Genomic DNA, 112,091 nt, shown 5'->3' with positions numbered 1-112,091 from the left:
GAGATGGATGCGCAAAGCGCGACGATTGCGATCCGTGAGTACGCCGAAGTCACCACGCGCCTGTGCCGCCTTGATGACACCGAACGACGCCCGGTAATCCGGGATGGCGAGATCCTTGGCATCGTCCGCGGTGATCTGCAGGAAGACACCGGTATCCGGCCCGCCTTTATAGGCCTGACCCGTCGAGTGCAGGAAGCGGGGGCCGAATTCGGCGCAGGTCGCGACCTTCTTCTTGTCGCGCACCGCCATCCGCATCTGCTGCAGCGTGTCGATATGCGCGCTATCGCGTTCGACATAGGCCAGCAGGGCCACGTAATCGCCGGGCGTGACGCGGCGGAAATGCGCCTTCAGCCACGAGGTCAGATCGCCATTGGCGCCGGCCTTCTTCAGCAGTTCGGCATTGCTATCGTCGGTATAGAGATCGGCTTCCTTTGACGACACCACCGGCGTCTCCGGCGGCAGCGCGCCGGTCTTCTCGAAGGCTTCCGTCAGCTCGCGCGTCTTGATCTTGGCGGCTTCCACATCTGGCTGGTTGAACGGGTTAATGCCCAGAATCGATCCCGCGACGGCTGTCGCGATTTCGAAGCGGAAGAATTCCTGGCCGAGATGATCGATGGACGGCATCACGATGCGCGCGACGGGATGGCCCGCCTTCTCCAGCGCGGCCAGTCTGTCGTCATGTCCCTTGTCGTCTTCGCCTGATGTGCGCAGATCGATAAAGAAGCGATCGGTGCCATAGACGGAGGGCTCGCCCAGCGTCTCGCCATCGATCGGGATCAGGCCCTTGCCATCCTTGCCGGTGGATTCGGCGATGAGCTGTTCGGCCCATGCGCCGAAATCGGCGATTTTCTTCGAGGACAAGATCGTGACCTTGTCGCGGCCGTCGAGCCCGGCATTGCCCATGGCAAGGCCGAGCTGGACGCCGGGATTTTCAGCGGGTGGCACGTCCGGTCCGCAGGAGCGGACCATCGACAGCGTGAGGTCGAGCAGTTTGGTGAGATCGACGCCCGCGGCAGCCGCCGGCACCAGGCCGAACGGCGACAGCACCGAATAGCGCCCGCCGATGGTGGGATCGCCATGGAAGATGCGTGCAAACTTTTGGGTCTTCGCGACCTTCTCCAGCGATGAGCCGGGATCGGTGACGGCGACGAAGTGCGATCCGGCCTTGTCGGCGCCGACCGCGTTGGTCACCTCGTCGAAGAAATAGTTCTTCATCACGTTCGGCTCGGTGGTGCCGCCGGACTTGCTGGAGACGATGAACAGCGTCTTGGCAATGGTCACTGCAGCGCCCATGGCGCGCACCTGTGCGGGATCGGTGGAATCCAGCACATGTAGTTTCGGGAATCCCGACACCTTGGCGAAGGTCTGCGCCAGCACTTCCGGCCCGAGGCTCGAGCCGCCCATGCCGAGCACCACCGCATCGGTGAATCCCTGCGCCTTCACCCAATTGGCGAAGTCGTTGTAGTCGGCGAGCTTGGCCTTCTCGGCAAAAGCGCTGTTCAGCCAGCCCAGCCACTTGTCTTCGTCCGCGCCGGTCCAGACCGATTTGTCCTTGTGCCAGAGCCGGCGGATCTTCGCAGACGCACGCCACTCTTCGGTGGAGGTTGCGACCTTCTTCGTGATGCCGTCGCCCAGCGCCAGCTTCTGCGCGCCGATGCCACCACCAAGCGATGTCGCGCGCTTGTGCGCCACCGCGCCGTACAGCTTGTCGGCGGCGTCAGCGAACAGTTTGACGCCGTCCTCGACGAGATGCGTCGTAATCGCATCGAGCGAAATGCCGGTCTTGGCGAGATCGGCGAGCACCTTCTTCGCATCCTTGACATTCTCTTCGAGGCTGTCGCGCACCTCGCCGTGGTCGCGGAACGCGTCCAGCGTGGCGGGCGGCACAGTGTTGACGGTGTTCTTCCCGATCAGCTCTTCCACATAGAGCGTGTCGCGATAGTCCTTGCTCTTCACGCCGGTGGAGGCCCAGAGCAGCCGCTGCGGCTTGGCGCCTTTGGCAGCCAGTTTCTCCCAACGCGGGCCGGCAAACAGTTTCAGATATTCCTGATAGGCGAGTTTGGCATTGGCGATGGCGACCTTGCCCTTGAGGTCCTTGAGCCGCGCCTTCTCGGATGGGTCATTGGCCTTGGCGATCTTGTCGTCGAGTTGCTTGTCGACCTGCGCGTCGATGCGGCTGACGAAGAAAGAGGCGACGCTGGCCACATGCGAGGGATCGCCGCCCCCGGCGACATACTTTTCGAGACCGTTGAGATAGGCCTCGGCGACCTCCACATAGGTCTTCTGCGCGAACAGCAGCGTCACATTGATGCTGATGCCTTCGCCGATCAGTTGCTGGATCGCGGGCAGCCCCTCCGGCGTTGCCGGCACCTTCACCATCAGGTTTGGGCGCTTGACGCTCGCCCACAGGCGCTCCGCCTCAGTGACCGTGCCCTTGGTGTCATTGGCGAGATAGGGCGAGACTTCCAGGCTGACGAAACCATCATCGCCCTTCATCTTGTCATAGACCGGCTTCAGCACATCGGCGGCGTGCTGGATGTCCTCGACGGCAATGTGCTCGAACAGGTCGGCAGGCGACTTGTCGCCGGACTTCAACGCCTCGGCAATCGGGGCATCATATTCGTCCGAACTTCCGATCGCCTTCTCGAAGATCGCCGGGTTCGACGTCACGCCCTTCACGGCGTCAGTGTCGATCAGCTTCTTGAGGTCGCCTTTGGCGACGAAGCCGCGGGCGAGGAAGTCCAGCCAGACGGCCTGACCGTGAGATTCGAGTGCTTTAACGGGATTCATGATGCCTTGTTCTGCTTACAATTATCAAAAGGCCGATCGCCGCGCGAAACGTTCCGCGGCCCAGTTCCAATGATCGCCCCAAACCCATACGCATGGCAAGCCGAACGGTTCCATTCAGGGCGCGGGAGCCGGATCGCAATTCCGTGTTCGCCAGATTGGCCCGGCGGCATGACAATTGTGCAAATTTTGTGCGTCGGTTTGACAGGCGCTCAAATCTCTCCACGTCATGGCCGGGCTTGACCCGGCCATCCAACTTCCGCCAGCGGACGTAAAAGATGGATGCCCGGGTCAAGCCCGGGCATGACGAGTTCTAATTTCCAACATACTCGTCCGAAGCGATGGCTAAGGCCGAATATACAGATAGCCCTGCGCCTGCAGCTCCGCGATCCGGACCACACCGCCGCGGTCGGCGATGGTGAAGCCCGGCAGCAGGCCGTCCAGCGTCACATCCTGCGCCTTCATGGTGTTGCTGCAGGCGGCCAGTTGCAGGCCTGCCTTGGTGAATTTGCCGACCCGCGCGGTAATGTCGGGATTGGTGGAAGCCCGGGCAAATGACTTCAGCGCCGGGCCGAGCACGACCAGTGCGATGGTAACGTTGTCGGGGCCGCCGACGCCGTCGAAGTGGTTCTGGATATTGCCGAGGGCGAAATTCACCCTGTCGGCATCGGCGAGGTGATAGACGACCTTGAGCTTGGCAGGTGGCTTTGCGTCAGTCGCTGCCGCGCTGGCCTGCGAGGCGACCAGTCCCGCGCCGATCGACGACAGAGCGGTCCACAATAGGCTGCGTCGATTCATGGCTCGCTCCGATTGGATGTCAATCACGCTCACTTGCTGCGCATCGCCGCGAGTTCCTTGCGGTCCGTGATCAACGACTCACACTCCTTCAGACTCGTGCGGTCGAGCCGGAAAATCTTGTCGTCTTCGCCGCCGGTGAGCGCGTCGGCGCCGGGTTCTTCATCGGGCTTGCTGTTCTGCCAGATGCGGACGCGCTCGACACGGACCAGCGTCGCGTCGATGTCTTTGGCCAGGCCGATCGCAATGCCGCCGCCATCGCAATCGACGCTGCACGCGAACTTCACCTCCTGGCCCTTGTCGGTGTCCTGGATCTGGCCGCAAGAACCGCTGGAATCCCAGTCGCCCTTGCGATGGCGATATTTGAAGCCGAGCCGGAACGAGTAGGGCGTGTAGCTTTCCTCGGGCGGATGCCCGGCGACGACCAGCAGCTTCATGGTGCTGACCTTCTGTTTGGGATGTCGCGCCAGATGCTCGGCGTCATAGCGCCGGACGAAACACGCATAGGTCAGCTTCGGACCCAGCGGGCCGGCAAACATGCGCTTGTTGAATTCGGCTGCCTTCACCGCATCGACCTTGACCGGCTCGTCCTCGGCGCGCGCCAGCGGCCCGCCGATGGTCAGAGTGGCGGTGAGAACCAGAAGGGACAGCACACGGATGGTCATCGACATCTCGCAAGGTGAGGCGGCCCGTTGCGGGCCAGTTCACCTTGGTCGCGTCAGCGGTACCATGCGTTCAATCAAGATTGCCGGTCAAAGATCGCTCTTCGCTAGATCCCACATCAGCCGGTAGGTCCCCTCGGAAATCAGCTCTGCCGAGGCCGCTGTGATAGCTGCATCGAAGCGGCCCTTCATGGTCGCAGCGACGGCGTCGACATCGGTGCCGTCGATCATCACATACCAGTCGCGCGCCGCAGGATTGGGCGCGGCAGGATCGTCGGTCAGCGGCTTCGAGAGGCGGGGATCGCTTTCCATCAGATGCATCGAAATGATGCCGTTGATATCGCCCGGATCGAGCTGCGCTTCGATGGCGCTGCGCAGTTTGTCAGCGCCTTCGGCGGGTGGCCGGATGCGCACCAGCCCGAGCGCCGCGCCGCGGCCCTGACCGCGGCTCACGGTGATCCGCGCCACCGAACGCAGCATGTTCTGGAAACGGCCGATATTGGTCAGCGACCACTTGGTCTGGTTCGCCAGCGCCGTGCGATAGGCATCACTGTCCAACACGTCGAATGCCGCGGTTGAATACAGGCCGAGATATTTCGGCCTGGCATTCACGGCCACATAGCGCCTCGCCTCATTGAAGCCCTCGATGGCGACGCGCTCGGCAAGATGCTCGCGGTCGTACCACGCGTTGAATTCCTGCTCATGGCTGGCGTCGATGTCCATCGACGTCATCAACATTCCCGTGCCTTTGATCGGCATTCCAGAAGTCCTATTTCAGTTTCGACGCGACATCGGCGATGGCCTTCATGACCGCATCGCGCATGCCGGGGTCATACAGGCTGTGACCGGCGCCTTCAACGATGCGTACCTCGGCATCGGTCCAGCGCCTGGCCAGGGCATGCGATGTCGCGGGCGGGCAGAGGAAGTCGTAACGGCCCTGAATGATGACGCCGGGAATGCCGGTGAGTCTGCCGGCGTCTTCCATGAGCTGCTGCGGCCGCATGAAGCAGTCATGCTGGAAGTAATGCGCTTCCATCGCCGGCGTGGCCGGCATCGGCCGCGTCTGGTTGCCAAGCTCGGCAAGGTCGAGCCGTGTGCGCTTCGGCGCGATTTCCGAGAGGATGGCTTCGGTGCCGCCCCAGGCGCGGATCGCCGGGACATGCACGGCCGGATCGGCATCGAGAATGCGGCGATAGAAGTTCGGCAGCGGATCGGCGCGCTCGGCTTCGGCAAGGGCGCTCAGAAAATCTCCATGCAGGCCGGGATAATGCCGCGGCAGCATGACGTTGAAGACATCGTGCAATTCTTCCCGCGTGCCGAGAAAGGTTGCGCGCAGCACGATGCCGGTCACGCGTTCGGGATGGGCCTGCGCATAGGCCAGCGCCAGCGTCGCGCCCCAGGAGCCGCCGACCACGAGCCATTTGTCGAAGCCGAATTGGGTGCGGATCGTTTCCATATCCGCGATCAGATGCGGCAGCGTGTTCGCCTCGCGCAGCCCTTTGGGCTTGCTGCGGCCGGCGCCGCGCTGATCGAACAACACGGTGTGAAAGCGCTGCGGATCGAACAGCCGGCGGTGATCGGGCTGGCAGCCGGAGCCGGGGCCGCCATGCAGATAGACCGCGGGAATGCCGTCGCTGCGGCCGACGCTCTCCACATGGATTGCGTGGCCGTCGCCGACATCGAAATGTTCCGAGGTCAGCGGCGCGAACAGGTCCGCATTCACCGGGGCGGGGACGTCAGCGGCCATGAACGTGGTCCGCGTCCGGCTCCAGCGTGCCGCCTTTGAAGTTGCGATAGATGAAGCGGTCGCGGCCCTCAGTGGATTCCGTCGCGGCCAGTTTGAAGATTTCGGCGTGAACAGGCGACAGCGTGCAGGCGGGGTCGGTATTGCCGGCGTCGCCGGTCAGCGCGAAGGCCTGGCAACGGCAGCCGCCGAAGTCGATCTCCTTGAATGCGCAGCTCTGGCACGGCTCGGGCATCCAGCCGGTGCCGCGATAGCGGTTGAAGGCTTCGGAATTCTGCCAGATCCAGGCGATCGAATGATTGGAGCGCACGGATTCGAATTCCATCCCGGTGATGGTCTCGGCGGCATGGCACGGCAGGATCTTGCCTGATGGAGAGATGTTGAAGAACTGCCGGCCCCAGCCGCCCATGCACTTCTTCGGCCGCAGCGCGTAATAGTCCGGCACGACATAGTCGATATCGAGAATGCCCTTCAGGCGCAGCTGCGCATCCTCGACGATGCGGCTGGTCTCGTCGATCTGATCGATGGTCGGCATCAGGGCGGCGCGGTTCTTCAGCGCCCAGCCGTAATACTGCACATTCGCGACCTCCAGCCGGTCGGCGTCGAGATCGACCGCCATCTGGATGATGTCGGCGAGCTGATGCAGGTTCTGCCGGTGCATCACCGCATTTACGGTCAGCGGCAGATCGAGCTCGCGCGTCCATCTGGCGACTTCGAGCTTCTTCGCGTGGCCATTGCGATAGCCGCCGACGCGGTCGGCAACCACGGGCTCATTGCCCTGGAAGCTGATCTGTACATGGCATAGCCCGGCATCGGCGAGCGCTGCGAGCTTGTCGCGCGTCAGCAGCACGGCCGAGGTGATGAGATTGGAATACAGGCCCACATCCGTCGCGTGCTGGACCAGCTCGACGATGTCCTTGCGCGCGGTCGGCTCGCCGCCGGAGAAGTGGATCTGCAGCACGCCGATTTCGGCGAGCTCGGACAGTACCTTCTTCCATTCGTCGGTGGTCAGCTCGGTGCTGCCGCGGTCGAGCTCCACGGGATTGGAGCAGTATGGACATTGCAGCGGGCAGCGATGGGTGAGTTCGGCCAGCACGGCAAGGGGAATGCCGAAGGTCTCAGCCGTCGAGCGCGTGCGCTCCATGATCGCGAGACTGTCGGCGGGATCGGTGAAGACCGGACTGGCGTCGGTGAGGGTGGGACTCATGCTGTCTTCTCCCGCGCTTGCGTGAGAAAGCCCTTGTCGGCGAGATCCTGCAGCATCGCGAGAACATCGGTGCCGATATCGTCGCGCGGCGCGGCATATTTGGCCACCAGGAGATCGATGATATCGGCCACGCTGCGTGCGCCGTCACAGAGTTGCAGGATTTCCACGGCGATATCGTCCGGCGCCAGCACACGCTCCGGCGCCAGGATCACCCAGCGCTGGCGCGTCTCGTCGAACTTCAGCCGGGCGTGGCGCGGCAAGATCGGCTTGCTGGCCTCGCTGACACTGATCCGACGATTGCTGCGCAACTCCGTCATCGTTGCCTTCTTACTTGGCCGGGACGAACGCGCCCGGCGGCACATGGCCATCGACATAGGCATGATACAGCGCATCGAGCTGCACCCACAACACATTGGTCTTGAAGATCAGTGCATTGCAAACCGCGCGGCGCTCGGCCGGGGTGTTGGCGTGCTGCTTGACGTAATCCAGCGCAAAGCCGGCATCGCGCGGCGCCTGGGTCAGGCGGCGGCTGAAATAGCTCATGATGTCCGGATTGACGAAATCATAATGCTTCAGCATGCCAGAGATGCGCTCTTCATGCAGGTTGGGGGCGAACAGTTCCGTCAGCGACGAGGCGATGGCCTCGAGCGGCGTCTTGTCACGCACGAAATGCACATAGGCCTCCACGGCGAAACGCGTCGCCGGTAAAATGCCTTCGGTGGATTCCACATAGGCTGAGTCGAGACCGAGCCCTTCGGTCAGCTTCAGCCAGCGCTCGATGCCGCCTTCGGCGCCGGTATCACCGTCGTGATCCTCGATGCGGTGCCGCCATTCCACGCGTGTCGCCCGGTCGCGGAAGCGCGAGATCACCACGGCGTCCTTGATGGGGATCGTGCTCTGATAATAGTAGCGGTTCAGCGCCCAGGCCTGCACCTGGCCCTTGTTGAGCTTGCCGCCGTGCAACAATTTATGAAACGGATGCAGGCTGTGATAGCGCGTCGCGCCGATATGGCGCAGCGTCTCTTCGAGTTGCGCGGCATTGTCCAGCGGCACGCCTGGCGAAATCGAATAGGCGGAAATGGCGTTGGCGCCGATCATGTTTGCACTTGTCATGGTAGCACCTGGGGCGTTCACAGCGTGATCTCCATGCCATTGCCGGGGATTTGCCAGCCGGCGGTGGTCAATGCGGCGCGCTCGGTGGAATCATGCAGCAGCGCCGGGTTCGAATTGTTGATGTGCAGAAAGAACTTTCTGGCGATGCCGGCATCGGCCAGTTCGCTGATCGCGCCATCCGTGCCGGACATCGACAGATGCCCCATGCTCTGGCCGGTCTTATGGCCCAATCCTGCGGCGATCAATTCGTCGTCGCGCCACACGGTGCCGTCGAAGAACACCAGCGGGGCGCCGGAGATGCGCGTCTTCAGTTCGGGCGTCACCCGCGCGCAGGCCGCAATGAAATAGAAATGCTTGCCGGTGGCCTTCTCGGCAATCCGCAGACCCAGCGTATCGCCGTCGCCATCCTCACCGGCCGGATGTGCCTGGCCTTCGAGATACCACGCGCTTTTGCCGGGCACGACGAAAGGCAGCACCTCCAGGCCGGACGGCGCGCCATCCTGCAGCTTCGGTTCGAAAGACGTATCAATCTCGATGGCGTCGCGGCGCACGTTCTTGTCCGAGAGCACGTTGAAAATGCTGTTGGCTTTCAGGATCGCCAGCACACGTGTGTGCGCATAGATTGTAAATGGCGAACCTTCCCGCATCGACAAGAGCCCGGCCACCGCATCGACCTCGCCATTGGTGAGGATCACGCCCGCGATCGGCGAGTGTCTGACATGATCGGGGTGGGGGTGAAGCTGGGGCGTATCGGTGACCTGTTGTCGCAGGTCGGGCGAGGCATTGATCAGGAACCAGTTGGCATTGTCGGCCGACACCGCGATCGAGGCCTGACCGCTCCGCAAGTCTGGCCGCTCATCGCGCGCCGCACGACAAATCCGGCATCCGCAATTCCATTGCGGAACACCGCCGCCGGCCGCGGCTCCAAGAACGACAACACGCAACATGAGATCGCCCTGAATCCCGGCCAACTCGCGTCTCGTAAAAAGACGCGGGGCGCCCGTCAATGACGAAGGCGCCCCCAAAACTTAAGATCTTAGCGTGAGCTCAAGTCTTACTTGCGCGCTGCGCAGGCGTACATGTTGATTTCCATGCCGACTGCAACTTCGACGATCTTCGGTGCTTTCCAGGCCATATTTATCTCCCGCTTCTCTGCAGTCAGGTACTGCATAACCACAACTCTAATCCCTGCTCAAAGGTTCGCCAACAACTTCGTCATCACAATGTGAAGCGATGGGGGTACAATATGCGTGCAATGCACAATCGATTGCACTGCAACATTGCAATGGCGAGAACGTTCCATAGATAGCGAAGGCCTTTGGTTGAAAGGCATTGATTCGTACTCAGCCCGCCGCATCTTCCGGGATATTCGCGTGGTCTGAGGTCTTCTGCGTCCGCGCCCAAGCCCAGTGCCAAGAGAATTGCCATGCCGCTTTATTTCTTCAACACACGCATCAACGACGAGCTGGTGGTCGATCCCGAAGGCGAGGAGCTGCGGGATCCCGATCATGCCTGGGATGTGGCGCGGTCGATGATCCTGCAATTGCTGCGCTCCGAAGGCACGCCGAGCGATCTGCTCAAAGCGGTGCTTGAGGTGACGGACAAGGACGGCGAGATCGTGCTTGAATTTCCGTTCACCGAAGCACTGCTCGATGCCACCGATGAGTCCGCAACGCGGCATTAGAGCGTTGTCGAGCGAAGTGGGCACCGGTTCGCGTCAAGAAAACGCGTCAATACAAAAAGCCAGAGCCTCGGTTCTGATTCTATCAGAACCGAGAAGGCTCTAGCCGATTGCGGGAATCCGCACAGGCTTGCTCGCGCGTGATGTTTTGATTGCGCAGCGACATAAAAATATCCAACAGTGCGATCCGGAAAGCCTCGGGGGCGGCGCATCTCATGTGCTGCGAGCAGAGAAGGCTTCCGTAAAAAAGGGGAGAGATCCATGAGTGTCTACACGTCCGCGCGCCGGGCATTGCTTGCCGGTGCGTTCATCGGTGTCTTTACAAGCGGCGCTTTTGCCCAGCAGTCCGATACATCACCTGCAACACCGGCTCCTGCAGCCGCGCCAAGTGCAGCTCCGAGTGCAGCGCCTGCTGCTCCCGCAGCGGCTCCTGCGCCAGCGCCAGCAGCACCACAGGCTGCCGCTCCTGCACCTGCGCCAGCCGTTGCCGCCGCGCCTGCGCTGCCGCCCGGCTCGCCGCTGATCGGCCGTCCCGATGGCGCTGCCGCAGCCAAGCTCGCGCCCGTCGCGCCGCCGCCGATTCCGTCCGCCGCCGACAAGCTGCCGACTGCCAAACTGAAAGTGCCCGCCGGCTTCAACATCGAAGTCTATGCGGCCGGCATGGCCAATGCGCGCTCGATGCGCGAGGGCGACAAGGGCACGGTCTTTGTTGGCTCCCGTCTTGTCGACAAGGTCTACGCGGTCATCAACAATGACGGCAAGCGGCAGGTGAAGGTGCTGGCCTCCGGCCTCTATCGTCCGAACGGTCTCGCCTTCAAGGACGGCACGCTCTACATCGCCGAACTGTCGAAGATCTCGAAGATCGACAAGGTGGAAGACAATCTCGAGAATCCGCCGAAGCCGACCATGATCTACGACAACCTGCCGAAGGACGAAGCCCATGGCTGGAAGTTCATCGGCATCGGCCCGGACAACAAGCTCTATGTGCCGGTCGGCCAGCCCGGCAACAATGTGCTGCATGACCAGGCCCATGGCCAGATCCGCCGCATGAATCTCGATGGCACCGGCGCCGAGATCTATGTGAAGGGTGTCCGCAACACCGTCGGCTTCGACTGGAATCCGACCACCAAGCAGATGTACTTCACCGACAACGGCCGCGACTGGATGTCGGAAGCGGTGCCGGAAGATGAACTCAACCGTGTCACCAAGGCGGGTGAAGACTTCGGCGCGCCATATTGCCTGCAGGGCAATATCCTCGATCCGGAATTCGGCTGGGGCAAGTCTTGCGCCGACTACACCGCGCCGGTCGGCCTGCTCGGGTCGCATACGGCGGCACTGGGCATGCGGTTCTACACCGGCAAGATGTTCCCGGCCGCCTATAAGGATGCGATCTTCATCGCGCGCCATGGCTCCTGGAACAAGACTCAGAAGCTCGGCGGAGACGTCGTTGTCGCGAAGCTGAACAAGGACGGCACGGTGAAGTCCGTCGAGCCGTTCCTCACCGGCTTCATCGAGGACAACAAATATGTCGGCCGCCCCGTCGACGTGCTGCAGATGAAGGACGGATCGCTGCTGGTCTCCGACGACTGGAACGGCGCGATCTATCGCATCACCTATGGCAAGCAGAAGGTGGCGGGCGCGAAGTGACGACGTTTTCTCACCTCTCCCCGCCTAGCGAAGCTTTGCTTCGCCGGGCGGGGAGAGGTCGACTGCAACGCGCGAAGCGCGTGAAAGTCGGGTGAGGGGGACTCTCCACTTGCTCCGAGCGCGGTGAGAGTCCCCCTCATCTTCACCTTCTCCCCGCAAGCGGGGAGAAGGAATTCGCCACGCCGGAGTTTCAGTATTCAGAAAGTTCAAAGCCGATGCGCCCGTTTGCCGTCATCGTAGCTCTTTTTCTCTCGACGTCCCCACTCTTCGCCGCCGAACCCATCACCGAGCGCGCCGCGCCGTGCCTCGGTTGTCACGGCGAGAAGGGTGTCTCCGAAACCGAGAACACGCCGTCGCTCGGTGCGCAGCAGCCGGCTTATTCGCTGATCCAGATCTACATGTTTCGCGAGAAGCTCCGTGTCGCGGAGCCGATGAACGACATGGTGAAGGATTTCACCGACGACGATCTGCGCCTGTTCTCGGACTATCTCGCCACGCTGCCGAAGCCTGTCGCACTGGAAGCGGGCGATCCTGCGCGAATGCAGGCTGCGAAAGCGCTGACATCGCAATTCCGCTGCGATAGCTGCCACAACGCGGACTTCTCCGGCCGCGACAATATCCCGCGCATTGCCAACCAGCGCGAGGACTACCTCGCCAAGACCATGCGCGAATACAAGGACAACTCCCGCCACGGTTACGATGCCACCATGGCCGATGTGATGCAGTCGATCTCCGAAGCGCAGATCGTGGAGCTGGCTTATTTTCTCGCAAGGGTGAAGTGACGTCGCGCGGGCTCACCCGCGCGACGTCATTCCGGGGCAGGCCGGGCCGCACAGCGGACCGGAATGAGCCCGGAATCCCGACATGTTCAGCTCCCGCTGTCATTCCGGGGCGCGCGCAAAGATGCGCGCACGCCCCGGAATGACAGTTTTTGGGGGGAGACGTCATTAAACATTTTTTCCTATTTCTTATTGACAATATCCCGATATGGATTATTTTCCCCTTCGTCCGGCCCCGATGAGAGGGGCGAGCGCGATCGTCACGTTCGCGGGGCTGGATGCGGTGGACGCCGGAGATGCGGCGTCACGCGCTTCACGGGTGACGTCTGTCTTCGGGCAGGACGGATCTGCGCCAGCACTGCCACTGGCAAGGAGACGGCCGATCTTGGGATGGAAAGACTCCCTGGACAGGGTGACGGACGACCAAGTCAAAACGCGTTCGGCTTACTCGCTTGAGGCTACCCTGTCCCTCCGCCCTGGGACATTAATTTTGGTGATGGGACCGTTCGCCATGGCAGATGTGCAGGCAACCGAAAAAACACCGTATGCGGAACGTCGGGCACTTGCTCGGCGCCTCCGAAAGTCCTGATGCACTCTAGATTGCGGAAGACCGCATTCGCATCAGGCCCAAGGGTGCAACGGGCACCCGGCGTTCCGCACGCCCTCTCGATTGAGGGTGGGAAGGAATGCTCATTAGCTCGGACGCTTCGGCGCCGCGAGACTGCGAAATCGTGCCTGATTGGCAATCTCCGGCCGCCTGCGTTAACAAGCGACAAGCAATGGAGCACTGCATGAACGATCTCTGGCGCCTGTCGGCAACTGACCTCTCCGCACTCATTCGCGACCGCAAGGTGTCCGCCAAGGAGGCGACGGTGGCTGGCCTCGCACGGCTCGATGCTGTGAACCCTGCCATCAATGCCGTGGTCGACCATCGACCCAATGAGGCGCTGGCACGGGCGGATGCGGTCGATGCGGCGATTGCGCGCGGCGACGATGTCGGCCCGCTCGGCGGCGTGCCCATCACCGTCAAAGTGAATATCGACTACGCGACCTATCCGACATCGAATGGCGTGAAGATCCAGAACGAGATCATCGCCAAGACCAACAGCCCGGTGATCGACAATCTGCTGAAGGCTGGCGCCGTCATCATCGGCCGCACCAATTGCCCGGCATTTTCCTATCGCTGGTTCACCACCAATCAGCTCTATGGCGATACCAAAAACCCGCGCGATCCCTCGCTGACGCCGGGCGGCTCGTCTGGCGGCGCAGGCAGCGCGGTCGCCGCCGGCATCGGCCACATCGCTCATGGTACCGATATCGCGGGCTCGATTCGCTATCCCGCTTATGCCTGCGGCGTGCACGGGTTGCGTCCCACGCTCGGCCGCATCGCGGCTTACAATCAGGCGCTGCCCGAGCGCATCATCTCCGGCCAGATCACCGCGGTGTCCGGCCCGCTGGCGCGCACCATCAACGATGTGCGCCTTGGCCTCGCCGCGATGTCACAGCCGGATGCGCGCGATCCCTGGTGGGTGCCGGCGCCGCTCAAAGGACCGAACCGCGAGAAGCGCGCCGCCATGTGCTTACGGCCTGATGGTCTCGCCATCACCGCCGACGTCGAAGCTGCCGTGCGCGATGCCGGCAAGCGGCTGGAGCGGGCAGGGTGGGTCGTCGAGGAAGTCGAGAACACGCCGGCCCTGCGCGAGGCCGCCGCCTTGCAGACGCAGCTCTGGTTCGGCGATGGCTATCAGGGCATGCTGGATGCGGCCGAACGCGAGGGCGATCCCGCAGCACTGGTCTGTCTGCGCGGACAGAAGGACAAGCTCAAGGACTTCGAGAATGGCGGCCTGTCCCGCGCGCTGGTGCGCCGTTCCACCTTCGTGCGCGACTGGGAAATGTTCTTGCAGCGCTATGCCGTGGTGCTGATGCCGATGTCCGGAGAGCTGCCGTTCCCGGATCATCTGGATATGCAGGGCCAGGAAGGCTTCGATCGCGTCTGGGCCGCCCAGATGCCGCAGATTGGCATTCCCTTCATGGGCCTGCCGGCGCTGAGCGTCGCCACAGGCCTCGTCGGCCGTGCGCCGACCGGCGTGCAGGTCGTCGCCGGCCGTTACCGCGAGGATCTCTGTCTGCTGGCCGGCGAAGCCATCGAGGCCGGCGGTACCCCGCCGATGCCTTGCGACCCCGTGACGGCCTGAGAGGGATCAGTGCGATGACCGGCATCTCCGATTTTTCTGCGAACGCACTGACAGGTGAGCCTGTCGCGCTCAAGCAGTTCGAAGGAAAGGTGCTGCTGATCGTCAATACCGCCAGCGCCTGCGGATTCACGCCGCAATATGCGGGGCTGGAGAGACTGCAACAGGATTTTGCGCCGCGCGGATTTTCCGTGCTGGGCTTTCCCTGCAACCAGTTCGGCGCGCAGGAGCCGGGCGACGCCAAGGCGATCGAGAGCTTCTGCGAGGCCAATTACCACATCACCTTCCCACTGTTTGAGAAGATTGACGTGAATGGCGCCGGGGCGCATCCATTGTATAATTACCTGAAATCTGAAAAGTCCGGATTGCTGGGTTCGGGAATCAAATGGAATTTTACCAAATTCCTGATCGACCGTTCCGGACGGGTCGTCGAGCGTTTTGCGCCGACCGCCAAACCTGAATCACTGCGAGAGAAAATCGAGGCGCTGCTATGACCGACAACACCAACGCATCAGCCGATCTGCCCGATCGCCTGTCCACCGATCCGCGAAGCCCGTTCTACAATGCCGAAGTGCTGCAGCGCGATGTCGGCATTCGCTTCAAGGGCGCCGAGAAGACCAATGTCGAAGAATATTGCGTCAGCGAAGGCTGGGTGAAGGTGCCCGCCGGCGCGGCAAAGGACCGGTACGGCAATCCGCTGCTGATCAAGCTGTCGGGCCCTGTGGAGCCGTATTTCCGCGACTAAACGCACCAAAAGCGCCGAAAGTCCTGCTGCGGGAAGCTGCCCTGTTCGCGGCAGGCGCTGACTAGCAAAAAGGCGTTGCCCGCATAAATTTGAAGCTTAAAGTAATTGCAGTTTCCGGCTACGCTGCGTCCGTCAGCATGATGGACACAGTCGGGCCGTCGTGATTGCAATGCGTGCATGGCAAATGAAGGACCGGGAATGCAGGTGGTGTCGCTACGTTCGGACGCTCACGCCGAGTCGGAACCTTTATCCGGCCGCAAACCCGCTTCAGCCATGATCGAAATCGATCACGTCTCGCAGCGCTTCCAGACCTCCGGCAAGCAAAGCCACCTGGCGCTGTCGGATATCAACCTCACCATCGAAGACGGCGCCTTCGTCTCGATCCTCGGACCCTCAGGCTGCGGCAAGTCGACCTTGCTCTATATCGTCGGCGGCTTCGTGCAGCCGACCGATGGCGTCGCCAAGGTGAAGGGCAAGGCGATCACTGGACCGGGTCCCGATCGCGGTCCGGTGTTTCAGGAATTCGCGCTGTTTCCGTGGAAGAACGTGCTCGGCAATGTCATGTATGGCATGCGCCAGCAGGGCATGAAGAAGGCTGAAGCCGAAACGCGCGGCCGCAAGCTGCTCGAGATGGTCGGCCTCAAGGGCTACGAGAATTTTTATCCGAAAGAACTCTCCGGCGGCATGAAGCAGCGCGTCGCGATCGCGCGCACGCTGGCTTATGATCCCGCCGTGCTGCTGATGGATGAGCCGTTCGGCGCGCTCGATGCGCATACCCGCACGCGGCTGCAGAACGATCTGCTCGACATCTGGGATACACAGCGCAAGACGGTGTTGTTCGTCACCCATTCGGTCGAGGAAGCCGTCTATCTCTCAGACAAGGTGATCGTGATGTCGCGCTCGCCGGGCTCGATCAAGGAAATCGTCGATATCGATCTGCCGCGGCCGCGCAAGCGCGCCGATCTGCTGCTCGACGCACGGTTCCAGAAATACATCGTCGATATCGAGAAGATGATCGACGACGGCAAGGACCATCTGTGATGACCGTGCGCGGGGTGCTCAAGACACTTTCGCCATTGTTCGCCTGCATCGGGTTGCTGTGCGTCTGGCAGATTGCCTCGCTGCGGCTGGATACCGAAAGCTTCCCAACGGCACTGGAGTCGATCAAGGCCATTCCGTCGATCCTCGGAGACAAGGGATCGCTGCTGAACATTCTCGATTCCATCCGTCGTATGGCCATCGGTCTCGTACTCGCGGTGATGTTTGCGATCCCGCTGGGCCTGCTGATGGGGCGCATCAAGGCTGTCGCGGCCTTCTTCAATCCGCTGATGATGATCATCTATCCGGTGCCGAAAGCGGCGCTGATGCCCATCATCATGCTGTGGATGGGCGTCGGCGACGTCTCCAAGATCCTCGTCATCTTCCTTGGTGTCAGCTTGCCGATCATCTATCACGCGTTCCAGGGCTCCAAGGCCGTCGAAGAAAAGATGCTGTGGTCCGGTGCGGCGATGGGCATGTCGGCGCCGATGCGCATGCTCCGCATCGTGTTGCCGGCAGCGCTGCCTGAAATTCTCACGGGTTGCCGCACGGGTCTGGTGCTGGCGCTGATCACCATGATCACCTCCGAGATGATCGCGCGCCAGTCCGGCGCCGGCAACATCCTGTTCAACTCGCTCGACATGGCGCAGTACGACACGGTGTTTGCGATGATCCTGATCATCGGCGCCATGGGCATCATCTTCGATGCGGCCTTCGAGAAGCTCCGCCTGTCGCTGGTGCGCTGGTCGCAGCCGCGCGACGACATGCCTCTCAGCTTTACGTGAGCGCAACATGAACCAGGAACGCATCAATTCGGTTCTGCTGGGCATCACGCCGATCGTGCTGTTCATCGCGCTGTGGCAGTCGCTGATCTCATTCGGCTTCGCGCCGACGAGCTTGTTGCCACCGCCAGGCGCCGTGTTCGGCAAGCTGGCGAAGGACTTCTTCAATGGCGACTTTCTGCACGATATCGCCGCGACATTGATCCGGCTGTTTGCTGGCTTCGGCATTGCCGTGGTCGTCGGCGTGTTCATCGGTCTTGCTGCAGCGGTGAGCCCGGCAGTCAATGCCGTCGTCAAGCCGCTGGTGCGCGTGCTGGCGCCGATCCCGAAGATCGCGCTGTATCCCGCGCTGCTGCTGATCCTCGGCTTCGACCACGCCTCCAAGATCACGCTGGTGACTGCCGACGCGCTGTTCCCGATCCTGCTCTCGACCTATTACGGCGCGTCGATGGTCGAGCAGAAGCTGATCTGGTCCGCGATGGCCGCCGGCACGCCGCGCTGGCAGATACTGTTCAAGGTGGTGCTGCCCGCCGCGATGCCATCGATCCTCACCGGCTGCCGCATCGGCCTCGTGATCTCCTGCATCGTGGTATTCCTCGCCGAGATGATCACCTCGACCGATGGCCTCGGTCACATGCTGGTGCAGGCCGCGCGCACGTTTCAGACCGTGGACATGTTCGTCCCGCTGATCATGATATCGATGCTCGGTCTGATCCTGAACAGCCTGCTGCACTGGCTGCGCAGTTATCTGCTGCGGGGCTTCCCGGAAGTATGAAGTATAGAGGCAGCTCTGCCGCTATTACTCGCCAGCCTTCATAACTAAAACTCGTCATGGCCGGGCTTGACCCGGCCATCCAACTATCGTCAGCGTTTGCGGCAAAGATGGATGCCCGGGTCAAGCCCGGGCATGACGAGAGAGTAGAGCGCGGTGCCTCAAAGCACCGGCGGCTTCTGCAACTGGAAGTGCTTCAGCAAATCCACAAACGCCGACAGCCGTCCCTCGCGATAGGCATCGACGTCGAGGCCTTCATAGTTGAGGAAACCTTCGCCGGTCTTGAGGCCAATCTTGCCCTCGGCCATGTTGCGGCCGACGATCTCTGGCGACGAATAGCGATCGTTGTCGAGCGCGCCGGTGAGATACTTGCTGGCGTAATACAGAATGTCGCCGCCGCCCCAATCGACGAATTCTAGCAGACCCAGCACCGCGAAGCGGAATCCGAAACCGTATTTGATCGCCTTGTCGATATCCTCGGGACTGGCAACGCCTTCCTCGACCATGCGCGCGGCTTCGTTCATGGCCATTGCCTGGATACGCGGCACAATATAGCCGGGTGTCGCGGCGCAAACCACGGGAACCTTGCCGATGCCTTCGAGCATCTCCTTCACCCGCACGGTAATCGCCGGATCGGTCTTGGCGCCCGGCGAGACTTCGACCAGTGGCACGAGATAGGCCGGGTTCAGCCAGTGTGCGTTGAGGAAGCGCTCGGGATGCTCGACGGCGCTGGAGATGTCATCGACGAGGATGGTCGACGTCGTCGATGCGATGATCGGCGTGGGGCCTGCGAGTTGTGAGGCGCGCGCCAGCGCATCGCGCTTCTGATCGAGCACCTCAGGCACGCCTTCGAAAATGATCGCCGAACTGCTGAGCGCAGCGCCCGCACCGGCTTCCGGCACAACGCTGATGCGTGACACCAGTGTTTCGATGTCAGCTTCTGTGAGCAGGCCGAAGCGCGCCATGCTGGCAAAGGTCTTGCGGATCTCGCCAAGCGCCTCGGCTTCCAGTGCCTTGAACTTGTCGTCCTCGCGCGCTTTGAAGTCGACGATTGCGACATTGTGGCCAGCATAGGCGAAGGCGACGGCAATGCCGCGGCCCATGCGGCCTGCGCCAAGACATGCGATGGCGGCACGGGCGCTCATGCGGCAAAGCCTTCGCGCAGTAGCTTCAGCAGCGCGGCCTGATCGAGATCGCCGAAGCCGAGGCTTGCGAGCGTGCGGCCACCCTGCAGGAAGTTCTCGCCGCAGATCGCGCCGCCGATGGCGAGGAAGGCTTTGACCAGCGGTGTCTCGACGCCCGCGAGCGTGGCGCAGGACAGGAAGAACGACAGGCCCGTGCGCAGATCCTCGCGCATGTAGCGATGCTCGGTGAGCACGATGTGCTCGCGCCAGTCACCGCTGTCGGTGAGACGATCATGCGAACCGCGGCCATACATCCACTCTTCGCCTTCCTTGGCGTAGTGATCCGCCAGCGGGAAATGCGCGCCATTGTAGCCAAAGGCCTCGCGGATCGCGATGCGCTCAGCATCGAGCGCGTCGGTGACGCGGCGGATCGCGGGCTGCGTACCTTCCTTGTGAATGTCCCAGGTCGGAAAATGCTCAAGCGGCCCGGCATTCATGACGATGAGTGGCGGATGGATAATCGGACCGGCATTCATCAGCGCGCCGGACAACGCATCGCCGCATGGCTCGATCACACCGGGGAAGGCCTTGTCGATGACCTTGCAGGCATAGTCCATCATGTGAAGCGGGAACACGCCGGTCGGCAGCCGCTTGGCGCGGATGGTGATCGCCACTTCGAATGGTCCGTGTTTGCGCGCGAGCCAGGGCAGCGTGCCGGTCTCGGCGAAGGCGACCTTGGCGGTGTTGCCGGCGTCATGCGCAGCCTTGGCGAATATCATCGAGCCGAAGGTTGCAGGCGGCAGATAAACGACCTGACCATCTTTGAGGTGAGGTGCGATCCGCTTGGCGATATCAGGCTGCGCAAAGGCAGGGGCTGGGCACAAGATCAGTTCGACGTCCTTGATCACCTCGGCGATATCAGTCGTCACCAGCGTCAACTGGGTGTCGTGTGTGCCCTGGGCATTCTTGACCTTGATGCGCGAGCCGGCCTTCTTGTGTTCGGCAACAGCCTCGGCGTCGCGGCGCCACAGGCGGACGTCATGGCCCTGCAGTGCGAAATCACCCGCGGCTGCGAAGGAGCCGTTGCCGCCACCCAATACTGCGATCTTCAATTGGTCTCTCCGTCGCTCGGCGTTGCCGCCTGAACCTGCTTCAGTTTGAAATGCTGCACCTTGCCGAGCGCTGTGCGCGGCAGGTCAGTGACGAATACGATGTCGCGCGGCTGCTTGTAGCGGGCGAGCTGCGTGAGCACATGGGCCTTCAGTGTCTCGGCGGTCACGCTGCAATTCGGCCGCAGCAGCACATAGGCGACTGGTACTTCCTGCCATTTCGGATCGGGCACACCGACGACGCCGCAATCGGCGACATCGGGATGTTCGAGCAACACACGTTCGACCTCGGCGGGATAGACGTTCTCCCCGCCGGAAATGATCATGTTCTTCTTGCGGTCGTGGACCCAGAAATAGCCGTCATCGTCGCGCGTGCCGATATCGCCGGTGCGATACCAGCCGTCATGCAGCGCCTCGCGCGTCGCGCTCTCGTTGCCCCAATATTCGTAGAACACGTTCGGGCCGCGCACAGCGATCTCGCCGGTGGCAGTGGCAGGCAGCTCGTTGCCGTCGTCGTCGATGATGATGGCTTCGCAGCACAGGCCGGGCAAACCCGTCGATCCCGTACGCGACAGGTCGCCGCCCAGCCGCGTATAGACCGCGATTGGACAGGTCTCGGTTGAACCATAGACCTGGAGCACGGGAATGCCGCGCGCTGTCAGGCGTTCGATCAGATGCGGCGGCACGATGCTGGAGCCGGTGGATACGGCCTTGAGGCAGGACACGTCGGTCGCAGCCCAGGCGGGATGCTCGCTCATTGCCTGAATGATCGCGGGTACCCAAACGGTCAGGGTGGGTCGCTCCCGCGTGATCGCTTCCAGCGTGGAGTCGGGTGTGAAGCGCGCATGGATGGTTACGGTAGCGCCGTGATGCAGCGCCGGCGTGGTCTGGATGTTCAGGCCGCCCACATGGAAGAACGGCAGCACGGTCAGCACGTGATCGTGCGATGTGATGCCATGCATGTGCTGGCTCATCACGCCGTTCCACAGCAGCGCTTCCTGGCGCAGCACGGCGCCTTTCGGACGGCCGGTGGTACCTGACGTGTAGACGATCAGCAGCGGGCAGGAGAGGTCGGTATGCGGGTTGCGGCCGTCGCCGGACGCGCACGACAGCAGATGGTCGAAAGTCTGACCGGGCGCATCGGGTGTGAAGTCGAGCGCGACCACGCGGGTGTCCGGCAACTCTTTCGCAAGCGACAGAAGGATCGCCGCAAAGCCTTCTTCCAGCACCAGCACCTTTACCGAAGCATCGGACAGGATGAACAATTGCTCGGCGACCGCGAGGCGCCAGTTCAGCGGCACCATGATCGCGCCGAGGCGGGCGCAGGCATAGAGCAGAACCAGATAATCGGGCCGGTTCATGCTCAGGATCGCGACGCGGTCGCCGCGACCAACGCCGCATTCCGCCTTCAGTGCCTTCGCCGTCGCCTCGATCCGCGCATTGAACACGGCATAGCTGAGTGTCTTGCCCTCGAAATGAATCGCGGGCTTGTCCGGCGTGAATGCGGCGTTGCGGGCGATGAGGCTGGAGAGATCCACGATTACTCGTCTTTCTCACCGGCCTCGTAGAGTGCTTCTCGGCCGATACGATCCAGACACAGTTCGGCAGTCCATGGCAGCATCAGTGCACCGCAGCGGCTGTCACGATAGATGCGCTCCAGCGGTAGCGTCTTCAGCATGGCCTGACCGCCGCAGGTGCGGATCGCCAGTGCGGCGAGTTCGTTGGCGCCTTCCATCACGGTGTATTGCGCGGCGTAGGCGCGCAGGACCTGCTCCTTGCTCGGATTGGCACAGGCTTCGGTCACGGCCTGGAACCAGGTCGACTTGAGCTGTTCGAGCTTGATCTGCATCTGCGCCACGGCGATCTGCTTGGTCGGATACATCCGGCGCTTGACTGGCGGCATGCCCGGGATTTCGCCGCGGAGATACTTCACGGTGAAATCATACGATGCTTGTGCGAGACCGACGTAAGTCGGTGACAGCGTCAGGAACATGTGCGGCCAGCGCATCGCGGCCTGGAAGTAGACGCCGCGCGGCATCAGCGCTGCATCTTCCGGAACGAACACGTCCTTGAAGATCAGCGTGCGGGAGACCGTGCCGCGCATGCCGAGTGGATCCCAGTCGCCAACGACCGAGACGCCTTCGGACTTGGCGGAAATCGCCAGATACAGCGTGTTGCGGCGCGAAGCCTTCTCACCCTCAGCGACTTCGGTGCAGAGCACGCCGTAGTAATCGGCGAAGCCCGACAGCGACGCAAAGATCTTCTTGCCGTTGACGATCCAGCCGCCTTTGACGGGCCTCGCTTCGGTTCCGAACGCAACGCCGCCGGCGGCTGCTGCGCCACCCTCGGAGAACGGCTGCGAATAGATCGCGCCGTCTTCGACGATGCGCTTGTAGTGGATGGCGCGGCGGCGGTGCTGTTCGGCGCGCATCTGGTCATCCATGTCGAGGTCATCGGCGAGGGGGCCGGACCACAGTGTCGAGCAGACATGCATGTTCCAGGTCAGCGCGGTGGCGCCGCAATAGCGGCCGATCTCGGCAGCAGCCAGCGAATAGGTCTGATACCCCGCGCCTGAACCGCCATTGGCTTTCGGGATCGAGATACCCAGCAGACCGGCCTTGTGTAGATCCTTGTAGTTCTCCAGCGGGAAGGTGGCCTCGGTATCCCACTTCGCCGCGCGACCGGCGAAATTAGCCTGCGCCAGCTCGCGCGCCTTGGCGATCAGCCCGGCCTGTTCGTCGTCGAGACGATAGGCCTTCGGATCGAACATCGGCTTGTCGAGAACGATGCTGTCGAGATCGGGCTTGCTGGCAGGCTTGTTCATGAGGATGACCCCGAAAGGTTGTGGCTGGTTTTGAGGAAGTCGGCGAGCACTTCGTTGAATTCGCGCGGGCGTTCGAAACTGGCGAGATGCCCGACGCCTTCAAGTTCGACATAGGTCGACCCGGGCACGAGGCCCGCCATCTTTGCCATCGTCTTTGCCGGCGCGTTGTTGTCTTTCGAACCTGATAGGACTAAAGTCGGTATTTTGATGTCCGCGATGTTCTTGCGCAGATCGAACCCGATCATCGCCTTCATCGAGGCGCGGTAGGTGTCGGGCTTCACAGACGCCATGCAGTCGCGTGCGAGTTCAAGGCCGGCAGGATCCGGATTGTCGCCGATCAGGCCTGCCACCAGCTTCGGCGCCATCGAGACCATGGTCTCGCCGCGGTCGAGCGGGCCAAGCCGCGCGTCGATGAAATTCTTCTGCCATTCGCCGTCGGAGCTGCCGAAGGCGGACGTGGTCTGCGCCAGCACGATGGCGCCGGCAAGTTCGGGATAATCCACCATGAAGCGCTGCACGATCATGCCGCCGATGGAATGGCCGACCAGCACCGGCTTCCTGGCGCCGATCTGTGCGAGAAAGTCCTTCAGAGCTTCGGCAAAAGCCGGGATGCTTGGCTCTGGCAGTTGTTTTGAGCCGCCATAGCCCGGCATGTCCCAGCCTATGGCGTAGTAGCGGTCGCCGAATGTTTCGAGCTGGTGGCGCCAGCCGCGGCCGGCGCCGCCGATCCCATGCAAAAACACCAGCGGCGTTGCTGCAGGGGAGCCTTTGGCCTCAAAGCCGAAGCGGCCGTCCTTCGTCGTCAGGGCTGCAGAATTTGGCACGCATAGGCCTCCTGTGCTGTCGGACAGGGGTGATCCTAGCATGTCCGATATATATGAAAAGCGATAGTTTTAGACTTAAAGGGTTGTGGATTGCCTCATCCGGAGGCACGTCGTTTTTAGAGGTCCGCTCTCCGGTGACGGACTATGCGCCTTCCGGTTGGCGATGTTGTGATGTCCGGCCATCGCCCTTGTCCGAAATTTCTTTAGGTTTAAAACAATGTCGATTGCCGATGCATCGAGGGAGGAAGCCATGTCCGATCAGTCATTTTTGTCCTGGCCGTTTTTCGAGGACCATCACCGCGAGCTGGCCACAGGTCTGTCGCGCTGGGCCAAGGCGACATTGCCCGGTCTGGTCGATCATCATGACGTCGATGGCTCCTGCAAGCGTCTGGTGAAGGCGCTCGGCGACGGCGGATGGTTGCGCGCAGCGGTACCGGCAAGCCATGGCGGCATGTTTCCAACCTTCGATGTGCGCTCGCTGTGTCTGATCCGCGAAACGCTCGCCTATGAGAGCGGTCTCGCCGATTTCGCGTTTGCGATGCAGGGACTCGGCACCGGCCCGATCAGCCTGTTCGGTTCGGAAGCGTTGAAGTCGCGCTATCTGCCGCGCGTCGCCAGCGGTGAGGCCATTGCAGCTTTCGCATTGTCAGAGCCCGATGCAGGTTCGGATGTCGCTGCGATGACGACGACGGCGATGCCTGATGGTCCGGATCATGTTCGCATTAATGGCCTCAAGACCTGGATCTCCAATGGCGGCATTGCTGACCAGTATGTCGTGTTCCTGCGTACCGGTGAATCCGGCGCGCGCGGCATCAGCGCATTCGTCGTCGATGCGGACTCGCCCGGCTTCACGATTGCGGAGCGGATCGATGTGATCGCGCCGCATCCGCTGGCCACGTTGAAATTCGAGGATTGCCGCGTGCCTCTGGCGAACCGTATCGGCAAGGACGGCGAGGGCTTCAAGGTGGCGATGGCGACGCTCGATGTGTTCCGCTCGACGGTAGGCGCAGCCGCGCTCGGCCTCGCACGACGCGCGCTCGACGAAGCACTGCATCGCTCGGTGACGCGAAAAATGTTCGGCCATACGCTCGGTGATCTGCAACTCACTCAGGCCGGCCTTGCCGAGATGGCGACGTCGATCGATGCATCGGCGCTGCTGGTCTATCGATCGGCCTGGACCAAGGATCAGGGCGCGGCGCGCATCACGCGTGAAGCCGCCATGGCCAAGATGTTCGCGACCGAAGCGGCACAGACAGTGATCGACCGTGCTGTGCAGATTTTCGGCGGTCTCGGCGTGCAGTCTGGCGTCAAGGTCGAGGAACTCTATCGCGAGATCCGCGCGCTGCGCATCTATGAAGGCGCAACCGAAGTCCAGAAGGTCATCATCGGTCGCGAGCTGATCAAGGCTGCCCAGGCACAGTGAGCTGATGAGGCGAGCCGATCACGGCTCGCCTGACGATCACGCGGCAGTCGCCTCCGCTTTGTAGTTCGGAGCCGACGCAAGAAACCGCGCATAGGCGTCCGCATCCGGCGGCGTGAACTTCTCCACCAGCGCGCTGCGCCGTTTGCTGGTGGCGCCCATGTCGTCGAGCAGTTCGTCGAAATGCTTGAAGTGATAGGGTGCCACACACAGTCCGCCATAGACACCGGCGGCCGGACGCTCAACGCGCTTGAAATGCAGCATCTCGTCCATGTTCCGATGCATCTCGGCTGCCGTCGGCTGCTTCGCCAGCTTGCCGTCGGCATAGCGCACCAGCCAGTTGGCGGCCATTTCCGCCGTCAGCACCGAGCAGAAGCTGGAATTGAAACCGACAAATCCCATGTCCGGCAAATCCGGATTGGCGATGACGCGATACAGCCGATACTGACCGTCATCCTGGATGAGTTTGTCGCGATATTGCTGCGGCAGGAATGGCACGCCGAGTGTGAAGCCGATTGCCAGCACAGCAACGTCAGCTTCGACGCGCTGGCCTGATGACATCACGATGGTCTTGCCGTCATAGTGATCGAAGGTGCCACGGACCGCCTTGATGCGTCCATCAGCGACCATCGGGAAGAAGTTCGGCGTGGCGATCGGCACCGAGCAGTTGATGCCGTCCTCGATGCGTCCTTCCGGCACCATGTCGCATTTCTTGAGCTTGAGCTGGGTCTTCAACATGGCCTCCAGCCCGCGCCAGTTGGCCCAGATAAATGGCTTGGCAATGGCGTGATTGAGTCGCGAGAGCGCACTCAGGCCCCAGCCCCGAAACATCTCCTCCTGCGCGCGAATATAGAGGATGCGCTTGAAGTTGATCAGGCCGCCGATGAAATAGGGAATGCGCCAGACCGGCTCGCGATAGACGAAGGTAACGGCGCTGGCGCCGGCATTGACCGAATGCACGGCGATATCAGTGGCCGATTTCGAGCCGCCCAGCACGACGACCTTCTTGCCTTTGACGATGGATGAATCCGTGTGCTCCGCCGAATGCAGGATGACACCGCCGGCGGCCTTGAACTTGTCTTCGCCGGGATGATGCAGTTCCTTGCGCTCGTTAAATTGTCCGGTGCAGACCGCCACGAAATCGAATGTTTCCTGCGCGGTGTTGCCAGCCGCATCGCGTGTCTCAAGCGTCCAGCCGGGCAGGCTATCTTCGCGGCGTTTCATGCTCACGACGGTCGTGTTGAAACGCATCAGCGGGATCAGATTGTAGTCGCGTGCATAATCTGTGAGATAGGCATGGACCTGCGGCCCCTTGGGCCATTCCGGATAGCTCGCCGGCATCGGCTTGTCGGTGAAGCGATAGAGTTCCTTGGGACTCTGGGTCTGCACCTCTGGATAAGAGCGGGCTGGCTCCCAGACGCCGCCGAGGTCGCCGCTGCGTTCAAGCATCGTGACCTTGTGTCCGCATGCTGTGAAGGATTTGGCGGCGGCAAGGCCGGCGATGCCGGCGCCGATGACGCAAACATTCTTCTGTTTGACCATGGCTTATCTCCTGTTTGAATGCAGCGACGGATCGCGAGCGCGCGGGTTTACACGCGTAGGCACTGGCCTGCGCGGGACGTCCGCGACGTGTGATGTTAGGTCCGGTCGTCGAAGTTAGTCGTTGGCTTCCGGCGGCAAGAAGTTCACTTCATGCTCGGCAGAGACGCGGACGATGGCTTCGATGTCGCTCATATTGTGCAATTGCTTGAACAGGGCTTCGAGCTTCTGTGTCGGTGAGACCCAGAACAGCGCGCGAGCCGGTTTGTCCGACTTGTTGAAGTAGCCATGCGGAATGCCGCGGGGCAGACGGACGAGGTCGCCGGCATGGGCGCGGACCCACTGACCGTCGAGCTTGAGGTCGAGAATACCCTCCTGCACCAGGATGAATTCTTCCTGGGTCGGATGGATATGCACCGGCACGAACTGGCCGGGATCGCTGTTGGTCTCGAAGGCAAAGGTGGAGTCGGTCACGGCCTTCGGGAAATAGACCTGTCCAAGGATATTCCACGTGGTGCCGTTATATCCCGTGCCGTTCTGGGTAATGCCTTTTTCAAGTGCCGCCATGGTCCTGCTCCCTTGGGTTTCACGTCTGCAAGGATGCTGCGTGACCTCGGGGCCTGTCTCTAGCCGTTGAACGAATCCGCTATCCAAACGACGAAATAATTACCGGCGCAGGCGAGGGCGCGCGGCCACGCTGCGCTGCACACTCATCTTTGGAAGACGCCGGCCTGCGCATTCGTTGTGCAGCACGGCAATATTTGCGGCGCGGTGCTGGCTATGCGGCGTGATGCGACATGGATAGTCTAGGCTTCAAATAACGCAGGCGATCGGACCATGGTGTTGGACGCAGCCGTATCGAGGAATGCCCAGCCGGCCCGCGCCGCAAGGCTTGCGGCGTTCTCTCGTGTTTTCACCAGGGATATCGACGAGGCTGCCGACTCGATCGGGCGCATCTTCTGTCCGCATGCGCTGGATCCCTTGCAGCGCTCCTGGCCGGATTTTCACGCGCTCCATAACTGTGCCGCGTTCGATGGATTCTCCGTGAACTATGTCTCCTATGGTGGCTCGGTGTCGATTGATCCCGGCTGCCTCGATCGCTTTTTTCTGCTGCAGCTACCGCTGCATGGCGGTGCCCGGATCAATACCGGCGGACGAACGATCGAGGTGTCGGCAGAGCGTTCCGCGTCCTTGCTGTCGCCGACCATGCCGACAAAGATGGTCTGGCAGGACGATTGCGCCAAGCTGATCCTGCTGGTCGAACGGCGGCTGGTAGAAGAGCGCGCGGCGGCTCTGGCGGAGACATCTGGTGCTGTGATCGAGTTCGATCCGCAGGTCGATCTGAATACGCCGTTCGGTCTCGCGATCAGGTCCCAGATCGAATACCTCGTCGATCTGGCGGAGCACCGTGGACCCGGTCAGCAGATCTCGCCCATGATGGCGGCGACCCTGCGTGATTCTGTGATTGGACTGTTGCTGACCGGCCAGCGACATACGCTGACCGGTGCCATCGACCGCTCCCCGGCGCGCCTTGGTCCGCTGCCGTCAGTGCTGAGAAAGGCACGGGACTATCTTGAGGCTCATGCCACTGAGCCGCTCGATCTCGATCGGCTCGCGCGCGCAGCTGGCATCGGGATACGTTCGCTGCAGCTCGGCTTCCAGAAGCATTTCGGCATGTCGATCTCCGATGCGCTGCTGGATATCCGGCTAACGCATTTGAATGCGCGGCTGCTGCGGGCGGCGCCGGGCGAGCGCGTTATTGATATGGCCTTCGATCTTGGCTTTACCCATCCGAGCCGGATGGCCAGCTTCTACCGCGCCCGCTACGGTGAGAGCCCGTCGGATACGCTCCGCCGCAGCCGCTAGCAGCATGGCCTGCCTGTTTCTTGCAAAAGCTTGAAGTCTAAAATAATATCCAGGCAGGCTCATGGAGAGCCTGCGGAAGGTGACGCATGTCCGGATTGTCTCGCTCCTCCCACGCTCTGGTGACCGGCGGCGGCCGCGGCATCGGCCGCGCCATTGCAGCATCGTTGGTGCAGGCCGGCGCGACCGTCACCGTCCTGGGCCGCAATCTTGCAGTGCTGAACGAGGTCGTTGCCGCTGGTGACGCGCACCATGCGATGGCCGCCGACGTGTCCGATCAAGCCGCGCTGAATGCCGCGATTGCGGATGCCGCGAAACGCCAGCCGATCGATATTCTGGTGGCGAATGCGGGTGCTGCGGAGTCTGCGCCATTCGTGAAATCGGATGCAGCACTGTTCCAGCGGATGATGGACGTTAATTTCATGGGCGTCGTCTATGCAACGCAGGCTGTGCTGCCGGATATGGTCAAGCGCAAGAGCGGCCGCATCGTTGCGGTGGCTTCGACGGCTGGCCTCAAGGGCTACGGCTATGTCAGCGCCTATAGTGCAGCGAAGCATGCTGTCATCGGTCTCGTGCGCTCGGTGGCGCTGGAAGTCGCGAAAAGCGGTGTCACCGTCAACGCAGTGTGCCCAGGCTTTACCGAAACCGATCTGCTGGAAGGCAGCATCGACAACATCATGAGCAAGACCGGCCGTACGCGCGAACAAGCTGTTGCCGAATTGGCGAAGCACAATCCGCAGGGCCGTCTGGTGACGCCCGGCGAGGTCGCCGATGCCGTGTTGTGGCTGTGCGGCACTGGCGCCAGTTCCATCACCGGCCAGAGCATCGCCGTCGCTGGCGGCGAAGTCTGATCGAACCGCAACAACAAGAACCGAACAAATTACCGGGAGCCAATATGTCAGTCATGGTCAAGAACAAGGTCGCCAATCCCGTCACGCTGCCGCTGGCCGAGTTCAAGCCTGAGCATTTCCTGCTGGCGGTGGCCGATGGCATCGCGACGGTGACGCTGAACAGGCCGGAACGCAAAAACCCGCTGACCTTCCAGAGCTACCGCGAACTGACGGATTTCTTCCGCGCTTGTGCGATGGATGACGACGTCAAGGTCGTGGTCGTCACCGGTGCCGGCGGCAATTTCTCGTCGGGCGGCGACGTGTTTGAAATCATCGGCCCCTTGATCGAGATGAATACCAAGGATCTCACGGCCTTCACGCGCATGACCGGCGATCTGGTCAAGGCGATGCGCGCCTGCCCGCAGCCGATCGTGGCGGCCGTGGAAGGCATCTGCGCGGGCGCCGGCGCGATCATGGCGATGGCGTCCGACATGCGTTTGGCGGCGACCGGCGCTAAGGTCGGTTTCCTGTTCAACAAGGTAGGTCTCGCCGGCTGCGACATGGGCGCTTGCGCAATCCTGCCGCGCATCATCGGCCAGTCCCGTGCGTCGGAGCTGCTCTATACCGGCCGCTTCATGACGGCCGAGGAGGGCGAGCGCTGGGGCTTCTTCAGCCGTATCGTCGCGCCTGCAGAGGTGCTGAGCCAGGCGCAGACACTGGCCAGGCAGATTTCCGAAGGCCCGACCTATGCCAACACCATGACCAAGCGCATGCTGTCGATGGAATGGGCGATGTCGGTGGAAGAGGCGATCGAAGCCGAGGCGGTGGCGCAGGCACTGTGCATGACCACGGAGGATTTCGCCCGGGCGTTCCATGCCTTCGCGAACAAGCAGAAGCCGAAGTTTGAGGGTAATTGAGACACACGCACCGTCGTGCCCGGGATTGACCCGGGCATCCATCTTTGGCGGCAATGCGGGTGGTAAGATGGATGGCCGGGTCAGGCCCGGCCATGACAGAGTTTCAACAAGTCGCCTCGCGCGGGCGCGAGCAATTTCAAGATGCACCGCGCCGACTGACAATTTGATGTGCATCAAAGCTGGCGAATTGCCGGTTTGTCAGGCTTGCCAGGAATTGTTTTAGGTTTAAAATATCTCCATCCAGGCACGACTGCGGAGGCTGTCATGAAGATCGCGATTATCGGTGGCGGGCCGGCGGGCCTCTATTCTGCGATCCTGCTGAAGAAGCAGCGCCCGCAGGCAGAGATCACGGTCTATGAGCGCAACCGCCCTGACGATACCTTCGGTTTCGGTGTGGTGTTCTCCGACGCCACCCTCGATAATTTCGAGAAATACGATCTTCCCAGCTATCAGCGCATCACCCAGGAATTCGCTTACTGGGACGATATCGCCGTGCACTTCCGCGGCACTGTTCACCGCGTCGGCGGCAACGGCTTCTGCGGCTGTTCGCGCCGCACGCTGCTGATGATCCTGCAGGATCGGGCCCGCGAGCTCGGCGTCCATCTGCTGTTCGAGGTCGATATCACCGACGAAGCACGTTTCGCCGATGCCGATCTGATCGTACTGGCTGACGGCATCAACAGCCACTTCCGTAACAAGTATATCGAGCACTTCGCGCCCGAGGTGGATTTGCGCTCGAACAAGTTCACCTGGATGGGTTCGACCAAGCCGCTCGATGCCTTCACCTTCCTGTTCCAGGAAACCGAGTGGGGTCCGTTCATCGCCCACGCCTATCAGTATGAGGCTGGCCGTTCGACCTGGATCTTCGAAACCGATCCTGAAACTTTCAAGCGCGCCGGCCTGGAAGGCCTCGGCGAGCAGGAATCCGCCGATCGGATGCATGAGATCTTCAAGTGGTTCCTCGGCGACCACAAGCTGCTGATCAACCGTTCGATGTGGCGCAACTTCCCGATGATCCGCAACAAGCGCTGGGTCAAGGACAACATGGTGCTGCTCGGTGACGCCAAGGCGACGGCACATTTTTCCATCGGTTCGGGCACCAAGCTCGCCATGGAAGATGCCATCGCGCTGCATGATGCGATGGCGAAGGCGCCCACTGTCGAGGCCGGGTTGCACGATTACGAACACGGTCGCCGTGAGGAGGTCGAGAAGATCCAGCATTCAGCGGATGTGTCGCTGGTCTGGTTCGAGCACGTGGATCGCTTTTGGGATTTCGACCCCGTGCAGTTCGCCTTCGGCGTCATGACCCGCGCAAAGGCGATCACCTACGATAACCTGACGCTGCGTGCGCCGGACTTCGTCAAGGAAGTCGACAAGTCGTTTGCGCAGAAGGTGCAGGCGCAGGGCTTCGACGTCGATGTCGATAAGCCGGAAGTGCCGATGTTCCAGCCGTTCAAGATGCGGGATATGGTGCTTGCCAATCGCGCCGTAGTGTCGCCGATGTGCATGTATTCGGCGGAAGAGGGTGTGCCGAACGATTTCCATCTGGTGCATTACGGCTCGCGCGCCATCGGCGGCGCAGGTCTCGTCTTCACCGAAATGGTCTGCGTCGGCCGCGACGCGCGCATCACGCCTGGCTGTGCGGGACTTTGGACCGACGAGCAGGAAGCGCAGTGGAAGCGCATTGTCGATTTCGTGCACAACACGTCCGCCGCCAAGATCTGTCTGCAGCTCGGCCATGCCGGCCGCAAGGGCGCGACCAAACTGATGTGGGACGGCATGGACCGTCCGCTCGCCGATGGCGCATGGGACATCGTCTCGGCGTCGCCGCTGCCTTACTATCCGGACAGTCAGGTGCCCGCGGAAATCGATCGCGCCAGCATGGATCGTGTGAAGGCGGAGTTCGTCGCCGCGGCCATCCGCGGCGAGCGCTGTGGCTTCGACATGCTTGAGATGCATACGGCCCACGGCTATCTGCTGGCGAGTTTCCTGTCGCCGCTCACCAACAAGCGCACCGATGAATATGGTGGCTCCCTGGAGAACCGTCTGCGCTTCCCGCTCGAAGTGTTCACGGCGATGCGTCAAGCGTGGCCGGCACACAAGCCGATGTCGGTACGTTTCTCGGCGACCGACTGGGCCGAAGGTGGCAACACCGGTGACGATGCGGTGCAGATCGCCCGCGCCTTCGCCGAAGCCGGTGTCGATCTCGCCGATATCTCGACAGGCCAAACCGTCAAGGAGTCGCGTCCGATCTACGGCCGCATGTTCCAGACGCCGTTCTCGGATCAAGTCCGCAACGAGGCCCGCGTTGCCACTATGTGCGTCGGCAACATCACGTCCGCCGATCAGGTCAATACGATCCTGGCCGCCGGCCGTGCGGACCTCGTCGCGCTTGGTCGTCCGCACCTGACCGACCCGTCCTTCACCATCAAGGCGGCCGCCTGGTATGGTGCAAAGGATGCCTATTGCCCGCCACAATATATGCCCGGCAAGGATCAGATTTTCCGCAACAGCGTCAGGGACAAGCAGGATTTCGAAGACCTGAAAATTAAGGCTAAGCCGAAGACCCGCGCCGAGATGCGGGCGGAGGCCGCCAAGCCACTTGCGGCTGAATGACTGGGCATGCGAGTTTATTGATCACAAACGTAGGATGGGTAGAGCGAAGCGAAACCCATGACTGCGGCGCGTATCGTTGATGGGTTTCGCAAGGGCTCTACCTATCTTACGGCATTGTATCGAGTGGAGTTGAGCTGATGAAAGCAATCATCGTGGGCGGCGGCGTTGGCGGTCTGACCACCGCCTTGATGCTGCGGGCGCGGGGCATCAATTGCGAACTCTACGAACAGGCTGACTCAATCCGCGAACTCGGCGTTGGCATCAACACGCTGCCACACGCGATCCGCGAACTCGCTGGTCTCGGTCTGCTCGATCGCCTCGATGCGGTGGCGATACGCACCGATGAGCTGCATTATCTCAACCGTCACGGGCAGGAAGTCTGGCGCGAGAAGCGCGGCTTCGGCGCCGGCCATGACGTGCCGCAATTCTCGATCCATCGCGGCCGCCTGCAGAGTGCGATCCATCGTGCGGTGGAAGAGCGCCTTGGCGCCGAGGCGATTCACACCGGTCGTCGCCTGGGTCACTTCACGCAAGACGAAGGTGGTGTCACCGCTTATTTCTTCGATCGCAATAACAACCATGTCGAAACCGCGCGCGGCGATATCCTGATTGGCGCTGACGGTATCCACTCCAAGGTTCGGAGCACGCTGTTCCCGAATGAAGGACATCCGGTCTGGAATGGCCTGATGCTGTGGCGCGGTGCGCGCGATTGGCCGGCCTTCCTGACCGGAAATTCGATGATCGTCGCCGGTGGTCTCCATGCCAAGGTTGTGGTCTATCCGATCGCCGAGGGTGAGACGCCGGGCAACCGGCTGACCAACTGGGCGGTGCTGGTGAAGACCGGCGAGGGTGGCACATTGCCGCCGCGCCGCGAGGACTGGTCACGCCCCGGCAAGCGCGACGAATTGATGCCGCATGTGGCGCGTTTCAATGTGCCGCATATCGACGTGCCCGCGCTGATCACGGCGACGCCGGAATTCTGGGAGTATCCCTGCTGCGACCGCGATCCACTGCCATACTGGTCAGGCGGCCGCGTCACGCTGCTTGGTGACGCCGCACACCCGATGTATCCGGTCGGCTCCAACGGCGCCTCGCAGGCGATCCTCGATGCGCGCGCGCTGGCCGACTCGCTGGCCCATGCCGAACATCCGCGCCAGGCGCTGATGGCCTATGAGCGCAAGCGCCTGCCGATGACCGCGGAGATCGTGCGCTCCAACCGCCGAGGCGGTCCGGAAGGCGTGATCGATGCTGTCGAGCAGATCGCGCCGGATGGCTTCGACAATGTCGAGAACGTTCTGAGCTACGCGCAGCGTGAAGCGATTGTGAAGGGCTATGCGCACAAGGCTGGCTTTGCTGCGCAGCCCGGGCTAGCGGTGGTGAACGGCTGATCCAACCGCTACACGCGCGATCAAGTTGATACGAAAATGGCCGGGCTTTGCCCGGCCATTTTGCGTTGGTGTCTGAAGCTAAAAGCGCCGCGCCTTACGCGCCGGGAGGCGGCGGCAGGAAGTGGATGTTGTATTCGGCGGCGAGCGCCACCACGTCCTCGGGCTTCTGTTCCTTCATATTGTGGATCGCCCAGAACAGGTCATAGAGCCGGCGGCTCGGCGAGACCCAGAACAGCACCTTCGCGTTCTGATCGGACTTGTTGAAGATGCCGTGCGGAATTCCGCGCTGCAGGCGCACCAGATCGCCCGGCGTGGCCGAAGTTTCGGAGCCGCCGAGGAAGAAGTCGAGCTTGCCTTCGAGAATGTAGAGATACTCATCCTGGTCGGGATGGATGTGCGGCGGCACGAAGGTGCCGGGCGGGAAAGTGGCGTGCCACGAGAACGAATCCTCGGTGCAGTTCTTCGGCACATAGGTCTGGCCGAGGATGTTCCAGGTGATGCCCTGCATGCCTTCATTGGCGCGGGTGATGCCGGCGATCTCGGTCTTCATGGTTGGTCCTTCCTTGGGTCACGCATTACGACGCGTCGGGTGGTACTCGAAAACAGTTGATCAAACGTGGAGGAAACGGTCCTTCACGGTGGAGTCGCTCTTCAGTTGCTCGGATGTGCCGGTCCACACGACGCGGCCCTTTTCGATCACTACATGACGATCGGCGAAGCCGGCGAGCGCATCGACATTCTTGTCGATGACCAGAATGGACTGACGCTCGGCCTTGAGCTTCTTCAGGCAATTCCAGATCTCAAGGCGAATGAGCGGGGCGAGGCCTTCGGTGGCCTCATCGAGAATGAGCAGCTTCGGATTGGTCATCAGCGCGCGGCCGACGGCCAGCATCTGCTGCTCGCCCCCCGACAACTGCGTGCCGAGATTGCTGCGACGTTCCTTGAGGCGCGGAAACAGCTCGTAGATCTTGTCCAGCGTCCAGCGTGCCGGCGGATGCCGCACGGCGGCGGTGGCAACCAGGTTTTCCTCGACGGTCAGCGTCGGGAAGATCTGGCGGCCCTCGGGCACGAGACCGATGCCTGCCTGGGCGATGCGATAGGACGGCAAACCGCCCATCGGCTTGTCGTCGAAGGTGACGGTGCCGCCGGTCGGATGAATCAGGCCCATGATGGCGTTGATCGTGGTGGTCTTGCCCATGCCGTTGCGGCCGAGCAGGGTAACGACTTCACCGGCATTGATGGTGAGCGAGATATCGAACAGCACCTTGGCCGCGCCGTAAGCCGCCTGGAGATTTGAGACTGAGAGCATCAGGCGGCCTCCTCGCCGAGATAGGCGGCGCGCACTTCCGCATTGTCACGAATGCTCTGCGGCGAACCGGACGCAATGATGCGGCCATAAACCAGGACCGAGACCCGGTCAGCCAGCGCGAAGACGGCGTCCATATCGTGTTCGATCAGCACGATGGGAAGCTCCTTGCGCAGCTCCTGCAACGTGTTGATCAGTCGCTGCGATTCATCGTGGCTGGTGCCGGCGAGCGGTTCGTCGAGCAGCAGCAGCTTCGGCTTTGCAGCCAGCGCAATGGCGATTTCGAGCTGGCGTTTCTCGCCATGCGACATCTGCCCGGCCGGCACGCCTGCGCGAGCGGCGAGGCCGAAGCGCGACAGCAGGGTCATGGCGGTGTCGTTCAGCGCCGGCTCCTTGGATGCATTGCCTAAGAAACTGAAGCTCGAGCCGCTGCGTGCCTGAACAGCGATGGCGACATTCTCCAGCGCCGAGAAGCGTGGCAGGATCGAGGTGATCTGGAACGAGCGCACCAGGCCCATCCGCGCGCGCTCCGCCATCGGCAAACGCGAAACGTCCTGTCCATCGAAGATGATACGGCCGGAGTCTGATTGTGCATGACCGGAGATCTGGTGGATCAGCGTGGTCTTGCCGGCACCGTTGGGGCCGATGATGGCGTGCAACTCGCCGGCTTCGATGTTCAGCGACACATCGTCGGTGACGCGTAGCGCGCCGTAGTTCTTGCAGATGTTCTGCAACTGAAGCGGAGCGTTACTCATAATTTGCTCCCGAACAGGCCGGTGATGCCCCCGCGTGCATAGAGCACAACGAGAATGAGAATGGGTCCGAAGATCAGCGCCCAGTTTTCCGTGTAATGCGACAGGATGTCCGCCAGCAGGCTGAATACGGCTGCGCCGATGATTGCGCCATGCAGCGAGCCGAGGCCGCCAAGGACCAGTACGAAAATCAGGTCGCCGGAGCGTTGCCAGGCCGTATAGGCCGGACTGACAAACTCAGTCTGGTTGGCAAGCAGAAACCCGGACACGCCGGCGATCATGCCCGCAATGACGTAGGCGGTGAGCTGATAACGATAGGGCGCAAAGCCGATCGCTTCCATGCGCACGGGATTCTCGCGAATGCCGCGTAGCACCCGACCGAAGCGTGACGCGACGATGGCGCGGAGCAGCAGATAAGCGCCGAGCAGCACGCCGAAGGCGACGTAATACATCGCCACATCGTTCTTCAGGAACTTCGAGCCGAAGAACATGCTGCGCGATGCCAGTGTTAGCCCGTCGTCACCGCCATAGGCAGCCAGCGAAGTGCCGAGGAAGAACAGCATCTGGCCGAAAGCCAGCGTGATCATGATGAAATAGACGCCCTTGGTCCGCAGCGAGATTGCGCCTGTGAAGAGAGCGAAGATGAGCGAGACACCGAGCGCCACCGCAAGCTGGATGAAGCCGTCGGTGATGCCGTGGCTGGCGAGGATCGCAACACTGTAGGCGCCGAGGCCGACATAGGCGGCATGGCCGAATGAGATCATGGCGCCGTAGCCGATCAGCAGATCGAGCGACATGGCGGCCAGCGCCAAGATCATGATGCGTGTGACCAGCGCGAGGATGAAGCTCTGCGATCCCCACAGCGCCGAGAGCGGCACCAGGGCAAAGATCGCGAAAACGATCAACGGTAGTACATAGGCCCGGCTGGCACGCGGCGGCGTTGCGAGGGCAGGCGAAGCGGGGGTGTCGAGGTCGACGAGATTGTTCATGGTCTGCTCCCGTTATTGCTTGGACGGGAACAGGCCGGATGGCCGGAAGAACAGCACCGCAGCCATCAGGATATAAATCAGCATCGGCGCAATGGCGCGGCCGGTCTGGCTGGCCGCCGAGGGATCGAGCAGCAGCTTGAGCAGCGTGGGCGCGAAGAAACGTCCGAGCGTATCGACGAGACCGATCAGCAGGGCCGCGATGAAGGCACCGCGGATCGAGCCGATGCCGCCGATGACGATCACCACGAAAGCAAGAATGAGTACGTTGTCGCCCATGCCGGGCTCCACCGAGAGGATCGGTGCAACCATGGCGCCGGCGAAGCCCGCGAGCATGGCGCCGACGCCGAACACGATGGTGAACAGCAGGCGGATGTTGACGCCGAGCGCGGAGACCATGGCAGCATTGCTGGCGCCGGCACGCACGAGCATGCCAAGCTTGGTCTTGTTGACGACGAGATACAGCGCGAGGCCGACAGCAAGACCGACGGCGATGATGACGAGACGCCACACCGGATAGAGCATGCCGTCGGTGATCTCGACAGCGCCCGACAGCGCGTCAGGAATTGAAACATTTAGCGGCGCAGCGCCCCAGATATATTTCACGGCCTGATTGAGGAAGATGATGACCCCAAAGGTGGCGAGCACCTGATCGAGATGGTCGCGATCATACAAATGTCGAAAGATCAGGACCTCCAGCAGGAGCCCGAAAATCAGGGCTGCTGGTAGCGCCAGTGCGAGGCCGGCGACGAAACTTCCTGTCATGGCGGTGAAGGCGGCGACCAGATAGGCGCCGACCATGTATTGCACGCCATGTGCAAGATTGATGAAGTCCATGACGCCGAACACCAGCGTGAGGCCGGCGGCGATCAGGAACAGGATCAATCCGAACTGCAGGCCGTTCAGGATCTGGACGAGGGCAAGCGTGAGGGTCATCAGATAACTTGGTTTCTATACTGAGATAAACACGGGCCGATAAAACACCGGGCCGTCCCGCCTTCGCGGCAACGGCCCGGTGATGAGTGATCGCCAGGGCGATTACTGCGCAGCGCAGTCCTTGGCGTAGCGATCGCCGTAGTTCGAGAACACCTTCTCGACGATCTCGGTCTGGAACTTGCCGTCAGCGCGCTTGGCCACCTTGGTCAGGAAGAAGTCCTGAACGGGATAGCCGTTGTTGCTGAACTTGAAGCCGCCGCGGATCGACGGGAAGTCGGCCTTCTTCATGGCTGCAGCCACCTTGGCCTTGTCCGAGAGGTCGCCCTTCACGGCAACGACGGCGCTATTGATCAGCATGGCCGCGTCATAGGACTGGAAGGCGTAGGTTGCCGGCACGCTGTTATAGGCCTTCTCGTATTCTGCCACGAACTTCTTGTTCTGCGGAGTGTCGAGGGTCGGTGCCCAGTTCGAGCCACCGAACATGCCGATCGCCGCGTCCTGCTGCGCCGGCAGCGTCGATTCATCGACGGTGAAGGTCGACAGGAACGGAATGCGGTCGAGCAGGCCGGCCTGCTTGTACTGCTTGACGAGGTTCACGCCCATGCCGCCCGGCATGAAGGTGAGCACGGCGTCAGGCTTCATCGATGCGATCTTGGAGAGCTCGGCCTGGAAGTCGAGCGTGCCGAGCGGGATGAAGGATTCCTCAAGGATCTCGCCCTTGAAGTCCATCTTCACGCCGGCGACGAAATCCTTGCCGGCCTGATAGTTCGGGGTCATCAGATAGATCTTCTTGTAGCCACGCTTCTGGGCGACATTACCGAGGATCTGGTGGATCTGATCGTTCTGATACGACGTCACATAGAAGTACGGATTGCACTCCTTGCCCGCGTAGCTCGACGGACCGGCATTCGGCGAGATCAGGAAGGTCTTGTTCTCGGTGACCGGCTTGTGGATCGCACCCAGGATGTTGGAAAAGATCGGGCCGACCACGAAGTCGACCTTGTCGCGCTCCAGAAGGCCTTTGACCTTGGTGACGGCGACGTCCGGCTTGAGTTCGTCATCGACGACGATGACTTCGACATCCTTGCCGCCCATCTTGCCGCCGAGATCCTTGACGGCGAGGTTGAAGCCGTCGCGCGCCTGCTGGCCGAGCACGGCACCGGCGCCCGACAGCGACACGATCACGCCGACCTTGATCTTTTCCTGCGCCATGGCCGGGATGGCCGAAACGCTCATCATCAGGGCGGCCAAACCGGCCAGTTTGAAAGACTGCTTCATTAACTTCTCCTCCACTCGGCCGCGACAGGCAGCCGAAAAACGTGCCAACCCAGAATTCTGTTCTTTTGCCTAGATTATGCTCACGACGGGCGCAGCCGCAAGCAATGTAAATGACCTCCAGGCGTCAGAAATCAGCCGAATACGCTATGCAAACCGTAGGCCAATTTATTTGAACCTTAAAGAAATATTCAAAATCGACGGCGGTCAAGGCTGCGGCGTTTTGGCTTGCGGTCGGACGGAAATTCCTTGAAGGTCAAAGGATCGGTATGGGGCGGTACGAGATTGTGGATTGCCGGTCTCTCGGCCGCCGCAGGAGCTTCAAGCAGGTAAGATTGCATCATGATTCTCGATTCCGAGACCAAGGCCGTCGAACTTCCCGATGATCACGGCGACGAACTGCGCCTGTGGCTCCGGCTCTTGACCTGTACGACCTTGATCGAGGGCGAAGTCCGCAGCCGCTTGCGCGAGCGCTTCGATGTCACGCTGCCGCGCTTCGACCTGATGGCCCAGCTCGACAAGGTGCCCGACGGTATGACCCTGTCGGATGTCTCGAAGCGGATGATGGTGTCGAACGGCAACGTGACCGGCCTGGTCGAGCGTCTCGTGGAATCCGGCCACGTTGATCGCCGCACCTCCGACACCGATCGTCGGGTGCAGGTGATACGGCTTACCAAACTAGGCCGCGCCGAGTTCCGCAAGATGGCCGAAGAACACGAGACTTGGATCGCTGAAATCTTCACGGATCTGGCGCCGAAGGATGTCCGCGAACTGATGCGTTTACTGGCCAAGACCAAGGCTTCTGCGCAGAAAGCGGCGCAAAAGGCAGCGAACGGCAAGGTGCCGTAAACGCGACGCGGTGAGTGCAGTGATCGATCTCGAAGCCGAATACAACAATCGCGCAAAAGTCCCGGAAAGCTCTGCGCTGATCGCCGGCTGGGCACAGGACGCCAAAGCCTATCGCGACAGCGGCGTGCAGATGCGGGCCATTCCATATGGCTCAGGCGCACGGCACACGATCGACTACTTTCCCGCTGGCGACAAAGGTCCGATTGTCGTCTTCATTCACGGTGGCTACTGGCAGGCGCTGGATGCCTCGTTCTTCAGCCATCTGGCGCGCGGGCTGAACAGCCATGGCATCAGCGTGGCGATCCCCAGCTACGATTTGTGTCCGAACGTCTCGGTCGGTAATATCATCGCGCAGATGCGTGCGGCGACCCGCGAGCTGGCGAAGCTCGGCAGGCGGCTCGTCGTGTCGGGCCATTCGGCGGGCGGTCATCTCGCGGCCTGCATGCTGGCAACGGACTGGCGCGCGCTCGATTCCGCGCTGCCGCAGGACCTGATTGTCGGTGCCTATGCGATCTCCGGGTTGTTCGATCTGGCGCCGCTGGTGCCGACGTCGATCAACAATGCATTGCATTTGAACGATGCCGGCGCCCGTGAGGTCAGTCCGTTGTTCTGGCCGGCGCCTTCGCACGGGTCTCTCGATGCGGTGGTTGGTGGCGACGAGGGTGTCGAATATTTGCGGCAGAGCCAAAGCATCGTCGACGCCTGGGGTGTCCATATTCCCGCGCGCCTCGAGGCGCTTCCCGGCGCAAATCATTTTACCGCCGTCGCACCACTGGCCGATCCGCAGTCCGCCATGGTGCTGCGGCTAAAGGCGCTGGCCACGCTTTAGGCGCGGTTGCCTAAACAAACTGCGCAAATTCGCATCCTCCGCCGAAAATTTCGGCGTGCCCCAAGACTCCGCAGTTGCGGAAAACTGTTTTAAGTCTAAAATGATATTTGGATGACGTTGCCGGGCATCTGACGTGACGGGAGCATTGCAATGGCCGCTGATACTCAGCTGACAAAGCCTTTTACGGCGCATGTTGATACGTTCGCGCGGGACAATATGCCCCCGCCGGAACAGCTACCGGAGTTTCTGTTCACCCGGCCGGAATTTCACTATCCGCCGCGCATCAATTGCGTGGTGCCATTTCTCGATCGCTGGGTCGCCGAGGGGCGCGGCGATGCGCCGTGCATGATCGGGCTGAACGAGAGCTACACCTATCGCGAGCTCTATGAGCTCGTGAACAAGATCAGCAACGTTCTGGTCAACAAGCTTGGCCTGGTTACCGGCGGTCGCGTGCTGCTGCGTTCGGCCAACAATCCGATGATGGTTGCGACCTATCTCGCCATCATCAAGGCCGGCGGCGTCTGCGTGTCGACCATGCCGCTGCTGCGCGCCAAGGAACTGTCCTATCCGCTGCAGAAGGCGAAGATCTCGCTGGCGTTATGCGACAGCAAGCTGTCGGACGAGATGGAGAAGGCCAAGGCGGTTTCGCCCGAACTCAAGCGCGTTGTCTATTGGGGCACCGGCGAAGCCGAACTCGACAAGATGATCGCCGAGGCGAGCCCGGAATTCACCGCTGTCGATACGGCTTCGGATGATATCTGCCTGATCGCCTTCACTTCGGGCACGACGGGCGACCCGAAGGGCACCATGCATTTCCACCGCGACATGCTTGCGGTGTGCGACGGCTTTGCGCGCAATGTGCTACGCGCCAGTCCGGAAGATCGCTTCATCGGTTCGGCGCCGCTGGCCTTCACGTTCGGTTTCGGTGGCGTACTGTTCCCGCTGCATATTGGCGCGTCCTTCGTGGTGCTTGAGAAGGCTGGTCCCGACGAGCTGCCTGTGGCCGTTGCCAAGCACAAGGTCACTGTGTGCTTCACCGCGCCGACCGCCTATCGGGCCATCCTCGGCAAGATCGACCAGTACGATCTCTCGACGCTCCGCAAATGCGTGTCGGCAGGCGAAACGTTGCCGAAGGGCACCTATGATGCATGGCTGAAGGCGACCGGCATCAAGCTGATGGATGGCATCGGCGGCACCGAAATGCTGCACATCTTCATCTGCGCCATTGAGGAAGAAATCCGCCCGGGCTCCACGGGTAAGCCGGTGCCCGGCTATGTCGCCAAGATTATCGACGACGAAGGCAACGAAGTGGCGCCGGGCACGCTAGGTCGCCTCGCAGTCAAAGGCCCGACGGGCTGCAAGTATCTCGCTGATCCGCGTCAGCTCAAATTCGTGCAAAACGGCTGGAATATCACCGGCGATACCTTCCTGATGGATGAGGATGGTTACTTCTGGTATCAGTCGCGCTCCGACGACATGATCGTGTCGGCGGGGTACAATATCGCTGGCCCCGACGTTGAAGCTGCGTTGCTCACCCATGAAGCCGTGGTCGATTGCGGCGTTGTCGGTTGCCCCGATGCCGACCGCGGCATGATCGTAAAGGCTTATGTCGTTCTCGCTCCCGGTCAGGCAGGGAGCGACGCGCTGGCAACCGAGTTGCAGAACCACGTGAAGCGCGAGATCGCGCCTTACAAATATCCGCGCGCCATCGAGTTTGTGACGCAACTGCCCAAGACCGAGACCGGCAAGCTGAAGCGCTTTGCGCTTCGCCAGCAGGCTGCGGCGGGCGCGTCACCGACCGTTGCCGCATAAGTTTGAAGACGTTTCTTTCAGGGAGGATTGCCCGGTGAATGCACCAAAAGGCCCGACATTGACCGTGGTGCCAAACGCAAAGGGCGATGTTGCAGCATCCGTTTCGCGCGCATTGCAGCCGAGTGGCTGGCCGAAGCCCAAGGGCTATGCCAACGGCATGACGGCCGATGGCCGCATCGTCGTGACCGGCGGCGTGATCGGTTGGGATGCCGAGGAGAAGCTGAAGCCGGATTTCGTGTCGCAGGTTCGTCAGGCACTGCAGAACATTTCCGACATTCTCGCGGAAGGTGGCGCGAAGCCCGAGCATCTCGTGCGGTTGACCTGGTATGTCGTCGATATGGAAGAGTATCTCGGCAATCTGAAAGCGCTCGGTCAGGCCTATCGCGAGATCTTTGGACCGCATTATCCTGCGATGGCGCTGGTGCAGGTCGTGCGTCTGGTTGAACTCGCCGCGCGCGTCGAGATCGAGGCGACTGCGGTGGTGCCGCGCTAAGCGGCGCTACTTCGCCTCGATAAACTCTGTCGGGCTCTTGCCCGTCACTTGCCGGAACGCGTGCGAAAACGCCGAGAAGCTGGCATAGCCGAGATCGGCAGCGAGCTGCTTCACCGAGGCGTTGCGGTTCATCGACAGGCGTTCGATCGCCTCCGCGATCCGCGCGCGTTGACACCAGCTCTTGAAGCTCAATTGCGTCTCTGCCGAAAAAAGCCGCGATAGTGTACGTGCCGACGTGCCGACAGCGCGCGCCAAAGTTTCGATCTCGTAAGCCTGCGTCGGATCGGCCAGCACCATCTCCGCGGCGCGTCGGCAGCGCGGCTCTTGCGGCAGCGGCATGAAGGTCGTGGGATCGCCTGCCTGATGCAGTTCGAGCATGGCAATCTCGATCAACAACCGATTCCGTGCGACGTCATCGCGCCCATCGAACAGCGCCAGGATCGACTCGTGCAACAGGCGCGACACGCGAACCACGAACTCCGCTGCGAGATCGCCATTGCGTCGATCCCGCGCCAGCCAGTCGACGTTGAAATACAGCGAGCGCATCTCGATGTCGGCCAGAACGTCGATGGCGTGGGGCAGGTGGGCCGGTACCCAGACCGCGCGATCCGGGGGCACCAGCCAACGGCCCTTCGGAGTCGTGACCTGCATAGTGCCCGCAGCGGCGAATACGAGTTGCGCCTCGCGATGGGCATGGGTGTCCAGCCGGATGCCCTTGCGGTAGCGCGTCGCCAGGATGTGGACACCGTCGGTCGCCGAGCGCCGGCGCTCCGATAAGTCCAGGATTGGCGGTTCTGCGACATTCATTGGCAACATCCCGTTAGAGCAAGCTCATATAACGGCATTCCAAGGTTGCCAAGGAATCGATTCATGAACGTCCCCAGCCGGGTCATCACCCTCGTTAATGTCGCCCATTTCATCGACCACTACGCGATGCTGATCTTTGCGGCAGCGGTGCTCGTGATGGGTCCGGCCATGAATATGACCTATACCGAGCTGCTGCCCTATGCGACGCCGGGCTTCATGGCGTTTGGGGCCGGCTCGTTGGCGACCGGCTGGCTCGGGGACCGCTGGAGCCGTCGCCACATGATGGTGATCTTCTTCTATGGCATCGGTCTGTCGATGATGGCTGTCGGCCTGGTGCAGACGCCTTTGCAGCTTGGTGCGGCGCTGTTCTCGGTTGGCCTGTTCGCGTCGATCTATCATCCGGTCGGCACGGCGATGATCGTCTCCTATGCCGACAAGCTCGGCAGCGCGATGGGCATTAACGGCGTGTTCGGCAATTTCGGCGTGGCATCTTCCGCACTGATCACCGGCGTACTCGGTCAGTTCCTCGGCTGGCGCTGGGCCTTCATCATTCCCGGCCTGGTCACCGTCGCGGCCGGCGTTGTCTTCATGCGCGAGGTCGCGCATGAAGATCGCTCGGGATTCAAACAGGCCGCGGCGCAAGCGCGCGTCGCGAAGTCCGACATGTGGCGTGTGATCCTTGCACTGTTGGTCACGGTGGTCGCGATCTCCACCGTCTTCAACGCCATCACCGTCGCGCTGCCAAAACTGTTTGCCGAGCGTCTGTCCGACATGACGGACAGCCCGGCATTGCTCGGCATTATTGCCGCCTGCGTCTACGTCTTCGGCGCGGCAACCCAGTACAACATCGGCAAGCTGATCGATAAGCACTCGCTGAAGGCGGTGAGCGTTCCGTTGTCGCTGGTGCTCGCGCCGTTCCTGTATTTCGCAGCGTCGCAATCGAACATCTCACTGATTGTCGTCGCGATCGGCATTATCATTGGTCTGTTCGGGCAGATCACCGTCAACGAGGCGATCGTCGGCAAGTATACAAGCGAGGAGTGGCGGTCGCGCGCCTACGCCGTGCGTTATTTCGTTGGCTTTACCGCAGCGGGAGCCTCGGTCGGGCTTGTCGCGTGGTTGTACGAGCAGGGTGGCTTCATCATGATGTTGCACGCCTTTGCCGCCTTGTCGGCGCTGGTGATCGTCGCTGCATTGATTTTGCCGCGGGAGTTGCCGCCGGCAAAAGCGCCTCTGGCATAAAATCTCTCGCTTGACACTGGCGAGCAGCGCGAGACCGGTCTAGTTAGGCGGTGAATACCATTCGCCTCCTGAACGGCGGCTGGCGAAAGTGGCATTTCGCGCACATCAGCATCGTGGTCGCAGATTTCCGAATGGTCTCGGGAATTGTCCGATGTCTGCGGTGTTGTATGATGGGTGCTGCTTTCTCACCGTGATGACCGAGACGCGAGCCGCCGGAAACCGTGTTGCTGGATCCATCCGTGAATTTTGAAACGCTCGTCGACGAGATTTATGAAGCGGGAGTTTTGCCGGAGCGTTGGCCGCAGGTGTTCGATCGCCTGGCGGCGATGGCAGATGCCGAAGGTGCGATGATTTTCGCATCCGCGCCTGGCATTCCGCGGTGGACGTCATCTGAGAGAATTCGCGAGCGGATCGATCGTTGGACCAAGAGTCCCTATGCGACCAAGAATCCACGAAGCGCCAGACTAATCGCGGAAAACGAGCCGTGGTTTCTGACGGACCTGGACCGTTTCACGATGGAAGAACTCGACAATGAGAGCTTCTATCGGGACATTCTCCGGCCGGCGGGTCTCGGCTGGTGTGCCGGTACCTCGGTACGGTTTCCCTCCGGTGATACGCTCGTGATTTCGGTAGAGAAGGCTTACGCCAAGGGGCCGGTTGAACGCGCTGTGGCGGATCAACTGGATGGCCTCCGGCCTCATCTGGCCCGTGCGGCGGTGTTGTCCGGTCGTCTGGGCTTCGAACGCGCCCGTACGGCGGTTGCAACACTTCAGATGATTGGTCTTCCCGCGAGTGCTGTCAGTCACGAGGGGCGCGTTATCGCGGCCAATCCTGGGTTCATTTCCAGCACGACGATTGTCGGCATTGGCGCGCAGGATCAGGTGCAGTTCGCCTCGCAGGTCGCTCAGACCATGTTTATCGAGGCGCTGAGCAAGCCCTTATCTCTGTCGAAAACGGGCCGTTCAATTCCAATTTCTGGGACTGAGCACAGCCCACCCTTGATCGCGCATGTGCTGCCGCTCCGTTTGGCTGGTCTCGATGTTTTTGCGGGCGCTATGTCGATCCTGCTCCTGACGCCGATCACCCACCAGCAGCGCAGCCCGGGTCCGGAGCTTCTGCAGGCTTTGTTCGATTTGACGCCGGCTGAAGCGCGGATCACCAGCCTTTTGATCGATGGCAACTCAGTCACCGCCATCTCGAAAATGCAGAGCGTCAGCCTGAATACCGTGCGGACCCAGCTGAAATCCGTCTTCTTGAAAACTGGCGTCGAGCGGCAGGTGGACCTGGTTCGGCTTCTGGGCCAGCCGCGAGTTCAATTGATCCCGGACCGGGACGCCTGAAAAATCCACGAAAAAGGCCGGCACGATGGCCGGCCTTGATGCGTAAGTATGTCCGGTGAAAAATCGTGCAGTCGTCAATACACGGTCCGCCGAAGCGGTAATAAGAAACCGCTGCTATGCTGCTGAAGCAGCGGCGAAACAATTCCCGGTATCGACGTAGGTTATTCTTGCGACATCCGCGTCACCAATTTGGGTGAAGCGCCCGACTATTTGTATACAACGCAGGGTTTCACGAATTCACGTGAACAAAATCCCGCAGCAGCGGGTAGATCTCGTTGTTCCAACGGCGTCCACTGAATACACCATAATGGCCGACACCGGCCTGCATGTGATGGACTTTGCGATAGGCTCGCACGCCGGTGCAGAGATCCTGGGCTGCTAGAGTCTGGCCGATCGAGCAGATATCATCCTTCTCGCCCTCGACCGTCATCAGCCCCATGCGCTTGATCGATGCGCAGTTCACGGTCCGGCCCTTGTAGGTCAGCTTGCCTTGCGGCAACAGATGCTCCTGGAACACGTCGCGGATGGTGTCGATATAGAACTCTCCTGGCAGATCCATCACGGCGAAATATTCATCATAGAACGTCTTGATGACTTCCGCCTTCTCGGTCTCGCCCTTGGCGAGATGATTGGCGAGATCGACATGTGACTTGATGTGCCGCTCGAGATTCATCGAGACGAATGCAGTCAACTGAATGAAGCCGGGATAGACCTGCCGGAACGCGCCTTTGCACTGGAACGGCACGTAGTTGATCATGTTCTCTTCGAACCACTTCAACGGCTTGCTCTTGGCGAACTCGTTGACCTTGGTCGGCTGTATGCGCGTATCGATCGGGCCCGCCATCAGCGTCAGGCTTGCCGGGCGCGCGGGGTGATTGTCTTCCGACATGATAGCTGCAGCGGCGAGCGCCGATACAGAAGGCTGGCAGATCGCGACCATGTGCGAACGCGGGCCGAGCTCATTCATGAATGTGATCAGGTGCTCGGTGTATTCGTCGAGGCCGAACTTGCCCTGATCCAGCGGTATGTCGCGCGGGTTGTGCCAGTCTGTGATATAGACGTCATGATCCTGCAGCAGGGTCTTCACTGTGCCGCGCAGCAGTGTCGCGAAGTGGCCGGACATCGGCGCCACCAGCAGCATGCGCGGCTGCTCCGGTGCATTCTCTTTCTTGAAGTGTAGCAGCGATCCGAATGGCGTCTTGAAGGTGACTTCTTCCGTCACCTCATGCTCGCTGTTGCCGACCATCACCTTGCCGATATCGAATTCGGGTCGATGATAGGTGAGGGCGGAGCGCGAGATCAGCTCAAGTGCTGCCGCGAGGCGACCGAACAGTTTCTCGGACGTGCCGGCCGGGACGAGATTGAGGTACTTCAATGCGGCAGACGCACCGGTGCGCCAAGGTGCTGTCAGATCCATGTGATTCTGGTAGGCCTGATACATCATTGACATCATCCGGAGCTATCCCTGCTTTGTTGCTATGCAATATTGAAGCCAGAGAAGAGTCAATTCGTCTGGAAAACTGGCACGTGGTTTGCTGAATAAAATTAAAGCAGCACAAGCAATGGGCAGCCGGGAACCGGTTACCCCGAGGGCTGACGGGCTGCCTGGGTTCGGGCGTAAGGGGATAGGTCATGGCCAACGCAACACTCACCATCAGCAGCAAGAACTACTCGTCGTGGTCATTGCGAGGGTGGCTGCTGACAAAATTCTCAGGCCTTGAGTTCGACGAAGTTGTTACTGCGCCGGATGATGCCTCCGCCAAGGCCGAGATCCTGTTGCTGTCCTCATCGATCCTGGTGCCCTGCCTGCGCCACGAAGGGGCGGTGGTCTGGGATACGCTGGCAATCGCCGAATATCTCAACGAGATCATGCCGGAAGCCAAGCTACTGCCGGCGGACCGCATCCTGCGGGCGCATTGCCGCTCGATTTCGGGCGAAATCCATTCCGGCTTCACGACATTGCGAGCGTCGCTGCCGGTCAACATCAAGGGGCATTTTCCGAACTTCAAGGTCTGGTCGCGGGCACAAGCCGATATCGACCGGATCTGCACGATCTGGCGCGAGTGTCTGTCGAAGTCCGGCGGCCCTTTCCTGTTCGGCACCCGCAGCATGGCGGACGCCATGTATGCGCCGGTGGTGACGCGCTTCGCGACCTATGACGTCAAGCTCGATCCGCAGCTATCAGCCTATGCCAGCATGGTGATGAACCTGCCCGAAATGCAGGAATGGATTGCCGCGGCCAGGCAGGAGCCTACCGATATCGAAGAGCTCGAGGTTGAGTACTGATTGATAGTTCGGCAACGCCATGCCGGCTTATGGATCGGGCAGGGCGTGCTCAACTTGTATCCAGAATTTGTAGCGCTCGCCCGGGGATTTGCGCGGTTTGGCCGCCAGATGACCTGCTAACGAGCGCGATTGGTATCAAAACGCCTTTGACGCCAGCTGGCGCGATTTTCGCATAGCAGCAATTTCTCGCGAGCCGCATTGCGTTGGCTGCCGATCGATTGCACGCCAATCACAGTTCGGTCCCCGGGTGTTTTTAAACATGTTGGAGGATCCCATGAATGTCCATGCTGCGATCGACCTCAAATTGCCTAACCTGACGCACCCGAACGGCGACCCTCTCCGCCTGAATCATGGGGATTTCGTAGCGATCGATCGGCACAAGGACACGACATACGAGGCAACCTATCGCCCGCAGGCACTTTATAGCCGCGCCAATGAAGGCTTTCACGCCAACAACGAAACCTTCCTCCTTCATGAGGTCGCGACCAATCTGCCGATCTATCGCGAAGACACCGGCCCTACCGACTTCCATTTGCATCTTCCACCAGGCGGCTTCCAGCTCGTGCTGGTTACATCGGGCATGTTCACCTTCGACTACGACGGCCGCTACTACAATGTAGGCCCCGGGGCGGTGATGCTGCAAAGCGCGATCGTGCATCGCCAGCTGTTCTACACCTGGTCGGGATTGTCTACCGAGGAGAACCTGAAGACCCCGCAGACGGTGGTGCCCGATCCCCTCTCCATGGGCTACTCCGGCAAGTTTCTCGAAGCCTTCGTAACCGATCCGACGACCTTCCCGAACCCAACGATCGTGGGTCCGGATCAGATCGACGAAGCCGAGACACCACGTGTGGCCTGGACCCATGCGCTGCATGATCGCCCCGACAACGCGGGCTTCTGGCTTCAGGATCCGCTGGCGCTGGACGCGCTCTTCAAGCTGCTGGCTGATGACACCATCAAGTCGGCGGCGCCCGTCTATGTGCGCGATATTGGCATTGAGGCTCCGAGCGGTCATCTTGTCACTGGTCACATCATCGCAACCGATCCGCATGGCAAGTCCCTCTTGCCGAAGAGTTCCGCGGCGGCCGTGGATGCCGCCTCTTTCGCGAAAGGTGAGGTTGTCATCTATCGCGTCATTCGCGGCACGGCCGAATTTGTGGATAGTGCTGGGAAGACGTTCGAACTTGCGGCCGGTGATGTGGTGACGGCGGGCAAGAATTCGACCAGTCTCATCGGGATGGGCGAAAATACGCAAGTCCTCCGGCTTGGCCTGCTGAAAGGCATGGAGCAGCTTCGAAGCTGGACGCCGACCCAGCGCGATGAAATCGACGGCCTGGCGGCCAAGATCATTACACAGAAGGACATCCGTCCCCTGCGGACCGAGGGCAAGCCTGTCGGCTATCTGTACGCGTAAGCGCCCGTCGGCGTAGTGCACCGCCGCCCCTAAAGCAGGTACACGGCGCTCACGCTGTACGTGGCAGCCGCCATCCGACTACGCGTGCCTCGACCATGCTGCCTGTCTCGGCATTGCGCCATTCGCCATCGATGAACTGGCAAGGGAAGGGCAGCTGATAAGTGCCGCTGTGGTCCTCGCACAACACTTGCACCACCTGATCAGGCTCAGGATCACCCTGGCCATCGAATTCGGCCAGCCGTCGTTCACGCGTCGCCATGAGGTGCTCCGGTCCAAGGAACGGGCGGACATCTTCTTCGTTCCCATCACACCTGGTTGACAGCCGGGCGCCAGCACCGCTTGGTCTTGGCGGCATGACGGACATGATGGGGAAAACGATGCGCGGCCGAACAATCCTTGCGATGACATTGCTGACCATTTTGGGCGCCGCCAAGGCGCAGGCGCAGGATGTGCCGGGAATCGAGATCTGCACGGTCGAAAAGACCATGGAGCGTCGCACCAGCTGCCTGCAAAGCAATGTCAATTTTCTGCAGCAGACATTGGGCAAGCTGCGGCTTGATCAGCAACAGCGGCTGGATGCGGCCAACCGTCAGGTCGAGGCGCTGAAGGCTACCGTCGTTGCCCTGCAGAAGACGGTGGAGGAGCTGCAGGCGGCGCAGAAGAAGCCGGCGCCGGCTGCGAAGGAAGCTCCGACTGCCGCGAAAGACGCGCCGGCGGCCAAGGATGCACCAGCGCCTGCCAAGGATGCGGCGAAGTAGGGCGCTCGTCCTACTCGCTGCTCAGCACGGGTCCGAACAGTTCCCAGCGTTCGCCCTTGAAACGCATCATCTGCAACTGCTGCAGCGGGCTGTAGTCGGTTGGACTGGTCTTGACGCGCGTGCCGGGCAGGAAGATGCCGACCTCATAATCGAGGCTCGTGGCCTGCTTCATCACATTCTCCCGCGTGAGCGTATCGCCGCATCGCTCCAGGATATGCGCCAGCGTGCGCGCGATGCCGAAGCCGTACAGCGTGTAGATGTCGTTCTTGTCGCCGTCGGGATAATACTTGTCCATGAAGGCAAGCCATTCCTTGATGGTCGGATCGTCCTTCCACTGCGGATCGGTGGGGTCCTTCATATAGGCTGCGCTGATCACGCCCTGCGCATTGTCGAAGCCTGCGGGCTTGATCACCGAGCCGACCGATTGCGACACGTTGACCAGCATCTGCACCGGCTTCCAGTTCAGCTCGGCCACCTTCTTGATCGCCTGCGCGGCGAACTTGGGCGAGGCGATGTTCAGGAACACATCGGGATTGGCGGTCCTGATCTGGACGATCTGCGAATCTACTGTCGGTGAGCTGGTCTCGAAGCTCGCCTGTACCGTGATCATCTTGTCGGCCTTGTCGCCGAGTCCTTCGCGTACGCCGCTGAAATAGTCCTTCCCCATGTCGTCGTTCTGGAACAGCACGCCGATCCTCGCATCGGGATGGTTCTTCAGGATCCATGCGGCCCAGATGCGCCCCTCATTGTGGTAGCTGGGCGACCAGCCCATGGTCCACGGGAAGTGCTTTGGGTCGGCCCATTTCGAGGCGCCTGACGACACGAACAGATGCGGCACCTTCTTGATGTTCATGTATTTCTGGATCGCGGAATTCGTCGCGGTGCCCAAGGGATTAAACAGCAGCAGCACTTCGTCGCTCTCGACCAGCTTGCGCGCCTGTTCCACCGTCTTCGGCGGCGAGTAGGCATCGTCATAGCTGATGAAAGTGATCTTGCGGCCGTTGATGCCGCCCTGATCGTTCAGCATCCTGAAATACGCCGCTTCGGATTTTCCGATCGAGGCATAGGACGATGCCGGTCCGCTATAGGGCATGATGTTGCCGACCTTGATCTCGGTGTCGCTGGCGCCTGGATCATATTTCTTTTGTGCGTGAGATGGCGTGGCCAGCACGCCGAGCATGAGCGCGGCAAAAGCGAGAGTCATTCCCCGGGGCAGTATCTTGAGCATCGTTTCCTCTGACGTCTTGTATGTCCGCGGTGCGGTCCATCTGGGTGGACCATCGATCGCCGCGGCTTGCGTCGAGTATGCACGATTGAGGAGAGGGGGCCAGCAACGAGAGCGCGTGGCTCAGTACGCGTGCGTCCCCTCTGGCTCGAGAGAGGGGACGCCGCAGCGTATCGCTTACGAGTTCTTCTCGCCGGACATCAGCGGTCCGAACAGCTCCCAGCTTTCGCCCTTGAACTTCTGCATCTGAAGCTGTTCGAGCGGGCTGAAATCGGTCGGGCTGGTCTTGATCTTGGTGCCCGGCAGGTAAATGCCGATTTCCATGTTCAGGCTCGCCGCCTGCTTCATGATGTTTTCGCGTGTGAGATCGTCGCCGCATTGCTTGAGCACCTGGACGATGCCCTGCGAGACGCCGTAGCCGAACACGGTGGCGCCGTCTTCCTTGTCGCCTTCGGGATAGTACTTGTCCATGAAGGCCGACCATTCCAGCATGCCGGGATCGTTCTTCCATGTCGGATCCTTGGGATCCTTCATATAGGCCGCGCTGAGCACGTCCTGCGAGTTGGCATAGCCCGCGGGCTTCATCACGCTGCCGACGGATGCCGAGACATTGGTGACGATGTGGACGGGCTTCCAGCCCATCTCGCCGACCTTCTTGATCGCCTGTGCAGCGAATTTTGGCGTGGCGATGTTGATGAAGACATCCGGATTGGCTGCCTTGATCTGCACGATCTGTGAATCCACCGTCGGTGACGCCGTCTCGTAAGGCACCTCGGAGACGATGTAATCTTTGACCTTGTCGCCGAAGCCTTCGTGCAGTCCGATGATGTAATCCTTGCCGAAGTCGTCATTGGCATAGAGCACGCCGACTTTCTTGCCGGGATGATTTTTCATGATGTATTGCGCGTAGATGCGCGCCTCGGCCTGGTAGCTCGGCTGCCAGCCCATGGTCCATGGGAAGTTCTTCGGATCGGCCCATTTCGCGGCGCCCGTCGAGACGAACAGCTGCGGCACCTTCTTGGTGTTCATGTATTTCTGGATCGCCGTATTTCCTGGCGTGCCGAGTGGGTTCATGATGAACAGCACTTCGTCATTCTCGACCAGCTTGCGCGCTTGCTCCACCGTCTTCGGCGGGCTGTAGCCGTCGTCATAGCTGATGAAGGTGATCTTGCGGCCATTGATGCCGCCCTTCTCGTTGATCATCTTGAAATAAGCGGCCTCGGTCTTTCCGATCGTCGCGTAGGAGGACGCCGGGCCACTATACGGCATGATGTTGCCGATCTTGATCTCGGTATCGGTGGCGCCAGTATCGTATTTTTTCTGCGCGTGGCTTGCGGTGGACGTAAGCGCTACGACAACGCCGGCGAGCAAAGTCACTCGCAGAACTTTCCAGTCATGCTGCATGGTCAAGTGTCCTCCCTGTGGTTCGATCAACCGCATCGGCCCGTCTATGCAGGCTTTTGTGATGCGGCTCGAATGCCGGGAGTATGCACCAAGCCTTGAAGTTGGAAAGCTGACTTAATCAGCAAAGCATGACGCGGCGCACAACACCGCGTCGATATGTTTGTGCGTCGCGCTCACTTGCCAGTGAATTTGGCTGGGCGCTTTTCAAGAAACGACGCCATGCCTTCGCGGAAATCCGCTGTGCGAAACAGCGGCAGCAATTGCAGGAACACGTGATGGACGTGGTCGCCAAAGCTCTCGGACAGACCTGAGCGCATCATGCGTTTGGCAGCCTGCACTGCGAGCGGCGCATTGGCGGCAATCTCGGCCGCCACTGTATTGGCGCGCGTCATCAATTCCGCATCATCAACCACCTCGTTGGTAAGGCCCATTTCGAGGCTTTCGCGCGCCGACAGTGTGCGGCCTGTGAAGATCAGCTCGGCCGCCTTGGCCCAGCCAATCATCCTCGGCAGAAACCAGGTGCCACCAGATTCAGGTACCACGCCACGTTTCACGAAGGCCGCGGCGAATTTGGCACTCTCCGCCATGATGCGCATGTCGCAGCCGAGCGCGACGTCCATGCCATAGCCGGCGGCGGCACCATTCATGGCGCATATGGTCGGCTTCTCCATGTTGAACATCACGATCGGGGGCGCGGTCTTGAGATCGAGCGTGGTGCGGCTGTTGTTGGCGTCATTGGTGGAGCCGATGCCGGTGCCCTTGGTGGCGCTAGCCATGTCCAGCCCGGCGCAGAAGGCGCGGCCGGTGGCCGTCAGGATCACCACGCGGACTTCGGGATCAGCGTCCGCTTTCAGGAACAGTTCGCTGAGCTGCGACAGCATCTCGCGTGAGATCGTGTTCAACCGTTGCGGGCGATTGAGCGTGACGGTCGCGATGCCATGGGCGACAGAGTAGAGCACTTCGTCATCGGCTTCAGGCGCAACTGCGGTGTCGGTCGGCATCGGGCTTCCTCGGATTTTTGTGTTTTCGTTGTCCGCAGCTAAAGCTGAATGGAAATTCCACGCAAGTGGCCATGCATTTGCGCGGCTTGGCAGCGCAGGACATGTTTGCTCTACTTCGGCCACGCTGCGTCACCCGCCCAAGGTGCGATAACAAACCAAGAAAATGTCAGGGAGTTTCCATGTCCAGCCCCAATATCCGCGTCCTCGCCACCGATCTCGCATTCCCCGAAGGCCCGGTGGTGATGCCGGACGGGTCCGTCATTCTGGTTGAAATCCGTGCGCAGCAGTTGACGCGAGTCTGGCCCGATGGCCGCAAGGAAGTGGTCGCGAAAATTCCCGGCGGCCCGAATGGCGCTGCGCTCGGTCCGGACGGCAAGATGTATCTCTGCAACAATGGAGGTTTCAGCTGGGCGGCATCGCGCGGCGCCATCATGCCCGGTGCGCCGGAGCCGCATGAATATATCGGCGGCTCGATCCAGCGCGTGGACCTCTCTAACGGCAAGGTCGAAACCCTGTTCGACAAATGCGGTGCGCATCCGCTGAAGGGGCCGAACGATCTGGTGTTCGACAAGCAGGGTGGGCTCTGGTTCACCGATCTCGGCAAACGCCGGCACCGCGATATGGATGTCGGCGCGTTCTATTACATGAAGCCGGGTGCCACCGAAGTCGTCGAAGGGCATTTCGGCATGTTGCCGGCCAATGGCATCGGCCTGTCGCCGGACGAGAAGACCGTCTATGTGGCCGAGACGCCGACGGCGCGGTTGTGGGCCTTCGACGTCGGCGCGCCGGGCGAAGTGAAGCCGAGCGAGGTGATCTATCGCGGCGAGCGCGGCCGTCCCATCGCGGGCCTTGGCGGCTATCAGATGTTCGATTCTCTCGCGGTTGAAGCCTCCGGCAACGTCTGCGTCGCAACGCTGGTCGGCGGCTGCATCTCGGTGATTGCGCCGGATGGAAAATTGGTGGAACAGATACAAACTGGCGACCGCGTCACCACGAATATCGCATTCGGCGGCCCCGAGCTGAAGACGGCCTATATCACGCTGTCAGGCAAGGGCGAGCTGATCGCGATGGACTGGCCGCGCGGTGGCTTGCCGCTCAATTTCTTGAACAAGTAGCCCGAGCGCGATCAGCAAAAGTGGAAGCCGGTTTTGCGTCCGATCGCGCGTCTAGAACGAAGGAACGATCGATGCCGTGGCTTGAACCCGTTACGCTCAGTGGACCTCACGCCCGGCTCGAACCTCTTGCCAAAGATCACTGCGATGGCCTGATCGAGGCCGCCAAGTCAGGCGACCTTTCGAAGATCTGGTACACGGCGATCCCAACGCCCGAAAAGATGAGCGCCGAGATTGACCGTCGGCTCGCTCTGCAGGCATCAGGCGCGATGCTGCCATTCACGGTGAAAGATGCCGACGGCAAGATCGCCGGCATGACGACCTATATGAATGTCGATGCCGCCAACCGCCGGGTCGAGATCGGTTCGACCTGGTATGGCAAGTGGGTGCAGCGCACCGCGCTCAACACCCAGTGCAAGCTGCTGTTGCTCGGGCATGCGTTCGAGAAGCTGGATTGCATCGCGGTGGAATTCCGCACGCATTTCTTCAACCACCAGTCCCGTCGTGCCATCGAGCGGCTCGGCGCCAAGCAGGACGGCATCCTACGCAATCACCAGATCGCGCCGAACGGCACGCTGCGAGACACGGTTGTCTATAGTATCTTGCCCGGCGAATGGCCGACGGTGAAGGCGCATCTGACCTATCAGCTGGACGAGAAGCCGCGCTGACGATCAGCCGGCGGTGCGTCGCTTGCGGGCAGGTGGATAAATCCGGTCAATCAGGCGATTGCAATAATCGGGTGTCGGTATTTGTTCGCTGAACAGCGCGCGATAGATGATCGGCGCCACCACATGGTCGATCACCTCGTCGATGTCGAACGGCGTCTCGCCGCGCGCTTTGGCGCGTGCGTTAAGGGTGGTGAGGTGATCGCAGGTGAAGCCCGCGCAGGCGCTCGGCAGTCCCTCCTTCAGGGCCGACAACACGTCCCGCATCAAGGCCTGGCCGACCGGGGACGACATCTCTTCGGCATATTGCTCGATGAAGGCGCGCAGATCGCTTTCGACCGCGCCGGTGTCGTCGGGATCCGCGATCGGCCGCAGCCGCGCCACGGCGACGTCGGCAAGCAGCGCGGACAGATCGCCCCAGCGTCGATAGATGGTTGACGGCGTCACGCCAGCCTCGGCAGCGATTTGCGGCACGGTGATCTGGTTTCGGGTGGAAAGAGCCCCCAATTTGCGGACAGCATCATGCACGGCGCTCTGTATCCGCGCGCTGCGTCCACCAATCCGGACCCGTTCTTTCACCGTCACTTTGTTCTCCGGCAGTCTTGCATCTGTAAAAAATGAGATTCTTAACGCAAAATATTTGCATTAAGGTCTCGGGCAACCTAAATGCCTAATGCAACTATTTAGCTTTTAGGAATGAGCTATGCAAGGCAGTGCCGAAAAGGCGTGTGTTTCCAATGCTCAAGCATCACCAGCCAGAGCCGGTTGGGTGTTGAAGCCATCGGCCATGACGGCATTCAGTTTTGCCGGGGCCGCGCTGGTCGCAGCCAGCAGCAGCGCGGTGACGCCGCTGTACCGGCTCTACCAGCAGTCGATGCATCTCTCGCCATTGATGATCACGCTGGTATTCGCGGTCTATGCGATCAGCCTGCTGGCGGCGCTGCTGACGGTCGGCGGCCTGTCCGATTATGTCGGACGCCGTCCGGTCATTCTCGGCGGTCTGCTACTCAATGCCATCGCGATGGTGCTGTTCTCTTATGCCAGTGACGTCGGGCAATTGATCCTCGCGCGTGCCGTGCAGGGCCTGTGCGTCGGCACGGCGACCACGGCGCTCGGCGCGGCAATCCTTGACACCGACCGCAAGCGTGGACCCTTGCTCAACAGCGTGACAGCCTTTCTTGGCCTGATGGTCGGCGCGCTCGGCGCGGCGGCGCTCGTCACCTTCGCGCCCGATCCGTTGCATCTGGTCTATGAGGTTCTATTCGGGCTGACGGCCGTGATGATTGTGCTGCTGTTCATGATGCCCGAGACCGTGTCGCGCAAATCGGGTGCGCTGGCCTCGCTGCGGCCGCATGTGCGCGTGCCCAGCCAATCGCGCGCCGCGCTGCTGCGCGTTGCACCGGCCACCGTCGCCACATGGGCGTTGGGCGGCTTCAGTCTGTCCTTGATGCCCACGGTGGTCGCGACAACGATGGGCGTCTCCGCGCCTTGGGTCGGCGGCGTCGTGGTCGCGACCCTGATGCTCGCTGCAGCACTGACCGTGGCCGCCCTTCGGCAGCTTCCGGCGCAGCGGTTGCTGGTGATTGGCACGGCCGCACTGTCGCTGGGCGTCCTCGTCTCGCTGCTCGGCATCTGGCAGCACAGCGTTGCGATGCTGTTTGCCGGTTCGGTGATCGCAGGTTTCGGCTTCGGCGCGACCTTCGCCGGCTCGCTGAGCACGCTGCTGCCGACCGCCGAGGCGCATCAGCGCGCCGGTTTGCTGGCGGCGTTCTATGTGTTGTCCTATCTGGCCTTCAGCCTGCCGGCACTCGCTGCAGGCGTGGCTGTGCCATATGCCGGACTGGCCGTCGTGGCCTATGTCTATGGCGCCGTGGTCATCGTGCTCGCGATCATGTCGATGATTGCGTCGCTGCGCGGTGAACGCTGACGGTCAGACAGCGTCCGGCTGATACAACGTATCCACTGTCACCGTGCCGACGACGCGCGAGACGCAGGGACAGATCTTCGTATTGCCGCTCTTCTGGTGATCGCTGAAGAAGACGTCGCGATGATCGATTTCGCCGTCGACGGCGAGAACGTCGATGGCGCAGACCCCGCATTCGCCGCGTTCGCAGTCCGACATCACCTCGAAGCCGGCCTCGTTGAGCGCTGCCAGCATCGAGCGGCTTTGCGGCACTACGATCTCCGCGCCGCTGCCCTTCAGCCGAACGCGAAATTCCGTAGTTGGCAGGAGACCGCTGGAGCCGAAGGTTTCATAGCGCAGATCAGCGGGGGCGCGTCCGGCGGCGTTCCATTCGCGCCGGGCTGCTTCCAGCATGCGCATCGGGCCACAGAGGATGACGATGGCATCGTGAGGCAAGGCAGCAAAGGTCGCGGCGAAATCCAGTCGTGCGCCTTCATGGCTGGCGTGCACCGTCAGGCGGTCGCCGAGCAGCGTCGATAGTTCATCGAGATAGGCGGCTTCGCTGCGAGCCTTCACCGCATAATGCAGCTGCAGATCGATGGCTTTGCTGTGGAGCGCTGCGGCAATGCCGGTGATCGGCGTGATGCCGATGCCGCCAGCGATCAGGCAGTATGTCCCACGATTCCAGTCGATGTCGTAGAGCGATGACGGGCTGGAGATCTCCAGCCGCGCGCCGACTTGCAGTGCCCACATGGCTTTGGAGCCGCCGCGGCTATCCGGTGCCAGCCGCACAGCGATACGCAGCAACTCGTTGCTGCGTTCTCCCACCAGCGAATAGGATCGCGTCTGTGGCTGGCCGTCGATCAGGAGGCTGACATTGATGTGGCTGCCGAGAGGGTAGGACGACAGCGGTGTATCCGGCTTCAGCGTGATCTCGCGAATGTTCGGCGCCACATTGCGCGTGGCCTCGACGCGGCATCCCATCCAGTGTTCTGCAAAACGCATGAAGGTCTCCGTCAATCCGCCGGTGTCGAGGTCAGCAATGCCAGTGCAGGCAGCAGATCGAGATGATTGCGATTGCGCAGTGCCAGCCGCAGATTGCGCACGGCAAGCCGCGCATGCTCACGCATGATCGCCTCGGCGCGTGCTCCTTCGCGATTCTCGATGGCGTCGACGACGATGCGGTGATGTTCCTGGCCGATCAGCAGGATGTTGTGCGCTTCCGGCAGCGCTGACTGCGCCATCACGAAGGCGCTGGGCGAGGCAAAGGGCATCGCCGAAACACGATCTATCTGCCGGATCACCGGCGCGCTGCCGGAAAGGTCGGTCAGCAGCGCATGGAAACGGGCGTTCATGGTGACATAGGCGGAGAAGGCTTCCACCGAGATCGGATCCTGGCGCACCAACTGATCCAGATCGGACAGGCATTCCTTCAACGGTTCGAGATTGCGCGCGCTGGCGCCGCGCTCGGCGGCGAAGCGGGCTGCGAGGCCTTCCAGCGTACCGCGCAGTTCGATGGAGTCGAGAATGTCGCGCTCGGAAAACGCCTTCACCATGAAGCCGCCGGAGGGGATCGCCTGCAGCAGACCCTCATCTTCCAGACGCACCAGTGCGAGGCGCACCGGCGTGCGCGAGACGCTGGTGATTTCCACAGCCTGCAATTCGCTGATGCGCTCGCCCGAGCGCAGCGTGCCGGACAGGATCATGTCGCGCAGTGCGAGCTGCGCACGCACGGTCTGCGAGACGGAGCGTTCGGTATCGCGTTCGCTCATGATTTTACTCTGCCGCCTGCAGTTTGGGTGGCGTGCTTTCCTTCGCCACCATGCGGTCGATGACCCGTCGGCACCACATCGCGCCGGCATCGATATTGAGGTTGTAAAAGACGCGATCGGGGTTCTCGTTCATCGCCTTCTGCTGCGCTTCGAGAATGATTTCGTCCTCGCGGAAAATACCCGCGACGCCTTCGCGGATTTCCGTGGTGATCTTCTGCTCGGTGATGCGGTGGTTGCGCACAAAGGCCCAGAAATAGTGGCAGGTGGTCTCGGTTTCCGGCGTCATGGTGTTGAGCACGAAGCCATTGACGCCCTGCGAGCGATCGCCTTCCGGCGCGCCGGTTCCCGCCGGTGCGACGCCGACGTCGATATTCACCGTGCTCGGCGCCTGGAAGTGGATGATCTGCCAGCGATCGACGGGGCCAGGCTTGCGCAACTGCGCGGCCCAGAATGGCGGCGCCTCAATGCCCTTCATCCAGCGCGTCACCGTCACGGTCTTGTCGCCATGGGTGACATCGAAAGGAGATTCAGCGACGTCGTCCTGACCGATGCTGGAGCCGTGCACGAAAGTTTCGTGGGTGAGATCCATCAGATTGTCGACCACGAGGCGGTAGTCGCACTTCGCGTGAATCGTCTTGCCGTCGCCGGCCCATTCCGGATCGTCATTCCAGTGCATGTCCGGCACTAGTGCCGGATCTGCCAGCGCCGGGTCGCCCATCCACAGCCAGATGAAGCGATGCCGCTCGACCACGGGATAGGAGCGCACGCAGGCGGAGGGATTGATGGTCTCCTGCGAGGGCATGAAGGTGCAGCGGCCCTGCGCGTTGTATTTCAGGCCGTGATAGCCGCAGACCACAGTGTCGCCCTCGAGGCGTCCCTTGGACAGCGGCACCAGCCGGTGCCAGCAGGCATCCTCCAGCGCGCTGACGCCGCCATCGGAGCGTCGATAGATCACCACATGCTTGCCGCAGATCGTGCGCGGGAAAAGCTGGTGCTTGATGTCGGCATCCCAGGCGGCGGCGTACCAGGCGTTCAGCGGGAATGAAGCGGGCATCGTATTCCTCCGTGGCGCAGTTCTTGAGTCCTGTCTGTATACAGGTCTGGCGTTTGAAGGGACGATACCTCAATAAAACGGGAATTAGAACCAGTTTATGTATACTGGAATTGGAAAACATCTGCGGAATAGGTATTAAAAAACCGCCCCTGAGGGCGGTTTTCCGTGAAGGCTGTATACCTCGATGGTGGATCAGACTTCCCGTCTGTTCAAAAACGCCAGCCGCTCGAACAGGTGCACGTCCTGCTCGTTCTTCAACAGCGCACCATGCAGCGGCGGGATCAGCTTGCGCGGGTCGCGCTCCCGCAGCATCTCCGGCGACATATCCTCATTGACCAGCAGCTTCAGCCAGTCGAGCAGTTCCGACGTCGATGGCTTCTTCTTGAGGCCGGGCACGTCGCGCACCTCGAAGAAAATACGCATCGCTTCGGCGACGAGGCGATGCTTGATGCCGGGGAAGTGGACCTCGACGATCTGGTTCATGGTGTCGATGTCAGGGAACTTGATGTAGTGGAAGAAGCAACGGCGCAGAAACGCGTCGGGCAATTCCTTCTCGTTGTTCGATGTGATCATCACGATCGGGCGCTTTGCCGCCTTGATGGTCTCGCCGGTCTCGTAAACATGGAATTCCATGCGGTCGAGCTCGAGCAGAAGGTCGTTCGGGAATTCGATGTCAGCCTTGTCGATTTCGTCGATCAGCAGCACCGGTCGCTCTGCATGGGTGAAAGCTTCCCACAGCTTGCCGCGCTTGATGTAGTTGCCGATGTCTGAAACGCGGGGATCGCCGAGCTGGCTGTCGCGCAGGCGCGAGACGGCATCGTATTCGTAGAGGCCTTGCTGCGCCTTTGTGGTCGACTTGATGTGCCAGGTCAGCAGCGGTGCGCCCAGCGCCTTGGCGACTTCCTCGGCCAGTACAGTCTTGCCGGTGCCAGGCTCGCCCTTCACCAGCAGCGGGCGTTCGAGCACGATAGCGGCATTGACCGCGACCTTGAGATCATCGGTCGCGACATAGTTTTCGGTGCCGGTAAATTTCATGGAGACTTTGCCTTGTTTCTTCTTGTCGCGCGGACGCGCGCCGCCGAAAATGATGGAATCGCGGTAGGCGATCGCAGAGTGAGGGGATGCGACGTCAGCGCCGGATCAGCGACAGGATGACGAGCACGATCACCGCGCCGATGGTGGCGTTGATGATGTCGCGGATCGCCCCAACGCCAAGGCTCACACCCAGGCGCGGCAGCAGCCAGCCAGCGACCAGTGCGCCGATGATGCCGATGACGATATTGCCGAGCAGGCCGAAGCCGGCGCCACGAACGATCAACCCGGCCAGCCAGCCAGCAATGGCGCCGATCAGCAATGCTGCGAGAATTCCCATGGATCAATCCTTCGCGGGCGACATCAAGTGACGCGCCATTCCTGTTGTGATCATCAGCCGTCGGCCAATTTGGCCAGCCGGCACGTTTCCGGGCGAAGTTTAATTGAATTATTGGTCAGGTCCAGCCACCATTCCGGGCACTTCGCGGGACCTTTTGCGATGACGAAGAACATATCATGGCGGGGAAAAGCCAGACGGTCTGGCGGCAATTGGCGGATCAGCCGTTGTGCGAAAAGCCCGCGCTGAAATATTCGCGTTGCAGCGCCGAATTGGCGACAACGCAATCTCGACCACGTCGTTTGGCCTCGTAAAGCGCCAGATCGGCCTCGCCGACCAGGACGGCTTCGTTCGAGGTCAGGCTGTTCCGGCTGGCGACGCCGACGCTGATCGACAGGTGGCCGCGGGTTGATGCCATATTTGGAATCTCCAATGCCCTGACTCGAAGACGCAGGGCTTCCGCGATAGTGATCGCATCGGCCTCGGATACGTCCGGCAAAACGATGGCGAACTCCTCGCCGCCATAACGTGCGGACAATGCCGGCGTATTGATCGTGGCATCGGCAATGACGGCCGCGACGCGTTTGAGGCATTCGTCGCCGGCCTGGTGGCCGTTGCTGTCATTATAGCCCTTGAAGTTGTCGACATCGATCAAAAGCACCGACATCTCGTCGTGCTGCTCAAAGACGCGGCGCAGAAAGCCGTCGAGTGTGCGGCGGTTGGCGAGCCCCGTCAGCCCGTCAGTGGTCGCGAGTTCTGCGAGCTTTGTATTCAACGACGTCAACTCGTCCTGCATGCTTTTTCGAAGGGTGACGTCGCGCAGCACGCCTACGATTTCGACCTTGTCGCGATCGATCTCGCGGGTGGCCAGTTTGAAGTTAACCTCCACCCAAGCGAGTGAATGGTCGTCACGATAAGTTCGAAAAATCACGGTGCGGTTCGCTGTGAGATCTTTCAATTGCGCGCTGGCCGCCTTCACGGCTTCCACATCCTCCGGGTGCACCAGTTCGAAGCAGGAGCGCCCGAGCAGATCTTTCGGATTATGCCCCAAAACGAATTCGACCGAATGCGAGACGAAGACGATATTTCCAAAGCGATCGAGCAGGATAATAACATCGGCGATGTTGTCGGCGAGCAGGCGATAGCGGGACTCGCGCTCGCGGAGCGCGTGTTCCATGTTGAGCCGGAAGCGAAACTGGGTCGATAGCAGGGCGGCGAGCAGGATCACGGTGCAGAGCAGGACTGAAGCAACGATAACGTCGGAGAGCAGATTGCTCTTCCATATCGCCAACACCTGATCTTCCGGAATCGCGACTGTGACGATCAGCGGATACTGCGTGGTTTGCTCGTAGCTGAAATATTTGGTGATGCCGTCGAACGGTGAATCGATCTTGTAGAAGCCTGCCAGACTCTGTTTCAGACGGGTCTGAATGAGCTGAGTTCCGGAGAGGTCCTTCCCAATTTCCATCGATGGCCAGTGAATCAGCAGTATGCCGTCGCTTCGGATCAGGCTGATGCCGCCGCTCTCGCCGATCTGGAATGTTTTGTAGAAATCGCTGAAGTACTGGTTGTCGATCGCGCCCGTCAGTACACCTTTGAAGCTGCCGTCGGGGCCGTCGATCCGCTTCGACAGGATGATTGATGTACGGCCGGTTAGCCGCGACGTGATGGGGGCGTTGATCCTGATATTGGAGTCGGTGTGGTCGCGATGATAAATGAAATAGTCGCGGTCGGAATTATTGTGCGTTGGCGTTTCCGGCAGCGAGGAATAGCGCCAGTTCCCAAGCGTATCGAATACACCGATTTCGCGCAGCTGTGGCAGTGCATTCGCCGTGTTGGCCAGAAACGTGTTGAAGCGATCCGGCTGCGGGTTTTGGTACTTCAGCAGATCCGCCATCCCGCTCATGGCGATGTCGATGGCCTGTATCGAGCGCGAAGCATGTTCGACCAGCGAATGTGCGAGGTTTCGACTGTCGGTTTCGCTTTGCGCCAATACGGTCTGGCGGGCATCGAGCGCCTTCCAGACGACAAGCCCGAGCACGCACGCGCTCATCGCCAGCACGAACAGCGTGACGATCACACCCGGCGCGGAGAGTCGGCTCGGCGAACTGCTGGTCAGTGTCGTGGGTACGGTCATTCGTTTCAATGTTGACAGCAAAACAGGCCATCACCATGGCCGTCGTTGCTTTCACGATAGCTAAGAATGCCCGCCGATGGCGGGACACCGCGCTGCGTGGTTACTGACGCCGGAATTGTTGAAACAAATACCTGCAATCTGACAACGATTGCTTCACCATGCCGCGGAGCGGAATTCGCCCCGGTTTGACTGACAAATCTCGCTTATTCCGGATATGCGCCGCGATGGCGCACCACGGAGCCGTGTAACCTTCTACCGCATCCGGCCCTTGACGGACGCGGGTGGTCGGGCAATCTGTCAATCATGTTCTTGCAATTCTTCACATCGCTGCGCGATGCGCAGGTCCCCGTGACCCTGCGCGAATATCTCACGCTGATGGAGGCTCTCGACGCCGACCTAGCGGATCAGTCGGTAGAGAATTTCTACTATCTGTCCCGTGCAGCGCTGGTGAAGGACGAGCGCAATCTCGACAAGTTCGATCGGGTGTTCGGGACGGTCTTCAAGGGGCTTGAGAGCCTGCTCGACGCTATGGAAAAGGCGGAGATTCCGGCCGAGTGGCTGAAGAAGCTCGCCGAGAAATATCTCACCGAGGAAGAGAAGAAGCAGATCGAGGCCATGGGCTGGGACAAGCTCATGGAAACCCTGCGGAAGCGCCTTGAGGAGCAGAAGGAACGCCATCAGGGCGGCAACAAATGGATCGGCACCGCCGGGACCTCACCGTTTGGCGCCGAAGGCTACAATCCTGAAGGGATCCGCATCGGACAGGAGAAGAGCCGCCACCGGCGCGCGGTGAAGGTCTGGGACAAACGCGAGTTCAAGGATCTCGACGGCAATGTCGAGCTTGGCATCCGCAACATCAAGGTGGCGCTACGCCGTCTGCGCAAGTTTGCCCGCACCGGCGCGCCCGATGAGCTCGATCTCGACACCACGATTCGGGAGACCGCCAATCACGGCTATCTCGACGTCCATATGCGGCCGGAACGGCGCAACGCGGTCAAGGTGCTGGTGTTCTTCGATATCGGCGGATCCATGGATTCGCATATCGAGCAGGTCGAGGAACTGTTTTCGGCGGCGAAGAGCGAATTCAAGCACATGGAGTATTTCTACTTCCACAACTGCCTCTATGAAGGCGTGTGGAAGCAGAACAAACGTCGCTTCACGGACCGCACGCCGACTTGGGACGTGCTGCACAAATATGCCCATGACTACAAGATCGTGTTCGTTGGCGATGCCTCGATGTCGCCTTACGAGATCATGGTGCCCGGCGGTTCGGTCGAACATGTGAACGAAGAGTCCGGCTCGGTCTGGCTGGAGCGCATCACGCAGACCTATCCGAATGCGGTGTGGCTCAATCCTGTCGCCAAGCGGCACTGGGATTACTCGGAGTCCACGACCATCATTCGGCGACTGTTCTCGGAACGGATGTATCCGCTGACGATTGAAGGTCTCGAAGGTGCAATGAAGGAACTGGTGCGAAAAGCATGACGCAGACGATTACCCGCGGCTACAAGGCGCTGCTCGACGAAGCCAACGCGCAGATCGAGACCATGAGCGTCGAGGACGTAATGAAAGCGGCGGAAAGCCCGGATGTGGTCATCGTCGATATCCGCGATCCCCGCGAGATCGAACGCGAAGGCAAGATCCCCGGCTCGTTCTCCTGCACCCGCGGCATGCTGGAATTCTGGATCGATCCGGAAAGTCCCTATGGCAAGCCGATCTTCCAGGAAGACAAGAAGTTCATTTTCCATTGCGCCAGCGGCTGGCGCTCGGCGCTGGCGGCGAAGACGGCGGCCGATATGGGCCTGAAGCCGGTGGCGCATCTGGGCGGTGGCTTCACCGCCTGGCGCAATGCAGGCGGCGCGGTCGAGAAGGTCGAGCCGAAGGCCAAATCATAACACCGTCTTCACACGCGGGCTGGACCCGCGTGCCCGTCTTTCTTTCCGAAGAGATGGATTGCCGGATCAAGTCCGGCAACGACACCTGAAATGGGCAACGCAGGAACGAGACTATGACATCCAGCACTGATCCTCTCGTCTCGACCGAATGGCTCGCCGCGCATCTCGGCGATCCCAAGGTGAAGGTCATCGATGCGTCGTTCAAGATGCCAGGCGTGCTGCCGCTGCCGGTTGATGATTATCTGGCGGCACACATTCCCGGCGCTGTGTTCTTCGATGTCGATGCGGTCTCCGATCACTCTGTGTCGCTGCCGCATATGTATCCGGATGCCGACCAGTTCGCGCGCGACATCGCCGCGCTCGGCATTTCCTCTGATGATACGGTCGTCGCCTATGATGCCGGTGGCTGGGTCGCGGCACCGCGGGCGTGGTGGATGTTCCTCTCTTACGGCCACGCCAATGTGAAGGTGCTCGATGGCGGGCTGAAGAAGTGGAAGGCCGAAGGTCGCGCGACGGAAACCGGAAAGTCGTCACCGAAGCCTGGCACTTTCAGCGCCGCGCTCGACAAGTCGTACATCCGCAGCAAGGCGCAGGTAGTTGCCAATCTGGATTCGCGCAAAGAGCAATTGATCGATGCGCGTGCCGCCAATCGCTTCGAGGGAAGTGTCCCTGAACCGCGCGCCGGCATTCGCTCCGGTCACATCCCCGCCAGCCGCAACCTGCCTTACAACCTGTTGTTCGACGCTGCGACCGGCACGATGAAGCCGCTCGAAGAATTGCGCCAAGCCTTCACCGGCACGGGGCTCGATCTGGACAAGCCCATCGTCACCACATGTGGCTCGGGCGTATCTGCGGCGGTGTTGACGCTGGCGCTTTATCGTCTCGGCGTGCGCGGTTCAGCGCTCTATGACGGCTCGTGGTCGGAATGGGGGCAGCCCGACGGTCCGCCCGTCGCGACCGGACCGGCGTAACCGGGGTCGAGGTCAGCGCGCGATCGGCAGTCCGAACGGGTCGGCCGGCTGTGGAGCAGCAGCCACAGGCCGAGCGGCCACACGCCGCTTTTTGACGACGATGCGCTTCTTCACGATCTTCTTGGCGGGCTCCGCAGCAGGCTTCGCTTTCGGCAGTGGAACCGACTCGGTATCGATGGGCGGTCCGCCCAGCATCGCAATTTTCGTCGAAGCCAATTTTGCATCATCGTCGGTCAGCGTGGCCGTCGGCTGAGGCCCTGCTGCTACCTCTGTTGCGGCGGCTGGTGCTGGAACGACGGCAGGCTCGGGAGGAGGGGCAGCAACTGGTTCGACGGAGGTCGCAGGTGCGACGGCAACCGTCGTTAGAGGATCCCGCTCTTCGATCTTCGTTGCTTCCGACTTCGTTGCGACTTCAGGCTTCGGCGTCGCCGCCACCACCGGGGCAGTAATCTCGACAACCGGTGCGGCCGGCGTCGACAAGGGCGCGGCGGTCTCGGGCAAGGCGGTCTTTTCCGGCTCCGCAGGAGCCGCGATGGGGGGCACTTGTTCTGCCGCCGATGTCACGGAAACCGCTGGCGGCGCGACAGTCTCAGGGGTGGGGGCTGGTGCCTCGACGCGCAGCATGGCCAATGTCGGCGGAGCTTCGACGGGCGGCTGCGCAAAGACGGCCTGCGGCGCGCGCCTGGTCGGAATGGTCGCGAATTCCTGATGGGCAGAGCGCAGCAGGGCTGCGGCGCCAAGGCCGAAGACCACCAACGAGACTGTGAGCAGGACGGCTGCGAACAGAAATCGGAAACCCGGAAGCATGAATGGCAGTTCCGCCTTCGGACAGACCGTGGAAGGCTTTCGAACGACGGGGACGCGGTGACAACACTGGAAGCGGCCCGTTCCGCAGAATCGGCTGCCGCCAAAGCGTCGCGAATCAGGACCATTTGAGGATAACGCACGGCCTCAGGAACCGTTTGTTAAAAAGTGAGATGCACAACTGAGGACGCATTCCTGAGCAGTGATTTCAGCGGAGGTGAGGCAAGATAGCCACGCCGGCGTGTGATCTCGCGAATATGACCGAAATGGGAAGCTTTTTTCCGGAATTGTCTTGAATGCGCCGCTATCCTGCGCGATCTCACAGCATGTTCCGGTTTTTGCTTGAGCTTATACAAGGGCAATGATGATCAAGCGTGTTTTGACGACATTGGCGACCGTGGCTCTCGGTAGCGTCGCGGGTCATTCGCTCGCGGTGGCGCAGGGCTATCCTGTGGGCACGCCAAGCGGTTATTCGATCCCGGCCGACCCCAATTATCCCCCGGGCGGCTATCCGGCCAATTCACGCGCCGATCGCGCGCTGGACGCCATGCCGGATTTTGATGCGCTCGACGAAGATGACGCGCCGCCCTCTCGCGGTGGCCGGCCGATGACGGGGCTGTCCGCGCCCGGAATTGCGCCCCAAAGCCCGGTGATGTCTCCGGACGATCCGCGCTACGGTCGCCCTGCTGGTGCTGCCCCGGTTTATTCCGATCGCGGCATGCCGCAGGGCCCGGTCATGTCGCCCGACGATCCGCGTTACGGTCGTCCGATGGCGCCGCCCGCGGTGGTCTATTCGAACCGTGGCAACGGCGATGGCGCAGTGCGTCCGCCTGAAGGCATGGGCGGGCAGGGTGCCCCTGTGACCGGCTCGGTGCAGGGACAGGGTCTGGGCGCCAATGGCAGCTCCGTGATGGTGGCTTCATTGCCTCCGGAAGATCAGCCGGAAACCGGTCCGGCGCAGTTGCCGCCGCAGTTCCGCCGGCAGGAAGTGAATTTCGTGACGAAGGAGCCTGCGGGCACCATCGTCGTCGATACGCCGAACTTCTATTTGTACTATGTGCTCGGCAACAACCGCGCGATGCGCTATGGCGTCCGTGTCGGCCGCGATGGTTTCACCTGGAACGGTGTGCAGAAGATCACTCGCAAGGCGGAGTGGCCGGATTGGCATCCGCCGACCGAGATGATCGAGCGTCAGCCTTATCTGCCGCGCTTTATGGCGGGTGGCGAAGGTAATCCGCTCGGTGCCCGCGCGATGTATCTCGGCTCGACGGTCTATCGTATTCACGGCACCAACCAGCCGTCGACTATCGGCAAGTCCGTGTCGTCGGGCTGCTTCGGCATGCTCAACGACGACGTCTCGGATCTGTTCGAGCGCGTCAAGGTCGGCACCCGCGTGGTGGTGATGCCAGGCAAGGCTCCGGCAACGACCGCCTCCGCGCAGCCCGTGCCCGGCCCGAGCGCCAGCGCTGCTCCAGCGCCGCTGCCCGGTACCCAGCCGACATCGGTTCAGCCGCTACCGGCTCCGGTCAGCATTCGCTGATTTCTTTCAGCTGATTTCGAGAAAACGGGCGCTGTGTAATCACACGGCGCCCGTTTTCTTTTGCGCAGTGAGCGCTTGCGTCAGTTGAGCTTGCGGACGGGGGCGCTGTTCAACCAGCCGCCGATGCCCTCGATCATCTCCGCATAGATCCGCTTGTAATTTTCGGCGGTGACATAACCGAGATGCGGCGTGATTACGATGTTGTCGAGTTTGCGCAGCGGACTGTCGAGCGGCAGCGGTTCGTGGGAATAGGTGTCGATGCCGGCACCGGCAATTTTCCCGGCTTGTAGCGTCTCAAGTAGCGCCGCTTCGTCGACGATCGGGCCGCGTGCCGTGTTGATGAGATAGGCGGTTGGTTTCATCCGCGCGAGATCCGCCCGGGAGACCAATCCGCGCGAACGGTCGCTCAACACCAGATGGATGGTGATGACATCGGCGGTGGCGAACAGTTCTTCCTTGGTGGCGTAGGTGACGCCGGCTTTTTCGCAGGCCTCGGGCGTCAGATTGGTGCTCCAGGCAATCGTCTTCATGCCAAGCGCGCGGGCAATGCCGGCAACCTGACTGCCGAGCTTGCCGAGGCCGATGATCCCGAGCGTCTTGCCTTCGATGTCCTCGCCGATTGTCACCTGCCAGGGCTTGCCGGCCTTCATGCGTGCGTTTTCAAAGCCGATCTTGCGGGTCAGTTCCAGCATCAGGCCGATGGTCAGGCCAGCCGTCGGATTGCCCACCATCGCGGTACCGCAGACGGTGACGTCATGAGCCTTCGCGGCCTCGAAATCGATCGCGGCATTGCGCATGCCGGAAGTGATCAGCAGCTTGAGTTTCGGCAGCGCCTCGAACATCGCGCGGGGAAACGGCGTCCGCTCGCGCATGGCGCAGATGATTTCGAAATCCTTCAGCGCTGTGGCTGCCTCGTCTGCCGACGCGAATGGCTTGTCGAAGACCGTGACCTCGATGCGATCGTCAAGCACGCTCCAGTCGCCGAGTCTCAAGGCCACGTTCTGATAGTCGTCGAGAATTGCACAGCGCAGCCGCGTCATGGGATCGTCCATCCGGTGTGGTGATGACGGTGTTGAAGCCGTCAGGGGATGGACACATTGCGCGCCTCGCGGGCGTGCGCAAGCGTCTGCATCGTCGGCGGCAGTGCGATCAGCTTAATGTGAGGGCGGGACCGGCGCGGACGGGTCCTTGGCGCGACAGGCAGGGCCCGGGCCGCGCATGTAATGCTGCTCGGGCCGGTAAGGATCGAAGGCGGCGACGAAGAACAGCTGCCAGAACGTCCGGATTTCGTGGAGTAGGCCTGGGCGCGCCGCGCGGGTTTCGGCGGCGGCTGAAGAGGGGACTGATGTAATGATCGCCATGACGAGGCTCCGCCTGTCTGCTCGCGACTTCAGTCGCGAGGGGCATGATTGATCGCCCTGGGAGCACTCTTGGCGGAAGTCGTTAAAAAGCGGTTTTAATTGTCATAATGGCTGCCTCGAAGAAGTGCAGAGTTACCAAATCCTTAAGACCCCCGGTTGCCCTTTCGGGGCCACGCCGCTACATCAGCGACAACCCATTTTTCACGCCCGCGACGGTTTTCAAGGATCACGATGGCTCGCCAATTCGTCTACTTCATGCAGGGTCTGACCAAGGCCTATCCGACCCGCAAGGTGCTGGATAACGTCCATTTGTCGTTCTACCCGGACGCCAAGATCGGCGTGCTCGGTGTCAACGGCGCCGGTAAGTCGACGCTGCTCAAGATCATGGCGGGCCTCGACAAGGAATACACCGGCGAGGCGTGGGTCGCGCAGGGCGCGCGCGTCGGCTATCTCGAACAGGAACCGCAGCTCGATGCGTCTTTGAACGTCCGCGAGAACGTGATGCTTGGCGTCGCCAAGCAAAAGGCTGTTCTCGATCGCTATAACGAGCTGGCGATGAACTACTCGGAAGAGACCGCTGACGAGATGACCAAGCTGCAGGACGAGATCGAGGCGCAAGGTCTCTGGGATCTCGACAGCAAGGTCGACCAGGCGATGGATGCGCTGCGTTGTCCGCCTGACGATGCCGACGTCACCAAGCTCTCTGGCGGTGAACGCCGCCGCGTCGCGCTCTGCAAGCTACTGCTTGATGCACCCGAACTGCTGCTGCTCGACGAACCGACCAACCATCTCGACGCCGAGTCCGTCTCATGGCTGGAAGGCCATCTGCGCAACTATCCCGGCGCGATCCTGATCGTGACCCATGATCGCTATTTCCTCGACAATGTGACGTCCTGGATTCTCGAACTCGATCGCGGCCGCGGCATTCCCTACGAGGGCAACTACTCGTCCTGGCTGGTGCAGAAGCAGAAGCGCCTGGCACAGGAAGGCCGCGAGGACGCAGCCCATCAGAAGACGCTGGAACGCGAGCAGGAGTGGATCGCCTCGTCGCCCAAGGCCCGTCAGGCCAAGTCGAAGGCGCGCTACCAGCGTTATGACGAGCTGCTCAAGAAGGCCAGCGAGAAGCAGACCCAGGGTGCGCAGATCACCATTCCGGTGGCCGAGCGCCTCGGCGATAACGTCGTCGACTTCGAAGGCCTCACCAAGGCCTATGGTGATCGCGTGCTGATCGACGATCTGACCTTCAAGCTGCCGCCCGGCGGTATCGTCGGCGTCATCGGCGCCAACGGTGCCGGCAAGACGACGCTGTTCAAGATGATCACCGGCCAGGAGAAGCCCGATAGCGGCACGATCACCGTCGGCGAGACCGTTCATCTCGGTTATGTCGATCAGTCGCGCGATGCGCTCGACGGCAAGAAGACCGTGTGGGAGGAAATCTCGGGGAATAACGAACTGATCCTGCTCGGCAAGAAGGAAGTCAATTCGCGCGGCTACTGCTCGTCATTCAACTTCAAGGGCGGCGATCAGCAGAAGAAAGTCGGCGCATTGTCGGGCGGTGAGCGCAACCGCGTGCATCTCGCCAAGATGCTGAAGTCCGGCGCCAACGTCCTGCTGCTCGACGAACCGACCAACGACCTCGACGTCGACACGCTACGTGCGCTGGAAGAGGCGCTGGAAGACTTCGCCGGTTGCGCTGTGATCATCAGCCATGACCGCTGGTTCCTCGACCGTATCGCGACCCATATGCTCGCTTTCGAAGGCGACAGCCATGTCGAATGGTTTGAAGGCAACTTCCAGGACTACGAGAAGGACAAGATGCGTCGTCTCGGGCAGGATTCGATCATCCCGCATCGCGTGAAATACAAGAAACTGACGCGCTGAGGAGAACTCTCAAATGGCCGACTGGAGCGCGCAGCAGTATCTGAAGTTCGAGGACGAGCGAACCAGGCCGGCACGGGATCTGCTCGCGCAGATTCCGCTTCTCGATGCCCGCAAGGTGGTCGACATCGGCTGTGGCCCCGGCAACTCGACGGAGCTTCTGGTCAATCGCTGGCCCGACGCATCGGTCATCGGTGTCGATACGTCGGCCGATATGCTGCGGCAGGCGCGGGAACGTCTGCCCGCGCAGACTTTCATTGAAGCCAATATCGCCCATTGGGTGGCGCCGGCCGGCTCCGATGTCTTGTTTGCCAATGCCGTGTTTCAGTGGGTGCCGGATCACATCAAGCAGCTGAAACGTCTGGTCACTGCATTGCCGCAGGGCGGCGTGCTGGCTGTGCAAATGCCGGACAATCTCGACGAGCCCTCGCACATCCTGATGCGCGAGGTCGCCTATCTCGAGCCGTGGCGTGCGCAGCTCTCAAAGGCTGCGGAGCTGCGTGACTCGCTGCCGAAGCCCGGCGCGTATTACGATGCGCTGCAGCCGCTGTGTTCCCGCGTCGAGATCTGGCACACCGTCTACAATCATGCGTTGGCCGATGCCGCCGCGATCGTGGAATGGGTGAAGGGCACCGGGCTGCGTCCGTTCGTCGATCCGCTGGAGCCGCCGGAGCGCAAGGCTTACATCGCTGGGTATACCGCGCGCATCGCCGCCAGCTATCTGCCGCAGGCGGATGGCAAGGTTCTGCTGAAATTTCCGCGGATCTTCATTGTCGCTGTCAAATAGCTGATGCGGCCAGTTGCCGCGCATTCACGACATCATCGCGTCCAGAGCGCGCCGTTATAAGATCGGCGCTTCCATTGCATTCCGATTCGACCCATAGCGAGCCCCCCATGTCCATGACGCCCGAAACGCCATTGCCGCCCAGAGGAAAAGGCGGGGCGATGCGACCGATTCCGGCGCTGATCTTTGGCTCGCGCTGGCTGCAGCTGCCGCTCTATATCGGCCTGATCGTGGCGCAGTGCGTCTATGTCGTGCTGTTCCTCAAGGAGCTCTGGCACCTCATCGCACACTCGTTCGACTTCAGCGAACAGCAGATCATGCTGGTCGTGCTGGGTCTGATCGACGTTGTGATGATTTCCAACCTGCTGGTGATGGTGATTGTCGGTGGCTACGAGACCTTCGTGTCGCGGCTCAATCTGAACGGCCATCCGGATGAGCCGGAATGGCTCAGCCACGTCAATGCCAGCGTGCTGAAGATCAAGCTGGCGATGGCGATCATCGGCATCTCCTCGATCCATCTGCTGCGCACCTTCATCGAGGCCGGCAATCTCGGAAGCACCAGCGCACGCACGACGAACTACACCGAGGTGGGCGTGATGTGGCAGACCATCATCCACATCGTGTTCATTCTCTCGGCCGTTGGCATCGCCTATGTGGACAAGCTCTCGAACGGAGTTGTTCCGCATTCGTCAGAAAACGGTCGCGGCAAGCAGGGCCATGGAGGCCACGCGCATTGAAATTGAAGCCGGGCATGTGGACGACACTGCGACCGCTCTCAGTCGTCGTCATCCTGTGCCTGATAATCGGGCCGGTTCCGTTGCTTGCTGCACCTGACGCCGGCTTCACCACCTTCATTGCTTCGCTCTGGCCTGAAGCCCAACAGGCGGGCGTCTCGCGCAAGACCTTCGATGAGGTCACGCGCGGGCTGGAGCCGGACTACAAGCTTCCGGATCTCATTCTGCCCGGCCGTCCTGCGACTGGCGCGCCGTCGCAGGCGGAATTCGTGCAGGTGCCCGCGGATTATGTGAAGGAAGCCAGCATCATCCGGCTGGCCGGCGAAGGGCAGCGGCTGCTGCAGAAGCATCGCGCGACACTCACCGCCATCGAGCAGCGCTTCGGCGTGCCGGCAACAATCATTCTGGCGATCTGGGGGCGCGAGACCGATTACGGTCGGTATGCGTTGCCCTATGACGGCATTCGCGTGCTGGCGACGCAAGCCTATGTCGGTCGCCGCAAGGACCAGTATCGCGGCGAGTTCATCGCGGCACTGAAGCTGATCGAGCGCGGCGACGTATCGCGCAAGGATCTGCGCGTGTCCTGGGGCGGCGCGACGGGGCTCACGCAATTCCTGCCGTCGGAACTGGATAAGCACGGCGTCGATTTCGACGGCGACGGCCGTGTCGATATCTGGAAGTCGGTGCCGGATGCGCTGGCATCAGCGGCGCAGCAACTCACGAACAAGGGTTGGCAGCGCGGTCTGCGCTGGGCCTATGAAGTGCGTGCGCCGGCCAATGCCGACTGTACGATGGGTGTGCCAGAAGTCACCCGGCCGATTGGGGAGTGGATTCGTGCCGGCTTCATTCCGGTCCGTGGCGAGAAGCTCAGCGCGGCGGAGCAGGCGCAGCCGGCGTCGCTGCTACAGCCGGAGGGGATCTATGGCCCGGCCTTCCTGACGACGAAGAACTATTTCGTCATCAAGGAATACAATTTCTCCGATCTCTATGTGCTGTTCGTCGGCCATCTCAGTGATCGAATGGCCAATGCGCAGCCCTTTGCAACGCCGTGGTCGGCATCGAACCAGTTGCGCAGCACCGATGTCGAGGCCATGCAGCGGCACCTGACGAAGCTTGGTCTCTATGCCGACAAGATGGACGGTAAGGCCGGCATGAAAACGCGTGCCGCGCTCGGAGCCTATCAGAAGTCCGCGGGTCTCAAGGTCGATTGCTGGCCCAGCGAGACGGTGTTGCGGGCGATGAACGCGCGATAATCAGCCTTTCGAATGGCTAACGAAAAACCCGGCCGCGTGAACGGCCGGGTTTTGAATTTGAGAGGCCGCACGAATACGCGGCCTTCAGATCAGATCAATCGCAAACTTCGACCGGACGCGAACGCCAGACGCCGCGATATTCGTCCCAGACGCGCTGGCGGACGACACGGCATTCCGGTTCGACATACACCGGAGCGGGGGCGTAGCCGTAGCCATAGGCCGGAGCCGGACGGCTGGCTGCAATGGCGCCACCGAGGAGAGCGCCACCGATCAGGCCACCGGCAACGCCAGCGGCGATGCGGCCACCGTCGGCCTTTGCGGCAGGCGCAACAGCAACCAGCGAACCGGCAACCGTCGCGGCGGCGAGCAAGGCGGAAATCGTCTTCTTCATCTCAAGTCTCTCCAGAAGGGCGCCGCAAGCGACGCACGGTTAAAGGTCTACTCACGCTGCGATTCGAACTGACGGTCTCACTTAGAAGCGCCCAACCGTCAATTCGATGTAAACGTTAGCCAGTCAATGATCCGAAAAAGCGGTTTTTTCGGGCCATTGCAAGCATCACGCACTGGAAATGTCGTAGGTTTCCGATGCGTAACAGGAGATCACAGTGATCTCAGAGATCACATGATCCTGCGATCTCAGCCGCACACGCGGACGCGGCGAATGCGCCAGCCATAGCCGTCCCAGAAACGCTGACGTTGCCAGAAACAATCGCCGTAATAGCCCGGGCCGGCCACATAGGCAGGACGGCCGTAATAGCCGTAGCCGGGACCGTAATAGCCGGGACCATAGTATCCCGAACCGGCAGCGATCGCGCCGCCAAGCAGGGCGCCGCCAATCAGACCTGCAGCCACCGCGCCACCGCCGCCATGTCCACGCCAGTGCTGCGCGCTTGCCGATGTAGGAGCCATGGCGGAAACGGCCAGGGTGGCAACGGCGGCAATGGCCATCAGAGTTTTCTTCATGGCATTCCCTTTCTCAATCGGGCTTCGCTCACACATAGCGCTGCCTGACGCGAAAAGTTTCATACTTCACTTGAATGATCAATGAACGGGACCGCGCGATCCAGGTTACATCTTGATATTAAAGCCATTCCGGACGGAGGTCCGCGACCCCCCAAGGGCATGCCGCGCTGCAGGCGGTTACTGGATAGGGGCATCTGTCGGCTAGCCGTCTTCCGATCATGGCGCTTGCGAGCGCTCAGACGAATTTTAGATTCGTTCCAATTTCTTCCATGCGATCAGTAGTTTGGAATAGCTTCAAAGTCGGCGTTTTCCTTTTGCATCGGGGCGGCCTCTTACATATCCAAGAGGGGTCCTGACCTGCGAGTTCGCCTTCATCTCATGATCGTTTGTTCCTGCAACGTCTTTTCCGACCATGATGTCCGTAGTGCCGTTGCCGGAGCGCGTCCGCCGCGTACGCCGGGGCAGGTCTATGGATGCCTCGGTTGCAGCGCCCAGTGCGGACGGTGCGTACGGACGATCAAGAAGATCATGGACGAAGCGCTGGGCGCCTGTGCCAAGTCCTGCTGTGCCGGCTGCCCGCATACGGCGGCCCATGGGCAGTCTCACACCGAGACTCATGCGCATATCGAACTGGCAGATATTGCCTCGATCGAAGCGGCAGCCTAAGCACTTATAAATTCAACAGCTTTCCAGCTTTTCCACGCTCCTTGCCGAATTGAGCAAAGAAGGGTTGTCCTGTCAGTGAATCTGATTTAGAAGCATTCTAAATTCAGACGAGGGCCTGTTCAGACGGGTTCAGCAGACAGGAGAACATCATGAAGGGCGACCCGAAGGTCATCGAATTCCTCAACAAGGGCCTGCGCAGCGAGCTCACCGCGATCAGCCAGTATTGGCTGCACTTCCGGCTCCTGAATCACTGGGGCTTGGTCGACATGGCCAAGATGTGGCGCAAGGAATCCATCGAAGAGATGAATCACGCGGATCGTTTTACCGATCGCATTCTCTTCCTGGACGGCTTCCCGAACATGCAGGTTCTCGATCCGTTGCGCATCGGCCAGACGGTCAAGGAAATCATCGAATGCGATCTGGCCGCCGAAATCGGTGCCCGCACGCTGTATGAAGAAGCCGCCACCTATTGCCACGGCGTCAAGGATTACGTCTCGCGCGATCTGTTCGAAAAGCTGATGAAGGATGAGGAAGGCCACATCGACTTCCTCGAAACCCAGCTCGACCTGATCGAGCGGATCGGCATCGATCTCTACACCCAGAAGCACATGGGTGGCCTTGAGAGCGAGTTCTAAGCCTGGATCTTTGCGGTGTCTCAATAGACGCCGGACAATGTCGTCCGCCCCTGTTCTGGCAGGGGCGGTTTCGGCATATCGCATTTCGCGAATGCCGCGCGGATCGCCGCAGTCGATCCCTCCAGCGGATATTCGACGGCCGTTCGGCCCCCGTTGATCGACCTGATCCGGACGTACAACGTCTTCGCACCGGCAAGCTCGCTGACGAAGGTCGCGATCTCTGCCCTGTCTTCGATGACGATGATCTGGTTTCCCCGCACCACCCGTGAGCCGACGTCGTCGTGACCAGGTTTTCCATCGAAGCGATAGCCGAGCACCGTGTTGCGGTTGCTGCCGATCTTGAAATCAAAGGCGAAGCGGATCAACGGCGCGCCATCGATGCATGTCAGCAGCAATGACGAGACGCGTGGAAAATCCACATTGCTGTTTGACGCTTCGGCAAAGACATAGGCGCTGGGCAATTCGGCCCCGGTAATGCGGTCGATTTGGTGCGGGATCAGCCATTCGCCCGCATAGGTTTCGTCCCGCTCCGTTACGAACGGATCACGCACGCAGCCGCCAAGCATGAGGCCCGCGACTGTCATCAGCTGGATCAACGCAACGCCATGCACAACGCTCTCCCCAAGCGTCGTGATTATACAACCTTAAGTGATAATTTCAAATAGAGGTTGTGCGTGGATGACCGCGGCTGCCGGAGCTCCTTTTGGATCCGGGCGAGGCCGACGAGCTACAACTGCTGGCGATAGGCGATGTCGATCTGTTCCTGAGTCATCGGTTCACCGAGTTTCGTCTGGTCGTGAACCATTTCGGAGATGCTCGGCATCACCGAGCGCTTTACCTGCACCTCCGGCGACCACAGCTTCGAGCGCATCAGCGCCTTGCCGCAATGGAAATAGGCTTCGGTCACGGCGATGCTCAACACTGCGCGCGGGAGCTTGCCGAACTCTTCCATCGACGCCATCAGTTCCGGGTCTTTAATCAGCCTGGCGACGCCACTGACACGCAAGGTGTCGTCGATGCCCGGAACGAAGAAGATCAGCTGCACATGGCCGCTGCCCGCCATCAGATTCTGGAACGTATCGATGCGGTTGTTGCCGGGACGGTCCGGCATCTGCAACTCGGTCGGCGAGGCGATCCGCACGAAGCCGACGCCGCCACCGCGCGGCGATGCATCGACGGTGCCGTCGGGACCCGACGAAGCAAGCACGCAGAACGGCGACAGCGAGATGAACTTGCTGGAGTGCATATCGAGCGTCGGTCGCGCCTTGGCGATCACGCGCGGATGCGGCGTTGGATAAATGGTGCGGAGTTCGTCTGCTGCGACGTCGGTCACGTCTGTTCTCCCGATATGATTTGATAACGCAAAACTAGCATGGTGGCGCCTTGCGGAAAAGTCGCGCAGACAGCACCGCAACCGACGCCGGAGTCACCACGTGACTCCCCAACGAATGTTGTTTGCCGATTTGGCCGTTCGCTATGAGCCTGTGGCGCCGTTGTGTGGCCCGGGCCAATTGATGACGCCGGCCCACCAACGCAACCGTGTGCGTGTCACAAGTGCAAGCGATGCGGCGATTTCAATGACGCCGCGGCGATGATGAGTTCGCGCGCGAAGGGCACCCAGGCGGGCGTGACGAGCAACAACTTCTCCGGCATGGCGAGATACGGCAATGCCGGCGCCATTGGACGCGTTGACGTCAGTTGGATCATTCACCTGTCTTCGCGATCAGGCCTTGTCGATGATGTGGGTGTTGGGACGATCACTGCCCGAGGCAGTTTCCTCGTGCCACTGCCCTTTTTCGTCCTCATAGGCAATCACCTCGGTGCGTCCCGGCACCCTCTGCTCGGCCGCGGCGCGCTTGGCGGCTGCGGTGGCGAGTGCGTGCGTCGCATACGGCTCGGAGAAGACGGCGCCAACCTTATAGGCCCAACCGCCATCATGCTCGACGATCACATAGGTCACTTCCGTCATATCAGTCTCTCTTTATCCTGTAGTGCCCGCGGCGAGGTGACGGCGGGGCCAGAGTGACCTAACGCGCCGCGCGCAGAATTAGCCTCAAATTGGGCCCGATTGCCTGTGGATTGCAAGGCCGCACCCTGGCACCGTTTCGTGATCGTCATCATGCGGCGTCAGCCGGAACGAAACAGCTGATGATGATCTCGCCGCGATGGCGCACATACCAGACGACAGCTTCGCCAACTGGGTTGCCGCGATCGCGGATCACGGCGCGCCTCGGCACCTCCGTCCATATGCCTTCGATCGGCACCCAATAGGCGCCGTTGCGGACGTCATATTCGGTGCGATGGCCGTCGGAGATATCGCAACACGGCACGCCATTAGGGCTGATGACGCTTTTGAACCAGTTCCGGATATCGTCGGGCACATCGCTGAACTGGCCGCGATCGATGGCGTGAGCGGTCGTCGCCATCACGGTAAGCGCTGCCAGCAGCACCACTTGAATCAATCCCCGCATGCGAACCTCACGGTGTTGCATCACGCGCGGACGCCGGGTGCCGCACGGGACGACTCGGATTCTTGCGATGATTAAGCCCGAGCTATGGCGGCGACGCCTGCCCAAAGATTATACCCGGAGCGACGATCTGGGGATCGCTGCGCTGCAGTATCGATCTGTTGGTCTCCTAGCCTGGGTCGCCATGCTAGCATCTGTGTCAAGCGGCCCGATCAAATGGCTGCACCGGGGAGGATGACGATGCCCAGCCGTTCTATGCGCGCGTTGTGCGCTGCTGCCGTTGCGACATGTGCTTCGCTTACTGCCATGACCGCGTTCGCCGCCGATTATCCGGCGCCGAAACAGGGCGACTGGATCGCGAAGGATTTCAAGTTTCATACCGGCCATGTGATGCCGGAGTTGAAGTTGCATTACACGACGCTGGGTGAGCCGAGCGGCCAGCCGATGCTGGTGCTGCATGGCACAGGCGGTTCGGCGCAGAGCATGTTGACGCCCGCTTTTGCGGGCGAGTTATTCGGAGCGGGCCAGCCGCTCGATGCCGCAAAATACTACATCATCATTCCCGATGCGCTCGGCCACGGCAAATCGTCGAAACCTTCTGACGGGATGAAGACCGCATTTCCGAAGTACAATTACGACGACATGGTCGATGCCCAGCACCGGCTGCTGATCGAAGGGCTCGGTATCAAGCATCTGCGGATGGTGATCGGCAATTCCATGGGCGGTATGCATGCGTGGATCTGGGGCACGAAATATCCTGATATGATGGATACCTTGGTGCCGATGGCGTCTCAGCCTACGGAAATGAGCGCACGAAACTGGATGATGCGGCGCATGATGATCGAGACCGTGCGCGCCGATCCCGACTACAGGGCCGGCAACTACACATCGCAGCCTGGCATGATCAAATTTGCCAGCGTGATGTATGGCGTCGCGACAGCCGGCGGCACGCTGGCCTATCAGATGCTGGCGCCGACCGGCGAGGCCGCCGACAAGAATGTCGATGACCGGCTCAAGGCGCCATTTGTCGCCGATGCAAATGATTTCATCTATCAGTGGGAATCGTCGCGCGACTACAATCCATCAGCCGGCCTGGACAAGATCACATCCGTCGTGCTCGCGATCAATGCAGCCGACGATGAGCGCAATCCGCCGGAGACCGGGCTGATGGACGCCGCGCTGAAGCGGATCAAAAACGCGAAGATGCTGCTGATCCCGGCAAGCACCGAGACCCGCGGTCATCTCACGACGGGCGGTGCGAAATTCTATAAGCAACAGCTTCAGGAGCTGCTGCAGACCGCGCCGCAGCGGACCATGTAAAAAGTAAAGGCGACGGGCCGGCATTGCGGCGCGTCGCCTGATCTGTTGTCGCGCGTCCGTATCGAACGACGCAGCGGTGCTAGTCGTCCTTGTTCTTCTTGCGCTTCTTCTTTTTCTTGCCGTGGTCGGTTTCATCGGACTCGTCCGCGATGGCGGCTTCGGCCTCGATCATCGCGGCGACACGTTCAACGGCTTCCTGCTGCTCGCGCAGCAGGGCCTCTTCGCGCTCCTGGGCTTCGCGCAGGCGCATCTGGCGGTGATCTTCCCAGGCGTCGAACACCATGTGCAGCCACGGCACGATCTGCTCGAGGCTCGGCAGCGTGCCGGGAGGACCCTGCTCGCCGCGCGGCCCGGCTTCACCCTGCACGCCCGGCTTGCCCTGAAGGCCCTGTTCACCCCGTGGTCCCTGCGGCCCGGCCTTGCCCTGCGGTCCGATCGGACCAGGCTTGCCGTCGGCGCCAGCCTTACCATTGAGGCCAGCCTTACCCTGAGGGCCTGCTTCGCCGCGCTTGCCCTGCGGCCCCGGCTTGCCATTGGCGCCGGCCTTGCCGGCCACGCCCGGCTTGCCCTGCGCGCCATCCGGCCCCGGCCGTCCGGGATGGCCCTGCGGTCCGGGAAGCCCCGGTTCGCCGCGGGGGCCGCGTAATCCGGTCTGGCTGATCGTTTCTTTTGCCACGCCTCACACTCCGTATTGATTCTGTCCGGCCGCTTTTAACAGGGGATGGATGACGGCTTCAATTCGCCGCTGCTGCCATGCCACCACAGACATTGCCGGTTGCGCTTCACCACATGCGGACTAGCATCGGCTGTCGCTTGACCTGCCGGCACCCGCGCCAGTTTGGCGTGGCGGCGAACAGAAGATCAGGGAGGAGATCATGCGGAGAGGGCAGGTCCTGTGGTTGCTGTGCGGCGCTGTGGCGCTGCTGGGGGCACCTGCGCCGGCCGCGGCTGCCGGACAGCTCGCCGTCGCGGTGGCCGATTTCGACTATAGCGACACCTCCGGCGAGGAGGCCGACCAATCCGCGCAGCATCGCGACCGCATGACCATCTTCGCTGCACTGCTGCGCGACGGGCTGGCGCAGCGCGACTACCGCGTGGTGCGCCCGGCCTGTCCGCAGCCTGCCTGCACTGCCGTCAGCATGGCGCCCGACGATCTCGTCGCCGCAGCGCGCCGCGACGGTGCGCGTTACCTGGTCTATGGCGGCATCCGCAAGATGAGTACGCTGGTGCAATGGGGCGAGGTGCAGTTGTTCGATGTCGAGCGCGAGCAGCTGGTGATGCGTCGCGCCGTTACCTTCCGAGGCGATACCGACACAGCGTTCCGCCGCGCCGCCGATTTCGTCAGCGAGACGGTGAAGGATGCGATGGCCGGCCGATGAGCGTCGTTACGGTAGCGAAGCCACACACTCGATCTCGATCAGCATCGCCGGATTGGGCAGCGCCTGGACCACGCAAGTGGTGCGCGCCGGATAGGGCGGTGGTCCGAAGGCTTCGGCATACAGAGCATTCATGGGAGCCACGTCGGACGCGCGCGTCAGCAGCACGTTGACCTTGACGAGATGCGAGATGTCGGTGCCTGCATCCTTCAGCACTCGTTTGATCGTGCGCACCACAAATCCGAACTGCGCCTCGAATTGTTCCGGCAATTGGCCATTGGCGTCAAAGCCGGGAATGCCGGAGACGAACAGGAGATCGCCGACCCGCGCCGCATAAGACAGCGGCGGCGCCTTGATTCCGGGAGGGGGCGGGAAGTGCTGGATGGGCATGATCAGGCCTCGCGCTCATGTGTGACGGGCCAGCGTAGCAGGTCTGCACACGGGGCGCCCGCGAATTGCCGGGCCCTGTCGAACCGGAACGGGATCCGCGGCGACTTACGCTCTCATCAGGGCAACGGGCGACGACATATGAAATCATATCCGGCGCTGCTGACCTTGTTGGCTCTCACGAGCGCAACGCATGCCGGCGAGATACACCTAGGGGCGTCCATGCAGGTGAAACCGGATTCGATCTGGTTCGAGGATCGCGCGAATCTGGCGCGATGGCAGGCACTGAAGAAAGCCGGCGATTCAAAAGCTCTGGCGTCGTATCAGGAGGGCCTGCTGCAGGCGCGCGAGGCATGGCAATTCACCAGGCCGCTCACTGTCAGAATTCGCGGCTTTGAGCCGAAGGCGCATCTGGTTGATGTCGAGATGCAGACCGAAGGCCGGTTGCAGGGCTCCACATGGGTGCTGGATGCCAGCACGCTCCTGCAATAGCGCCATCAGCTATCCGTGTGCCGGCACGTCCGCGCCATCGGCCGAATACTGCCTGATCTTGTTGCGCATGGTCCGGACGGAGACGCCAAGCACGCGGGCGGCATGGGTGCGATTGCCGTCGCAGCGCGCCAGCGTCTGCAGCATCAGCTCGCGTTCCACCTCATGAACTGTCGCGCCGATCAGCATCGTCACGACCTCGCTGGGATCTGACGAGGGCGCAAACATGTCCATTTCAGCCGGCGAATCATCACGCGGGCGGCGAAGGGACTCGTAAAGGGATTCCTGGATCATGGGTATCTCCCGATCAACGCCTGCTTCGTTGCGCGAAGCAACAACATCGAGAACGAACAGCCCCCAGCCGTTGCGTTGCGGCAGGTTGGGCGCGATTGGTTAACGAAAGGTTAATCCATGGGTACCATTGGGTGTACCGCCGGGATTTTGCAACAAAGAAAGTCGCTTTGTCTGCCCTTGGCGCCTTGGAACCCGGCATGTCGATAAGCGCACAGAATCCGCGCTAGATATTGGCACCGCGGTTATAGGCTTCGATCAGCTGGTTATAGTCGCGCAGCAGCCGAGCAGGGGAGCCCTCGACCGTCCAGGCGATCGACAGGCCCCCGGGGCGTTCACCTAGGTAACACCCATTCTCATTAAATAAGACTTTACGCCTAGGCTTAAAATCTTTATTATGGCCTCGAATGAGAGGAGGATGCAATGAATGCTCTGTTAGATTTCAAGCGTGGCCTGTTCTTCATGGCGGACGAACTCAGCGATATCAAAAGGGAGCTGATTTTCAGGCGGTTGCTCCGCTTGACTATCAAAGCTGGCTACAAGGATGATCAGGATCGGGATGAGCTTGGTAGGTGGACTAGCGAGGGAGGCGTCACGGTCGAGACTTCTGATGGATTCCTTACGGGAATTCCAAGTATCGATGAAACCTCCCAGGCTCTAAGCGATACGCTGGTTAGCGTTATGGAGACGTTGGAGTATCTGCCAACGATGAGCGCATCTCAGTACGGAATCGCTGTTCATGCCGCGTTCGGTGCGGCGGTGAGCCTACAAGATTTGCCCGGTGTCGGAGATATCGAACGAAGCTTCAGTCTTGACGCCGTAGATCCGACTTATGGCATGGCCGGAACGATCAGGACCGATTTGACCCTTCGCGATATTCAGGGCGACGTCATTGCGATCTACGATGTAAAAACCGGCAATGCGAGGATGTCTTCCGCCAGGGCAGATGAGCTTCGCGAAATGACGCGGTCATCGCCCAATACGCCCGTGTTTGAGCCGAATGTCGTTCGAGGGGTTTCTCGAAAGTCGCGTGGTGCAATGTCCCGGTGTACGATCCGCATCGTGTCGTTTTGCTCTAACTAAGCTTGGAGGAACAACAGAATGTCGATGGAAATATATGTTCTTTCCGAACTCCGCCTCGTTTCGATCCAGGAATGGCAAAGGTCAATCGATGCCACAGGAGTTTCAATGAAGCTGTCGACCGGGACGCCATTCGCTAAATTGCGAGGGGCGCTGCCTGTTTTATTAGATCGCAAACCTTCACACTTCGAATGCGATCACTGGGATGTGAAAGATTTCGTCCGTACTTATCCTGACGTTCAGTCTGGGCATCGAAGTAAATATGCTCTCGCGATACGTTGGGGGGCAGATGCCGATGCCGCATCCTCCGCTTATAGTGCCGCGGCTGGTTATGCCCGAGCAACTGGTGGTTTTATATTCGATTGCCAAGAAGGGGCCGTGATTTCGTTGGAACGCGCCATCGAAATTGCCGATGAATTGAAACACAGTGGGCCTGCAATAGAGGCTGCTGTGCGCACAGTTATGCAACGGTTCAGACGAGGTAAATGACCACCAATTTACCCGCTGGGGAATTTCACGGGCAGTGTTTGTGAAAATTCATCTCTCCGACAACAGAAAAGCCGGGCAATCGCCCGGCCTTTGGTGTTTGTTGTTCGGTCACTAACTCAGGGTAAGGAGGCGTCTTACAACGCCTTATTACTCTCCTTCACAGCCTCGGCCTGCACATAGACCTGCTGGCCCATGTCCTTGAACTTCTGGCTCATGCTGGCCATGCCGTCCTCGATCACGCCAGACATCGACATGCCCATCGTCGCTGTGCCGCCGAGGTTCAGTGCGGCTTTCTCGTTGTCGCCGAGGGTCGCCGCATAGTCGCGCACGTCCTGCGTGATCTTCATCGAGCAGAACTTCGGTCCGCACATGGAGCAGAAATGCGCGACCTTGTGAGCGTCCTTCGGCAGTGTCTCGTCGTGATAGGCGACGGCGGTTTCCGGGTCCAAGCCGAGATTGAACTGATCCTGCCAGCGGAAGTCGAAACGGGCGCGGGAGAGCGCGTCGTCGCGGAGCTGCGCGGCGGGATGGCCCTTGGCGAGATCGGAGGCATGCGCCGAGATCTTGTAAGTGATCACGCCGACCTTGACGTCGTCGCGGTTGGGCAGGCCGAGATGCTCCTTCGGCGTCACGTAGCAAAGCATCGAACAGCCGAACCAGCCGATCATGGCCGCACCGATACCCGAGGTGATGTGGTCGTAGCCCGGCGCGATATCGGTGGTCAGTGGCCCCAGGGTGTAGAACGGCGCTTCGCCGCATTCCTTGAGCTGCTTGTCCATGTTGATCTTGATCTTGTGCAGCGGCACATGGCCGGGGCCTTCGATCATCACCTGGCAGCCCTTCGCCCACGCCACCTTGGTGAGCTCACCGAGCGTCTCCAGTTCGGCGAACTGGGCACGGTCATTGGCATCCGCAATCGAGCCTGGGCGCAGACCGTCGCCGAGCGAGAACGACACGTCATACTTGCGCATGATGTCGCAGATCTCGTCGAAATGCGTGTAGAGGAAGCTCTCCTGGTGATGCGCGAGGCACCACTTGGCCATGATCGAGCCGCCGCGCGAGACGATGCCGGTGACGCGGTTGGCGGTGAGATGGATGTAGGCCAGCCGGACGCCGGCATGGATGGTGAAGTAGTCGACGCCCTGCTCGCACTGCTCGATCAGCGTGTCCTTGTAGAGCTCCCAGGTCAGCTTGACCGGATCGCCGTCGCACTTCTCCAGCGCCTGATAGATCGGCACGGTGCCGATCGGGATCGGCGCATTGCGCAGGATCCATTCACGGGTGGTGTGGATGTTGCGGCCCGTCGAGAGGTCCATCACGGTGTCGGCGCCCCAGCGGATCGCCCACACCATCTTGTCGACTTCTTCCTCGACCGACGACGTCACGGCGGAGTTGCCGATATTGGCGTTGATCTTGGTAAGGAAGTTGCGGCCGATGATCATCGGCTCCAACTCGGCGTGGTTGATGTTGCAGGGGATGATCGCACGGCCGCGGGCGATTTCCGAGCGCACGAATTCCGGCGTGACGAACAACGGCACTTCGGCGCCGAAGCTCTCGCCGTCGGCGCGCGCGGCCTCGGCGCGCTCGAGCTGGACCTTGCGGCCGAGGTTTTCGCGCTCGGCGACGTAGATCATTTCCTTGGTGATGATGCCGGCGCGGGCGAACTCATATTGCGTGATCATGTGATCGCCGACGCCGCGCAGCGGCTTGTGATAGGCCTTGAACGACTTCGCAGCATGGGCTGCGCCGACATTGCCGTTATCTTCCGGCTTGATCTCGCGGCCCTGATATTCCTCGACGCCGCCGCGCTCCTTGACCCAATCGAGACGCGCGCGAGACAACCCGTTATTGACGTCGATCAGCACGTCCGGATCGGTATAGGGGCCCGACGTGTCATAGACCGGCAGGTTCGGCTCGCCGGCGCCTTCGGAGAGGATGATTTCGCGCAGCGGCACGCGCAGGTCCGGCGCGCTCTCCGGGATCGCGTAGATCTTGCGCGACGAGGGCAGGTTGCCGGTGGTGACGGCGGGCAGGGTGGTGTCGGGATTGGAGCGGATGTTCATGGGCTAATCCTCCGTTGTCGTTCTTGAAATGTCAGGCGGCTTTGGCGGATGCGCCAAGCCATTGATGGACGCGTGCGTCCGGGTCTGCGTGTTGGGTAACGTCGCTGACGACGGCGATGGAATCCGCGCCGGCGGCAAAGATCTCTTCGGCCTGTTCGAACTTGATGCCGCCGATCGCCACCAGCGGCAGGGTGCCGATGCGCTTCTTCCAGACCGAGATTTTCGGAATGCCCTGCGGCGCGAAACGCATGGACTTCAACGTCGTGAAGAAGATCGGCCCGAGCGCGACGTAATCCGGATTGGCGCGCAACGCGGTTTCAAGTTCTTCCTCGTCATGAGTCGAGAGACCCAGCGTGATGCCGGCCTTGCGGATCGCGGCCACGTCGGCCTCGGCCAGATCTTCCTGGCCGAGATGCAGATGCTGTGCCTTGAGGTCGATGGCGACGCGCCAGTAGTCGTTGATCACCAGCTTGGTCTTGGTGCCGTTGGTGACATCGAGCGCCTCGCGAAACAGCGTGGTCGCCGCTGCGTCGTCGAGATCCTTGGCGCGAAGCTGCACGGTGCCGACGCCCAACTGCGTGAGGCGCTTCACCCAGGCCACGGTGTCGACGACGGGATAGAAACGGTCAGGATACGGCATGCCAGAACGGTGTCCCGATGACTGGAGTGGAAGGAGAAGCGAAGTCGCGCGCGCCCATCAGGCCCGCCTCGAAGCCGGTGCGGCCGGCCTCGACGGCGAGGCGGAAGGCATTGGCCATGGCGACGGGATCGGCCGCCTTGGCGATAGCGGTGTTGAGCAGCACGGCGTCATAGCCGAGTTCGAGCGCTTCGGCGGCATGCGACGGCGCGCCCAGGCCGGCATCGACGACGAGCGTGATATCGGGCAGGCGGTCGCGCATCAGTTTCAGCGCGTCGGCATTGATGATGCCGCGTGCGCTGCCGATGGGCGCCGCCCATGGCATCACCACCTTGCAGCCGGCATCCACCAGACGCATCGCGACGCTCAAGTCCTCGGTGCAATAGGGGAACACCTCGAAGCCGTCCTTGATCAGGATATCGGCGGCTTCGACAAGGCCGACCACATCGGGCTGCAGCGTGTCATTGTCGGCGATCACTTCCAGCTTGATCCAGGATGTGCCGAACAGTTCGCGCGCGAGCTTCGCCGTAGTCACCGCTTCGCGCACGCTGCGGCAGCCCGCGGTGTTCGGCAGCACGGTGACGTCGAGTTCTCTAATCAGCGACCAGAACGCATCGCCTGTCTTGCCGCCGGCGGATTCACGCCGCAGCGACACGGTGACGATGCCGGCGCCGGAGGCGCGGATCGCGTCCTGCATGATCGCGGGCGAGGGATAGAGCGCGCTGCCGATCAGCAAACGTGATTTGAATTCCTTGCCGTAGAAACTCACCATCAGGAATCAGCCTCCCTGCCGTGGCGTGATGATCTCGATCTCGTCGCCGGCTTTCAGCGGCGTCTGCGCCCATGCGCTGCGTGGCACCACGTCGAAATTCAGCGCAATGGCACAGTGCGTGCCTTCGTAGTCCAGTTCCTGCAGCAGCGCGCCGACATGCGACGCCTCGATCTCGCGGTGCTCGCCATTGACGATCACTTGCATTGCATCACCTCATTGTCGATCTCGCCCCGCTTGATATAGTTGAGCGTCAACTCCGCCAGCGCAGGCGCCAGCAGGAAGCCGTGGCGATAGAGGCCGTTCACCGCAATCGTGTTCTTGTCGATCGCAATGCGCGGCAGGTTATCAGGGAAAGCCGGGCGCAGGCCCGAGCCGAATTCGAGAATGCGCGCTTCGGCAAAGGCGGGATGCACTGCATAGGCAGCGCCGAGCAGTTCGAGTGCGGAGCGCACGCTGACGCCGGTGTCCTCGCCTTCGATGGACGTCGCGCCGAGCATGAAGCGGTTCTCCGCACGTGGAATCACGTAAAGCGGCCAGCGCGGATGCATCAGGCGGACGGGGCGCGACAGCTGTACTTCATCTGTCTCGACGATGATGATTTCGCCTTTGACGCCGCGCAGCTTCGGCGTGCTGGCATCATCACGTGCCGCAAGCCCGCGGCAATCGATCACCAGACCGTCGAGATCTTTCGGCTGCTGCTCGCTGTTGTATTTGATGATGCCGCCGGCGGCGGTGATCCGCGCATGCAGTTGCGGCAGCACGCGGCGCGGCTCCACATGGCCTTCGCCGGGATAGAACAGCCCGTCGCGAAACCGGCCTTCGAGCGAGGGCTCGATCTCGGCGACGCCTGCTGCATCCAGCCGCGTATGGCCGGAGGTCATTTTCGCGAAGCGTTCGAAATCGGCGCGATCGCGCGCATGTGCAACGACCAGCGAACCATTGAACGGTGTGTCGGGGAGTTCCTCGCGCCACAGATCGAGTGCATGTAGGCCGAGGCGGGAGACCACAGGCTCGGAGACTTCGGCTTCGCACCACGGCGCCAGCATGCCGCCGGCCCAATGGCTGGTGGCGTCGCGCATGCTGGTATCGCTGCGCTCGTGCAGCGTCACAGCGTGACCGGCCTTAGCCAGCATCAACGCCTGCCAAGCGCCGGCAATGCCAGCGCCAATGACTGATATCGATTGACCCGCCACGGGAGAGTCCCCGCGCGGAGATTGCGTAGTCTGAAACATCCCTGTCCCTTCGCCGGCATGACCCGGATCAGGTTCAAAGGGTCACCGCGGTCTCGCGCGTCTCTTCCGGAACAGGAAAAGTGCAAGCTTGCGGTATCTCAGCTCCTCGTCGGAGCCCCCCTCGGAACGACTCTAATGTAAACCTATGGATGGGCGTGTCAACGCGCCCCGGGAATCCCTTGACGTGTAATCCCTTGGGATTCCACCCGATCACGCACAATTACGGCTTCGGAGCCTGCGCGTTCGCGTTGGCCGTGTTCTGTAGGTGCAGGCGCTCGGCATCCTTGGCGAAGAGTGGCTGATGCGGCGGCGCGGAAACCTCGCGGCGCTGGCGCTTGGCGGCGTAGTAGTAGCCGCCGGCATAGTAGGACACCGCGCGGTTGTGATTGCCGTTGGCGGCACGGTAGGCGCCGGCGAGATATTTCACCGCGTAAGTGAGATTGGTGTTGGGATCTCGGAGGCCTTCGGCGGTGCCGGTGTAGCCAACGCCGCGCGCGGTCGCGAGCTTGATCTGCATCAGGCCGATGGTGCCGCCGCGGCCGATCAGATTGGGATGATACTTGCTTTCGCGCACGATCACACGATGCACCAGCGCCTCGGGCACGCCGTTGGCCTGGGCATGGGTGGCAACCATGGCGTCGTAGTCGGCACGTTGCTGTGCGGATGCCAGTTGCGGAAGAGCGGCAACAGCCAGAATCGTCGCCAAGGATAGAGAAATACGTTTCATGAATGGTCTCGAAAACTTCGTTCCTCCGCCAGTAGCGGAGGCAGCCTTTCAGACGGCCTAAACCATCCGATTCAATTATCCGAGATGAGGGCTCGAATTGCGTCTTTCTGTAGGCCAGATTCGCGAGTTCCGCCCGATATTTACCCCAAATTATGCCCTGTCGTGATTTGCTGCGGTATTCCAGCGCTTTTCTTGCGACTTTCCAGGGGCATGCCGCGCATGACGATGTCCGCCACCCATTCCTCCGAGGCCCGCAAGACGATGCACGGGCTACTCCCGCTCTGGGTGGGGATTGCGGTCTATACGCTGTGGCTCGCGGCGGGCAACGCCCTCCTGAGAGATCCGGATGCGTATTGGCAGATCGCAGTCGGGCAGTGGATTCTCGATCACCATGCGGTGCCGACGACCGACATCTACTCGTTCACGATGTACGGCCAGCCATGGATCTCGACCCAGTGGCTGTCTCAGGTCCTCTACGCGGTCGCCTATGCCGGCGCGGGCTGGACCGGCGTGGTGGTGCTTGCTGTCGCTGCGCTGGCTGTGACAATGGCGCTGTTGGCGCGCTTTCTCGATAAGCGCCTGCCGGCCACCGTGACGATCATTTTCGTCGCGACGGCGCTGGCGCTGATGGCAGGGCATGTTGTTGCGCGGCCGCATCTGCTGGCGATGCCGGTGATGGTGGCATGGGTCGCTGGTCTCGTGAATGCGATGGATCGCAGGAGCGTGCCATCCTTCTGGCTGCTGCCGCTGATGGCGCTTTGGGCTAACCTGCACGGCGGCTTCATTCTCGGATTGGCGCTGATCGGCCCGATCGGGATCGATGCGATCTGGCATGCACCGAAGACGATGCAGCGCGCGCTGCTGCTGCGCTGGGCGCTGTTCGGCGTGGCCGCGCTCGTGGCGAGTTGCGTGACGCCCTATGGCTGGGACTCGCTGCTGGCGTCGCGTCGCATTCTCAATCTCGGTGAAGCGCTGGCGCTGATCGGCGAGTGGCGGCCTGCAAATTTCAATCATGCCGGGCCGCTGGAACTGACCGTGCTGGTGGCGTTCGCACTGGCGCTATGGCGCGGCATCACGCTGCCGCCGATGCGCATCGTGCTCGTGATCGGCTTCGTGTTCATGGCGCTCAGTCACGTGCGCAACGCCGAAGTGCTGGCGCTGCTGGCGCCGATGGTCCTGGCGATGCCGCTTGGCTTGCAGATCGGCGGACCTCGGATGACCGAGACCAATCGTATTTCGCCGCCTCGGAACTTGCTGTTTGCCGGCATCGCGATCTGCCTGATTGCCGGAACGTTCGTACTGGCGTCCGTGCAGCGCTACATGCCGCTCGACGCGGCTGCGCCCGCAAAGGCGGTGACTGAGCTCCAGAAGCTCAAGCTCGGTCGCGTGTTCAACGACTACGACTTCGGCGGCTATCTGATCGCGCGTGGGGTGCCGACCTTCATCGACGGCCGTACCGAATTGTTCGGGACGAAGCTGATGGTCGACCACAACAATGCCAGCGGTCTGATCGAGCCTGACAATCTGTTCCGGCTGCTGAAGGACTACGACATCGAGGCGACCTTGCTGCGAACCCAGAGCGCGGCGACCAAGTTGCTCGATCGCGTCGACGGCTGGGAAAAGGTCTATAGTGATGACATCGCCACGATCCATCTGCGCAAGCCGGGTGCGGTCCACAGCGTCGCGCCGGCGGTGAAGGCGAACTGAGCGCTACGCTGCGGCTCTGTCCGTATCACGAGCCGGCAGTGTGATACGGACGATCAGGCCATGCGGCTGGCGATCCAGCAGCATCAGTTCGCCGCCATGGGCCAGCGTTACGGCGCGGGCGATCGACAGGCCGAGGCCGAAGCCGGCAGCTTCATGATCCATGTTGCGGGCGTCGTCGCCGCGCACGAAAGGCTGCAGCATCGCGCTCTTTTGTGCGTCCGAAATGCCAGGACCATCATCGGCGACGTCGATGATGGCGCCGCCCTCGGACATCGTCAGAGAGATATTCGCTTCCGAGCCGAACTTCACGGCGTTCTCGACCAGGTTGGTCACTGCGCGATGCAGATCGTCAGGTCTTGCCATCGCCATGGCATGGGAGGGGCCCTGATAGGTCACCATATGCCCGATGTCGGCAAATTGGTCGGCGATCAGCTGCAGGGTTGTGGCGATATCCGTCAGCGTCATCTCTTCCAGCCGGCGGTCGTTGCGCAGGAACGAGAGCACCGCTTCGAGCATCGATCGCATCTGGTCGAGGTCGCGCAGCATGTGGCGGCGATGGCCGTCGTCCTCGATGAATTCCGAACGTAGACGCAGCCGGGTGATCGGCGTGCGCAGGTCGTGGCTGATCGCGGCCAGCATCTTGGTGCGGTCGTCGATCAACGTGCCGATGCGCTCGCGCATCCGGTTCAGCGCGCGTGCCACCGAGCGAATTTCTTCGGGACCGCGTTCCGGAAGAGGCTCAGCCGAGCCGTTCAGGCTGAACTCTTCTGCTGCCTTGGCAAAGGCCGAAAGCGGCGCGGACAGCATGCGGGCCGCCCACAGGCCCAGCAGCGTCAGGCTGATCACCACGAACAAAAACGTCAGAACCCAGGGACCGCCCAGAAAGAAGCCTGGTCGTCGCTCCGGCAGACTACTGAAGGAGAACATGTCGCCGTCCGGGAGGGTGACTCCGATCCGGTCCGGCGCGCCACCGATCGTCAGCAGTCGCGCGTCGGAACCAAGCAGCCGGCGTAAGCTGTGACGCGGATAGTCGGGGCCATTGTCGGTTGTGACCGTTGCATCCCGAGGGACTGGTCGGATGTCGAATTTGGGAAAGGCGTTTTTCAGATTGACCAGAAGTTCCGGGCGATCGGCGATCGGTGTCGCCTTCAGCAAGCGAACGATCGCGATCAACTCGCCGTGGCCACGATCCCGTTCCTGATCATTCGGGTCCGGTCTCATCAGCGTGAACAGCAGCGAGAGAACGATGTGGATAGCCACGATCGACATCACCACCAGGGCGGTGATCTGGCCGCTGATCCGACGCAGATTGAGGACGCTGAACATCTCGATGAAACTAGTTGGTCGTGGCCGTCGCGACCGCTTCCACCGTCGGCGTAAACATGTAGCCGCCCGAACGCACCGTCTTGATCATTTGCGCGTCCTGCGGGTCGACCTCGATCTTGCGGCGGATACGGCTGACCAGCACGTCGATGCTGCGTTCGAACGAGCCGGCGCTGCGGCCCTGCGTGAGATCGAGCAGGCTGTCGCGCGACAGTACCCGACCGGAGCGTTCGACAAAGGCGCGCAGCAGATCGAATTCGGCCGAGGTCATGGCGACGCGCGCGCCTTCGGGATTGCGCAATTCGCGCAGGCGCAGGTCGATCTGCCAGCCGGCGAATGACAGCGCCGTGGCGTTCGGCGTGGCGCTGGCATTGAGCGCCGTGGCCTGTCGGCGCAGCACTGCATTGATGCGTGCCAGCAATTCGCGCGGATTGAAGGGCTTTGGCAGGTAGTCGTCGGCGCCCATTTCGAGGCCGAGAATGCGGTCCACGTCTTCGCCGCGCGCCGTCAGCATGATGATCGGCAGTTGCGACTCGGCGCGCACCTTGCGGCACAGGCTGAGGCCGTCTTCGCCGGGCAGCATCACGTCGAGGATCAGCAGGTCGACACGGGTGTCGGCCATCACCTTTTCCATCTCGCGCCCGTCGGCAGCGGTGGTGACGTTGCAGGAATTGGTACGCAGATACTTCGCGATCAGCGTACGGGTTTCGCGGTCGTCTTCTACGACCAGGATGTTCGGTACGTTTGCCATGCGAACTCTTTTGGCCGGGATCGGCGCGGGCTGCAGAAGTTTTTTGTTTCGGACTATTGCTGGTGGCTGAGGCGCAACAAACCGCAACATGTCAGCAAGGCAATAACAAGACCTCGTTAAGAAGGTTAACCGCAAGTTGCGAGCACTAAGCAAGCACCTTGGAGCAGATCATGACCTCTATCTCGGCTGCGTCCAGCAGTTCCTACCAATCCCCCCTTCAGAAACTGCAGCAGGAGCTGCAGGCCGAGTTTTCCTCCGGAAAGATCAGCAGCGGCGATCAGGATGCGCTGTCCTCTGCTTTAACCGATATCGACTCGTCGCTGCAGGCCGACCGTTCGAGCCAGAGCAGCGGCAGCCGGCCGTCGCCGGACGAGATGAAATCGAAGATCGACGATCTCATCAGTGCCCAGGTGTCCAGCGGCAAGCTGACCTCGGACCAGGCCACCGAATTGCAGGGCGTGTTCCAGTCGGCCTTCGCCGATGGCGGACCGGGTGGAGCAGGCGGCGCTCGCGGTGCCGGTGGTCCACCTCCTGGCGGTGGACCCGGCGGCCCACCGCCGGCGGATAGCGCCGATAGTACCGACAGTACCGATGATACGGACAGCGCGACCAGTATCTCCGATATCATGAAGCAGTTCCTGGACTCGCTGAAGCAATCGCTGGAGGCCTCGTCTTCAAGCTCCTACAGCGCGAGCGGCACCAGCGCTACAGCATCCAGCAGCAAGGCGTCATTCACGGCCCTGCTGATCGACTACCAGACCTGATACGAAGACCGCGACGCTTACGACCAGGCTGACGCCACCATCTTTCCCGCAAGGGAAGGGTGGTGGTTTCTTTTGTGCAGGTCACTTTTGCGCTATTGCCGGAACAAGGAACACGTCCGGGCATTGTTACCCCTTCAATTGATTTATGGAGGCGACAATGACTCCCGACGTCATGACGAAGCCGCATAGCCTGATTGCGAGCGACCGGATCGAGGGAACGGCGGTACGACGTCCGAATGGCGAACGCATCGGTCATATCGAACGTCTGATGATCGACAAGATCAGCGGCAAAGTGTCCTACGCCATCCTCAGCTTCGGCGGCTTTCTCGGCCTCGGTTCGAACCTGCTGCCGCTACCTTGGGCGCGGCTGACCTTCAATCGCACGCTCGATGCGTATCAACTTGATATCAGCGAAGAAGAATTGCGCAGCGCGCCGTCATTCACCGAGAAACGCGAATTCGACTGGGGCGACAGGTCGCAGGAAGAAGCGCTGCATCGCCACTACGGCGTCGCACCCTATTGGGGCGAATTCTAACGACCGATTTCGGTGGAACCGGAACAGTCATTGTACCTCCGCGTTGGTTTTGGACGACCCACAACGACAGGAGGAACATATGTTCAAGAAATACATGACGGCTGGTATCGTTGGTTCGGCGTTGCTGGCAACCGCAGCTTTCGCGCAGAGCCCGAGCGCAACTACGACAACCACAGCCCCGGCAGCTGCGCCGGTCACCGCATCTGATACGACGTTCAATGGCAACTGGCGTACATCGAAGGTGGTCGGTCTGAGCGTATATAACGAAGCCAATGAGAGCCTCGGCTCGATCAACGATCTCCTGACCGACAAGCAGGGGAACATCAAGGCGGTGGTGATCGGCGTCGGTGGTTTCCTCGGTGTCGGCGAACGCCTGATCGCCGTGCCTTATGACAAGATCAAATTCGTGAACGAGCCGGTCGCAACAATGGCGTCTTCAACTGGCGGTTCGTCGGGCATGAAGTCGACCTCGCCCCCAAGCGGCATGACCACGGGTGCAGCCACCTCGGGTGCAGCTCCCGCAGCCGCCAAGGCTAATCCTTGGTACCCCGACCATGCCGTGCTCAGCGGCGCCAGCAAGGATCAATTGAAGGCGATGCCTGAGTTCAAGTATGCGATGTAAGGCCTTTTGCGCCACGTAACGCGAGCCAAGAACCAGTAAGCTGACGATAAGGGCGCGCCCGTTTTGCGGGTGCGCTCTTCACCGCGTCATCGCGTTGAATCTACAGCCCCGGTAAGGCCGTCACATTCACATTGATGGCGCCATCGGCTTCCGCGATCACCCGGAGTGTTTTGGAATCGAAGGCGATCCCGCCAAGGCGGAGGCTGCTGATCTCGGCGCCGACGCGGATGCCGTTTTCGTTCTTCTGGAAATCGGCGATGACGGCGGCGATCTTCTTTTGCGCGTTCGAGGCAAAGGGCTTTAGATCGATGGTTGCACGTTCGGCCAGCGTCTTCTGTAGCAATGGCATGGCTGCACGAGCTGCCGCACCGAGCAGGCCGAAGGCCGCTTCTGATTCAACGGCAAGTTCCAGATCGGTAAAGCGTAGCGTCTGTGCCGCCTGATCGAGCGCAGGCTTGCCCCAGACATGGACGGTTGCTTCGCCGCCAAGACCGAACCAGCTCTGCTTCTCCTTGGCATTCACCAGCAACGAGATGAGCAGGCGGTCGCCGGATGCCGAGACAGTTGCCTTCTTCACCGTCACTGCGACCGCGCCGGAATTGTCTTCCGGGAATGTCTTGCCGACGAGTTGCGCCTCGATGATCTTATTCAGTTCAGTGAAAGGCATGTCCACGGGCACACCGATGCTGAGTTTGCCGGGGCCGGGCGGCACGATGGCGAGTGTGGCGGGGAACGGACAATTTGGCTGCGTCTGTGTTGAGGTCACGCGTGTTTCGGCCTCGACGCCGAGTGTCAGCGTCAAATTGCTGGCATCGATGCGCGGCTGGGCGGCGACGGCACGCGTCGGCTTCAGTTCGATGAACAGGTTCTGCAATGCGCTCGCACCTTGCAGCGGGATCGACCGGCAGAGTTTGGCCCATTCGCGCCGGGCATTCTGTTCGAAAGCGGGATCGTTGCGCAGGCGCTGCTGCAGGGCGATGATCTGCTCGTTGACCGCATTGTCGATCATCGGCTTGACCTGCGCGGGCACATTGATGCGGGCACCGGCGACCGCGACGTTGGTGTCGCCGAGTGTCACCTGAGCGGTCAGGTTCGGGTCGATCCGCCAGTTCGGCGTCAGCCGCGGCTGCGCCGAGACCACCACATTGCCGCGGATTTCCGCATTGGCATTTACGTTCTTGATGTTGATGTTGCCAAGCTGCTTGGCAACATTGCCGCCGAGCAGGTTGCCGAGCGCGCCGCCCAGCGCATCGCGCACATTCGTCGAGATGGCGCCGGTGACATTGAGCGTGCCGCTCAGTGGCGTGGACATGGTCAGCGTGTCCTGCGCGCCGGTCGCCGCGATTGGACCGCGTGCGGCGGTCCACTTGATATCGGCATCCTGCAGCAATTGCTGTACAGGATTGTCAGCTGTGCCGCTGAAGCTGCGCGGCGCGCCGCGGTCGGCGGCATCGCGGATCGCGGTGAGTGCAATGGCGACCGGCGCGATGATGCTTGAACTGCGTGCGGGTGAGGGCGGCAGTGGCGGCAATGCGACCAGCACCGGCGCCGGGCCAGCGCCGCGCGGTGCCACGTAGTCCATCACCTTGAGTGCGACCACGAAAAAGACGGCGACCAGCACCGCGCCGATCAGAATTGGTTTCAGACGCATGATGTCCCCGCTCGAAAACGCGGGGACATTACAATGCTGTGGTGACGCGCGCCAGTTATGAACCGTGCCCGACTTTAGCCACGCTTGCCGCTTGCGCTGTCTGCACGGCGATCCATCGGCAGCACGACGACCTTGGTGCCGACGGTGACGCGGGAATACAGATCCGACACGTCCTGATTGGTGAGGCGGATGCAGCCCGACGAGACCTGCGTGCCGATGGTCTCCGGCATATTGGTGCCGTGAATGCGATAGATGGTGCCGCCGAGATACATGGCGCGGGCGCCGAGCGGGTTGCCGGGACCGCCGGCCATGTGGCGCGGCAGATAGGGTTGGCGTGCGATCATTTCAGCGGGTGGGGTCCATGCCGGCCATTCGGCCTTGCGGGTCACGGTCTGCACGCCTGACCAGGTGAAACCATCGCGGCCGACGCCGATGCCGTAGCGGAGCGCCTGACCGTTGCCGAGCACGTAATACAGATAGGTGTTCGGCGTATCGACGATGATCGTGCCGGCGGCCTCGCGGGTCGGATAGTTGACGATCTGCCGCCTGAAGCGCGCGGGCTGTTCGATGGCAGAGCGCTCGTCATCCATCTGCGGCGACTGCACATAGGGCGCAGGCTCGCTCTGGACCGGCGGCGCCATGAAGAACGGAAACAGCGGCAGCGGCGTTGCGGCTGCCGGATGGGCAAAGGAGAATGCGCCGGCAAGGAGCGCGCCGATTGCGACGGCAGCACGGCGAATTTTTCGTTCGAAAGAAGCGAGGGTGATCATGGGAATCTCCGTTTGAGCGCCTGTGAATGAGCGCCCGTTCGGCGCCTCGTTGGCAGGAGATGTACCCAGCGGCCGTTTCAGGAGATTTGCGTCAATTCTGCAAAACGGTTTCGTCGCGGCGGGGAAATGTGTCGTCGCGGGGGGAGGCGGACAACATTGTTGCACCGGGAATGACCGCCGGCGCGCTGATTTGAATCAAGCGCGCCGGGCTTCAGTGGTCACTCGTTAACGGTGGTATCCGGGCGCCATGTCAGCAGCCGGTTCTCGATCATGGTCAGGATCCATTCGGCCAGCAGCGCCACGATCGCGATAACGATCATCGCGGCGAACACGCCGTTGGAATCGAACGAGCCCTGTGCGGTCGCGATCAGCAGTCCCATGCCTTCGCGGGCACCCAAAAACTCTCCGACGATGGCGCCGACCAGCGCGAAGCCGAACGAGACATGCAGGCTGGCGAGAATCCAGGACAGCGCCGAGGGCAGCACCACGGCGCGGGTCATTTGCCAGTTGCTGGCGCCGAGGATGCGCGCATTGGCGATCAGGTTCTTGTCGGCCTCGCGCACGCCCTGGAAGGCGTTGGCGAATACCACGAAGAACACCATCACGACGGCGAGTGCGATCTTCGATGCCGCACCGAGGCCGAGGGCCACGATGAAGATCGAGCCGAGCACGACGCGCGGGATCGAATTCGCGACCTTGATGTAGATCGAGAACACGTCCGACAGGAGCTGGTTACGGCCCAGCGCGATGCCGCACAGGATGCCCATGGCGGAGCCGATCAGGAAGCCGGCGCCGGCCTCGTAGATCGTCACCCAGATCTGCTTCCACAGCGGGCCGATCGAGGTGCCGTTTTCGGTCCAGTCGATCAGCTTGGTGACGATGCCCGAAGGCTGGCCAAAGAAGAACGGATCGATCACGCCAAGGCGGACGCCGAATTCCCAGCCACCGATCAGGAATACGAGAACGGCAAGCCGCAGTACCAGCACGAGGCGCTGATGGCGGCGCAGGCGCTGGACGGCGGTCTCGATACGGCCGTCGGCGGCGAGGGGGGCGGTCACTGTTGTCTCGGTCATTCTAGTGTCCTGCCCGTGCGCGCAATACTTCCTCGCGCAGGTCGTCAGAGATCTTTCGCGCAATGGCGATGAAACGTTCGTCATAGCGCAGCGTCGCGACATCGCGTGGACGCGGCAGGTCGATGGTGTGGACGGACTTTACGCGCGCCGGTCGTGTGGTCAGCACGGCGACGCGATCGGCGAGCAGGATCGCCTCGTCGAGATCATGCGTTACGAACAGCACCGCCGATTTCGCCTGCGCCCAGAGCTGCAGCAATTCCTCCTGCATCAGTTCGCGGGTCTGCACGTCGAGCGCGGAGAATGGCTCGTCCATCAAGAGGACCTGCGGATTGTTGATGAAGGTCTGCGCCAGCGCCACGCGCTTGCGCATGCCGCCGGAGAGCTGATGCGGATGATGATGCTCGAAGCCTTTCAGGCCGACGCGAATGATCCAGTCGCGCGCGGTAGCCTCCGCCTTGTCTTTCGGGACACCGCGAAATAGCGGTCCGGCCATGACATTGCCGAGCACGTCGCGCCACGGAAACACTGCATCCTGCTGGAACACGAAGCCAACGCGCCGATCAACACCGGTCACCGGCGCATCGAACAATGTGACCTCGCCGCCTTGCGGGCGGGCGAGCCCGGCGATCAGTCCGAGCGTCGTCGACTTGCCGCAGCCGGTCGGGCCCACCACGGCCATGAATTCACCGGGTGCAATGCTGAGGTCGAAATCCTCAAGCGCGGAGAGAACGTCACCCGAAGGCGTGACGAAGCGGCGCGCGACGTTCTTCAGCGCGACGGCGGAGGGTGCGGGAGCATTCATGATTGCATTTGCTTTATTATCAGAGTCGTTGTTGAAGTCCGCGGGTAAAGCGCGCTCGTTCTGCTCCCTCCCCCCTTGCGCGGGAGGGTCGGGGAGGGGGGTCCACAAGTGACGTCCCTTGTGGCTACCCCCACCCCCGGCCCCTCCCCGCAAGGGGGAGGGGAGAAGGGCCTCAGTTCGTCGCGTTGGCTTTGACCACGAAATCCGTGGTGTAGGTCTTGGCCAGGTCGATGGTCTTGCCCTTGAGGTTGGGCGAGAAGCTGTTCAGCACACTCAGCACCGACTCCGGTGCACCAGCAGGCATCATGCCGTCGACCGAATATTGCGGCTTGCCTTCGCGCAGACCCTGCACATAGAGATCGAGTTCGCCGGCATAATAGTCCTTCGGCATTTGAGCTGCGATCTCTTCGGGCGAGTGGGTATTCATCCACTTCAGCGTCTTCACGAAGGCATTGACGACCTTCTGTGCCGTCTCCTTGTTCGCCTCCATCCAGGCGCGGTCCATATAGAGACACGCGGCCGGATAATCGCCGCCGAGTGCAGCGCGGGTGCTTTCCGGTGTGCGCAGATCGATGCCGACTTTGGCCGTGCCGTTTTTCACAGCGCGCGCCACCGTCGGCTCCGTGGTCATGCCGGAAACGATCTTGCCCTGCTGCATGGAAGCGAGGAACGTATCGCCTGCGCCGACCGGCACCAGTGTGTAGTCCTGCATCTTCAGTCCCGCCTTGGCGGCGAGCGCGCGGGTCAGGAAGTCGGTGGCAGAGCCGAGGCCGGTGACGCCGAGCGCCTGGCCCTTCCAGTTGGCGGGATCCTTCAGCTTGTCGACGTCGGCGGCTTTCACCAGCACGACTTCGCCAGGCGCGACGGCGAATTGCACCACCGAGGTGATGAACTTGCCCTTGGACTGCAAGTCGATGGTGTGATCGTAGAAACCGACCACGCCTTGCACTTCGCGCGCGAGCAGGGCGGTCGCCGCCTGTGAGCCGGAGGTGGAGTTGAACAGTTCGACGTCGAGCCCCTGTTCCTTGAAGAATCCGAGCTGCGCCGCGAGTTTCGCCGGCAGATAGATCTGCTTGTCGATACCGCCAACCATGATCTTGATCGGGGTTTGCGCCGCAGCAGGGGCTGCAAGTGCAGCGGCGAGTGATACAGCCGCAATGGCTGCGGCAAAGAATTTGCGCATAGGCGTTTCCTGACTTCTGAATTTGGCGCTGGTCTACTGCGCGGGCGGTCATCCCGGTCCACGCGCAAGCGCTCGCAACGGGGGCATCAGGCCCCGGCCTGCGTCAAACTGTCAATCGGCTATTGGCAGGTCACAACAGCAAAAAGCGCCCGCTCGGGAGAGCGGACGCCATAGGTGAGAAAGCTTTATGGGATTAGGGCTCTACAGCACGCCAAATACGATAGCGCCGACGAAGGCGATTGCCGCATAGGCGGCCACAACGCTCAGTTGGCCGAACATAGTCATGGGAACCCTCCCTTTGACGTTGTCGCGCGGAGTAACGCGAAAGCTGGCAGTCCGTTCCCGCAGAAAAGAGAAGGAAGTCGACCAACTGCTGCCGTAGCGGTACGAGCGTCGGCAACATGGTAAATCAAACGTGAATTCAATGCGTTGAAGAGTCTTTAAAACATTTCGACCACCTTGCGCGAATGACGCGCAGAGTTCGTTTGTATCTCGTCGGCTCCGTCGTCCTTGTTTCGCTTGCGGGTTGCGGACGCGGTCTGTTTCAGACCCAGGAACGTGAACCATGGCGTGCCGAGGCAGAAGTCGCATGTCTCAAATCCGGCACGGTGAAAGAGGGCGCTGATCTCGTTCGGATCAACCCGATTTCCGGGCCCGGCGTCTGCGGCGCAGAATTTCCCTTGAAGGTCGCAGCTCTTGGCGAGGCCAGCAGCAGCTATGGTTTTGCCGATGAAACCTTGCGGCCGCCTGGCGGCATCAGCGGTGCAAGCCAGCCACGTTGGCCGGTGCAGCAGCAGCCACAGACCATGGCGCGTCCCGCCAGCAGCTATCCGAATTCCTATCCGCAAGCTGCCGCGCCGCAGCAGCCATCTTATGGCGGTTCCTCTTACGGCGGCGCACCCAATAACGGACCGATCTCGCTAAACGCGCCGGGCGTGCCGCCGGACAATGAAGACGAAATCGAATTGCCGCCGGAAGGTTCGCCGCAGACGATGCGCGCGCCGCAGCAAGAGCAGCCGCGCGCGCCTTACGGCCGCTATAGTTCAGGTGTGCAGCAGAGCCAGCCGCCGCAGGACTATGCCCCACAGCGTCTTGGACCGGGACAGGGCAATGTCACGGGCTCGGTCGGCCCCGTCGTCGTGAAACCGACGGCGACGCTGGCCTGTCCGATCGTCTCGGCACTCGACAAGTGGCTCGCGGAGTCCGTGCAGCCGGCAGCGATGCGCTGGTTCGGCGTCCGCGTCGCCGAGATCAAGCAGATCTCCGCTTATTCGTGCCGCGGCATGAACGGCAATTCGCGCGCGCATATTTCCGAGCATGCGTTCGGCAATGCGCTCGATATCTCCGCCTTCGTCCTCGCCGATGGTCGCAGTGTCTCGGTGAAGGCAGGCTGGAAGGGCATGCCGGAAGAGCAGGGCTTCCTGCGCGACATCCAGGGCGGCGCGTGCCAAGTCTTCAACACCGTGCTGGCGCCGGGCTCCAACGTCTATCACTACGATCACATTCACGTGGATCTGATGCGCCGGCCCAAGCGCCCGGTGATCTGCCAGCCGGCGGCCGTGTCGGGCGAGGAGATTGCCGCACGCGCGCAAAGTCGCAATCCCTATGCCGGTCGCAACAACAATGACTACGGCGGCGTGACCGGCTCGATCGGGCGCACGGCCAAGAAGTCGACGCGCAAATCGCCTGACGACGAGGACTTCTACGAGAACGAATAGGCCGGCTCGTCAGATGCGGTAGGCCGCGAGGAACATCCGCACCGCACTGTCGACGACCTTGTCGATCTCCCCGCGCGTCGGTGTCGGCTTGGCCTGGAAGATGAAGGGCTGAAACAGCGTCGCCTGGCAGGACATCATGAATTGCGCGGCGGCCAGTTCGGTATCCTTGATTTCCAGTTCCTTCGCAGCGACGCGGGCATCGAGATAGGTCGCGACCTGCCGGATCGCGTGTGCCAACACCGCTTCATAAAAGCGTTTGCCGACATCGGGCATGCGTTCCGCAATCGCCATCACGGTGCGGATCGCCGAGCCGCCGCCGGGCCGGCACAGCAACTGAATATAGGCGCGGCCGAACTCGCCGAGCGTGGTCACCGCATCGCGTTCCGGGTCAAGGTTGAAGACGGCCTTGCCCTGTTCGAGCTTCTCCTGCTCGACGATCGACTCGAACAGCGCGCTCTTGTCGGTGAAATAGACATAAAGCGTGCCCTTGGAGACGCCGGCGGCACGCGCGATCTCGCCCATGCTGGCGCCGTCGAAGCCCAGATCCAGGAAGACTTTTCGCGCGCCGTCGAGAATTTGGCGGCGCTTGGCGCTGTCTTCCTCGCCTATGGGCGAGAGGGGGGCAGGGTGGGAGGCAACCATTCGTTCAGCCTGTTCGATGAATCAGCGGGATATCGCCCGCGATGAAACCGGAATAACGCGAAATCGTGATGAACTGGCCAAACTCTATCTTGACCGAACCGTTCGGTCAATTTACATATTGCCGCAGCAAGCGGGACCCGGCATGTCCGATGGTGTCCGCATTCTCACGTTTGAGGAGGCCGGAATGGCCGGACCACGCGACCAGGCTGCCCGTATCATTCGCCCCGAAGGCGAGACTGACAGCGCGCCGGTGCGCGTCGTGTCGCCCGCAGCGGATGAACCCGCAGCCCGCGGTCCTGCGGATGCGCCCGCACCTGAACAGCCCTCTACAGCAGCACGGGCCGCGACCGCGCAGACCTCTGCGCCAAAATCCGGCAAGAAGAAAAAAGTGCTGCTCGGTGTCGGCGCGCTGCTCGCCGTCGCAGGCGTCTATTATGGCGTGAACTATTATCTGGTCGGCCGCTTCATCGTCTCGACCGACGACGCCTATGTCCGCGCCAGCAACACCACGCTGGGTGCGCGCGTATCGGGCCACATTGCGCAGATCCTGCCGGGCGACAACGTCGCGGTGAAGGCCGGCGAGGTGATCTTCAGGATCGATGACGGCGACTATCGCATCGCCGTCGATGCCGCCAAGCGCAAGATCGACACCCAGAAGGCCACCATCGAACGGATCGGCCGTCAGGTCGGCGCGCAGGAAAGCGCCGTCGAGCAGGCGCAGGCCCAACTCGCATCGGCCGATGCGGCTGCCAATCGCGCCTCGCTTGAATTCGACCGTCAGGAAACGCTGAGCAAGCAGGGTTTTGCCTCGCGCTCGGTCTACGAGACCTCGCAGTCGAACCGTGATCAGACCTCGGCTGCCGTCAAGGCCGCGAAGGCATCCGTCGACTCCGCCAAAAGCAGCGTCGAAGTGACAAAGGCGCAGCAGAACGAAGCGCGTGCGCAGCTCGCCGAATTGCAGAGCGCGCTGGACAAGGCCGTGCGTGATCTCGACTTCACCACCGTGAAGTCGCCGGTGGATGGCATCTTTTCGAACCGCCTCGTGTCGACCGGCGATTTCATCAGCGCCGGCCAGCGTCTCGGCAATGTCGTGCCGCTCAACGACGTCTATATCGATGCCAATTTCAAGGAGACGCAGCTGCGCCGCCTGAAGCCGGGTCAGCCGGTCTCGATCGAGCTCGATGCCGATAGCAGCCGCGCCATCGAAGGCACGGTGGAAAGCCTCGCGCCAGCCGCAGGCTCGGTGTTCACGCTGCTGCCACCGGATAACGCCACCGGCAACTTCACCAAGATCGTGCAGCGCGTGCCTGTACGTCTCAGGGTGCCGGCTGACGTCGCCAAGGAAAACCTGCTGCGCGCCGGCATGTCGGTCTATGTCCGCGTCAATACCAAGCCGGGTGCAGAGCCCGCGCGCTAAGTCAGGGCAAGCAGATGTCCACGACAACCACCGTGTCAGGCGCACCGCCGGCCGCTCCGGCTGCGGACTATGTCGCGCCGAAACGCCTGATCGCGTTTCTGATCATGGTGTTCGGCATGTTCATGTCGATCCTGGACATCCAGATCGTCTCGGCCTCGCTGTCTGAAATCCAGGCCGGATTGTCCGCGTCGTCCAGCGAAGTCTCCTGGGTGCAGACGGCCTATCTGATCGCGGAAGTGATCGCGATCCCGCTGTCCGGTTTCCTCTCGCGCGCGCTCGGCACACGCTTGTTGTTCGCCATCTCCGCCGCCGGATTCACCTTCGCCAGCCTGATGTGCGGTTTCACCTCGTCGATCGAGCAGATGATCCTGTGGCGTGCGATCCAGGGTTTCCTCGGCGCCGGCATGATCCCGACGGTGTTCGCCTCGGCCTATACGGTGTTTCCGCGCTCCAAATTCCACATCGTCGGCCCGATCATCGGTCTCGTCGCGACGCTGGCGCCGACCATCGGCCCGACGGTGGGCGGCTACATCACCGATGCGCTGTCATGGCACTGGCTATTCTTCATCAATGTGGTCCCCGGCATCGGCATTACCATCGGCGTGCTCGCGTTGGTGGATTTCGACGAGCCGCATTTCGAACTGCTCGATCATTTCGACTGGTGGGGCCTCGGCTTCATGGCGGGTTTCCTCGGTTCGCTGGAATATGTGCTGGAAGAGGGGCCGCGTAACGACTGGTTCCAGGACACGTCGATTGCGATCTTCGCGGTGATCTGCTTGTTCTCGGCCATCGCCTTCTTCTGGCGCGTGCTGACGGCGAAGGAACCCATCGTCGACATCCGCGCCTTCACCGATCGCAATTTCGCGCTGGGCTGTCTGTTCTCGTTTTGCGTCGGCATCGGCCTCTACGGCCTGACCTATCTCTATCCACGTTATCTCGCGGAGATCCGCGGCTACAGCGCGCTGATGATCGGCGAGACCATGTTCGTCTCGGGTGTGGCGATGTTCCTGACGGCGCCGCTGGTGGCGCGTCTGATGCAGAAGATCGACATGCGCTATCTCATCATGACGGGATTGGTGCTGTTCGCTGCCGGCACCTGGCAGATGACATGGGTGACGCGCGATTTCGATTTCTACGAATTGCTGCTGCCGCAAATCCTGCGCGGCATCGGCATGATGATGGCCATGGTGCCGATCAATAATATCGCGCTCGGCACGCTGGCGCCGCAGATGCTGAAGAACGCCTCCGGCCTGTTCAACCTGACGCGCAATCTTGGCGGCGCACTCGGCCTCGCGCTGATCAACACCGTGCTCGATCACCGCACCGACTTCCACATCACCCGGCTGCACGACAAGGTCACCTGGGGCAATGCGCAGGCGGTCGAGATGCTCAACATGTTCACCCAGAAGTTCCAGGGTATGGGGGACGCGTCGCGCATGGCGATGAAGCAGCTGTCGCAGATCGTGCATCGTCAGGCCGTCGTGATGAGCTTTGGCGATGCGTTCTTCGCGCTGTCGGTGTTCTATGTCGGTCTCAGCCTCATGGTGATGCTGCTGAACAAGCCCAGCAATCCCGCCAATGCCGGCGGCGGGCACTAGAGCGTTTTCGAGCGAAGTGGATGCCGGTTCGCGTCAAGAAAACGCGTCAAAACAAAAAGCTAGAGCGGCTGGAGCGGTTCTATCGCCAATCAGCGATTGAAGCTGGCCATCATGTTGCCAAAAGTCGGCGGCACATCTATAAAACTACCTTCCATTGCTCGAACCCGAGGGAGAGTCTGCATGAAGTCGATTGATCTGCTCTCCGGAATTCTCGGTTCGGTGCACGCATGCGGGTTTATGCGGGCTCGTTGAGCCCCGGTTCCGCCTCTGCCGGTCGGGCCTGATGTCCCGACCATCCTGATCTTTCCCGTTTCTGTACTTTTAGGACGCTCGCGCTCGGCCCCGCCGTTGCGCGTCAAACCATGGAGCCGGTCTGCGCAGGGGCGCTGCCGGATGAAGTCATGACTCTGAAATCGAAGGACCGCGCCGCCGCTATCCGCGTGGTGATCCCTTTCGTGATCCGGCATTGGTTCCGGCAGCCCGGACGCGCGGCCACAGTTGCTGTCGGTCTGCTGGGCGCAACGGTGGCCGATCTGTTTATGCCGCTGTTCTCCGGGCAACTGGTCGATGCCGTCACCAAAGGCGGCGCCGATCCGGCAGCCCGGCAGGCGGCATTCACAGCCTTTGGCGCCATCGTGGCGCTTGGCGCGACGTCGATGCTGCTGCGGCTGCTCGGCATCCACGCCATCGTTCCGTTCACGCTGCGCATCATGTCGGATCTGTCGCGCGAGGCTTTCGCGCGCGTGCAGCGTTTCTCGACCGACTGGCACGCCAACAGCTTCGCGGGCTCCACGGTGCGCAAGGTCACGCGCGGCATGTGGGCAGTCGATCTGCTCAATGACACGCTGTTGATGGCGCTGCTGCCGTCGCTGGTGGTGTTGCTTGGCTCGATGCTGCTGCTCGGCTGGCACTGGCCGGCGCTGGGCGGTGTGATCGCTGTCGGTACGGTGGCCTATATCGCCATGACCGTGTGGTTCTCCACGCGTTACATCGCGCCGGCTGCGCGCGTGTCGAATGCATGGGACACCAAGGTCGGCGGTACATTGGCGGATGCCCTGACCTGTAACGCCGTGGTGAAATCCTTCGGCGCGGAAAGCCATGAGGACGGTCGGCTGGGGCAGGTCGTCGGCCGCTGGCGCGTGCGCGTGGCACGGACATGGTATCGCTACAACACCACGAGCACGGTGCAGCTCGCAGTGCTGCTCTGCGTGCGCACGGCGGTGATCGGCGGCGCCTTGTGGCTGTGGCTGGACGGACAGGCCACGGCGGGCGATGTCACCTATGTGCTGACGAGCTACGTTGTGATCCACGGCTATCTGCGCGATGTCGGCATGCACATCAACAACCTGCAGCGTTCGGTGAACGACATGGAGGAGCTTGTCGCGATTCATGATGTCGCGCTCGGCATCGCCGATGCGCCGGATGCGCAGCCCATTGCGATCACCGGCGGGCGCATCCTGTTCGACGACGTGACGTTCCACTATGGCGGTCATGCCACGCCGCTCTATGACGGGCTGTCGGTCGACATCCGCGCCGGCGAACGCGTCGGTCTGGTTGGGCGTTCAGGCTCCGGCAAGACGACCTTCGTGAAGCTGATCCAGCGGCTCTACGATGTCTCGAGTGGTCGCATCATGATCGATGGTCAGAACATCGCGGAGGTCACGCAGGAGTCGCTGCGCAGCCGGATTGCGATCGTGCAGCAGGATCCGATCCTGTTTCACCGCTCGCTGGCCGACAACATCGCCTATGGCCGGCCCGGCGCCAGCATGGCGGCGATTGAACAGGCGGCACGGCTGGCGAATGCGCATGACTTCATCACCCGGCTGCCGAAAGGCTACGGCACGCTGGTCGGTGAGCGTGGTGTGAAACTGTCGGGCGGCGAGCGGCAGCGTGTCGCGCTGGCGCGTGCGTTTCTCGCGGATGCGCCAGTACTTATTCTGGACGAGGCGACATCGAGCCTCGATTCAGAGTCGGAGGCGTTGATCCAGGAGGCGATGGAGCGGCTGATGAAAGGCCGCACCTCGATCGTGATCGCGCATCGCCTGTCGACGGTGCGCAGCCTCGATCGCATTCTGGTGTTCGATCACGGGCATATCGCGGAAGAGGGCACCCATGCCACGCTCACGGCGCGACCGGGTGGCATCTATCGCGGTCTGTTCGAGCGTCAGGTGCTCGATCTCGATCGCACCGCCGCCGCGGAATGATATCAGGAAGGAACGGGGGCCGCCGTTGGCCCTCGTTCGCATTTCGGCGCATGTCGTGAATGCGTTCGTCCCCCGTGGGCGAGCCGATCGTGGCGACACCCGCACGGTGACGCCCGTCGTCGCAAAATCGGATGTCGTTGACAGTTCCTGCTTTGCGCAACACTCTGTCGATCCTGCGACCAGTATAGACCGTATTGGGGGTCGACGATGGATTGCTCGCCGGACATTCAGACATGGTCGACTGCTCTCGTCGAGCCGGAACGACGGCTGGATTACTGGATTTCCGCGGTCTGCGAAGGCTTTCTGGAGATGGATATCGCCAGCCTCGCGCCCGCGAGCTTTGCGTCCGAACTACAACGCGGGCAGCTCGATGTGATTGGGGTCAATCAAGTTCGAGGCGATCCCCAGCATGTCTATCGCACCAGACGCGCCATCGCGCGCGGCCAGTCCAATTTTTACTATCTGCTTTGCAAGACCGACCGGAACTGGTCGGCCATGCAATGCGAGAGAACGGCGATGTTGCGCCCCCATGATCTTCTCCTGGTGGATTCGCGGCGCCCCTATGAATTTCATTTTCCGGTGACGTCGGACACGATTTCGCTGGAGCTGCCGATGGGATGGGTCGAGCGCTGGCTTACCGCGCCCGAGCAGCATCTTGGCCGGGTGATTGATGGACAGTCTGGCTGGGGACTGGCACTGAGCGGCTTCGTCCGGCAATGGTCACCGGAGCTGGCCGTTCGCAGTCCGCTGCCGGCGCCTCTCCTCGTCGATCAATTGGGAGCCCTGCTGGCTCTGACACTGGAAGGCGATGTGACGCAGTCGCCGGCGGAGACCTCCGGCACGGCCGCGCTAATTGATCGGATTCGTCGCGCTCTGCGCGAACGCTATGCCGAGCCCGGCCTCACTGCAGCGTCGATTGCCGCGCAACTGCAAATCTCGGAGCGCACGCTGCATCGCGGTCTCGCCAGCGCGTCCGTGACCTTTAGCGGGCTGCTCGCCGATTGCCGCATGTCGATGGCCCGCAAGATGCTGGCCGAGCCGCGCTTCGACCGTGTGAGTATCGGTGGCATCGGCCAGAAGGTCGGCCTGACGGATCCATCACACTTTATCCGCCAGTGCCGCAAATATCTGGGTGTGACACCTGGCGAGTTCAGGCGCCGACGATAGCCTGTGACGCAAATCGTCGATTGGGCTGGCACTATCCGGCCATCTGCCCGGCATGTCAGTGATTATGAATGTCCGGGAAACATCGGGAGGATTGCATGGCAGATCTATACGTCCTGGTTCACGGCGCCTGGCACACGGGACAGGAGATGGACGCGGTCGCCGGTCATCTGCGTGCGAGCGGGCATGTGGTTCATTGCCCGACGGTCGCTGGCAACAACGCAAAT

115 protein-coding genes and 1 riboswitch (2 of these 116 running past the window's edge) are annotated in these 112,091 nt (G+C 61.4%); of the genes, 52 read left to right on the top strand and 63 right to left on the bottom strand.

Annotation, left to right across the window (positions count from 1 at the left end; translation table 11 throughout):
* The 10 genes from HP556_RS12965 to pqqA form a co-directional block, all read right to left on the bottom strand.
* Positions 1-2,790: the 5' portion of a bifunctional transaldolase/phosoglucose isomerase gene (locus HP556_RS12965; protein ID WP_175367265.1), read on the bottom strand. The gene continues 63 nt to the left of window position 1, outside the view; 2,790 of the gene's 2,853 nt are visible here — the first part of the coding sequence; the start codon lies at positions 2,788-2,790; its stop codon lies beyond the left edge, outside the window.
* Positions 2,791-3,132: 342 nt separating this feature from the next.
* Positions 3,133-3,585 (bottom strand): DsrE family protein, encoded by a 453-nt coding sequence (locus HP556_RS12960; RefSeq protein WP_175367264.1) that lies wholly within the window; start codon positions 3,583-3,585, stop codon positions 3,133-3,135.
* Between the two features lie 29 nt (positions 3,586-3,614).
* The gene (locus tag HP556_RS12955) at positions 3,615-4,247 is read right to left on the bottom strand and encodes a hypothetical protein (RefSeq protein ID WP_175367263.1); all 633 of its coding nucleotides are present in this window, start codon (positions 4,245-4,247) and stop codon (positions 3,615-3,617) included.
* A gap of 87 nt (positions 4,248-4,334) precedes the next feature.
* Positions 4,335-5,003: a DUF4286 family protein gene (locus HP556_RS12950; RefSeq protein WP_175367262.1), complete on the bottom strand. Its 669-nt coding sequence runs from the start codon at positions 5,001-5,003 to the stop codon at positions 4,335-4,337.
* Between the two features lie 10 nt (positions 5,004-5,013).
* Complete coding sequence (gene pip, locus HP556_RS12945; RefSeq protein WP_175367261.1) at positions 5,014-5,991, bottom strand: prolyl aminopeptidase; 978 nt, start codon at positions 5,989-5,991, stop codon at positions 5,014-5,016.
* A complete protein-coding gene (gene pqqE, locus HP556_RS12940; RefSeq protein WP_175367260.1) occupies positions 5,981-7,195 on the bottom strand; it encodes a pyrroloquinoline quinone biosynthesis protein PqqE in 1,215 nt (404 codons plus the stop codon). The genes pip and pqqE overlap by 11 nt, the downstream gene beginning before the upstream one ends.
* Positions 7,192-7,512, bottom strand: a complete 321-nt coding sequence (gene pqqD / locus HP556_RS12935; protein ID WP_175367259.1) for a pyrroloquinoline quinone biosynthesis peptide chaperone PqqD — start codon at positions 7,510-7,512, stop codon at positions 7,192-7,194. Before pqqD ends, pqqE begins: the two co-directional genes overlap by 4 nt.
* Positions 7,513-7,522: 10 nt before the next feature.
* Positions 7,523-8,293 carry a pyrroloquinoline-quinone synthase PqqC gene (pqqC, locus tag HP556_RS12930; RefSeq protein ID WP_420878663.1) on the bottom strand — a complete coding sequence of 257 codons (771 nt, stop codon included), beginning with the start codon at positions 8,291-8,293 and terminating at the stop codon, positions 7,523-7,525.
* A gap of 32 nt (positions 8,294-8,325) precedes the next feature.
* Positions 8,326-9,255 (bottom strand): pyrroloquinoline quinone biosynthesis protein PqqB, encoded by a 930-nt coding sequence (gene pqqB, locus HP556_RS12925; protein ID WP_175367304.1) that lies wholly within the window; start codon positions 9,253-9,255, stop codon positions 8,326-8,328.
* A gap of 107 nt (positions 9,256-9,362) precedes the next feature.
* On the bottom strand, positions 9,363-9,443 hold the full coding sequence (pqqA, locus tag HP556_RS12920; RefSeq protein WP_089267584.1) for a pyrroloquinoline quinone precursor peptide PqqA: 81 nt from the start codon (positions 9,441-9,443) through the stop codon (positions 9,363-9,365).
* Between the two features lie 291 nt (positions 9,444-9,734).
* Here pqqA and HP556_RS12915 point away from each other — a divergent pair, with 291 nt between their 5' ends.
* From HP556_RS12915 to HP556_RS12875, 9 genes are all read left to right on the top strand, one after another.
* Positions 9,735-9,992 carry a DUF6894 family protein gene (locus HP556_RS12915; protein WP_089267437.1) on the top strand — a complete coding sequence of 86 codons (258 nt, stop codon included), beginning with the start codon at positions 9,735-9,737 and terminating at the stop codon, positions 9,990-9,992.
* Positions 9,993-10,250: 258 nt separating this feature from the next.
* Positions 10,251-11,636, top strand: a complete 1,386-nt coding sequence (locus HP556_RS12910; protein ID WP_246297665.1) for a PQQ-dependent sugar dehydrogenase — start codon at positions 10,251-10,253, stop codon at positions 11,634-11,636.
* Positions 11,637-11,851: 215 nt separating this feature from the next.
* Positions 11,852-12,418 (top strand): c-type cytochrome, encoded by a 567-nt coding sequence (locus tag HP556_RS12905; protein ID WP_175367257.1) that lies wholly within the window; start codon positions 11,852-11,854, stop codon positions 12,416-12,418.
* Positions 12,419-13,206: 788 nt separating this feature from the next.
* Entirely contained in the window at positions 13,207-14,610 is a 1,404-nt protein-coding gene (locus HP556_RS12900; protein ID WP_175367256.1) for an amidase family protein, read from the top strand.
* A 14-nt stretch (positions 14,611-14,624) separates the two neighbouring features.
* Positions 14,625-15,101, top strand: a complete 477-nt coding sequence (locus HP556_RS12895) for a glutathione peroxidase (protein ID WP_089267434.1) — start codon at positions 14,625-14,627, stop codon at positions 15,099-15,101.
* Complete coding sequence (locus HP556_RS12890; protein ID WP_068732134.1) at positions 15,098-15,352, top strand: DUF3297 family protein; 255 nt, start codon at positions 15,098-15,100, stop codon at positions 15,350-15,352. The genes HP556_RS12895 and HP556_RS12890 overlap by 4 nt, the downstream gene beginning before the upstream one ends.
* A gap of 198 nt (positions 15,353-15,550) precedes the next feature.
* A complete protein-coding gene (locus HP556_RS12885; RefSeq protein ID WP_231081171.1) occupies positions 15,551-16,393 on the top strand; it encodes an ABC transporter ATP-binding protein in 843 nt (280 codons plus the stop codon).
* Positions 16,393-17,175, top strand: a complete 783-nt coding sequence (locus HP556_RS12880; RefSeq protein WP_093760676.1) for an ABC transporter permease — start codon at positions 16,393-16,395, stop codon at positions 17,173-17,175. The genes HP556_RS12885 and HP556_RS12880 overlap by 1 nt, the downstream gene beginning before the upstream one ends.
* Before the next feature lie 7 nt (positions 17,176-17,182).
* Entirely contained in the window at positions 17,183-17,947 is a 765-nt protein-coding gene (locus tag HP556_RS12875; protein ID WP_068732140.1) for an ABC transporter permease, read from the top strand.
* Positions 17,948-18,105: 158 nt separating this feature from the next.
* On the opposite strand, the gene HP556_RS12870 is transcribed toward HP556_RS12875, so the two are convergent.
* From HP556_RS12870 to HP556_RS12850, 5 genes are read right to left on the bottom strand one after another with little or no spacing between them, the layout of a single operon-like run.
* Positions 18,106-19,089 (bottom strand): 3-hydroxybutyryl-CoA dehydrogenase, encoded by a 984-nt coding sequence (locus HP556_RS12870; protein ID WP_175367254.1) that lies wholly within the window; start codon positions 19,087-19,089, stop codon positions 18,106-18,108.
* Positions 19,086-20,180 carry an NAD/NADP-dependent octopine/nopaline dehydrogenase family protein gene (locus tag HP556_RS12865; RefSeq protein ID WP_175367253.1) on the bottom strand — a complete coding sequence of 365 codons (1,095 nt, stop codon included), beginning with the start codon at positions 20,178-20,180 and terminating at the stop codon, positions 19,086-19,088. Before HP556_RS12865 ends, HP556_RS12870 begins: the two co-directional genes overlap by 4 nt.
* On the bottom strand, positions 20,177-21,715 hold the full coding sequence (locus tag HP556_RS12860) for a long-chain-fatty-acid--CoA ligase (protein ID WP_175367252.1): 1,539 nt from the start codon (positions 21,713-21,715) through the stop codon (positions 20,177-20,179). Before HP556_RS12860 ends, HP556_RS12865 begins: the two co-directional genes overlap by 4 nt.
* Positions 21,716-21,717: 2 nt before the next feature.
* A complete protein-coding gene (locus HP556_RS12855; protein ID WP_244558535.1) occupies positions 21,718-23,001 on the bottom strand; it encodes an acyl-CoA dehydrogenase family protein in 1,284 nt (427 codons plus the stop codon).
* Entirely contained in the window at positions 22,998-23,825 is an 828-nt protein-coding gene (locus HP556_RS12850) for an alpha/beta fold hydrolase (RefSeq protein WP_175367251.1), read from the bottom strand. The genes HP556_RS12855 and HP556_RS12850 overlap by 4 nt, the downstream gene beginning before the upstream one ends.
* Before the next feature lie 250 nt (positions 23,826-24,075).
* Between HP556_RS12850 and HP556_RS12845 the strand changes: the two genes are divergently transcribed.
* Positions 24,076-25,248 carry an acyl-CoA dehydrogenase family protein gene (locus tag HP556_RS12845; protein WP_175367250.1) on the top strand — a complete coding sequence of 391 codons (1,173 nt, stop codon included), beginning with the start codon at positions 24,076-24,078 and terminating at the stop codon, positions 25,246-25,248.
* Positions 25,249-25,284: 36 nt separating this feature from the next.
* Here the strand turns inward: HP556_RS12845 and HP556_RS12840 are convergent, their stop codons facing one another.
* Positions 25,285-26,787, bottom strand: a complete 1,503-nt coding sequence (locus HP556_RS12840; protein ID WP_175367249.1) for a flavin-containing monooxygenase — start codon at positions 26,785-26,787, stop codon at positions 25,285-25,287.
* Between the two features lie 114 nt (positions 26,788-26,901).
* Positions 26,902-27,351 (bottom strand): cupin domain-containing protein, encoded by a 450-nt coding sequence (locus HP556_RS12835; RefSeq protein WP_175367248.1) that lies wholly within the window; start codon positions 27,349-27,351, stop codon positions 26,902-26,904.
* 270 nt (positions 27,352-27,621) lie between these two features.
* Here HP556_RS12835 and HP556_RS12830 point away from each other — a divergent pair, with 270 nt between their 5' ends.
* From HP556_RS12830 to HP556_RS12810, 5 genes are all read left to right on the top strand, one after another.
* A complete protein-coding gene (locus tag HP556_RS12830) occupies positions 27,622-28,650 on the top strand; it encodes an AraC family transcriptional regulator (protein ID WP_175367247.1) in 1,029 nt (342 codons plus the stop codon).
* 86 nt (positions 28,651-28,736) lie between these two features.
* Entirely contained in the window at positions 28,737-29,498 is a 762-nt protein-coding gene (locus tag HP556_RS12825) for an SDR family NAD(P)-dependent oxidoreductase (protein WP_175367246.1), read from the top strand.
* Between the two features lie 53 nt (positions 29,499-29,551).
* Positions 29,552-30,394, top strand: a complete 843-nt coding sequence (locus tag HP556_RS12820) for an enoyl-CoA hydratase family protein (RefSeq protein WP_175367302.1) — start codon at positions 29,552-29,554, stop codon at positions 30,392-30,394.
* 264 nt (positions 30,395-30,658) lie between these two features.
* Positions 30,659-33,010: a bifunctional salicylyl-CoA 5-hydroxylase/oxidoreductase gene (locus tag HP556_RS12815; protein ID WP_175367245.1), complete on the top strand. Its 2,352-nt coding sequence runs from the start codon at positions 30,659-30,661 to the stop codon at positions 33,008-33,010.
* Between the two features lie 137 nt (positions 33,011-33,147).
* Entirely contained in the window at positions 33,148-34,398 is a 1,251-nt protein-coding gene (locus HP556_RS12810; RefSeq protein WP_175367244.1) for a flavin-dependent oxidoreductase, read from the top strand.
* 94 nt (positions 34,399-34,492) lie between these two features.
* Here the strand turns inward: HP556_RS12810 and HP556_RS12805 are convergent, their stop codons facing one another.
* The 6 genes from HP556_RS12805 to HP556_RS12780 all read right to left on the bottom strand — a co-directional run bounded on the left by HP556_RS12805 (position 34,493) and on the right by HP556_RS12780 (position 39,656).
* Positions 34,493-34,948, bottom strand: a complete 456-nt coding sequence (locus HP556_RS12805; RefSeq protein WP_089267419.1) for a cupin domain-containing protein — start codon at positions 34,946-34,948, stop codon at positions 34,493-34,495.
* A 60-nt stretch (positions 34,949-35,008) separates the two neighbouring features.
* Positions 35,009-35,707 carry an ABC transporter ATP-binding protein gene (locus HP556_RS12800; protein WP_175367243.1) on the bottom strand — a complete coding sequence of 233 codons (699 nt, stop codon included), beginning with the start codon at positions 35,705-35,707 and terminating at the stop codon, positions 35,009-35,011.
* Positions 35,707-36,459: an ABC transporter ATP-binding protein gene (locus tag HP556_RS12795; protein ID WP_175367242.1), complete on the bottom strand. Its 753-nt coding sequence runs from the start codon at positions 36,457-36,459 to the stop codon at positions 35,707-35,709. The genes HP556_RS12800 and HP556_RS12795 overlap by 1 nt, the downstream gene beginning before the upstream one ends.
* Positions 36,456-37,445 carry a branched-chain amino acid ABC transporter permease gene (locus tag HP556_RS12790; protein ID WP_175367241.1) on the bottom strand — a complete coding sequence of 330 codons (990 nt, stop codon included), beginning with the start codon at positions 37,443-37,445 and terminating at the stop codon, positions 36,456-36,458. The genes HP556_RS12795 and HP556_RS12790 overlap by 4 nt, the downstream gene beginning before the upstream one ends.
* Positions 37,446-37,457: 12 nt before the next feature.
* The gene (locus HP556_RS12785; RefSeq protein WP_175367240.1) at positions 37,458-38,378 is read right to left on the bottom strand and encodes a branched-chain amino acid ABC transporter permease; all 921 of its coding nucleotides are present in this window, start codon (positions 38,376-38,378) and stop codon (positions 37,458-37,460) included.
* Positions 38,379-38,480: 102 nt separating this feature from the next.
* On the bottom strand, positions 38,481-39,656 hold the full coding sequence (locus HP556_RS12780; RefSeq protein ID WP_093760644.1) for an ABC transporter substrate-binding protein: 1,176 nt from the start codon (positions 39,654-39,656) through the stop codon (positions 38,481-38,483).
* A gap of 339 nt (positions 39,657-39,995) precedes the next feature.
* On the opposite strand from HP556_RS12780, the gene HP556_RS12775 reads away from it, so the two are divergent.
* The 4 genes from HP556_RS12775 to HP556_RS12760 all read left to right on the top strand — a co-directional run bounded on the left by HP556_RS12775 (position 39,996) and on the right by HP556_RS12760 (position 43,636).
* On the top strand, positions 39,996-40,502 hold the full coding sequence (locus HP556_RS12775) for a MarR family winged helix-turn-helix transcriptional regulator (protein ID WP_170849792.1): 507 nt from the start codon (positions 39,996-39,998) through the stop codon (positions 40,500-40,502).
* A gap of 10 nt (positions 40,503-40,512) precedes the next feature.
* Positions 40,513-41,331 (top strand): alpha/beta fold hydrolase, encoded by an 819-nt coding sequence (locus HP556_RS12770; protein ID WP_175367239.1) that lies wholly within the window; start codon positions 40,513-40,515, stop codon positions 41,329-41,331.
* 144 nt (positions 41,332-41,475) lie between these two features.
* On the top strand, positions 41,476-43,143 hold the full coding sequence (locus HP556_RS12765; RefSeq protein ID WP_420878662.1) for an AMP-binding protein: 1,668 nt from the start codon (positions 41,476-41,478) through the stop codon (positions 43,141-43,143).
* A 34-nt stretch (positions 43,144-43,177) separates the two neighbouring features.
* Positions 43,178-43,636: a RidA family protein gene (locus HP556_RS12760; protein WP_175367237.1), complete on the top strand. Its 459-nt coding sequence runs from the start codon at positions 43,178-43,180 to the stop codon at positions 43,634-43,636.
* A 6-nt stretch (positions 43,637-43,642) separates the two neighbouring features.
* Here HP556_RS12760 and HP556_RS12755 read toward each other — a convergent pair whose 3' ends face one another.
* A complete protein-coding gene (locus HP556_RS12755) occupies positions 43,643-44,443 on the bottom strand; it encodes an AraC family transcriptional regulator (RefSeq protein ID WP_246297663.1) in 801 nt (266 codons plus the stop codon).
* A 63-nt stretch (positions 44,444-44,506) separates the two neighbouring features.
* Between HP556_RS12755 and HP556_RS12750 the strand changes: the two genes are divergently transcribed.
* Together HP556_RS12750 and HP556_RS12745 are read left to right on the top strand one after the other, a co-directional pair.
* Positions 44,507-45,685 (top strand): MFS transporter, encoded by a 1,179-nt coding sequence (locus tag HP556_RS12750; protein WP_175367235.1) that lies wholly within the window; start codon positions 44,507-44,509, stop codon positions 45,683-45,685.
* A gap of 224 nt (positions 45,686-45,909) precedes the next feature.
* Positions 45,910-47,025, top strand: a complete 1,116-nt coding sequence (locus HP556_RS12745; RefSeq protein WP_175367234.1) for a helix-turn-helix transcriptional regulator — start codon at positions 45,910-45,912, stop codon at positions 47,023-47,025.
* Between the two features lie 229 nt (positions 47,026-47,254).
* On the opposite strand, the gene HP556_RS12740 is transcribed toward HP556_RS12745, so the two are convergent.
* The gene (locus HP556_RS12740; protein WP_175367233.1) at positions 47,255-48,478 is read right to left on the bottom strand and encodes a polyhydroxyalkanoate depolymerase; all 1,224 of its coding nucleotides are present in this window, start codon (positions 48,476-48,478) and stop codon (positions 47,255-47,257) included.
* Between the two features lie 179 nt (positions 48,479-48,657).
* Between HP556_RS12740 and HP556_RS12735 the strand changes: the two genes are divergently transcribed.
* Both HP556_RS12735 and HP556_RS12730 read left to right on the top strand, forming a co-directional pair.
* A complete protein-coding gene (locus tag HP556_RS12735) occupies positions 48,658-49,311 on the top strand; it encodes a glutathione S-transferase family protein (RefSeq protein WP_093760630.1) in 654 nt (217 codons plus the stop codon).
* A gap of 274 nt (positions 49,312-49,585) precedes the next feature.
* Positions 49,586-50,725 carry a hypothetical protein gene (locus HP556_RS12730; protein ID WP_175367232.1) on the top strand — a complete coding sequence of 380 codons (1,140 nt, stop codon included), beginning with the start codon at positions 49,586-49,588 and terminating at the stop codon, positions 50,723-50,725.
* A gap of 49 nt (positions 50,726-50,774) precedes the next feature.
* On the opposite strand, the gene HP556_RS12725 is transcribed toward HP556_RS12730, so the two are convergent.
* Complete coding sequence (locus HP556_RS12725; RefSeq protein WP_089267405.1) at positions 50,775-50,984, bottom strand: hypothetical protein; 210 nt, start codon at positions 50,982-50,984, stop codon at positions 50,775-50,777.
* Positions 50,985-51,102: 118 nt separating this feature from the next.
* Between HP556_RS12725 and HP556_RS12720 the strand changes: the two genes are divergently transcribed.
* Positions 51,103-51,483, top strand: coding sequence for a hypothetical protein (locus HP556_RS12720; RefSeq protein WP_246297661.1), 381 nt, complete (start codon positions 51,103-51,105; stop codon positions 51,481-51,483).
* Between the two features lie 10 nt (positions 51,484-51,493).
* Here HP556_RS12720 and HP556_RS12715 read toward each other — a convergent pair whose 3' ends face one another.
* The 3 genes from HP556_RS12715 to HP556_RS12705 form a co-directional block, all read right to left on the bottom strand.
* On the bottom strand, positions 51,494-52,711 hold the full coding sequence (locus HP556_RS12715) for an ABC transporter substrate-binding protein (RefSeq protein ID WP_175367231.1): 1,218 nt from the start codon (positions 52,709-52,711) through the stop codon (positions 51,494-51,496).
* A gap of 174 nt (positions 52,712-52,885) precedes the next feature.
* The gene (locus HP556_RS12710; RefSeq protein WP_175367300.1) at positions 52,886-54,112 is read right to left on the bottom strand and encodes an ABC transporter substrate-binding protein; all 1,227 of its coding nucleotides are present in this window, start codon (positions 54,110-54,112) and stop codon (positions 52,886-52,888) included.
* 173 nt (positions 54,113-54,285) lie between these two features.
* Positions 54,286-55,113 carry an enoyl-CoA hydratase/isomerase family protein gene (locus HP556_RS12705; RefSeq protein ID WP_175367230.1) on the bottom strand — a complete coding sequence of 276 codons (828 nt, stop codon included), beginning with the start codon at positions 55,111-55,113 and terminating at the stop codon, positions 54,286-54,288.
* Between the two features lie 179 nt (positions 55,114-55,292).
* Between HP556_RS12705 and HP556_RS12700 the strand changes: the two genes are divergently transcribed.
* Positions 55,293-56,228: an SMP-30/gluconolactonase/LRE family protein gene (locus HP556_RS12700; protein ID WP_175367229.1), complete on the top strand. Its 936-nt coding sequence runs from the start codon at positions 55,293-55,295 to the stop codon at positions 56,226-56,228.
* Positions 56,229-56,299: 71 nt separating this feature from the next.
* Positions 56,300-56,893: a GNAT family N-acetyltransferase gene (locus HP556_RS12695; RefSeq protein WP_175367228.1), complete on the top strand. Its 594-nt coding sequence runs from the start codon at positions 56,300-56,302 to the stop codon at positions 56,891-56,893.
* Positions 56,894-56,896: 3 nt separating this feature from the next.
* On the opposite strand, the gene HP556_RS12690 is transcribed toward HP556_RS12695, so the two are convergent.
* The gene (locus tag HP556_RS12690; protein ID WP_175367227.1) at positions 56,897-57,475 is read right to left on the bottom strand and encodes a TetR/AcrR family transcriptional regulator C-terminal ligand-binding domain-containing protein; all 579 of its coding nucleotides are present in this window, start codon (positions 57,473-57,475) and stop codon (positions 56,897-56,899) included.
* A 202-nt stretch (positions 57,476-57,677) separates the two neighbouring features.
* Between HP556_RS12690 and HP556_RS12685 the strand changes: the two genes are divergently transcribed.
* Positions 57,678-58,817: an MFS transporter gene (locus HP556_RS12685; protein WP_175367226.1), complete on the top strand. Its 1,140-nt coding sequence runs from the start codon at positions 57,678-57,680 to the stop codon at positions 58,815-58,817.
* A gap of 3 nt (positions 58,818-58,820) precedes the next feature.
* On the opposite strand, the gene HP556_RS12680 is transcribed toward HP556_RS12685, so the two are convergent.
* The 6 genes from HP556_RS12680 to HP556_RS12655 all read right to left on the bottom strand — a co-directional run bounded on the left by HP556_RS12680 (position 58,821) and on the right by HP556_RS12655 (position 65,125).
* On the bottom strand, positions 58,821-59,798 hold the full coding sequence (locus HP556_RS12680) for a PDR/VanB family oxidoreductase (RefSeq protein ID WP_175367225.1): 978 nt from the start codon (positions 59,796-59,798) through the stop codon (positions 58,821-58,823).
* An 11-nt stretch (positions 59,799-59,809) separates the two neighbouring features.
* Positions 59,810-60,565, bottom strand: a complete 756-nt coding sequence (locus HP556_RS12675; RefSeq protein ID WP_120289000.1) for a GntR family transcriptional regulator — start codon at positions 60,563-60,565, stop codon at positions 59,810-59,812.
* Between the two features lie 4 nt (positions 60,566-60,569).
* Positions 60,570-61,619 (bottom strand): aromatic ring-hydroxylating dioxygenase subunit alpha, encoded by a 1,050-nt coding sequence (locus tag HP556_RS12670; RefSeq protein WP_068732211.1) that lies wholly within the window; start codon positions 61,617-61,619, stop codon positions 60,570-60,572.
* A 192-nt stretch (positions 61,620-61,811) separates the two neighbouring features.
* Positions 61,812-62,654, bottom strand: a complete 843-nt coding sequence (locus HP556_RS12665; RefSeq protein WP_068732213.1) for an AAA family ATPase — start codon at positions 62,652-62,654, stop codon at positions 61,812-61,814.
* A 94-nt stretch (positions 62,655-62,748) separates the two neighbouring features.
* Positions 62,749-62,991, bottom strand: a complete 243-nt coding sequence (locus HP556_RS12660; RefSeq protein WP_068732215.1) for a GlsB/YeaQ/YmgE family stress response membrane protein — start codon at positions 62,989-62,991, stop codon at positions 62,749-62,751.
* Between the two features lie 217 nt (positions 62,992-63,208).
* On the bottom strand, positions 63,209-65,125 hold the full coding sequence (locus HP556_RS12655) for a diguanylate cyclase (RefSeq protein ID WP_175367224.1): 1,917 nt from the start codon (positions 65,123-65,125) through the stop codon (positions 63,209-63,211).
* A gap of 303 nt (positions 65,126-65,428) precedes the next feature.
* On the opposite strand from HP556_RS12655, the gene HP556_RS12650 reads away from it, so the two are divergent.
* The 3 genes from HP556_RS12650 to sseA all read left to right on the top strand — a co-directional run bounded on the left by HP556_RS12650 (position 65,429) and on the right by sseA (position 67,991).
* Positions 65,429-66,610 (top strand): vWA domain-containing protein, encoded by a 1,182-nt coding sequence (locus tag HP556_RS12650; RefSeq protein ID WP_068732219.1) that lies wholly within the window; start codon positions 65,429-65,431, stop codon positions 66,608-66,610.
* The gene (locus tag HP556_RS12645) at positions 66,607-67,020 is read left to right on the top strand and encodes a rhodanese-like domain-containing protein (protein WP_175367223.1); all 414 of its coding nucleotides are present in this window, start codon (positions 66,607-66,609) and stop codon (positions 67,018-67,020) included. The genes HP556_RS12650 and HP556_RS12645 overlap by 4 nt, the downstream gene beginning before the upstream one ends.
* A gap of 113 nt (positions 67,021-67,133) precedes the next feature.
* A complete protein-coding gene (gene sseA, locus HP556_RS12640; RefSeq protein ID WP_175367222.1) occupies positions 67,134-67,991 on the top strand; it encodes a 3-mercaptopyruvate sulfurtransferase in 858 nt (285 codons plus the stop codon).
* Between the two features lie 12 nt (positions 67,992-68,003).
* Here the strand turns inward: sseA and HP556_RS12635 are convergent, their stop codons facing one another.
* Positions 68,004-68,798 carry a hypothetical protein gene (locus tag HP556_RS12635; RefSeq protein WP_175367221.1) on the bottom strand — a complete coding sequence of 265 codons (795 nt, stop codon included), beginning with the start codon at positions 68,796-68,798 and terminating at the stop codon, positions 68,004-68,006.
* A gap of 358 nt (positions 68,799-69,156) precedes the next feature.
* On the opposite strand from HP556_RS12635, the gene HP556_RS12630 reads away from it, so the two are divergent.
* On the top strand, positions 69,157-70,335 hold the full coding sequence (locus HP556_RS12630; RefSeq protein WP_175367220.1) for a L,D-transpeptidase family protein: 1,179 nt from the start codon (positions 69,157-69,159) through the stop codon (positions 70,333-70,335).
* Positions 70,336-70,415: 80 nt separating this feature from the next.
* Here the strand turns inward: HP556_RS12630 and HP556_RS12625 are convergent, their stop codons facing one another.
* On the bottom strand, positions 70,416-71,375 hold the full coding sequence (locus HP556_RS12625; RefSeq protein WP_175367219.1) for a D-2-hydroxyacid dehydrogenase family protein: 960 nt from the start codon (positions 71,373-71,375) through the stop codon (positions 70,416-70,418).
* 114 nt (positions 71,376-71,489) lie between these two features.
* Positions 71,490-71,696 (bottom strand): hypothetical protein, encoded by a 207-nt coding sequence (locus HP556_RS12620; protein WP_175367218.1) that lies wholly within the window; start codon positions 71,694-71,696, stop codon positions 71,490-71,492.
* Between the two features lie 231 nt (positions 71,697-71,927).
* On the opposite strand from HP556_RS12620, the gene ettA reads away from it, so the two are divergent.
* The 4 genes from ettA to HP556_RS12600 all read left to right on the top strand — a co-directional run bounded on the left by ettA (position 71,928) and on the right by HP556_RS12600 (position 76,345).
* Complete coding sequence (ettA, locus tag HP556_RS12615; RefSeq protein WP_089267386.1) at positions 71,928-73,577, top strand: energy-dependent translational throttle protein EttA; 1,650 nt, start codon at positions 71,928-71,930, stop codon at positions 73,575-73,577.
* A gap of 13 nt (positions 73,578-73,590) precedes the next feature.
* Positions 73,591-74,361, top strand: a complete 771-nt coding sequence (gene tam / locus HP556_RS12610) for a trans-aconitate 2-methyltransferase (protein WP_175367217.1) — start codon at positions 73,591-73,593, stop codon at positions 74,359-74,361.
* A 107-nt stretch (positions 74,362-74,468) separates the two neighbouring features.
* Positions 74,469-75,095, top strand: a complete 627-nt coding sequence (locus HP556_RS12605) for a TIGR00645 family protein (protein ID WP_175367216.1) — start codon at positions 74,469-74,471, stop codon at positions 75,093-75,095.
* 14 nt (positions 75,096-75,109) lie between these two features.
* Positions 75,110-76,345 carry a lytic murein transglycosylase gene (locus HP556_RS12600; protein ID WP_175367215.1) on the top strand — a complete coding sequence of 412 codons (1,236 nt, stop codon included), beginning with the start codon at positions 75,110-75,112 and terminating at the stop codon, positions 76,343-76,345.
* Between the two features lie 94 nt (positions 76,346-76,439).
* Here HP556_RS12600 and HP556_RS12595 read toward each other — a convergent pair whose 3' ends face one another.
* Both HP556_RS12595 and HP556_RS12590 read right to left on the bottom strand, forming a co-directional pair.
* Positions 76,440-76,736 carry a hypothetical protein gene (locus HP556_RS12595; protein ID WP_068732235.1) on the bottom strand — a complete coding sequence of 99 codons (297 nt, stop codon included), beginning with the start codon at positions 76,734-76,736 and terminating at the stop codon, positions 76,440-76,442.
* 245 nt (positions 76,737-76,981) lie between these two features.
* Positions 76,982-77,308, bottom strand: a complete 327-nt coding sequence (locus HP556_RS12590) for a hypothetical protein (protein WP_093760596.1) — start codon at positions 77,306-77,308, stop codon at positions 76,982-76,984.
* Positions 77,309-77,686: 378 nt separating this feature from the next.
* Between HP556_RS12590 and HP556_RS12585 the strand changes: the two genes are divergently transcribed.
* Together HP556_RS12585 and bfr are read left to right on the top strand one after the other, a co-directional pair.
* Positions 77,687-77,974 (top strand): (2Fe-2S)-binding protein, encoded by a 288-nt coding sequence (locus HP556_RS12585; RefSeq protein WP_068732239.1) that lies wholly within the window; start codon positions 77,687-77,689, stop codon positions 77,972-77,974.
* A gap of 149 nt (positions 77,975-78,123) precedes the next feature.
* A complete protein-coding gene (bfr, locus tag HP556_RS12580) occupies positions 78,124-78,609 on the top strand; it encodes a bacterioferritin (RefSeq protein ID WP_068732242.1) in 486 nt (161 codons plus the stop codon).
* A gap of 20 nt (positions 78,610-78,629) precedes the next feature.
* Here the strand turns inward: bfr and HP556_RS12575 are convergent, their stop codons facing one another.
* From HP556_RS12575 to HP556_RS12555, 5 genes are all read right to left on the bottom strand, one after another.
* Positions 78,630-79,193 carry a hypothetical protein gene (locus HP556_RS12575; RefSeq protein WP_175367214.1) on the bottom strand — a complete coding sequence of 188 codons (564 nt, stop codon included), beginning with the start codon at positions 79,191-79,193 and terminating at the stop codon, positions 78,630-78,632.
* A 143-nt stretch (positions 79,194-79,336) separates the two neighbouring features.
* On the bottom strand, positions 79,337-79,942 hold the full coding sequence (locus HP556_RS12570) for an MSMEG_1061 family FMN-dependent PPOX-type flavoprotein (protein ID WP_175367213.1): 606 nt from the start codon (positions 79,940-79,942) through the stop codon (positions 79,337-79,339).
* A gap of 215 nt (positions 79,943-80,157) precedes the next feature.
* Positions 80,158-80,316, bottom strand: coding sequence for a hypothetical protein (locus HP556_RS12565; RefSeq protein ID WP_175367212.1), 159 nt, complete (start codon positions 80,314-80,316; stop codon positions 80,158-80,160).
* 16 nt (positions 80,317-80,332) lie between these two features.
* Positions 80,333-80,578 carry a DUF2188 domain-containing protein gene (locus HP556_RS12560; RefSeq protein ID WP_068732250.1) on the bottom strand — a complete coding sequence of 82 codons (246 nt, stop codon included), beginning with the start codon at positions 80,576-80,578 and terminating at the stop codon, positions 80,333-80,335.
* Between the two features lie 148 nt (positions 80,579-80,726).
* Entirely contained in the window at positions 80,727-81,080 is a 354-nt protein-coding gene (locus HP556_RS12555; protein ID WP_120289009.1) for a hypothetical protein, read from the bottom strand.
* 252 nt (positions 81,081-81,332) lie between these two features.
* Here HP556_RS12555 and HP556_RS12550 point away from each other — a divergent pair, with 252 nt between their 5' ends.
* Complete coding sequence (locus HP556_RS12550) at positions 81,333-82,397, top strand: alpha/beta fold hydrolase (RefSeq protein ID WP_175367299.1); 1,065 nt, start codon at positions 81,333-81,335, stop codon at positions 82,395-82,397.
* Between the two features lie 79 nt (positions 82,398-82,476).
* Here HP556_RS12550 and HP556_RS12545 read toward each other — a convergent pair whose 3' ends face one another.
* Positions 82,477-83,073 carry a collagen-like domain-containing protein gene (locus HP556_RS12545; protein ID WP_175367211.1) on the bottom strand — a complete coding sequence of 199 codons (597 nt, stop codon included), beginning with the start codon at positions 83,071-83,073 and terminating at the stop codon, positions 82,477-82,479.
* A gap of 199 nt (positions 83,074-83,272) precedes the next feature.
* Here HP556_RS12545 and HP556_RS12540 point away from each other — a divergent pair, with 199 nt between their 5' ends.
* Positions 83,273-83,776 (top strand): DUF2380 domain-containing protein, encoded by a 504-nt coding sequence (locus HP556_RS12540; RefSeq protein WP_175367210.1) that lies wholly within the window; start codon positions 83,273-83,275, stop codon positions 83,774-83,776.
* 6 nt (positions 83,777-83,782) lie between these two features.
* On the opposite strand, the gene HP556_RS12535 is transcribed toward HP556_RS12540, so the two are convergent.
* Positions 83,783-84,163 (bottom strand): RidA family protein, encoded by a 381-nt coding sequence (locus HP556_RS12535; RefSeq protein WP_093760584.1) that lies wholly within the window; start codon positions 84,161-84,163, stop codon positions 83,783-83,785.
* A 219-nt stretch (positions 84,164-84,382) separates the two neighbouring features.
* On the opposite strand from HP556_RS12535, the gene HP556_RS12530 reads away from it, so the two are divergent.
* Positions 84,383-84,652 carry a hypothetical protein gene (locus HP556_RS12530; protein WP_175367209.1) on the top strand — a complete coding sequence of 90 codons (270 nt, stop codon included), beginning with the start codon at positions 84,383-84,385 and terminating at the stop codon, positions 84,650-84,652.
* 9 nt (positions 84,653-84,661) lie between these two features.
* Here the strand turns inward: HP556_RS12530 and HP556_RS12525 are convergent, their stop codons facing one another.
* Entirely contained in the window at positions 84,662-84,883 is a 222-nt protein-coding gene (locus HP556_RS12525) for a helix-turn-helix domain-containing protein (RefSeq protein ID WP_068732264.1), read from the bottom strand.
* Between the two features lie 480 nt (positions 84,884-85,363).
* On the opposite strand from HP556_RS12525, the gene HP556_RS12520 reads away from it, so the two are divergent.
* Both HP556_RS12520 and HP556_RS12515 read left to right on the top strand, forming a co-directional pair.
* Positions 85,364-86,023 (top strand): hypothetical protein, encoded by a 660-nt coding sequence (locus tag HP556_RS12520; protein WP_175367208.1) that lies wholly within the window; start codon positions 85,364-85,366, stop codon positions 86,021-86,023.
* A gap of 105 nt (positions 86,024-86,128) precedes the next feature.
* On the top strand, positions 86,129-86,509 hold the full coding sequence (locus HP556_RS12515; RefSeq protein WP_246297657.1) for a hypothetical protein: 381 nt from the start codon (positions 86,129-86,131) through the stop codon (positions 86,507-86,509).
* A 134-nt stretch (positions 86,510-86,643) separates the two neighbouring features.
* Here HP556_RS12515 and thiC read toward each other — a convergent pair whose 3' ends face one another.
* From thiC to HP556_RS12485, 6 genes are all read right to left on the bottom strand, one after another.
* Positions 86,644-88,572, bottom strand: a complete 1,929-nt coding sequence (thiC, locus tag HP556_RS12510) for a phosphomethylpyrimidine synthase ThiC (RefSeq protein WP_175367206.1) — start codon at positions 88,570-88,572, stop codon at positions 86,644-86,646.
* A 31-nt stretch (positions 88,573-88,603) separates the two neighbouring features.
* Positions 88,604-89,212, bottom strand: a complete 609-nt coding sequence (locus HP556_RS12505) for a thiamine phosphate synthase (RefSeq protein WP_175367205.1) — start codon at positions 89,210-89,212, stop codon at positions 88,604-88,606.
* Complete coding sequence (locus HP556_RS12500; protein WP_175367204.1) at positions 89,199-89,981, bottom strand: thiazole synthase; 783 nt, start codon at positions 89,979-89,981, stop codon at positions 89,199-89,201. Before HP556_RS12500 ends, HP556_RS12505 begins: the two co-directional genes overlap by 14 nt.
* Before the next feature lie 6 nt (positions 89,982-89,987).
* Positions 89,988-90,185 carry a sulfur carrier protein ThiS gene (gene thiS, locus HP556_RS12495; RefSeq protein ID WP_068732274.1) on the bottom strand — a complete coding sequence of 66 codons (198 nt, stop codon included), beginning with the start codon at positions 90,183-90,185 and terminating at the stop codon, positions 89,988-89,990.
* Positions 90,176-91,213 (bottom strand): FAD-dependent oxidoreductase, encoded by a 1,038-nt coding sequence (locus HP556_RS12490; protein ID WP_175367203.1) that lies wholly within the window; start codon positions 91,211-91,213, stop codon positions 90,176-90,178. Before HP556_RS12490 ends, thiS begins: the two co-directional genes overlap by 10 nt.
* A riboswitch (TPP riboswitch) is annotated at positions 91,201-91,345 on the bottom strand. Its footprint overlaps the gene before it by 13 nt.
* Positions 91,346-91,433: 88 nt before the next feature.
* Entirely contained in the window at positions 91,434-91,940 is a 507-nt protein-coding gene (locus tag HP556_RS12485; RefSeq protein WP_175367202.1) for a lytic transglycosylase domain-containing protein, read from the bottom strand.
* A gap of 219 nt (positions 91,941-92,159) precedes the next feature.
* Here HP556_RS12485 and HP556_RS12480 point away from each other — a divergent pair, with 219 nt between their 5' ends.
* Positions 92,160-93,647 carry a hypothetical protein gene (locus tag HP556_RS12480; protein WP_175367201.1) on the top strand — a complete coding sequence of 496 codons (1,488 nt, stop codon included), beginning with the start codon at positions 92,160-92,162 and terminating at the stop codon, positions 93,645-93,647.
* A gap of 3 nt (positions 93,648-93,650) precedes the next feature.
* Here the strand turns inward: HP556_RS12480 and HP556_RS12475 are convergent, their stop codons facing one another.
* Together HP556_RS12475 and HP556_RS12470 are read right to left on the bottom strand one after the other, a co-directional pair.
* Positions 93,651-94,973 carry an ATP-binding protein gene (locus HP556_RS12475; RefSeq protein ID WP_175367200.1) on the bottom strand — a complete coding sequence of 441 codons (1,323 nt, stop codon included), beginning with the start codon at positions 94,971-94,973 and terminating at the stop codon, positions 93,651-93,653.
* A gap of 10 nt (positions 94,974-94,983) precedes the next feature.
* Positions 94,984-95,721 (bottom strand): response regulator, encoded by a 738-nt coding sequence (locus HP556_RS12470; protein WP_093760564.1) that lies wholly within the window; start codon positions 95,719-95,721, stop codon positions 94,984-94,986.
* A gap of 170 nt (positions 95,722-95,891) precedes the next feature.
* On the opposite strand from HP556_RS12470, the gene HP556_RS12465 reads away from it, so the two are divergent.
* The 3 genes from HP556_RS12465 to HP556_RS12455 all read left to right on the top strand — a co-directional run bounded on the left by HP556_RS12465 (position 95,892) and on the right by HP556_RS12455 (position 97,642).
* Positions 95,892-96,485, top strand: coding sequence for a hypothetical protein (locus HP556_RS12465; protein ID WP_175367199.1), 594 nt, complete (start codon positions 95,892-95,894; stop codon positions 96,483-96,485).
* 157 nt (positions 96,486-96,642) lie between these two features.
* Complete coding sequence (locus HP556_RS12460) at positions 96,643-97,020, top strand: PRC-barrel domain-containing protein (RefSeq protein ID WP_120289287.1); 378 nt, start codon at positions 96,643-96,645, stop codon at positions 97,018-97,020.
* Positions 97,021-97,099: 79 nt separating this feature from the next.
* Entirely contained in the window at positions 97,100-97,642 is a 543-nt protein-coding gene (locus tag HP556_RS12455; protein WP_175367198.1) for a PRC-barrel domain-containing protein, read from the top strand.
* A 100-nt stretch (positions 97,643-97,742) separates the two neighbouring features.
* Here the strand turns inward: HP556_RS12455 and HP556_RS12450 are convergent, their stop codons facing one another.
* The 5 genes from HP556_RS12450 to HP556_RS12430 form a co-directional block, all read right to left on the bottom strand.
* Complete coding sequence (locus HP556_RS12450; RefSeq protein WP_175367197.1) at positions 97,743-99,293, bottom strand: DUF4403 family protein; 1,551 nt, start codon at positions 99,291-99,293, stop codon at positions 97,743-97,745.
* A 74-nt stretch (positions 99,294-99,367) separates the two neighbouring features.
* On the bottom strand, positions 99,368-100,063 hold the full coding sequence (locus HP556_RS12445; RefSeq protein WP_089267363.1) for a L,D-transpeptidase: 696 nt from the start codon (positions 100,061-100,063) through the stop codon (positions 99,368-99,370).
* A gap of 218 nt (positions 100,064-100,281) precedes the next feature.
* Complete coding sequence (locus tag HP556_RS12440; protein WP_175367196.1) at positions 100,282-101,136, bottom strand: ABC transporter permease; 855 nt, start codon at positions 101,134-101,136, stop codon at positions 100,282-100,284.
* Between the two features lies 1 nt (position 101,137).
* The gene (locus HP556_RS12435; RefSeq protein WP_093760554.1) at positions 101,138-101,938 is read right to left on the bottom strand and encodes an ABC transporter ATP-binding protein; all 801 of its coding nucleotides are present in this window, start codon (positions 101,936-101,938) and stop codon (positions 101,138-101,140) included.
* A gap of 172 nt (positions 101,939-102,110) precedes the next feature.
* Positions 102,111-103,121 carry an ABC transporter substrate-binding protein gene (locus tag HP556_RS12430; RefSeq protein ID WP_175367195.1) on the bottom strand — a complete coding sequence of 337 codons (1,011 nt, stop codon included), beginning with the start codon at positions 103,119-103,121 and terminating at the stop codon, positions 102,111-102,113.
* Positions 103,122-103,588: 467 nt separating this feature from the next.
* Here HP556_RS12430 and HP556_RS12425 point away from each other — a divergent pair, with 467 nt between their 5' ends.
* A complete protein-coding gene (locus tag HP556_RS12425; protein WP_175367194.1) occupies positions 103,589-104,839 on the top strand; it encodes an extensin-like domain-containing protein in 1,251 nt (416 codons plus the stop codon).
* Between the two features lie 9 nt (positions 104,840-104,848).
* On the opposite strand, the gene HP556_RS12420 is transcribed toward HP556_RS12425, so the two are convergent.
* Positions 104,849-105,481, bottom strand: coding sequence for a TetR/AcrR family transcriptional regulator (locus HP556_RS12420; RefSeq protein WP_175367193.1), 633 nt, complete (start codon positions 105,479-105,481; stop codon positions 104,849-104,851).
* 184 nt (positions 105,482-105,665) lie between these two features.
* On the opposite strand from HP556_RS12420, the gene HP556_RS12415 reads away from it, so the two are divergent.
* The 5 genes from HP556_RS12415 to HP556_RS12395 form a co-directional block, all read left to right on the top strand.
* A complete protein-coding gene (locus HP556_RS12415) occupies positions 105,666-106,898 on the top strand; it encodes an HlyD family secretion protein (RefSeq protein ID WP_175367192.1) in 1,233 nt (410 codons plus the stop codon).
* 14 nt (positions 106,899-106,912) lie between these two features.
* Positions 106,913-108,496 carry a DHA2 family efflux MFS transporter permease subunit gene (locus HP556_RS12410; protein WP_120289032.1) on the top strand — a complete coding sequence of 528 codons (1,584 nt, stop codon included), beginning with the start codon at positions 106,913-106,915 and terminating at the stop codon, positions 108,494-108,496.
* A gap of 401 nt (positions 108,497-108,897) precedes the next feature.
* Positions 108,898-110,700: an ABC transporter ATP-binding protein gene (locus tag HP556_RS12405; protein WP_175367191.1), complete on the top strand. Its 1,803-nt coding sequence runs from the start codon at positions 108,898-108,900 to the stop codon at positions 110,698-110,700.
* 207 nt (positions 110,701-110,907) lie between these two features.
* Positions 110,908-111,867 carry an AraC-like ligand-binding domain-containing protein gene (locus HP556_RS12400; RefSeq protein ID WP_175367190.1) on the top strand — a complete coding sequence of 320 codons (960 nt, stop codon included), beginning with the start codon at positions 110,908-110,910 and terminating at the stop codon, positions 111,865-111,867.
* A 95-nt stretch (positions 111,868-111,962) separates the two neighbouring features.
* A protein-coding gene (locus HP556_RS12395) for an alpha/beta hydrolase (protein ID WP_175367189.1) crosses the window boundary here: on the top strand, positions 111,963-112,091 show its 5' end (the start). Its footprint extends 600 nt past the window's final position; only the first 129 of its 729 coding nucleotides appear in the window; the start codon lies at positions 111,963-111,965; its stop codon lies off the right edge, out of view.

This window comes from Tardiphaga robiniae (assembly GCF_013359755.1).
In the GTDB taxonomy this organism is placed as follows: domain Bacteria; phylum Pseudomonadota; class Alphaproteobacteria; order Rhizobiales; family Xanthobacteraceae; genus Tardiphaga; species Tardiphaga robiniae.
Note: the sequence above shows the minus strand (reverse complement) of the source record. Positions and strands in the feature narration are given on the sequence as shown.

Coding starts and splice junctions, on each gene's coding strand:
- HP556_RS12960 (WP_175367264.1), bottom strand. CDS start 3,585: ATGAATCGACGCAGCCTATTGTGGACCGCTCTGTCGTCGATCGGCGCG.
- HP556_RS12955 (WP_175367263.1), bottom strand. CDS start 4,247: ATGACCATCCGTGTGCTGTCCCTTCTGGTTCTCACCGCCACTCTGACC.
- HP556_RS12950 (WP_175367262.1), bottom strand. CDS start 5,003: ATGCCGATCAAAGGCACGGGAATGTTGATGACGTCGATGGACATCGAC.
- pip (WP_175367261.1), bottom strand. CDS start 5,991: ATGGCCGCTGACGTCCCCGCCCCGGTGAATGCGGACCTGTTCGCGCCG.
- pqqE (WP_175367260.1), bottom strand. CDS start 7,195: ATGAGTCCCACCCTCACCGACGCCAGTCCGGTCTTCACCGATCCCGCC.
- pqqD (WP_175367259.1), bottom strand. CDS start 7,512: ATGACGGAGTTGCGCAGCAATCGTCGGATCAGTGTCAGCGAGGCCAGC.
- pqqC (WP_420878663.1), bottom strand. CDS start 8,293: ATGATCGGCGCCAACGCCATTTCCGCCTATTCGATTTCGCCAGGCGTG.
- pqqB (WP_175367304.1), bottom strand. CDS start 9,255: ATGTTGCGTGTTGTCGTTCTTGGAGCCGCGGCCGGCGGCGGTGTTCCG.
- pqqA (WP_089267584.1), bottom strand. CDS start 9,443: ATGGCCTGGAAAGCACCGAAGATCGTCGAAGTTGCAGTCGGCATGGAA.
- HP556_RS12915 (WP_089267437.1), top strand. CDS start 9,735: ATGCCGCTTTATTTCTTCAACACACGCATCAACGACGAGCTGGTGGTC.
- HP556_RS12910 (WP_246297665.1), top strand. CDS start 10,251: ATGAGTGTCTACACGTCCGCGCGCCGGGCATTGCTTGCCGGTGCGTTC.
- HP556_RS12905 (WP_175367257.1), top strand. CDS start 11,852: ATGCGCCCGTTTGCCGTCATCGTAGCTCTTTTTCTCTCGACGTCCCCA.
- HP556_RS12900 (WP_175367256.1), top strand. CDS start 13,207: ATGAACGATCTCTGGCGCCTGTCGGCAACTGACCTCTCCGCACTCATT.
- HP556_RS12895 (WP_089267434.1), top strand. CDS start 14,625: ATGACCGGCATCTCCGATTTTTCTGCGAACGCACTGACAGGTGAGCCT.
- HP556_RS12890 (WP_068732134.1), top strand. CDS start 15,098: ATGACCGACAACACCAACGCATCAGCCGATCTGCCCGATCGCCTGTCC.
- HP556_RS12885 (WP_231081171.1), top strand. CDS start 15,551: ATGCAGGTGGTGTCGCTACGTTCGGACGCTCACGCCGAGTCGGAACCT.
- HP556_RS12880 (WP_093760676.1), top strand. CDS start 16,393: ATGACCGTGCGCGGGGTGCTCAAGACACTTTCGCCATTGTTCGCCTGC.
- HP556_RS12875 (WP_068732140.1), top strand. CDS start 17,183: ATGAACCAGGAACGCATCAATTCGGTTCTGCTGGGCATCACGCCGATC.
- HP556_RS12870 (WP_175367254.1), bottom strand. CDS start 19,089: ATGAGCGCCCGTGCCGCCATCGCATGTCTTGGCGCAGGCCGCATGGGC.
- HP556_RS12855 (WP_244558535.1), bottom strand. CDS start 23,001: ATGAACAAGCCTGCCAGCAAGCCCGATCTCGACAGCATCGTTCTCGAC.
- HP556_RS12845 (WP_175367250.1), top strand. CDS start 24,076: ATGTCCGATCAGTCATTTTTGTCCTGGCCGTTTTTCGAGGACCATCAC.
- HP556_RS12840 (WP_175367249.1), bottom strand. CDS start 26,787: ATGGTCAAACAGAAGAATGTTTGCGTCATCGGCGCCGGCATCGCCGGC.
- HP556_RS12835 (WP_175367248.1), bottom strand. CDS start 27,351: ATGGCGGCACTTGAAAAAGGCATTACCCAGAACGGCACGGGATATAAC.
- HP556_RS12830 (WP_175367247.1), top strand. CDS start 27,622: ATGGTGTTGGACGCAGCCGTATCGAGGAATGCCCAGCCGGCCCGCGCC.
- HP556_RS12825 (WP_175367246.1), top strand. CDS start 28,737: ATGTCCGGATTGTCTCGCTCCTCCCACGCTCTGGTGACCGGCGGCGGC.
- HP556_RS12820 (WP_175367302.1), top strand. CDS start 29,552: ATGGTCAAGAACAAGGTCGCCAATCCCGTCACGCTGCCGCTGGCCGAG.
- HP556_RS12815 (WP_175367245.1), top strand. CDS start 30,659: ATGAAGATCGCGATTATCGGTGGCGGGCCGGCGGGCCTCTATTCTGCG.
- HP556_RS12810 (WP_175367244.1), top strand. CDS start 33,148: ATGAAAGCAATCATCGTGGGCGGCGGCGTTGGCGGTCTGACCACCGCC.
- HP556_RS12805 (WP_089267419.1), bottom strand. CDS start 34,948: ATGAAGACCGAGATCGCCGGCATCACCCGCGCCAATGAAGGCATGCAG.
- HP556_RS12800 (WP_175367243.1), bottom strand. CDS start 35,707: ATGCTCTCAGTCTCAAATCTCCAGGCGGCTTACGGCGCGGCCAAGGTG.
- HP556_RS12795 (WP_175367242.1), bottom strand. CDS start 36,459: ATGAGTAACGCTCCGCTTCAGTTGCAGAACATCTGCAAGAACTACGGC.
- HP556_RS12790 (WP_175367241.1), bottom strand. CDS start 37,445: ATGAACAATCTCGTCGACCTCGACACCCCCGCTTCGCCTGCCCTCGCA.
- HP556_RS12785 (WP_175367240.1), bottom strand. CDS start 38,378: ATGACCCTCACGCTTGCCCTCGTCCAGATCCTGAACGGCCTGCAGTTC.
- HP556_RS12780 (WP_093760644.1), bottom strand. CDS start 39,656: ATGAAGCAGTCTTTCAAACTGGCCGGTTTGGCCGCCCTGATGATGAGC.
- HP556_RS12775 (WP_170849792.1), top strand. CDS start 39,996: ATGATTCTCGATTCCGAGACCAAGGCCGTCGAACTTCCCGATGATCAC.
- HP556_RS12755 (WP_246297663.1), bottom strand. CDS start 44,443: ATGAATGTCGCAGAACCGCCAATCCTGGACTTATCGGAGCGCCGGCGC.
- HP556_RS12750 (WP_175367235.1), top strand. CDS start 44,507: ATGAACGTCCCCAGCCGGGTCATCACCCTCGTTAATGTCGCCCATTTC.
- HP556_RS12740 (WP_175367233.1), bottom strand. CDS start 48,478: ATGATGTCAATGATGTATCAGGCCTACCAGAATCACATGGATCTGACA.
- HP556_RS12735 (WP_093760630.1), top strand. CDS start 48,658: ATGGCCAACGCAACACTCACCATCAGCAGCAAGAACTACTCGTCGTGG.
- HP556_RS12730 (WP_175367232.1), top strand. CDS start 49,586: ATGAATGTCCATGCTGCGATCGACCTCAAATTGCCTAACCTGACGCAC.
- HP556_RS12725 (WP_089267405.1), bottom strand. CDS start 50,984: ATGGCGACGCGTGAACGACGGCTGGCCGAATTCGATGGCCAGGGTGAT.
- HP556_RS12720 (WP_246297661.1), top strand. CDS start 51,103: ATGCGCGGCCGAACAATCCTTGCGATGACATTGCTGACCATTTTGGGC.
- HP556_RS12715 (WP_175367231.1), bottom strand. CDS start 52,711: ATGCTCAAGATACTGCCCCGGGGAATGACTCTCGCTTTTGCCGCGCTC.
- HP556_RS12710 (WP_175367300.1), bottom strand. CDS start 54,112: ATGCAGCATGACTGGAAAGTTCTGCGAGTGACTTTGCTCGCCGGCGTT.
- HP556_RS12705 (WP_175367230.1), bottom strand. CDS start 55,113: ATGCCGACCGACACCGCAGTTGCGCCTGAAGCCGATGACGAAGTGCTC.
- HP556_RS12700 (WP_175367229.1), top strand. CDS start 55,293: ATGTCCAGCCCCAATATCCGCGTCCTCGCCACCGATCTCGCATTCCCC.
- HP556_RS12695 (WP_175367228.1), top strand. CDS start 56,300: ATGCCGTGGCTTGAACCCGTTACGCTCAGTGGACCTCACGCCCGGCTC.
- HP556_RS12685 (WP_175367226.1), top strand. CDS start 57,678: ATGACGGCATTCAGTTTTGCCGGGGCCGCGCTGGTCGCAGCCAGCAGC.
- HP556_RS12680 (WP_175367225.1), bottom strand. CDS start 59,798: ATGCGTTTTGCAGAACACTGGATGGGATGCCGCGTCGAGGCCACGCGC.
- HP556_RS12675 (WP_120289000.1), bottom strand. CDS start 60,565: ATGAGCGAACGCGATACCGAACGCTCCGTCTCGCAGACCGTGCGTGCG.
- HP556_RS12670 (WP_068732211.1), bottom strand. CDS start 61,619: ATGCCCGCTTCATTCCCGCTGAACGCCTGGTACGCCGCCGCCTGGGAT.
- HP556_RS12665 (WP_068732213.1), bottom strand. CDS start 62,654: ATGAAATTTACCGGCACCGAAAACTATGTCGCGACCGATGATCTCAAG.
- HP556_RS12660 (WP_068732215.1), bottom strand. CDS start 62,991: ATGGGAATTCTCGCAGCATTGCTGATCGGCGCCATTGCTGGCTGGCTG.
- HP556_RS12655 (WP_175367224.1), bottom strand. CDS start 65,125: ATGACCGTACCCACGACACTGACCAGCAGTTCGCCGAGCCGACTCTCC.
- HP556_RS12650 (WP_068732219.1), top strand. CDS start 65,429: ATGTTCTTGCAATTCTTCACATCGCTGCGCGATGCGCAGGTCCCCGTG.
- HP556_RS12645 (WP_175367223.1), top strand. CDS start 66,607: ATGACGCAGACGATTACCCGCGGCTACAAGGCGCTGCTCGACGAAGCC.
- sseA (WP_175367222.1), top strand. CDS start 67,134: ATGACATCCAGCACTGATCCTCTCGTCTCGACCGAATGGCTCGCCGCG.
- HP556_RS12635 (WP_175367221.1), bottom strand. CDS start 68,798: ATGCTTCCGGGTTTCCGATTTCTGTTCGCAGCCGTCCTGCTCACAGTC.
- HP556_RS12630 (WP_175367220.1), top strand. CDS start 69,157: ATGATGATCAAGCGTGTTTTGACGACATTGGCGACCGTGGCTCTCGGT.
- HP556_RS12625 (WP_175367219.1), bottom strand. CDS start 71,375: ATGACGCGGCTGCGCTGTGCAATTCTCGACGACTATCAGAACGTGGCC.
- HP556_RS12620 (WP_175367218.1), bottom strand. CDS start 71,696: ATGGCGATCATTACATCAGTCCCCTCTTCAGCCGCCGCCGAAACCCGC.
- ettA (WP_089267386.1), top strand. CDS start 71,928: ATGGCTCGCCAATTCGTCTACTTCATGCAGGGTCTGACCAAGGCCTAT.
- tam (WP_175367217.1), top strand. CDS start 73,591: ATGGCCGACTGGAGCGCGCAGCAGTATCTGAAGTTCGAGGACGAGCGA.
- HP556_RS12605 (WP_175367216.1), top strand. CDS start 74,469: ATGTCCATGACGCCCGAAACGCCATTGCCGCCCAGAGGAAAAGGCGGG.
- HP556_RS12600 (WP_175367215.1), top strand. CDS start 75,110: ATGTGGACGACACTGCGACCGCTCTCAGTCGTCGTCATCCTGTGCCTG.
- HP556_RS12595 (WP_068732235.1), bottom strand. CDS start 76,736: ATGAAGAAGACGATTTCCGCCTTGCTCGCCGCCGCGACGGTTGCCGGT.
- HP556_RS12590 (WP_093760596.1), bottom strand. CDS start 77,308: ATGAAGAAAACTCTGATGGCCATTGCCGCCGTTGCCACCCTGGCCGTT.
- HP556_RS12585 (WP_068732239.1), top strand. CDS start 77,687: ATGATCGTTTGTTCCTGCAACGTCTTTTCCGACCATGATGTCCGTAGT.
- bfr (WP_068732242.1), top strand. CDS start 78,124: ATGAAGGGCGACCCGAAGGTCATCGAATTCCTCAACAAGGGCCTGCGC.
- HP556_RS12575 (WP_175367214.1), bottom strand. CDS start 79,193: ATGACAGTCGCGGGCCTCATGCTTGGCGGCTGCGTGCGTGATCCGTTC.
- HP556_RS12565 (WP_175367212.1), bottom strand. CDS start 80,316: ATGATCCAACTGACGTCAACGCGTCCAATGGCGCCGGCATTGCCGTAT.
- HP556_RS12560 (WP_068732250.1), bottom strand. CDS start 80,578: ATGACGGAAGTGACCTATGTGATCGTCGAGCATGATGGCGGTTGGGCC.
- HP556_RS12555 (WP_120289009.1), bottom strand. CDS start 81,080: ATGCGGGGATTGATTCAAGTGGTGCTGCTGGCAGCGCTTACCGTGATG.
- HP556_RS12550 (WP_175367299.1), top strand. CDS start 81,333: ATGCGCGCGTTGTGCGCTGCTGCCGTTGCGACATGTGCTTCGCTTACT.
- HP556_RS12540 (WP_175367210.1), top strand. CDS start 83,273: ATGCGGAGAGGGCAGGTCCTGTGGTTGCTGTGCGGCGCTGTGGCGCTG.
- HP556_RS12535 (WP_093760584.1), bottom strand. CDS start 84,163: ATGCCCATCCAGCACTTCCCGCCCCCTCCCGGAATCAAGGCGCCGCCG.
- HP556_RS12530 (WP_175367209.1), top strand. CDS start 84,383: ATGCAGGTGAAACCGGATTCGATCTGGTTCGAGGATCGCGCGAATCTG.
- HP556_RS12525 (WP_068732264.1), bottom strand. CDS start 84,883: ATGGACATGTTTGCGCCCTCGTCAGATCCCAGCGAGGTCGTGACGATG.
- HP556_RS12520 (WP_175367208.1), top strand. CDS start 85,364: ATGAATGCTCTGTTAGATTTCAAGCGTGGCCTGTTCTTCATGGCGGAC.
- HP556_RS12515 (WP_246297657.1), top strand. CDS start 86,129: ATGAAGCTGTCGACCGGGACGCCATTCGCTAAATTGCGAGGGGCGCTG.
- thiC (WP_175367206.1), bottom strand. CDS start 88,572: ATGAACATCCGCTCCAATCCCGACACCACCCTGCCCGCCGTCACCACC.
- HP556_RS12505 (WP_175367205.1), bottom strand. CDS start 89,212: ATGCCGTATCCTGACCGTTTCTATCCCGTCGTCGACACCGTGGCCTGG.
- HP556_RS12500 (WP_175367204.1), bottom strand. CDS start 89,981: ATGGTGAGTTTCTACGGCAAGGAATTCAAATCACGTTTGCTGATCGGC.
- thiS (WP_068732274.1), bottom strand. CDS start 90,185: ATGCAAGTGATCGTCAATGGCGAGCACCGCGAGATCGAGGCGTCGCAT.
- HP556_RS12490 (WP_175367203.1), bottom strand. CDS start 91,213: ATGTTTCAGACTACGCAATCTCCGCGCGGGGACTCTCCCGTGGCGGGT.
- HP556_RS12485 (WP_175367202.1), bottom strand. CDS start 91,940: ATGAAACGTATTTCTCTATCCTTGGCGACGATTCTGGCTGTTGCCGCT.
- HP556_RS12480 (WP_175367201.1), top strand. CDS start 92,160: ATGACGATGTCCGCCACCCATTCCTCCGAGGCCCGCAAGACGATGCAC.
- HP556_RS12475 (WP_175367200.1), bottom strand. CDS start 94,973: ATGTTCAGCGTCCTCAATCTGCGTCGGATCAGCGGCCAGATCACCGCC.
- HP556_RS12470 (WP_093760564.1), bottom strand. CDS start 95,721: ATGGCAAACGTACCGAACATCCTGGTCGTAGAAGACGACCGCGAAACC.
- HP556_RS12465 (WP_175367199.1), top strand. CDS start 95,892: ATGACCTCTATCTCGGCTGCGTCCAGCAGTTCCTACCAATCCCCCCTT.
- HP556_RS12460 (WP_120289287.1), top strand. CDS start 96,643: ATGACTCCCGACGTCATGACGAAGCCGCATAGCCTGATTGCGAGCGAC.
- HP556_RS12455 (WP_175367198.1), top strand. CDS start 97,100: ATGTTCAAGAAATACATGACGGCTGGTATCGTTGGTTCGGCGTTGCTG.
- HP556_RS12450 (WP_175367197.1), bottom strand. CDS start 99,293: ATGCGTCTGAAACCAATTCTGATCGGCGCGGTGCTGGTCGCCGTCTTT.
- HP556_RS12445 (WP_089267363.1), bottom strand. CDS start 100,063: ATGATCACCCTCGCTTCTTTCGAACGAAAAATTCGCCGTGCTGCCGTC.
- HP556_RS12440 (WP_175367196.1), bottom strand. CDS start 101,136: ATGACCGAGACAACAGTGACCGCCCCCCTCGCCGCCGACGGCCGTATC.
- HP556_RS12435 (WP_093760554.1), bottom strand. CDS start 101,938: ATGAATGCTCCCGCACCCTCCGCCGTCGCGCTGAAGAACGTCGCGCGC.
- HP556_RS12430 (WP_175367195.1), bottom strand. CDS start 103,121: ATGCGCAAATTCTTTGCCGCAGCCATTGCGGCTGTATCACTCGCCGCT.
- HP556_RS12425 (WP_175367194.1), top strand. CDS start 103,589: ATGACGCGCAGAGTTCGTTTGTATCTCGTCGGCTCCGTCGTCCTTGTT.
- HP556_RS12420 (WP_175367193.1), bottom strand. CDS start 105,481: ATGGTTGCCTCCCACCCTGCCCCCCTCTCGCCCATAGGCGAGGAAGAC.
- HP556_RS12415 (WP_175367192.1), top strand. CDS start 105,666: ATGGCCGGACCACGCGACCAGGCTGCCCGTATCATTCGCCCCGAAGGC.
- HP556_RS12410 (WP_120289032.1), top strand. CDS start 106,913: ATGTCCACGACAACCACCGTGTCAGGCGCACCGCCGGCCGCTCCGGCT.
- HP556_RS12405 (WP_175367191.1), top strand. CDS start 108,898: ATGACTCTGAAATCGAAGGACCGCGCCGCCGCTATCCGCGTGGTGATC.
- HP556_RS12400 (WP_175367190.1), top strand. CDS start 110,908: ATGGATTGCTCGCCGGACATTCAGACATGGTCGACTGCTCTCGTCGAG.